The sequence below is a fragment of the Roseovarius sp. THAF8 genome (assembly GCF_009363735.1).
Lineage (GTDB): Bacteria > Pseudomonadota > Alphaproteobacteria > Rhodobacterales > Rhodobacteraceae > Roseovarius.
The window spans coordinates 280,799-392,995 of the sequence record NZ_CP045410.1; the positions used below are offsets into that span (position 1 = coordinate 280,799).

109 protein-coding genes, 2 tRNA genes and 1 pseudogene (1 of these 112 running past the window's edge) are annotated in these 112,197 nt (G+C 63.3%); 43 read left to right on the forward strand and 69 right to left on the reverse strand.

What is annotated here, in order from left to right; translation table 11 throughout:
* Nucleotides 1–568 precede the first annotated feature (568 nt).
* Complete coding sequence (locus tag FIU85_RS01405; RefSeq protein WP_152495576.1) at nt 569–3,415, forward strand: phage tail length tape measure family protein; 2,847 nt, start codon at nt 569–571, stop codon at nt 3,413–3,415.
* 4 nt (nt 3,416–3,419) lie between these two features.
* Nucleotides 3,420–3,650 (forward strand): hypothetical protein, encoded by a 231-nt coding sequence (locus FIU85_RS01410; protein WP_152495577.1) that lies wholly within the window; start codon nt 3,420–3,422, stop codon nt 3,648–3,650.
* 15 nt (nt 3,651–3,665) lie between these two features.
* On the opposite strand, the gene FIU85_RS01415 is transcribed toward FIU85_RS01410, so the two are convergent.
* The 4 genes and pseudogenes from FIU85_RS01415 to FIU85_RS01430 all read right to left on the reverse strand — a co-directional run bounded on the left by FIU85_RS01415 (nt 3,666) and on the right by FIU85_RS01430 (nt 6,567).
* The gene (locus FIU85_RS01415; protein ID WP_172978768.1) at nt 3,666–4,181 is read right to left on the reverse strand and encodes a hypothetical protein; all 516 of its coding nucleotides are present in this window, start codon (nt 4,179–4,181) and stop codon (nt 3,666–3,668) included.
* Between the two features lie 498 nt (nt 4,182–4,679).
* Nucleotides 4,680–5,210 carry a hypothetical protein gene (locus FIU85_RS01420; RefSeq protein ID WP_152495579.1) on the reverse strand — a complete coding sequence of 177 codons (531 nt, stop codon included), beginning with the start codon at nt 5,208–5,210 and terminating at the stop codon, nt 4,680–4,682.
* A gap of 404 nt (nt 5,211–5,614) precedes the next feature.
* Nucleotides 5,615–6,196 (reverse strand): annotated as a pseudogene (gene ctrA / locus FIU85_RS01425) (response regulator transcription factor CtrA); the annotation flags it as partial.
* A gap of 89 nt (nt 6,197–6,285) precedes the next feature.
* The gene (locus tag FIU85_RS01430; RefSeq protein ID WP_152495581.1) at nt 6,286–6,567 is read right to left on the reverse strand and encodes a DUF1153 domain-containing protein; all 282 of its coding nucleotides are present in this window, start codon (nt 6,565–6,567) and stop codon (nt 6,286–6,288) included.
* A gap of 219 nt (nt 6,568–6,786) precedes the next feature.
* Between FIU85_RS01430 and mnmA the strand changes: the two genes are divergently transcribed.
* Nucleotides 6,787–7,923 (forward strand): tRNA 2-thiouridine(34) synthase MnmA, encoded by a 1,137-nt coding sequence (gene mnmA / locus FIU85_RS01435; RefSeq protein ID WP_152495582.1) that lies wholly within the window; start codon nt 6,787–6,789, stop codon nt 7,921–7,923.
* Between the two features lie 24 nt (nt 7,924–7,947).
* On the opposite strand, the gene FIU85_RS01440 is transcribed toward mnmA, so the two are convergent.
* The 14 genes from FIU85_RS01440 to pyrH all read right to left on the reverse strand — a co-directional run bounded on the left by FIU85_RS01440 (nt 7,948) and on the right by pyrH (nt 20,917).
* Entirely contained in the window at nt 7,948–8,463 is a 516-nt protein-coding gene (locus FIU85_RS01440; RefSeq protein ID WP_152495583.1) for a transposase, read from the reverse strand.
* A gap of 56 nt (nt 8,464–8,519) precedes the next feature.
* Nucleotides 8,520–9,671 (reverse strand): lipid-A-disaccharide synthase, encoded by a 1,152-nt coding sequence (lpxB, locus tag FIU85_RS01445; RefSeq protein WP_152495584.1) that lies wholly within the window; start codon nt 9,669–9,671, stop codon nt 8,520–8,522.
* Entirely contained in the window at nt 9,668–10,588 is a 921-nt protein-coding gene (locus FIU85_RS01450) for an LpxI family protein (RefSeq protein ID WP_172978769.1), read from the reverse strand. The genes lpxB and FIU85_RS01450 overlap by 4 nt, the downstream gene beginning before the upstream one ends.
* 8 nt (nt 10,589–10,596) lie before the next feature.
* Nucleotides 10,597–11,391 carry an acyl-ACP--UDP-N-acetylglucosamine O-acyltransferase gene (gene lpxA, locus FIU85_RS01455; RefSeq protein WP_152492395.1) on the reverse strand — a complete coding sequence of 265 codons (795 nt, stop codon included), beginning with the start codon at nt 11,389–11,391 and terminating at the stop codon, nt 10,597–10,599.
* A gap of 5 nt (nt 11,392–11,396) precedes the next feature.
* On the reverse strand, nt 11,397–11,861 hold the full coding sequence (gene fabZ / locus FIU85_RS01460) for a 3-hydroxyacyl-ACP dehydratase FabZ (protein ID WP_152492394.1): 465 nt from the start codon (nt 11,859–11,861) through the stop codon (nt 11,397–11,399).
* 220 nt (nt 11,862–12,081) lie between these two features.
* Entirely contained in the window at nt 12,082–12,717 is a 636-nt protein-coding gene (locus FIU85_RS01465; RefSeq protein WP_254702971.1) for an OmpH family outer membrane protein, read from the reverse strand.
* A 1-nt stretch (nt 12,718) separates the two neighbouring features.
* Nucleotides 12,719–15,034 carry an outer membrane protein assembly factor BamA gene (bamA, locus tag FIU85_RS01470; protein ID WP_254701845.1) on the reverse strand — a complete coding sequence of 772 codons (2,316 nt, stop codon included), beginning with the start codon at nt 15,032–15,034 and terminating at the stop codon, nt 12,719–12,721.
* Nucleotides 15,035–15,158: 124 nt separating this feature from the next.
* On the reverse strand, nt 15,159–15,284 hold the full coding sequence (locus tag FIU85_RS22465; RefSeq protein WP_261391182.1) for a hypothetical protein: 126 nt from the start codon (nt 15,282–15,284) through the stop codon (nt 15,159–15,161).
* Nucleotides 15,285–15,438: 154 nt separating this feature from the next.
* Nucleotides 15,439–16,800 (reverse strand): RIP metalloprotease RseP, encoded by a 1,362-nt coding sequence (gene rseP / locus FIU85_RS01475; protein WP_152495585.1) that lies wholly within the window; start codon nt 16,798–16,800, stop codon nt 15,439–15,441.
* Nucleotides 16,801–16,806: 6 nt separating this feature from the next.
* On the reverse strand, nt 16,807–17,979 hold the full coding sequence (dxr, locus tag FIU85_RS01480; RefSeq protein ID WP_152492392.1) for a 1-deoxy-D-xylulose-5-phosphate reductoisomerase: 1,173 nt from the start codon (nt 17,977–17,979) through the stop codon (nt 16,807–16,809).
* A complete protein-coding gene (locus FIU85_RS01485) occupies nt 17,976–18,761 on the reverse strand; it encodes a phosphatidate cytidylyltransferase (protein WP_152495586.1) in 786 nt (261 codons plus the stop codon). The genes dxr and FIU85_RS01485 overlap by 4 nt, the downstream gene beginning before the upstream one ends.
* The gene (locus FIU85_RS01490; protein ID WP_152495587.1) at nt 18,758–19,480 is read right to left on the reverse strand and encodes an isoprenyl transferase; all 723 of its coding nucleotides are present in this window, start codon (nt 19,478–19,480) and stop codon (nt 18,758–18,760) included. The genes FIU85_RS01485 and FIU85_RS01490 overlap by 4 nt, the downstream gene beginning before the upstream one ends.
* Before the next feature lie 19 nt (nt 19,481–19,499).
* The gene (gene frr, locus FIU85_RS01495) at nt 19,500–20,063 is read right to left on the reverse strand and encodes a ribosome recycling factor (protein WP_152492389.1); all 564 of its coding nucleotides are present in this window, start codon (nt 20,061–20,063) and stop codon (nt 19,500–19,502) included.
* Nucleotides 20,064–20,185: 122 nt separating this feature from the next.
* On the reverse strand, nt 20,186–20,917 hold the full coding sequence (pyrH, locus tag FIU85_RS01500) for a UMP kinase (protein ID WP_152492388.1): 732 nt from the start codon (nt 20,915–20,917) through the stop codon (nt 20,186–20,188).
* Between the two features lie 177 nt (nt 20,918–21,094).
* On the opposite strand from pyrH, the gene miaA reads away from it, so the two are divergent.
* From miaA to FIU85_RS01520, 4 genes are all read left to right on the forward strand, one after another.
* Complete coding sequence (gene miaA, locus FIU85_RS01505) at nt 21,095–21,988, forward strand: tRNA (adenosine(37)-N6)-dimethylallyltransferase MiaA (protein ID WP_152495588.1); 894 nt, start codon at nt 21,095–21,097, stop codon at nt 21,986–21,988.
* Nucleotides 21,989–22,096: 108 nt separating this feature from the next.
* A complete protein-coding gene (locus FIU85_RS01510) occupies nt 22,097–22,894 on the forward strand; it encodes an AraC family transcriptional regulator (RefSeq protein ID WP_152492386.1) in 798 nt (265 codons plus the stop codon).
* Nucleotides 22,895–23,010: 116 nt separating this feature from the next.
* Entirely contained in the window at nt 23,011–24,678 is a 1,668-nt protein-coding gene (locus tag FIU85_RS01515) for an ABC transporter substrate-binding protein (protein ID WP_254702972.1), read from the forward strand.
* 44 nt (nt 24,679–24,722) lie between these two features.
* Complete coding sequence (locus FIU85_RS01520) at nt 24,723–25,118, forward strand: cupin domain-containing protein (protein WP_152498142.1); 396 nt, start codon at nt 24,723–24,725, stop codon at nt 25,116–25,118.
* Nucleotides 25,119–25,133: 15 nt separating this feature from the next.
* On the opposite strand, the gene FIU85_RS01525 is transcribed toward FIU85_RS01520, so the two are convergent.
* Nucleotides 25,134–25,730: a lytic transglycosylase domain-containing protein gene (locus FIU85_RS01525; protein ID WP_152492384.1), complete on the reverse strand. Its 597-nt coding sequence runs from the start codon at nt 25,728–25,730 to the stop codon at nt 25,134–25,136.
* A 237-nt stretch (nt 25,731–25,967) separates the two neighbouring features.
* On the opposite strand from FIU85_RS01525, the gene ssb reads away from it, so the two are divergent.
* Nucleotides 25,968–26,471 (forward strand): single-stranded DNA-binding protein, encoded by a 504-nt coding sequence (ssb, locus tag FIU85_RS01530; RefSeq protein ID WP_152495589.1) that lies wholly within the window; start codon nt 25,968–25,970, stop codon nt 26,469–26,471.
* Nucleotides 26,472–26,485: 14 nt separating this feature from the next.
* Nucleotides 26,486–26,791 (forward strand): hypothetical protein, encoded by a 306-nt coding sequence (locus tag FIU85_RS01535; RefSeq protein ID WP_152495590.1) that lies wholly within the window; start codon nt 26,486–26,488, stop codon nt 26,789–26,791.
* Between the two features lie 4 nt (nt 26,792–26,795).
* Here FIU85_RS01535 and FIU85_RS21870 read toward each other — a convergent pair whose 3' ends face one another.
* Nucleotides 26,796–26,933: a hypothetical protein gene (locus tag FIU85_RS21870; protein ID WP_172978751.1), complete on the reverse strand. Its 138-nt coding sequence runs from the start codon at nt 26,931–26,933 to the stop codon at nt 26,796–26,798.
* Nucleotides 26,934–26,971: 38 nt separating this feature from the next.
* Between FIU85_RS21870 and FIU85_RS01540 the strand changes: the two genes are divergently transcribed.
* The 3 genes from FIU85_RS01540 (at nt 26,972) to FIU85_RS01550 (ending at nt 30,131) form a co-directional block, all read left to right on the forward strand.
* Nucleotides 26,972–27,883, forward strand: a complete 912-nt coding sequence (locus FIU85_RS01540; RefSeq protein WP_152495591.1) for a GNAT family N-acetyltransferase — start codon at nt 26,972–26,974, stop codon at nt 27,881–27,883.
* A gap of 70 nt (nt 27,884–27,953) precedes the next feature.
* Nucleotides 27,954–29,774: a translational GTPase TypA gene (typA, locus tag FIU85_RS01545; protein ID WP_152495592.1), complete on the forward strand. Its 1,821-nt coding sequence runs from the start codon at nt 27,954–27,956 to the stop codon at nt 29,772–29,774.
* A 3-nt stretch (nt 29,775–29,777) separates the two neighbouring features.
* Nucleotides 29,778–30,131, forward strand: a complete 354-nt coding sequence (locus FIU85_RS01550) for a cupin domain-containing protein (RefSeq protein WP_152495593.1) — start codon at nt 29,778–29,780, stop codon at nt 30,129–30,131.
* A gap of 4 nt (nt 30,132–30,135) precedes the next feature.
* Here the strand turns inward: FIU85_RS01550 and FIU85_RS01555 are convergent, their stop codons facing one another.
* The 6 genes from FIU85_RS01555 to recA all read right to left on the reverse strand — a co-directional run bounded on the left by FIU85_RS01555 (nt 30,136) and on the right by recA (nt 35,782).
* Entirely contained in the window at nt 30,136–30,681 is a 546-nt protein-coding gene (locus tag FIU85_RS01555) for a histidine phosphatase family protein (RefSeq protein ID WP_152495594.1), read from the reverse strand.
* A 29-nt stretch (nt 30,682–30,710) separates the two neighbouring features.
* Nucleotides 30,711–31,178 (reverse strand): MOSC domain-containing protein, encoded by a 468-nt coding sequence (locus tag FIU85_RS01560; protein ID WP_152498143.1) that lies wholly within the window; start codon nt 31,176–31,178, stop codon nt 30,711–30,713.
* Nucleotides 31,179–31,201: 23 nt separating this feature from the next.
* Nucleotides 31,202–31,489 (reverse strand): DUF1330 domain-containing protein, encoded by a 288-nt coding sequence (locus FIU85_RS01565; protein WP_057789179.1) that lies wholly within the window; start codon nt 31,487–31,489, stop codon nt 31,202–31,204.
* Nucleotides 31,490–31,501: 12 nt separating this feature from the next.
* Nucleotides 31,502–31,786, reverse strand: a complete 285-nt coding sequence (locus FIU85_RS01570) for a DUF1330 domain-containing protein (RefSeq protein WP_152495595.1) — start codon at nt 31,784–31,786, stop codon at nt 31,502–31,504.
* A gap of 24 nt (nt 31,787–31,810) precedes the next feature.
* Nucleotides 31,811–34,501 (reverse strand): alanine--tRNA ligase, encoded by a 2,691-nt coding sequence (gene alaS, locus FIU85_RS01575; RefSeq protein ID WP_152498144.1) that lies wholly within the window; start codon nt 34,499–34,501, stop codon nt 31,811–31,813.
* A 201-nt stretch (nt 34,502–34,702) separates the two neighbouring features.
* Entirely contained in the window at nt 34,703–35,782 is a 1,080-nt protein-coding gene (gene recA / locus FIU85_RS01580) for a recombinase RecA (RefSeq protein WP_152495596.1), read from the reverse strand.
* 203 nt (nt 35,783–35,985) lie between these two features.
* Here recA and FIU85_RS01585 point away from each other — a divergent pair, with 203 nt between their 5' ends.
* Nucleotides 35,986–36,630 carry a gamma-glutamyl kinase gene (locus FIU85_RS01585; RefSeq protein ID WP_152495597.1) on the forward strand — a complete coding sequence of 215 codons (645 nt, stop codon included), beginning with the start codon at nt 35,986–35,988 and terminating at the stop codon, nt 36,628–36,630.
* 150 nt (nt 36,631–36,780) lie between these two features.
* Here FIU85_RS01585 and FIU85_RS01590 read toward each other — a convergent pair whose 3' ends face one another.
* The 3 genes from FIU85_RS01590 to FIU85_RS01600 form a co-directional block, all read right to left on the reverse strand.
* The gene (locus FIU85_RS01590; protein ID WP_152498145.1) at nt 36,781–38,970 is read right to left on the reverse strand and encodes an ATP-binding protein; all 2,190 of its coding nucleotides are present in this window, start codon (nt 38,968–38,970) and stop codon (nt 36,781–36,783) included.
* A 230-nt stretch (nt 38,971–39,200) separates the two neighbouring features.
* Complete coding sequence (locus tag FIU85_RS01595) at nt 39,201–40,367, reverse strand: RsmB/NOP family class I SAM-dependent RNA methyltransferase (protein ID WP_152495598.1); 1,167 nt, start codon at nt 40,365–40,367, stop codon at nt 39,201–39,203.
* Between the two features lie 191 nt (nt 40,368–40,558).
* Nucleotides 40,559–41,095: a DUF421 domain-containing protein gene (locus FIU85_RS01600; protein WP_152495599.1), complete on the reverse strand. Its 537-nt coding sequence runs from the start codon at nt 41,093–41,095 to the stop codon at nt 40,559–40,561.
* A 146-nt stretch (nt 41,096–41,241) separates the two neighbouring features.
* Between FIU85_RS01600 and FIU85_RS01605 the strand changes: the two genes are divergently transcribed.
* Nucleotides 41,242–42,099 carry an SDR family oxidoreductase gene (locus tag FIU85_RS01605; protein WP_152498146.1) on the forward strand — a complete coding sequence of 286 codons (858 nt, stop codon included), beginning with the start codon at nt 41,242–41,244 and terminating at the stop codon, nt 42,097–42,099.
* A 154-nt stretch (nt 42,100–42,253) separates the two neighbouring features.
* Complete coding sequence (locus tag FIU85_RS01610) at nt 42,254–42,733, forward strand: superoxide dismutase family protein (protein ID WP_254703073.1); 480 nt, start codon at nt 42,254–42,256, stop codon at nt 42,731–42,733.
* Between the two features lie 523 nt (nt 42,734–43,256).
* On the opposite strand, the gene ligD is transcribed toward FIU85_RS01610, so the two are convergent.
* Together ligD and FIU85_RS01620 are read right to left on the reverse strand one after the other, a co-directional pair.
* On the reverse strand, nt 43,257–45,698 hold the full coding sequence (gene ligD, locus FIU85_RS01615; protein ID WP_152495601.1) for a DNA ligase D: 2,442 nt from the start codon (nt 45,696–45,698) through the stop codon (nt 43,257–43,259).
* A complete protein-coding gene (locus tag FIU85_RS01620; RefSeq protein ID WP_152495602.1) occupies nt 45,695–46,522 on the reverse strand; it encodes a Ku protein in 828 nt (275 codons plus the stop codon). Before FIU85_RS01620 ends, ligD begins: the two co-directional genes overlap by 4 nt.
* Nucleotides 46,523–46,744: 222 nt before the next feature.
* On the opposite strand from FIU85_RS01620, the gene FIU85_RS01625 reads away from it, so the two are divergent.
* Genes FIU85_RS01625 through FIU85_RS01640 form a run of 4 tightly spaced genes read left to right on the forward strand, consistent with a single transcriptional unit; the run spans nt 46,745 to nt 49,003 of the window.
* Nucleotides 46,745–47,347, forward strand: coding sequence for a cytochrome c oxidase assembly protein (locus FIU85_RS01625; protein WP_152495603.1), 603 nt, complete (start codon nt 46,745–46,747; stop codon nt 47,345–47,347).
* Nucleotides 47,331–47,708 (forward strand): CopD family protein, encoded by a 378-nt coding sequence (locus tag FIU85_RS01630; RefSeq protein WP_254702973.1) that lies wholly within the window; start codon nt 47,331–47,333, stop codon nt 47,706–47,708. The genes FIU85_RS01625 and FIU85_RS01630 overlap by 17 nt, the downstream gene beginning before the upstream one ends.
* A complete protein-coding gene (locus tag FIU85_RS21875; RefSeq protein ID WP_172978770.1) occupies nt 47,681–48,037 on the forward strand; it encodes a hypothetical protein in 357 nt (118 codons plus the stop codon). Before FIU85_RS01630 ends, FIU85_RS21875 begins: the two co-directional genes overlap by 28 nt.
* Nucleotides 48,038–48,070: 33 nt before the next feature.
* Nucleotides 48,071–49,003, forward strand: a complete 933-nt coding sequence (locus FIU85_RS01640; RefSeq protein WP_152495605.1) for a cytochrome c — start codon at nt 48,071–48,073, stop codon at nt 49,001–49,003.
* 30 nt (nt 49,004–49,033) lie between these two features.
* Here the strand turns inward: FIU85_RS01640 and FIU85_RS01645 are convergent, their stop codons facing one another.
* Both FIU85_RS01645 and FIU85_RS01650 read right to left on the reverse strand, forming a co-directional pair.
* Nucleotides 49,034–50,395, reverse strand: coding sequence for an APC family permease (locus FIU85_RS01645; RefSeq protein WP_152495606.1), 1,362 nt, complete (start codon nt 50,393–50,395; stop codon nt 49,034–49,036).
* Nucleotides 50,392–50,661, reverse strand: a complete 270-nt coding sequence (locus tag FIU85_RS01650) for a hypothetical protein (RefSeq protein ID WP_152495607.1) — start codon at nt 50,659–50,661, stop codon at nt 50,392–50,394. The genes FIU85_RS01645 and FIU85_RS01650 overlap by 4 nt, the downstream gene beginning before the upstream one ends.
* Here FIU85_RS01650 and FIU85_RS01655 point away from each other — a divergent pair.
* Nucleotides 50,638–51,363, forward strand: a complete 726-nt coding sequence (locus FIU85_RS01655) for an exopolysaccharide biosynthesis protein (RefSeq protein WP_254702974.1) — start codon at nt 50,638–50,640, stop codon at nt 51,361–51,363. The two genes, FIU85_RS01650 and FIU85_RS01655, sit on opposite strands and share 24 nt — an antisense overlap.
* A gap of 282 nt (nt 51,364–51,645) precedes the next feature.
* Here FIU85_RS01655 and guaB read toward each other — a convergent pair whose 3' ends face one another.
* The gene (gene guaB, locus FIU85_RS01660) at nt 51,646–53,094 is read right to left on the reverse strand and encodes an IMP dehydrogenase (protein WP_152495608.1); all 1,449 of its coding nucleotides are present in this window, start codon (nt 53,092–53,094) and stop codon (nt 51,646–51,648) included.
* A gap of 420 nt (nt 53,095–53,514) precedes the next feature.
* On the opposite strand from guaB, the gene speB reads away from it, so the two are divergent.
* Both speB and FIU85_RS01670 read left to right on the forward strand, forming a co-directional pair.
* Nucleotides 53,515–54,468: an agmatinase gene (gene speB, locus FIU85_RS01665; protein WP_152495609.1), complete on the forward strand. Its 954-nt coding sequence runs from the start codon at nt 53,515–53,517 to the stop codon at nt 54,466–54,468.
* Nucleotides 54,469–54,714: 246 nt separating this feature from the next.
* Complete coding sequence (locus FIU85_RS01670) at nt 54,715–56,085, forward strand: ammonium transporter (protein WP_152495610.1); 1,371 nt, start codon at nt 54,715–54,717, stop codon at nt 56,083–56,085.
* A gap of 287 nt (nt 56,086–56,372) precedes the next feature.
* Here FIU85_RS01670 and FIU85_RS01675 read toward each other — a convergent pair whose 3' ends face one another.
* The 4 genes from FIU85_RS01675 to rpmH are packed head-to-tail and all read right to left on the reverse strand — an operon-like array spanning nt 56,373 to nt 58,034.
* Nucleotides 56,373–57,251: a sulfotransferase domain-containing protein gene (locus tag FIU85_RS01675; RefSeq protein WP_172978771.1), complete on the reverse strand. Its 879-nt coding sequence runs from the start codon at nt 57,249–57,251 to the stop codon at nt 56,373–56,375.
* The gene (gene yidD / locus FIU85_RS01680) at nt 57,238–57,486 is read right to left on the reverse strand and encodes a membrane protein insertion efficiency factor YidD (protein WP_152495612.1); all 249 of its coding nucleotides are present in this window, start codon (nt 57,484–57,486) and stop codon (nt 57,238–57,240) included. The genes FIU85_RS01675 and yidD overlap by 14 nt, the downstream gene beginning before the upstream one ends.
* On the reverse strand, nt 57,483–57,875 hold the full coding sequence (gene rnpA, locus FIU85_RS01685; RefSeq protein WP_152495613.1) for a ribonuclease P protein component: 393 nt from the start codon (nt 57,873–57,875) through the stop codon (nt 57,483–57,485). The genes yidD and rnpA overlap by 4 nt, the downstream gene beginning before the upstream one ends.
* A gap of 24 nt (nt 57,876–57,899) precedes the next feature.
* Nucleotides 57,900–58,034: a 50S ribosomal protein L34 gene (gene rpmH / locus FIU85_RS01690; RefSeq protein WP_005980833.1), complete on the reverse strand. Its 135-nt coding sequence runs from the start codon at nt 58,032–58,034 to the stop codon at nt 57,900–57,902.
* 281 nt (nt 58,035–58,315) lie between these two features.
* Here rpmH and FIU85_RS01695 point away from each other — a divergent pair, with 281 nt between their 5' ends.
* The 8 genes from FIU85_RS01695 (at nt 58,316) to FIU85_RS01730 (ending at nt 66,800) form a co-directional block, all read left to right on the forward strand.
* The gene (locus FIU85_RS01695; RefSeq protein WP_152492360.1) at nt 58,316–59,047 is read left to right on the forward strand and encodes a TVP38/TMEM64 family protein; all 732 of its coding nucleotides are present in this window, start codon (nt 58,316–58,318) and stop codon (nt 59,045–59,047) included.
* Nucleotides 59,048–59,050: 3 nt separating this feature from the next.
* Nucleotides 59,051–60,469 carry an NAD(P)/FAD-dependent oxidoreductase gene (locus FIU85_RS01700; RefSeq protein WP_152495614.1) on the forward strand — a complete coding sequence of 473 codons (1,419 nt, stop codon included), beginning with the start codon at nt 59,051–59,053 and terminating at the stop codon, nt 60,467–60,469.
* Nucleotides 60,470–60,494: 25 nt separating this feature from the next.
* Entirely contained in the window at nt 60,495–61,889 is a 1,395-nt protein-coding gene (locus tag FIU85_RS01705) for a sensor histidine kinase (protein WP_152495615.1), read from the forward strand.
* A gap of 73 nt (nt 61,890–61,962) precedes the next feature.
* A tRNA-Arg gene (locus FIU85_RS01710) sits at nt 61,963–62,039 on the forward strand.
* A gap of 122 nt (nt 62,040–62,161) precedes the next feature.
* Nucleotides 62,162–62,620, forward strand: coding sequence for a (2Fe-2S)-binding protein (locus tag FIU85_RS01715; protein WP_152495616.1), 459 nt, complete (start codon nt 62,162–62,164; stop codon nt 62,618–62,620).
* A gap of 1 nt (nt 62,621) precedes the next feature.
* Complete coding sequence (locus FIU85_RS01720) at nt 62,622–64,871, forward strand: xanthine dehydrogenase family protein molybdopterin-binding subunit (RefSeq protein WP_152495617.1); 2,250 nt, start codon at nt 62,622–62,624, stop codon at nt 64,869–64,871.
* A gap of 62 nt (nt 64,872–64,933) precedes the next feature.
* Nucleotides 64,934–65,986, forward strand: a complete 1,053-nt coding sequence (locus FIU85_RS01725) for an AbrB family transcriptional regulator (RefSeq protein WP_152495618.1) — start codon at nt 64,934–64,936, stop codon at nt 65,984–65,986.
* A gap of 58 nt (nt 65,987–66,044) precedes the next feature.
* Complete coding sequence (locus FIU85_RS01730; RefSeq protein WP_152495619.1) at nt 66,045–66,800, forward strand: SDR family NAD(P)-dependent oxidoreductase; 756 nt, start codon at nt 66,045–66,047, stop codon at nt 66,798–66,800.
* Nucleotides 66,801–66,805: 5 nt separating this feature from the next.
* Here the strand turns inward: FIU85_RS01730 and FIU85_RS01735 are convergent, their stop codons facing one another.
* The 3 genes from FIU85_RS01735 to FIU85_RS01745 are packed head-to-tail and all read right to left on the reverse strand — an operon-like array spanning nt 66,806 to nt 70,213.
* On the reverse strand, nt 66,806–68,284 hold the full coding sequence (locus FIU85_RS01735) for a carboxypeptidase M32 (RefSeq protein ID WP_152495620.1): 1,479 nt from the start codon (nt 68,282–68,284) through the stop codon (nt 66,806–66,808).
* Nucleotides 68,281–69,420 carry a heme A synthase gene (ctaA, locus tag FIU85_RS01740; RefSeq protein WP_152495621.1) on the reverse strand — a complete coding sequence of 380 codons (1,140 nt, stop codon included), beginning with the start codon at nt 69,418–69,420 and terminating at the stop codon, nt 68,281–68,283. Before ctaA ends, FIU85_RS01735 begins: the two co-directional genes overlap by 4 nt.
* A 49-nt stretch (nt 69,421–69,469) precedes the next feature.
* Nucleotides 69,470–70,213, reverse strand: coding sequence for an RNA methyltransferase (locus tag FIU85_RS01745; protein WP_152492337.1), 744 nt, complete (start codon nt 70,211–70,213; stop codon nt 69,470–69,472).
* A gap of 127 nt (nt 70,214–70,340) precedes the next feature.
* On the opposite strand from FIU85_RS01745, the gene FIU85_RS01750 reads away from it, so the two are divergent.
* Nucleotides 70,341–70,961 carry a thiamine phosphate synthase gene (locus FIU85_RS01750; RefSeq protein WP_152495622.1) on the forward strand — a complete coding sequence of 207 codons (621 nt, stop codon included), beginning with the start codon at nt 70,341–70,343 and terminating at the stop codon, nt 70,959–70,961.
* 20 nt (nt 70,962–70,981) lie between these two features.
* Here FIU85_RS01750 and FIU85_RS01755 read toward each other — a convergent pair whose 3' ends face one another.
* The 3 genes from FIU85_RS01755 to FIU85_RS01765 form a co-directional block, all read right to left on the reverse strand.
* The gene (locus FIU85_RS01755) at nt 70,982–71,815 is read right to left on the reverse strand and encodes a 1-acyl-sn-glycerol-3-phosphate acyltransferase (protein ID WP_254702975.1); all 834 of its coding nucleotides are present in this window, start codon (nt 71,813–71,815) and stop codon (nt 70,982–70,984) included.
* Nucleotides 71,812–72,579: a GNAT family N-acetyltransferase gene (locus tag FIU85_RS01760; RefSeq protein ID WP_152495623.1), complete on the reverse strand. Its 768-nt coding sequence runs from the start codon at nt 72,577–72,579 to the stop codon at nt 71,812–71,814. Before FIU85_RS01760 ends, FIU85_RS01755 begins: the two co-directional genes overlap by 4 nt.
* A gap of 145 nt (nt 72,580–72,724) precedes the next feature.
* Complete coding sequence (locus FIU85_RS01765; protein WP_152492334.1) at nt 72,725–72,907, reverse strand: DUF3553 domain-containing protein; 183 nt, start codon at nt 72,905–72,907, stop codon at nt 72,725–72,727.
* A gap of 28 nt (nt 72,908–72,935) precedes the next feature.
* Between FIU85_RS01765 and FIU85_RS01770 the strand changes: the two genes are divergently transcribed.
* A complete protein-coding gene (locus tag FIU85_RS01770; RefSeq protein WP_254702976.1) occupies nt 72,936–73,544 on the forward strand; it encodes a histidine phosphotransferase family protein in 609 nt (202 codons plus the stop codon).
* Here FIU85_RS01770 and FIU85_RS01775 read toward each other — a convergent pair.
* The 8 genes from FIU85_RS01775 to FIU85_RS01810 form a co-directional block, all read right to left on the reverse strand.
* Nucleotides 73,531–74,796: a glutamate-5-semialdehyde dehydrogenase gene (locus FIU85_RS01775; RefSeq protein WP_152495625.1), complete on the reverse strand. Its 1,266-nt coding sequence runs from the start codon at nt 74,794–74,796 to the stop codon at nt 73,531–73,533. The two genes, FIU85_RS01770 and FIU85_RS01775, sit on opposite strands and share 14 nt — an antisense overlap.
* Before the next feature lie 42 nt (nt 74,797–74,838).
* On the reverse strand, nt 74,839–75,945 hold the full coding sequence (proB, locus tag FIU85_RS01780; protein WP_152495626.1) for a glutamate 5-kinase: 1,107 nt from the start codon (nt 75,943–75,945) through the stop codon (nt 74,839–74,841).
* Nucleotides 75,933–76,970, reverse strand: coding sequence for a GTPase ObgE (obgE, locus tag FIU85_RS01785; RefSeq protein ID WP_152492330.1), 1,038 nt, complete (start codon nt 76,968–76,970; stop codon nt 75,933–75,935). Before obgE ends, proB begins: the two co-directional genes overlap by 13 nt.
* A gap of 162 nt (nt 76,971–77,132) precedes the next feature.
* A complete protein-coding gene (locus FIU85_RS01790; protein WP_152495627.1) occupies nt 77,133–77,669 on the reverse strand; it encodes a GNAT family N-acetyltransferase in 537 nt (178 codons plus the stop codon).
* 215 nt (nt 77,670–77,884) lie between these two features.
* A complete protein-coding gene (gene rpmA / locus FIU85_RS01795; RefSeq protein ID WP_152492328.1) occupies nt 77,885–78,154 on the reverse strand; it encodes a 50S ribosomal protein L27 in 270 nt (89 codons plus the stop codon).
* Nucleotides 78,155–78,165: 11 nt separating this feature from the next.
* Nucleotides 78,166–78,903 (reverse strand): 50S ribosomal protein L21, encoded by a 738-nt coding sequence (locus FIU85_RS01800; RefSeq protein ID WP_152492327.1) that lies wholly within the window; start codon nt 78,901–78,903, stop codon nt 78,166–78,168.
* 223 nt (nt 78,904–79,126) lie between these two features.
* Complete coding sequence (locus FIU85_RS01805; RefSeq protein WP_152495628.1) at nt 79,127–79,954, reverse strand: DUF2059 domain-containing protein; 828 nt, start codon at nt 79,952–79,954, stop codon at nt 79,127–79,129.
* Between the two features lie 6 nt (nt 79,955–79,960).
* A complete protein-coding gene (locus FIU85_RS01810) occupies nt 79,961–80,803 on the reverse strand; it encodes a DUF2059 domain-containing protein (RefSeq protein WP_254702977.1) in 843 nt (280 codons plus the stop codon).
* Nucleotides 80,804–80,918: 115 nt separating this feature from the next.
* Between FIU85_RS01810 and FIU85_RS01815 the strand changes: the two genes are divergently transcribed.
* Nucleotides 80,919–81,008, forward strand: a tRNA-Ser gene (locus FIU85_RS01815).
* 68 nt (nt 81,009–81,076) lie between these two features.
* On the opposite strand, the gene FIU85_RS01820 is transcribed toward FIU85_RS01815, so the two are convergent.
* Complete coding sequence (locus FIU85_RS01820) at nt 81,077–81,682, reverse strand: response regulator transcription factor (protein WP_152495629.1); 606 nt, start codon at nt 81,680–81,682, stop codon at nt 81,077–81,079.
* A gap of 666 nt (nt 81,683–82,348) precedes the next feature.
* Between FIU85_RS01820 and FIU85_RS01825 the strand changes: the two genes are divergently transcribed.
* The gene (locus FIU85_RS01825) at nt 82,349–83,314 is read left to right on the forward strand and encodes an efflux RND transporter periplasmic adaptor subunit (protein WP_254702978.1); all 966 of its coding nucleotides are present in this window, start codon (nt 82,349–82,351) and stop codon (nt 83,312–83,314) included.
* Nucleotides 83,311–86,400, forward strand: coding sequence for an efflux RND transporter permease subunit (locus tag FIU85_RS01830; RefSeq protein WP_152495630.1), 3,090 nt, complete (start codon nt 83,311–83,313; stop codon nt 86,398–86,400). Before FIU85_RS01825 ends, FIU85_RS01830 begins: the two co-directional genes overlap by 4 nt.
* Nucleotides 86,401–86,403: 3 nt before the next feature.
* On the opposite strand, the gene FIU85_RS01835 is transcribed toward FIU85_RS01830, so the two are convergent.
* Complete coding sequence (locus FIU85_RS01835; RefSeq protein WP_216647064.1) at nt 86,404–86,766, reverse strand: cupin domain-containing protein; 363 nt, start codon at nt 86,764–86,766, stop codon at nt 86,404–86,406.
* Between the two features lie 421 nt (nt 86,767–87,187).
* Between FIU85_RS01835 and FIU85_RS01840 the strand changes: the two genes are divergently transcribed.
* Together FIU85_RS01840 and FIU85_RS22575 are read left to right on the forward strand one after the other, a co-directional pair.
* Entirely contained in the window at nt 87,188–89,227 is a 2,040-nt protein-coding gene (locus tag FIU85_RS01840; protein WP_152495631.1) for an NADH:flavin oxidoreductase, read from the forward strand.
* An 834-nt stretch (nt 89,228–90,061) separates the two neighbouring features.
* Complete coding sequence (locus tag FIU85_RS22575; RefSeq protein WP_152495633.1) at nt 90,062–90,412, forward strand: hypothetical protein; 351 nt, start codon at nt 90,062–90,064, stop codon at nt 90,410–90,412.
* A 317-nt stretch (nt 90,413–90,729) separates the two neighbouring features.
* Here FIU85_RS22575 and FIU85_RS01855 read toward each other — a convergent pair whose 3' ends face one another.
* Both FIU85_RS01855 and FIU85_RS01860 read right to left on the reverse strand, forming a co-directional pair.
* Complete coding sequence (locus FIU85_RS01855) at nt 90,730–91,749, reverse strand: IS110 family transposase (protein WP_152495634.1); 1,020 nt, start codon at nt 91,747–91,749, stop codon at nt 90,730–90,732.
* 364 nt (nt 91,750–92,113) lie between these two features.
* Entirely contained in the window at nt 92,114–93,253 is a 1,140-nt protein-coding gene (locus tag FIU85_RS01860; protein ID WP_152495635.1) for a lytic murein transglycosylase, read from the reverse strand.
* Between the two features lie 390 nt (nt 93,254–93,643).
* Between FIU85_RS01860 and FIU85_RS01865 the strand changes: the two genes are divergently transcribed.
* A complete protein-coding gene (locus FIU85_RS01865; RefSeq protein ID WP_152495636.1) occupies nt 93,644–93,910 on the forward strand; it encodes an Imm7 family immunity protein in 267 nt (88 codons plus the stop codon).
* Here the strand turns inward: FIU85_RS01865 and FIU85_RS01870 are convergent.
* Nucleotides 93,875–94,983 (reverse strand): IS3 family transposase gene (locus FIU85_RS01870; RefSeq protein WP_152495637.1). Its coding sequence is split into 2 segments (ribosomal slippage): nt 93,875–94,728 and nt 94,728–94,983, totalling 1,110 coding nucleotides; the frame shifts between segments, so codons are not numbered across the junction. The genes FIU85_RS01865 and FIU85_RS01870 overlap by 36 nt on opposite strands.
* A 696-nt stretch (nt 94,984–95,679) precedes the next feature.
* Nucleotides 95,680–95,838, reverse strand: a complete 159-nt coding sequence (locus tag FIU85_RS21880) for a hypothetical protein (protein WP_172978772.1) — start codon at nt 95,836–95,838, stop codon at nt 95,680–95,682.
* A gap of 107 nt (nt 95,839–95,945) precedes the next feature.
* Between FIU85_RS21880 and FIU85_RS01885 the strand changes: the two genes are divergently transcribed.
* Nucleotides 95,946–96,938 carry a tyrosine-type recombinase/integrase gene (locus tag FIU85_RS01885; protein WP_254702979.1) on the forward strand — a complete coding sequence of 331 codons (993 nt, stop codon included), beginning with the start codon at nt 95,946–95,948 and terminating at the stop codon, nt 96,936–96,938.
* Here FIU85_RS01885 and FIU85_RS01890 read toward each other — a convergent pair.
* Nucleotides 96,935–98,365, reverse strand: a complete 1,431-nt coding sequence (locus FIU85_RS01890; RefSeq protein ID WP_152495639.1) for a site-specific integrase — start codon at nt 98,363–98,365, stop codon at nt 96,935–96,937. The genes FIU85_RS01885 and FIU85_RS01890 overlap by 4 nt on opposite strands.
* 745 nt (nt 98,366–99,110) lie before the next feature.
* Nucleotides 99,111–99,722, reverse strand: a complete 612-nt coding sequence (locus FIU85_RS01900) for a TetR/AcrR family transcriptional regulator (RefSeq protein ID WP_152495640.1) — start codon at nt 99,720–99,722, stop codon at nt 99,111–99,113.
* Nucleotides 99,723–99,904: 182 nt separating this feature from the next.
* Between FIU85_RS01900 and FIU85_RS01905 the strand changes: the two genes are divergently transcribed.
* From FIU85_RS01905 to FIU85_RS01915, 3 genes are all read left to right on the forward strand, one after another.
* A complete protein-coding gene (locus FIU85_RS01905; RefSeq protein WP_152495641.1) occupies nt 99,905–100,876 on the forward strand; it encodes a homocysteine S-methyltransferase family protein in 972 nt (323 codons plus the stop codon).
* 325 nt (nt 100,877–101,201) lie between these two features.
* Nucleotides 101,202–101,780 (forward strand): GNAT family N-acetyltransferase, encoded by a 579-nt coding sequence (locus FIU85_RS01910; protein ID WP_152495642.1) that lies wholly within the window; start codon nt 101,202–101,204, stop codon nt 101,778–101,780.
* Between the two features lie 267 nt (nt 101,781–102,047).
* A complete protein-coding gene (locus FIU85_RS01915) occupies nt 102,048–102,500 on the forward strand; it encodes a DUF2267 domain-containing protein (protein WP_254702980.1) in 453 nt (150 codons plus the stop codon).
* A gap of 266 nt (nt 102,501–102,766) precedes the next feature.
* Here the strand turns inward: FIU85_RS01915 and FIU85_RS01920 are convergent, their stop codons facing one another.
* From FIU85_RS01920 to FIU85_RS01935, 4 genes are all read right to left on the reverse strand, one after another.
* Nucleotides 102,767–103,066: a hypothetical protein gene (locus FIU85_RS01920; protein ID WP_152495644.1), complete on the reverse strand. Its 300-nt coding sequence runs from the start codon at nt 103,064–103,066 to the stop codon at nt 102,767–102,769.
* A gap of 175 nt (nt 103,067–103,241) precedes the next feature.
* Nucleotides 103,242–103,940, reverse strand: a complete 699-nt coding sequence (locus FIU85_RS01925) for a recombinase family protein (protein ID WP_152495645.1) — start codon at nt 103,938–103,940, stop codon at nt 103,242–103,244.
* Between the two features lie 74 nt (nt 103,941–104,014).
* Nucleotides 104,015–104,560: a phage terminase small subunit P27 family gene (locus FIU85_RS01930; protein ID WP_254702981.1), complete on the reverse strand. Its 546-nt coding sequence runs from the start codon at nt 104,558–104,560 to the stop codon at nt 104,015–104,017.
* Between the two features lie 33 nt (nt 104,561–104,593).
* Entirely contained in the window at nt 104,594–105,844 is a 1,251-nt protein-coding gene (locus FIU85_RS01935) for a site-specific DNA-methyltransferase (RefSeq protein WP_172978773.1), read from the reverse strand.
* Between the two features lie 360 nt (nt 105,845–106,204).
* Between FIU85_RS01935 and FIU85_RS01940 the strand changes: the two genes are divergently transcribed.
* Entirely contained in the window at nt 106,205–107,158 is a 954-nt protein-coding gene (locus FIU85_RS01940) for a hypothetical protein (protein ID WP_152495647.1), read from the forward strand.
* Nucleotides 107,159–107,360: 202 nt separating this feature from the next.
* Here the strand turns inward: FIU85_RS01940 and FIU85_RS01945 are convergent, their stop codons facing one another.
* The 5 genes from FIU85_RS01945 to FIU85_RS01965 form a co-directional block, all read right to left on the reverse strand.
* On the reverse strand, nt 107,361–107,990 hold the full coding sequence (locus tag FIU85_RS01945; protein ID WP_152495648.1) for a LysE family translocator: 630 nt from the start codon (nt 107,988–107,990) through the stop codon (nt 107,361–107,363).
* 198 nt (nt 107,991–108,188) lie between these two features.
* Nucleotides 108,189–111,215, reverse strand: coding sequence for a bifunctional DNA primase/polymerase (locus tag FIU85_RS01950; protein WP_152495649.1), 3,027 nt, complete (start codon nt 111,213–111,215; stop codon nt 108,189–108,191).
* 3 nt (nt 111,216–111,218) lie between these two features.
* Nucleotides 111,219–111,416, reverse strand: coding sequence for an AlpA family transcriptional regulator (locus tag FIU85_RS01955; protein ID WP_254702982.1), 198 nt, complete (start codon nt 111,414–111,416; stop codon nt 111,219–111,221).
* On the reverse strand, nt 111,413–111,592 hold the full coding sequence (locus FIU85_RS01960) for a hypothetical protein (protein ID WP_152495650.1): 180 nt from the start codon (nt 111,590–111,592) through the stop codon (nt 111,413–111,415). Before FIU85_RS01960 ends, FIU85_RS01955 begins: the two co-directional genes overlap by 4 nt.
* A 65-nt stretch (nt 111,593–111,657) precedes the next feature.
* Nucleotides 111,658–112,197, reverse strand: partial view of a sigma-70 family RNA polymerase sigma factor gene (locus FIU85_RS01965; RefSeq protein WP_152495651.1) — the 3' portion only. Its footprint extends 111 nt past the window's final position; the window shows 540 of its 651 coding nt (coding positions 112–651); its start codon lies beyond the right edge, outside the window; it ends in the stop codon at nt 111,658–111,660.

A 112,197-nucleotide genomic window follows, 5' to 3' on the forward strand; every position in this document is an offset into this window, starting at 1 on the left:
AGGACATGGAGGAGCGCAGGACAGGGCAGCGCCCCCGCGTGAGCGGGCAAACCAGATGTTGTCTGCGTTAGCAGACTTAACACCATTAAGTCCCTTCGGACCTATATTTAGTGTATGGGACCCAAGGCGGGACTAGGGGTGGGGGTCAAAATCGGGCGTAGATGCTGTCCACATAGGTGGTGCAAACTGACCAAAAAGTGCACGGCAACTTTCCATGTCGTGTTTGTTACGTTTGTTCTGCTGCCGTGCAATTTTTGCCCGACAGGGGACCCAGCCGCAAAACACCCTCCGGCCTCTCGGAATCAGAATCCCCCGCCCGAAAATTTCAAAATCGGGTGAGATAGAGTTGCAGTCCTGACTGCGACACACTCAACTTAAGCGTGTGACCCGAATCTGCCGTTCTCTAGGTGCTGAGGCCGCATCGTGGTATGATGTGACCATCTCTAGCAGTTAGGCGGCACCTCTTCTCCGCCATGCACTCGACAACGGTCAGGCCGTTTTGGCTGCCACTGGACGCCCTGACCGTTGTCTCCTTTTCCGAGCAGTCACGAAAAAGAAAGGCCCAGAAATGGCCGAAACCCATGAACTCCGTTTGAAGATCGACGCGTCTGCCGCCAAGCGCGGCGCGTCCGAATTTAAGGGCGCGATTGAATCCGTCCGCCGCGCCGTCCGCGACCTCGAAAAGGACAGCAGCGGCGCGTTCACGTCCCTCCGCCGTGTTGATACCAGCGGTCTCCGCGAGGTCACCCGCGAAGCCGCCGCCGCTTCTAAGAGTATTGGCGATACGGGACGTGCAAGCGACCGCGCCGCCGAAAACATTCGCAAGCTTGCTATTCAGAGCGCGAACAGTCTTCGCGTTTCGACGGATCAGGCCTCACGCTTGCGGGAACGTCTTCTGTCCGTTGGCGATACGCAGGGGCTGGCAAAGCTGGAAGCCGGACTCGCCCGTCTTCGTACCAGCCTCACGAATGCCACGTCCGGTCTGGACGTCCGCGAAGCCCGCGCCGCCTATGCGGACCTCGCCAGCGAACTGAACCGCACCAGCCGCGAGTCCGAACGCCTGCGCGCCGAGTCCATCGCAGCCGCGCGTGCAGAGGAACAGGCCGCTAACGCGGCCAACGACCGCGCCAATTCATTGCAGCGCCTCCGCGCCGCCCATGACCCCCTCTACGCAAATTCCCAGCGATACGAACAGGCCTTGCGTGAAATCCAGACCTTGGAGGACGCCGGGGCAATGTCGGCGGCAAGGGCGGCTCAGGCACGTGAGACAGCAAGTCAGTCGCTCTTGGCGGCTGGCAACGCGGCGACCGTGTATGCTGGCAAGGCCCGCGTGAGCGGGATGCATACGGCGAACATGGCGGCGCAGTTCAACGATATTGGCGTTATGCTGGCCTCTGGCCAGAGTCCCCTGTTGCTTGCCGTTCAGCAGGGTACGCAGGTTTCGCAGGTCCTGAACATGATGGGCGACCGCGCATCTATACTTTCGACGCTTAAGAGTGGCTTTCTGTCCATGATTAATCCAGTCAGCTTGGCGACCATCGGCATCATCGCGGGCGGGGCTGCATTGGTTCAGTGGGCCATGTCGGCAGGTGGTGCCGAAGACGCAACCGAGTCCCTGAAGCGTCAGCTTGATACGCTCAGCACCCTTTCAACGGACCTTTCCGCCACTCTCGACGTGCTGGAAATGGACGCGGTCCAGTTGGCTGAAAAGTATGGAACGGCTGCAATCCGCGCCCGCGAACTTGCTGTCGCGCAGGCCGAACTGCGTCGGGGTGAAATTATCGACGCGCTCCGCGCGCAGGTAGCAGAACTTGGCTTCATCGAGACCCGGTACCGTCAGGCACAGGGCGCAGCGGCGCTGTACTCGAACGGCATCAAGAATATCGCGACCGATTTCAAGATCAGCCGCGCCGCCGCCGCCGACTTCGAAGGCGTCCTTTTGCGGTTGGGGCGGGCTAAGACCTTTGACGAACAGCGGGCCGCGCTTCAGGCAATCGTGAAGCATGCCGAAGAGGCTGGAATCGAGCTTTCTCAGTTCCCGCCTGAGCTTCGGCAGGCCGCGATTCACATGATTGACCTTTCGAACGAGTCCGACGCTTTGCAGCAGCTTCTGCACCGCGCCTCCGATGCTATCGCAGGGGCCACGGGCCAGACGAACGCATGGGCAGGAGCCATGTCAGGCGTACGCGCCGAAATTAATGCTATCCTGTCCAGTCTCGCGTCCATTGGTGGAGGAGTCATCTCCAACGCCGCGAAGAGCGCTGAATTGACCGCCCTGAACGCGGGGAAGAGCGTCAAGGAAGCAGCCGTTGCCCGCGTCAGGTTTGAGAAGGAACGGGAGTTCGCAGCCAAGGAAATGAGCGCGAATTCAACCGGCGGCATCGCAGGATGGGCGCAGGGGCAGTTGCTTGAAATGGAGCGATACCAGTTCGAGGAAAGCCTTCGGCTTGACGCTGAACTCGCCGCCAAGCGCGCAGACGTCCGCAAGGCCGCGTCCAGTTCGGGCGGTGGTGGCGGTGGTGGCTCTTCAAGCCGTACCGCCGCGCTGACGGAAGAACAGAAGGCCGTGACCGATCTCACTGAGTCTCTTCAGGACCGGCTCACGAGTCTCACCGAAGAAAAGTTGGCGCTTGAACTGGTGGCCTCAGGCCAGTTTGAGACGCGGGAAGGTGCCCGCGCCATGGCAGAAGCGCAGACCACCATGGGCGGCGCTGTAGACGCCACTACCGAAGCTCTTATTCGCCAGATTGACGCCGCCCAGAAGTCCGCCAATGAAATGCGCAAGGCGGCAAACGCAGGCGCGCAGGGGTGGCTGAACGCTGTACCGTCCTATCAGGAAGCGGCGGACCAGATCGAAGTCGAAGTGCTCGACAGCCTGTCAAATGAGATCAGTTCTTTCGCCCAGACCGGGAAGTTCGACTTCGAAAGGTTGGCGGACTCCATCCTTGCGACCATGGCAGACCTCGCCGCGAAGTTGGCCGTTAAGGAACTCTTCGGCGGTCTTTTGGGCGGCGGCGGTTCCGGTGGTGGTGGCGGCTTCTTGTCCGGTCTCTTCGGCGGCGGATTTCTCGCTGGCCTCTTCTCGGAAGGTGGATACTCGACGCAGGCGGTGGCGCATAGCGCGGTCCCGGCAACGGCATTCAAGAATGCTCCGCACTTCAGCGAAGGCACGCCCAACACGTCCGGCATCCCGGCGATGCTGCACCCGAATGAGGCGGTTATTCCCCTGTCCAAGGGGCGCAAGATTCCGGTCGAAATGAACGGCGATACCGAAGGTGCAGGCGGACAGACGGTCAACTACGCGCCGACCTACAACATCACCAGCCCTGACCCTGACGCCTTCCGTAGGTCGCAGGCCCAGACTGCTGCAGACGGCCTGTCAGCCGCGCAGCGCGCACTTAGAAAGAACGGATAACAGAATGAGCAGACTCGGAATCTACGCAGACAAGATCAACGCAATCCGCGAACAGCGCGGGCTTACGCGCAGCGGGTTTACGGAAGACGGCACGGACGCCGCCGGTGCGGACAAGGAGGCGATGCTGCGCGAACTGTACCGCCGCGCTGACGCGCGCCTGCCGTCCGGCATCGGTGGACCTCCCGCGAATGACGCAGGCGACACAGAAGGTCAGGGAGACTACGAAGGCCAGTGACGTTCCCGCGATACACTATTCCCGTTGGAACTTAATTTCCTTTGGGTACAGGGCCTCGATAAGTTCATTGGTTGTAGCCATGCCTTCGACTGGCCACCAAACATGATCTGTATTGGGTACGATTGTTAAAAAGAACGGCTCGACCAGTGTTGTTCTATCGAAGTAATTCAAGGCTCCGAAACATAGCACTTGGTGGTGGCCGGGATCGAAATCAGACACTTGCGGCGTAAACTGGATTTGGAGGGCGCTTTTCGGAGAGACTATCTTTTCGTGAATTGACCAGAACTCTACTTCGACACCCTCGTTGTCTTTGGCATGCCCCATCGCGTCTTCCAATCCAAAGGTGCAACGGATATTCGAGCCTAGGTTCGCAGAATCCACTCCAAAGTTGTAAGCATTTACAGTGAGTAGTCGACTCTCGGTATTGAAATGTCCGGCAAGATTGACCTCAAGGTCCGGGAAAAATTCATCGTACAATTCTAACAATTTCGTACCGACAAGAGTAGCAACGGACAGGAGTGCGATTAGCAAAGCAATCGAAGTGTTCGATATGTTGATGAACCTTCGCCAGTTCTGCCAAGAATTACACTTTAGGCAGACCTTTTGGTGCTCTTTCAGGGGCGAGAGACAAGCCCAGCAATTCTTTTCTGTCACAGTTCTATTCCAAAGCTTCTGGCCTGTATTCAGTAAATGGAGGCTAGAGAAAACACCATTGATGATGACACCGCGCGGAAAGCCACCTACTCACTCACGTACCGCGCCACAGCCTCCACAGAAGGTCAGGAAGACGACGAAGCCTAGTGACCGCGCCTAGGGGGCCTTCCGCCTCTGTTGTAGTCAAGGCTGCAACGCAGTGGATGGCGCAAAGGAGCCTATTCGAGGCCTTCATAATTTTCGCAGCATTGGTAGTACGGGAGGGAAGCGGCCATGCGCCGCGCCCTGCACCAATCCTAGATACTCCGGACATACGATAGGTCGACCGCCCTTGCTGCTGGGGCAACTACTGGCACACGGCGGAGTAACGCAGGGTCAGGGCCGTGCAAATACCAATAACCACGAGGCGTGTAGAGCCACGATTATCACGAGCATAATGGTCAGGAGTACAAGTACCTGCAGGGCATGTCGATAAATCAGCTCTCTCTTTAGACCTTCAAGCTCATAAGCATTTCGAAATTTGTCAGCGTCAAACCCTGCCCACTGGGAGGTCGAGATCTGAAGAAGACATCGCAAGCAGCACAGCGCTGCCCAGAGGTAACCAATAATCTCAGCCGCAAGTACGATCATTAACAGTAAGTTATCTTCGTTCATCGCGAAGTACACGCCAGTCAGCGCGATCATCAGTGAAACGTGTTGCAGAAGTCCCGCCGCACGCCCTTCGATTTTCTCTACGTAGCCTACCGTCGCTTGACTAAGTGACTCTTCACGCAACTCTGCTTCGTTTTTTAGCCTCTTATCAAAGTCCTCGCCATTGGGAGCGCCAGAGTCGAACCAAAGAAAATTTAGGCGCTGCTGGAAGCTGTCGAAGACGTTTTGAAGTATGCGAATGACGTTAATTTGCATCGTGGGGCTTTCCGGCAAGTTTCTCGTGCGGTGCATCTTGCATGGAAAGGCACACGTTTCGACCAATAATTTGGATAAGGCGTAGCACGGCTTTCTCTGACACAGTACTGGGTGAGGCAGGATTTGAGCTAGTCTTCGATACCAGTCTGCTGTGGGCCGTAACAGACAATTCGGATTCTAAACACGAAGGCAACTTTGTACCGCAAGGCCGACCTAATCAGCGACGTAACGCACCACCGCCTCCAAGGCTTCCGAGCTTTCTGCGCCTTCAGGTGGCCAGACTTACTGCGAGGCCGCGTCAGCGGCTCTATCCCCTGCCCCAGCCAAAGTGTGTCACATTGCGGGTCTCAACGTGTGTCACACGTACGCTCTAAGTTACTGATTTTGCTAAATTCCTGTGACGGGATGAAGACGTCGATGATCTTGAGCTCCGGCTCGTCCATTCCGCCGTATAGGTGGTTGAGGAACATCTCTTTCGTCAGGGTCGTGCCCTTGCGCAGGCTGAGCAGTTCCAGCATCTGGTATTCCTTGCCCGTCAGGTGCACGGTCTTGCCCGCGACATCCACCGTCTTGGCGTCGAGGTTCACGTTCACCTTGCCGGTGCGGATCATCGACTGCGAATGTCCCTTGGACCGCCGGATGATGGCGTGGATCCGCGCCACCAGTTCCTCGCGGTGGAAGGGCTTCGTCAGGTAGTCGTCGGCACCGAAACCGAACCCCTTGATCTTGTTCTCGGTGTCGTCCGCCCCGGACAGGATGAGGATCGGCGTGTCGATCCGTGCAAGCCTGAGTTGCCGCAGCACCTCGTGCCCGTTCATGTCGGGCAGGCCCAGATCGAGCAGGATCAGGTCGTAATCGTAAAGCTTGGCCAGATCGATCCCTTCCTCACCCAGGTCCGTGCTGTACACGTTGAGGTTGGCATGGGTCAGCATCAACTCGATGCTTTTCGAGGTGTTCGGATCGTCTTCGACCAGAAGAACGCGCATGTTCAATTCTCCGCTTATAACCTTGTCGCGAACGATCTTCCCGAAAATTGGTTAACCGCTGGTTACTATATGAGAACAAATAGCGGCTACTACCTCAGGTTGTCCACAGGTTTTGCCACTGTCACCTTCAGCCCCGCCTCGCCGTGGCGGGATACCGCTTCAAGCCATTCTTGAAATTCCTCTGCGCTGATCTGGTACATCTCCTGCGCCTCTGCCTGCGACAGCAGGCCATTCGCCACCGCCCGCACAACCAGGAGTTTTCTCGACGCCACCCACCGCTGCGTGTCCGGCGCCGGCAAATCGGCCCGCGTCAGGACGCTGCCATCCGGCAGGGTCACGGCGCGGGGCCCTGCGACTTTCTTCAGATACATCTGGTTCACCCCTCGATAACACCCTGCCCACATTCGGGATTTGTCCTTAACGCCGGGTGAAACGGGCCGCGGTGAATGCCTCGTATTTTCCTAAAAGCGGGCGGCGACGGGTGCGCAGCACGGCGGCCGGCTTGACACTTGCGACGCGGCAGGCCACACCGCGCCCTCTTAACACCTGTCGGATCCTTCCTATATTCGGGCAAACGCCGGAGCCCTGCCATGCCGCTCGATCCTGAACTGAATTCGCTTGGATTTCCCAAGGCGCCCGCCGACACGCGGGTCGTCGTCGCCATGTCGGGCGGGGTCGACAGTTCGGTCGTGGCCGCACAGCTGGCGGAAGAAGGCTATGACGTGGTCGGCGTGACGTTGCAGCTTTACGATCACGGCGCGGCGCTGGCCAAGAAAGGCGCCTGCTGCGCCGGGGTCGACATCCACGACGCGCGGCGCGTGGCCGAGGAAATGGGCTTTCCGCATTACGTGCTGGACTACGAGAACATCTTCAAAGACGCGGTGATCGACGAGTTCGCCGACAGCTATCTGGCCGGCGCGACGCCCGTACCCTGCATCCGCTGCAACGAGCGGGTCAAGTTCAAGGACCTGCTGGAGACGGCCAAGGATCTCGATGCCGATTGCATGGCGACCGGCCATTACATCCAGCGCAAGACGGGCGAACGCGGCCCCGAGCTGCATTGCGCGGCGGACGCCAATCGCGACCAGAGCTATTTCCTCTTTTCGACCACGCCCGAACAGCTGGACTTCCTGCGCTTTCCGCTGGGACACCTGCCGTCCAAGGACGCGACGCGGGCTTTGGCCGCGCGCTATGGCCTGCCTGTCGCGGACAAGCCCGACAGCCAGGACATCTGCTTCGTGCCGAACGGAAATTATGCCAGCGTGATCGAAAAGCTGCGCCCCGGCGCGGCGGAACCCGGCGAGATCGTCCATGCGGACGGTCGCGTCCTGGGGCAGCACAGCGGCGTCATCCACTATACGATCGGCCAGCGCCGGGGGCTGGGCATCGGCGGCCTGGACGAGCCGCTTTACGTGGTGAAACTCGACGTCGACGCGCAGCGCGTGATCGTGGGACCCAAGGATATGCTGGCCACCCGCACCGTGCCCGTGCGCGAGATCAACTGGCTGGGCGACGCATCCTTTGAAAGCCAGTCCGAATGGCATGTCTCGGTCAAGGTCCGCTCCACCCGCCCGGCGCGCGAGGCGGTCATTCGCCCCACCGGGCCGGACACGGCCCAAGTCGAGCTGATGGTGGCCGAGGAAGGCGTCTCGCCGGGGCAGGCCTGCGTATTCTATGAGACCGAAGGCAGCCGTATCCTGGGCGGCGGCTGGATCTGGAAAGGCTGACCGGGGTCAGGCCGCAGGCACGGGCTACGCAAACCCGACCACACCCCGGGGGATCCTTTCATAACGGCGCGGATCGGTCCGGCTGTCCTGCCGAAACGACGAGAATCTCCAGACCTGCGGGTCGGCGACGAAGCCGTGGCGCACCGGATCGGTCCGGCAATGTTGGCGGAACGCCTCGATCTCCGCTGGGCTGCGGACAGGTTCGACGATGTCCTGCGGCACCCACAGATGCGCGCCGCCCGCCGCGATCTGGCTGGGTGTCATCGCCCGTGTCGAGACCCGCGAGGCAAACCGCGCCTTGATCGTCTTGAGCCGGATGGCAAGGTCGGCGTCGCCATGGGGCAATGTCAGGACGGCGTGCAGGTGATCGGGCAGGACGACCCAGGAGTCGATCTCGAACGGCCAGAGTTCACGGACCATGCGCACCGCGCCTTGCAGGTGGTCGATCTCGTCCACCAGCGTCGTTGCACCCGGTTCGGCCAGGGTCAGGGTGACAAACCGGCTGACGCCCCGACGGCGCAGAGGAAGAAGCTGTACCATGGCCCGAAGACTGGGCGATTCCCGTTAACGGGCGATTGACGCGGGCGCACGCCGCGTTATCCGGGCATCCGGTCCAGCACCGCGCGGGCGGCGCGCAGGCCCGGATCCTCGCCGCCGCGCCCCAGCCGCTCCATCGTCAGCCGCATCGCCGCCAGCTGCGCGCCGGGAGTGTCGAGCATGTCCAGAACGCCGGGCGCGATCAGCTGCGCGCGGCAACGTTCGCCGTTGAATTCAGGGATGGCGCGGGTTTCGGACACCAGGTTGACCAGCGTCAGCGTGTCGATGATCAGCATCCGGCGGATGATCTCGCGCGTGATCCAGTTGGTGTCATAGGCGATGACCATCGGCGTATCGGCAGCGGCCAGTTCAAGCGAGACGGTCCCCGACGCCGCCAGCGCCCCCTGCGCCGCGCCGAAGGCGGCGGCCTTTGTCCTCTTGTCGCGGTCACCCTGCCCTTTGGGCGCGACCACAACCGGGTCGCCGGGCCAGTCGGCGACAAGCTCCGTGACCTGTTCGGTGCGCGCCGCAACGGTCGGGATCACCAGTCGCAACTCCGGTTTCGCCGCGCAAACCTGCCGGATTGCCTCGCCGAAGATCGGACCCAGCCGCGCCACCTCGCCGCCGCGCGAGCCCGGCAGCACCAAGAGCACCGGCGCCTCGTCCAGGCCGTGCGCGGCGCGGAATTCCGCGATCTCGTCAGCCGAGGCCGGCGCATCGTTCACCACCGGGTGCCCGACGAAATCACACGCCACGCCCGCGGCCTCCAGGTAGGGCGGCTCGAACGGCAAGAGCGCCAGCACCTGGTCGATCATCTTTGCCATCCTGACGGCGCGCTTGGGCCGCCAGGCCCAGACCGAGGGGGCGACGTAATGCACAATGCGCAGATCACTGCGCTCCTTGATGATCTTCGCCACGCGCAGGCAGAAATCGGGGCTGTCGATGCCGATCACCACGTCCGGGTCATAGTCGATCGCGGCTTGGGCCGTCTCGCGGATGCGGCGCTTGAGGTGGACATACTTGGGCAGGATCTCGACCAGCCCCATGACGCTCAGCTCTTCCATGGGAAAGAGCGACGTAAACCCCTCGGCCTGCATCTGGTCGCCGCCCACCCCGGCGAATTCCACCTCGGTCAGAGACTTGAGGCCCGCCATCAGCGCCGCGCCCAGCCGGTCGCCCGACGCCTCGCCGGCGATGACAAAAACCTTCATGCCACGTCCCGCGGTCGGACCCACAAGAACATGCCTTGTGCGCGCAACACCTCGGCCACGCCGTCCGGGTCGAGCAGCATCACGCCGCCCGCCTCGATCACGATGCCCGCCAGCCCCGCTTCGGCGGCACGCATGACGGTGCCAAGGCCAATGAGCGGCATGTCCACGCGCAATTCCTGCCCGGGCTTGGGGGCCTTGAAGAGAATGCCGCCCTCGCTCTTATCCTCGGCGGCCCGCGCCTCGGCCACCGGGCCGCTCAGCCAGTCGGCCACGCTGTCGAGCATGTCGCCCATCATCTCGAACGGGTCGTGCGTGATGCCCTGGTCCGGGGTCTCGGGGCAAAGATCGCCCAGCATGGCATCGGTGCCGCGGGCATCCTCCCGCGCGATCACCTTGCCGCCGCGCACCACGACGGCCTGTCCGGCATCGGCGGCGGCCAGATCGGCCAGCGCTGCCTCCGCCACGGCAATGTCTTGCTCCACGCCGTCCGGTAAGCTGCCGGTCACGCCCTCGGGCGGCAGCAGCGTGGGGTCGATATCGGCGGCACCGATAACCTCGATGCCGGCCTCCTCGAAGATCTGCGTGAAAATGCGCAGCGTGCTGTCGTCGCCCGAATTGGTCAGCGCCGCCTGGACCTTGGGCACCAGCGGCAGGGTCGCCGCGTCGATCTGCGCGGGATCAATCGGCGGACGGCGCATGGCCCCGGCCATGCAGATCCGTGTGACGCCGATCTCTTTCGCGGTGGCGATGAAGCTGCCCAGCGTTTCAAGGCGAAAGCCCAGCCGCGGCAGTTCGCCTTTGACGTCCGACGGGAACTGCTCGATCTCGCAGATGACCGGCACCTCTCCACGGGCCAGCATGACCCGCACCAGCTGTGGTGGCAGGCCGCCCTGCCCTGCGATGAGCGCCAGCGTCATGGCGCGCCTCAGCCCGCGCCGGGGGTGAGGAAGGACCGATCGCTTTCGGCCAGCACGAAATTCACGATCTGGCGCACATAGTCGCTCTCGGTTTCCTCACCCAGCCGGCGGGCGCGGTCCTGGAACGCGCCTTCGCCCTGCGCCAGCATCTGGAACGCTGCGCGCAGCGCGGTGATATCCTTGCGCGCCACGCCACGCCGCTTGAGACCCACCAGGTTCAGACCATCGAGATGCCCGCGCGGCGCCTGGACCAGGCCGTAGGGAATCACGTCATTGGTCACCATGGTGACCGCGCCGATGATCGCGCCCTGCCCGATCCGCACCCATTGGTGCACGCCCGAAAGCCCGCCGATGATCACGTCATCCTCGACCACGCAATGGCCTGCAAGGGCGGCGTTGTTGACGATGATCACCCGGTTGCCCACCTGCACGTCATGCGCCACGTGACAGCCGGCCATGAAAAGCCCGTCATCGCCCACGCGGGTGATGCCGCCGCCGCCTTCGGTGCCGGAGTTCATCGTCACATGCTCGCGGATGCGGTTGCGCTGGCCGATGACCAACCGCGTCTTCTCGCCGGCGAATTTCAGGTCCTGCGGGATCTCTCCGATGCAGGCGAAGGAAAAGATCACCGATCCGTCCCCCACTTGCGTGTCGCCGGTCACGACCACGTGCGATTTCAGAACCACATCATCGCCCAAGCGAACTTCTGGCCCGACATGGCAAAACGGGCCGATCTCGACCCCGGCGCCGATCTGGGCGCCCTCCTCGATGACCGCACTGGAATGGATGCGCGTCTCGGCCATGCGGGTCACTCCTTCGGCAGGTCCATCATCGCGGTGAAATCAGCCTCGCAGGCCAGTTCTCCCTCGACCGTCGCCTCGCCGTGAAAGCGCCAGACCTTGCCGCCGGGCTTGCCGCGCGTGGTGGTCACCTTCAGCTCCAGCACGTCGCCGGGCACCACCATGCGGCGGAACTTGCAGCCCTCGATGGCCATGAAATAGACCAGCAGATCGCGGTCCTCCATCTCCAGCGCGGCGCCCACCATGACGGCGGCTGTCTGCGCCATCGCCTCGACGATGGTGACGCCCGGCATGATCGGCTTGGCCGGAAAGTGGCCCTGGAAATGCGGCTCGTTCATCGTGACGTTCTTGATGCCGCGAGCCGAGGAGATCCCGTCCATGTCCACGACCTTGTCCACCAGCAGGAACGGATAGCGATGCGGGATCAGCCGTTGGATGCGGCCGATATCGGCGCTGTCGAGAGGGGGGGTCATGTGTCGTTTATTCCTTCTGCCCTGTCGCGCGGGCCTCAGCCGTCGCGCCCGGTGTCCCGGCTTAGCAACTCGGCTCCGGCGGGGCAAGCGCGGCGGCGTCCGCGCCTGAAGCGTTTCGCGATAAACCTGTGTCACAGCTGACCCGCGAAACGCAGCACGACAGCCAATCGGTGCACACGTCACGCCTTTCGCTGATGGCCCAGGTAAGTGGCGAAACGCTTTAGTTGTCGGTCGCGTCTTCGGTGCCGTCCCCGGCGGCGTCGTCCTCGCTGCCGGCCTGCGAAGGCTCCCCCTCATTGCCCGCACCGTCGCCCAGCGTGGCGTCGATGCGTTGCACCGCGGCGCTGGTGATGTCGACGACATCGTCCTGCAACAGCACTGTGCGCCGGTCCATCACCACCGAGGCCCCGGCCTCGCGCATCAGTTCGACCAGCACAGGTTCTACCTGGCGCATGAAATCCAGCGGCGCGCGTTCGCGGTTGCGTTCGTGCTGGCGGACCCGGCGCTGGCTGTCGGCGCGAATCTGCTGCACCTTCTCGTCAAAGGCGTCGGCCAGGGCGCGGAAATTTTCCGGAGATGTCGTATCCCGCTGTTCGGTCAGCGCCCGTTCCTCGGCTTCCAGCTCGGACTCGAGCTTGCGGTTGAGCGCGATCAGGTCCTCGCGCTCCTGCTGCAGGCGGGACGTGATGGCTTGCCCCATGCGGGTATCCTCGAACAGGCGTTCGGGATCCACCACCAGGATATCGCTCTGCACCACGCCGACATTCTGCGCCAGCGCGGGCACGGCGCCGCCGGCGACCCAGGCCGGGACCGCCAGCAGGGCCACCGACATCAGCAGCGCCCGTAGCGGTCTCATCTCAGAATTCCGTGCGTACCGTGATATCGAACTCGCGCTCGATGTCGCCCGGCTCTTTCTTGAGCGCTTTCGAGAAGTTCAGCCGCAGCGGACCGAACGGCGAGTCCCAGAACAGCGACAGGCCGACCACGTGGCGCGGATTGAACCCGGTCGATTGCGCCGCACCGATCGTGTCGACGTTCCAGATCGCGCCGACATCGTAGAACGCACCGCCCGACAGGCCGAATTCCTCGGGCGTGCCCAGCGGGAATTCCACGTCGAACTTGGCGACCGCATAGAGGTTGCCGCCCAGGTGTTCGCCATTCTGGATCGGACCCATGCCGTTGGAATCGAAGCCGCGCATCACCTGCCCGGTATAACGATCGATGGCACGCGACTGGTCGCCGCCCATGAAGTCCAGCGCACCGGCCTCGACCGAGGCGCGCAGCGTGATCTCTTCGTTGAAGGCAAGTTTTTGCCCGGCCACGCGCATGGAGTACTTCATGTACTCGAGGTCTCCACCAAGCCCGTTATATTCCACGCCCGCATCGATCAGGACGCCGGCATTGGGGTTGAGCCCCGTGCGCCGCGTGTCGAAGACGACGCGCGTGCCGATGCCGCTGGTAAAGTAATCGCCCTGCGCGACCTCGGCGGCGAGAGTGGGCGAAACGCCGGTATAGTCGTCCATCTCCTGATAGCCGGCGCGGTAATACAGCGACAGGCGGCTGTTCTCGGAAACGGGAAACGTCAGGCTGGGTTGGAAGACGCCCTGGACGGTGTCGTAAAGGCTGTTGTTGCCATCGGTTTCCAGCAACGAGGTCTGGATCGCGAATTCCACGTCCCGGCCCAGAAACGCCGGCTCGGCAAAGGAAAGGTTGTAGTTCGCGGTATCCGCCGAGGCTGCGATCTGGGCGGTCACGCGCTGGCCACGGCCCAGGAAGTTGCGCTCGGAAAAGCCCAGCGTCAGGCCGAACCCGCCATCCGAGCTGTAGCTGCCGCCAAAGGACAGCGTGCCGGTGGTGGTTTCCTCGACATCCACGTCGACCACGACCTGGCTGGGGTCCGACCCTTCGCGGGCCTCCACGTCCACGTCCTCGAAATAGCGCAGCGCGCGGATGCGCTCGGCGGCTTCGCGAATCTGGCGCGGGTTGAACGGGTCGCCCTCGACCGGGGTGAACTGCCGACGGATGACGCGGTCCAGCGTGGTGGTATTGCCCTCGATGTCGATGCGCTCGACAAAGACGCGCGGTCCGCGCACCAGCATGAACTCCACGTCCAGCGTCAGCTCCCGCTCGTTGCGGGTGATGACCGGCTCGACCCGCAGGAAGTCGACACCCTGCTTGATCGCCAGCCGTTCCATCCGCGCGATCGAACTCTCGACCAGAGTGGGCGAATAGACGACGCCCGGGCGAATCTTCAGCACGTTCTGATATACGGCGGCATCGGCCTCGGGTATCTCGCTCGTGGTGGTGACCTGCCCAAAGCGGAATTGCTGGCCTTCCTGCACGTTGAAGGTCACGAAATAGCTGTCGCGTTCCTGCGCCAGTTCGGCGTTGGTGCCGGTGACCCGGAAATCCACGTAGCCGCGCGACAGGTAGAAATCGCGCAGCACCTGCTTGTCGAATTCCAGCCGCTCGGCATTGAACGTGTCGCGCGAGACGATGGCGCGCAGCAGGCCCGCCTGCTTGCTGTCCACCACGCGGCGCAGCCGGCGGTCGGAATAGGCCCGGTTGCCGACAAAGCTGACCCGGTTCACCTCGATCGCACCGCCCTCGAAGATCTCGTAGACCAGGTCGATACGGTTGTCGCTGCGGCGGATCACCTTGGGCTGGATCCGGGCCGAGACGCGGCCGTTCTGTTCATAGGCCTCGGTCATGATGGCAATGTCGCGTTCCACCCGCGACGGGCTGAACACCTGGCGCGGTTCGCTTTCGATGAAGCCTTGCAGGTCGGCGTCCTTGATGCGCCGGTTGCCCTCGAACGCGACGCGGTTGATCGTCGGGTACTCGATGACCCGGATCACCAGCGTGTTGCCCTGCGGGATGACCTGAACGTCCTCGAAAAGACCGCTGGCGCGAATGCGCTGCGCGGCGTCGTTCAACTGACCGGCGCTGACCGTCTCGCCCCGCGCGATGCCCGCCTGGCTGAGGATCGTGCCACCCTCGATCCGCTGGTTGCCCTCGATGGACACGTTGGTGAAGCGGTAGCTTTGCGCCTGCGCCGGCGATGCGGCGGACAGGGCGGCGGCCATCAGGCCGGCCGCGAAAAGCAGCGAAAGAAAGTGCGTTGAATAAAGCCCTGAAAAGCGCTTTGTCCCCAACCCGATCGACAGTTTCATCAGCAAACCCAATCAGCCATCCCAATGGGCAAAAGCACTACCGGGTCCGGGGAGGGTTGTCAAAACGAGTATGGGAGATTTTTGCGTGAGTGCGTCGTTACGGCGACGCTGCGATCCGCGGCCCTTACAGAGAGCCTACAAAGGCCCCGGCCCAGAGTGCGACGGCGATGGTCGCAAGATACAGGATGCGGTCCCAGTTCAGGTTCACCAACAGGGTCATCCCGCGATATCCGTTCAGAACGTGTTGCATGTAGTATCCGGCCTTCAACGCGCTTGTGATCAGGGTATTACCCGGCTTTTCCGATTCTTTTGTGACGATACTCGGGCGGAAAAAATGACGTTTTCAGGGCAGGCCGCGTGCGCCCTGCCCCGCTCTTCCCGTCGCCGCCCCGGTATCGGTCCGATCAGGGGCAAAAGATGTCGTTGAACAGCGCGAACAGCATCACGCCAAGCACCAGCGTCAGGCCCACGGTCATCATGATCCGCAGCGCGCGTTCGCTGGGCGGCCGGCCGGCCACGGCCTCGTAGGCGTAAAACACCAGGTGGCCGCCATCCAGGACCGGAATCGGAAACAGGTTCAACAGGCCCACGGCGGTGGACAGCACCGCGATGAACCAGATGAAGCTGTCCACGCCCTGGCTCGCCATCGCGCCCGACACCTCGGCGATGCCGATGGGTCCCGACATGTTGCAGCTGCTGATCGCGCCGGTGATCATGTGATAGAGGCCCGACATCGACCCCGAGATCACCGCCCATGTTTGCGACACCGCGCCCGACAGGGCTTCGCCAAAGCCGCGCGGCCCGGTCTGCAATTCATAGGGCAGACCGCCGACGATGCCGATCCGCCAGTTGGTCTCGAACCCGCCATCCTCCTGCGGCTCATCCACCCGGCGCGGCGTCAGGTCGAATTCCATCAGGTCGCCATCGCGCCACACGTTCAGCGCCACGGTGGCGCCGTCCGAGCCCTCGACCACGTCCTTGAGCTGATCGAACGCATAGATCCTCTCGCCGTCGAGGCCCACGATCACATCTTCCTGTTTCAGGCCCGATTCGAACGCCGCCGACCGGGGCGACAGCTGGGTGACCAGCGGCGGCTGCGGATGCGGGCCCACCGCGGTGACAACCTCGCCGTCGCGGCGCACCTCGTAGCTCAGCAAAGGCTCCAGTGGCAGGTCGGCGATAAAGGCGCGGAACACCTCCTCGTCGGTCTCGTTCATGTTGATCAGCTTCGGGATCTGCTGCCCCTCGATCGTCAGAAGCTCGTCACCCGGTTGCAGGGTCACGCCCTCGAAGGGCAGCGGGCGCAGCTTGTCGATGACATAAGGCTCGGTGACCTTGCCCTGGCTCATGATGATCGCGCCGAAGACAAGGATCGACAGGATGAAGTTGAAGACCGGCCCCGCCGCCACGGTCAGCGTCCGCGCCCAGAGCGGCGCGCCCAGCATGGTCTTGCGCTTGATCTCGGGCGGCATCTCCTCGACCGTGCCGTCGCTGGTGCCGCTGGCGGCGTTCGCGTCGCCCATGAACTTGACGTAACCGCCGAAGGGAAGTGCGGCCAGTTGCCAGCGCGTGCCGTGCCTGTCCATCCGGCTGAACAGCACCGGCCCGAACCCCAGCGAAAAGACATCCGCCTTGATGCCGCACCAGCGCCCGACGATGTAGTGGCCGTATTCGTGGATCGCCACGATGACCGACAGGGCCGCGAAAAAGGCCAGAAGGGTCAGGGCAAGGCCACCGAACTGCGGGAGAAAGCTTAATCCGTCCAAGGTCTGTTATCCGTCCTGCTCTTTCGCCACGCTGTCGACATACATCCTTGCCAGATGGTCCGCGCGGGCTGTTGTATCAAGGGTCATCGGCCTTTGGGCGATCTTGTCATGCCCCTCCAGGCGGGCCAACACCTCTTCGACGATGGTGTTCATCTGCATGAATCCGATCCTGCCGGCGATGAAATGGTCCAGTGCCCGCTCTTTGGCCGCGTTGAACACCGCGCCCATCAGGCCCCGCGCCTCCATAACGTCGCGCGCAAGCCGCAGGGCGGGGAAACGCTCCGGGTCCGGCGCCTCGAAGGTCAGCTGTCCCACCCGGGCAAGGTCCAGCGGAGCGACCGGCAGGTCGCGCCGTTCCGGCCAGTTCAGCGCATAGCCGATGGCGTGGCGCATGTCGTGCGGGCCCATATGGGCCATCATCGCGCCATCCACGTAATGCACCATCGCGTGAACCAGGGATTCGGGATGGATCAGCACTTCGATCTGATCGGGCTGCACGCCGAAGAACTCCCGCGTCTCGATCATCTCCATCGCCTTGTTGAACATCGAGGCGCTGTCGATGGTGATCCGCTGGCCCATGTCCCAGTTGGGATGGGTCGCGGCCTCGTCGGGGGTGGCGTGAACCAGCTGGTCCAGCGGCCAGTCGCGAAAGGCGCCGCCGCTGGCGGTGATGATGATGCGCTGCACGGCGACGGCGTCCTCGCCCACCAATGCCTGGAAGATGCCGGAATGCTCGCTGTCCACCGGCAGGATGCGCGCGCCCGCACGCCGCGCGGTGCCCATCATCAGCTGCCCCGCCGCCACCAGCGATTCCTTGTTGGCCAAGGCCAGCGTCGCGCCGGTGCGCAGCGCCGCCAGCCCCGGCGCCAGCCCGGCAAAGCCGACGATGGCCGACATCACCCAATGGGCGTCGCGCTCGGCGGCCTCTTCCAGCGCGGTCGCGCCGGCGGCGGCCTCGATATCGGTGCCGCGCAAGGCCGCGCGCAGATCGTCCAGCAGGCTGTCATGCGCGGTGACGGCGATCTCGGCGTCGCAGGCGATGGCGTCCTGCGCCAGTTGCGCGATGTTGCGCCCGCCGGTCAGGGCGACGACCTGGAACGCGCTGCGGTCGCGCTGCACAAGGTCCAGCGTGTTCTGCCCGATCGAGCCGGTCGCGCCCAGGATGCTCACCCGCTTCAAGCGCCGGCCCCCGGCATCAGACCCACGGCCCAGAACAGCAGCGCCGCGGCACTGCTGCCCAGCATGGCGTCGAAGCGGTCGAAGACGCCGCCATGGCCGGGAATGAGGCTCGAGCTGTCCTTGATTCCCTTGCGGCGCTTCACGGCGCTTTCGGCGATGTCGCCCATCTGCCCGGCAAAGCCCACCACCATCGACATCGGCACCAGTTCCAGCCCCATGCCCAGCGGCCGAAGAAAGAACATCCCCACGATCCCGGCCAGAAGCCAGCCCGCGATGGTGCCCGACCAGGTCTTCTTGGGGCTGATGCGTGGCCAGAATTTCGGCCCGCCCAGCATCCGCCCGGCAAAATACCCCGCCACGTCCGAGGCGATGACGACCAGGATCAGCCACAGGATCCACAGCGTTTCATGCCCCGCGCGCAACCACAGCAGCGCAAAGCAGGCCAGCAGCACCCAGGCGACCACGACAAAGGCCAGTGGCCCGTCTTGGGCGGTCTGGCTGGCTGCGACCAGCGCGAGGCCCAGCATCAGCGGCAACGCGAAGGTGCCGGGCAGGAAATTCAGCGCGACCATCACCACCGTGGCGGCGATCCCCAGGCCCACGGCCTGGCGCGTGGCGAACATGCGCGCGGTTTCCCACACCATGACGCCGCAGATCGCGCAGACCAGCACTATGAAGAACAGCCCGCCCTGGTAGACCCCGAACGCCCCCAGCACCAGCATCAGCACGCCCGACAGCGCCCGCCGGCGCAGGTCGGACCACTTCGCGCCGCCTGCACTCATGCGGTCACGGCCCCGAACCGCCGGTCCCGCACGCCATAGCCGCGCAAAAGCTCGCCAAAGATTTCCGGCGTGAAATCGGGCCACAGCGTGTCGATGAACTCGTATTCCGCATAGGCCGACTGCCACAGCAGGAAGTTCGAGATCCGCGCCTCGCCCGACGTGCGGATCACCAGGTCGGGATCGGGCAGCACGCAGGTGTCGAGGTACTTGGGCAGGGTTTCCTCGTTGACGTCCTCGGGGCGCAACCGGCCCTCGGCCACGTCACGCGCCAGGCGCTGGGTGGCGCGGCTGACCTCGTCGCGCCCGCCATAGTTCAGCGCGATGGTCAGGTTCGTGCCGGTGCATCCTTGGGTCATCGCCTCGGCATCGTCCATCAGCCGGCGCAGCTTGGCGTCCAGCCGCGGCCGGTCGCCGATAAAGCGCACGCGCACGTTCTCGCGCACGAATTCCTGCATTTCCTTCATGATATAGCGGCGAAACAGGCTCATCAGCCCCGCCACCTCGGTCTGCGTCCGCTTCCAGTTCTCGGTCGAAAAGGCGAAGATGGTCACATAGTCCACCCCGAAGTCGGGACAGGCGGTCACGATCTCCTTCACCCGCCGCGCCCCCGCATGGTGCCCGAAAAGGCGCGGCCGCCCGCGCTTTTGCGCCCAGCGACCGTTGCCGTCCATGATGATCGCCACATGGCGCGGGCCACGCCCGGCGGATTGCTCCTGCATGTCTCGCGCCCCTGTCATCTCAGACCTGCATGATTTCGGCCTGCTTGGCCTCCAGCGCCTCGTCCACGGACTTGATGTGCAGGTTGGTCATCTCCTGCACCTCGGTTTCCCAGAATTTCTGGTCGTCCTCGGACATGCCGTCGGCCTTGGCCTTCTTGATCTGGTCCATGCCGTCGCGGCGCACGTTGCGGATGGCGACGCGGGCGTTCTCGGCATATTGCGCGGCGACCTTGGTCAGTTCCTTGCGCCGCTCCTCGTTCAACTCGGGGATGGGCAACATGATGATCGTGCCGTTCATCTGCGGATTGATGCCCAGCCCGCTTTCGCGGATGGCCTTTTCCACCTTGTTCACCAGGCCCTTGTCCCAGACATTGACCGTCACCATGCGCGGCTCGGGCACGTTCACCGTGCCCACCTGGTTGATCGGCGTCATCGCGCCATAGGCGTCCACCATCACCGGCTCCAGCATCGAAGCCGAGGCCCGGCCCGTCCGGAGTGAGGCAAATTCCGTCCGCAGGCTGGTCATCGCGCCGTCCATGCGCCGCTCCAGGTCCTTGGTGTCCAGTTCGAAGTCGTCGCTCATCTTACATCCCTTGTTCTTCCGGACGGTGGTCTCGCCTCTATACCGGCAAGTTCCGCCCATTGTATAGGCCCCAGTCCCGTAGGAAAGCCTCAGGTTTCGAGTGGATTTCGCGCAGACGGCCCCTAGCCGCCAACCTTCGTATACGTGCCCGTCCCGTCCAGGATCGAGCGAAAGCCGCCCGGCTCGTCCAGGCTGAAGACGATGATCGGCAGGTTGTTGTCGCGCGCCAGCGCGATGGCGCTGGCATCCATCACGCCCAGGTGCTTGGCCAGCACCTCGTCATAGCTGACCTCGTCGAACCGCGTGGCGTCGTCGTGTTTCATCGGGTCCTTGTCATAGACCCCGTCCACCTTGGTGCCCTTGAAAATCGCCTCGCAGGCCATCTCGTTGGCGCGCAGCGTGGCCGCGGTATCGGTGGTGAAATAGGGGTTGCCTGTTCCGGCGGCGAAAATGCAGACCCGCTTTTTCTCCAGGTGCCGCACGGCGCGGCGGCGGATATAGGGCTCGGCCACCTCGTCCATGCGAATGGCGGTGATCACCCGGCAGAAGACGCCCAACTTCTCCAGCGCGCTCTGCATCGCCAGCGCGTTCATTACCGTGGCCAGCATCCCCATGTAGTCGGCGGTCGTCCGCTCCATCCCCTGCGCCGAGCCCTGCAACCCGCGAAAGATATTGCCGCCGCCGATCACCATGCAGATCTCGACGCCCATGTCGTGCACCGATTTCACTTCGCGCGCGATCCGCTCCACCGTGGGCGGGTTCAGACCGTAATTCGCGTCGCCCATCAGCGCCTCACCGGAAATCTTCAGCAGGACCCGGCTGAACGTGGTCTCGGGGGCGGCGGCGTCTGGCATGGGGCGGCTCCTTATGCGCGGTCTTGGAACGGTCCCGGTGCGGGTCGTCTCTTGGCGCGCAAAATGGGCGAAAACGCCCCCGGGTTCAATCGCCAAACCGGGCCGCGGGACGCGGGGATGCCCGGATTTCCGCCAAAGCCGCTTAAAACCGGCGTGGAAACGTCCTAAACGAAGGACATGACCGCCCTGCCCGACATCCCTCCCGGCATTCCGCCGGACCGGCCCGTGCTGATCGCCGGCCCCACCGCCTCCGGTAAATCCGCCCTGTCGCTGGCCCTGGCCGAGCGGGACGGCGGATGCATCGTCAACGCCGACGCGCTGCAGGTCTTCGCCAACTGGCGCATCCTCACCGCCCGCCCCTCGCCCGAGGACGAGGCCCGCGCGCCCCACGCCCTCTACGGTCATGTGCCGGGCGATGCCGCCTATTCCGTGGGCCACTGGCTGCGCGACATGGCGCCCCTGCTGCGCGACGGGCCCCGTCCGATCATCGTCGGCGGCACCGGGCTGTACTTTTCGGCCCTGACCGAGGGGCTGGCCGACATCCCCGCCACCCCGCCCGAGATCCGCGCCGAGGCCGACGCGCGGCTTGCCGAGAGGGGCCTGAGCGGCCTGCTCGACGATCTCGACCCCGACACCCGGTCGCGGATCGACACCGCCAACCCGATGCGCGTGCAGCGCGCCTGGGAAGTGCTGCGCGCCACCGGCACACCCCTGGCCCGGTGGCAGGACGCCACCCCGCCCCCGCTCCTGCCGCCGGAGCACGCCACGCGCCTCCTGATCGACGCGCCCAAGGACTGGCTGACCCCGCGAATCGAACGCCGCTTCGATCTGATGCTGGACGCCGGCGCCCTGGACGAGGCGCGCGACAACCTCGCCTCATGGTCCCCCGCGCATCAATCCTCCAAGGCCATCGGCGCGCCGGAACTCATCGCCCACCTCAAGGGCGAAATGACGCTCGACGCCGCCCGCGAAGCGGCGATCATCGCCACGCGGCAATATGCCAAGCGACAGCGCAGCTGGTTCCGCGCCCGCATGAAAAACTGGCAAACCCTCGCCGCCGCCGCGCTGTGACCGGGCTTTGTCCTTGTCACGCCTATACAGAATCGGACATTCCTGCGTCCAATTCGATGCAATCCCTGCGCTCTGCGTACAGAATCACGACAATCGAGGTGCCGGACCGTGACATCCCATCCGCAACTCCAGACGCTCGCGCAGTGGATCGGACCGGGCGCATGGCGCGCCAGCCTGCCCCATAGCGACCCGCACCACGTGTTCCTCTGGATCACCCGCGGCCAGGGGCGCTGCCTGGTGGGCGGACGGCGGCGCGGGCTGGCGGTGCATACCGCGCTGGTGCTGCCCGCAGGGTCTCTCTTCGCGCTCGACCCCGGCGCGCAGAGCTTTGGCCTGGCCTGCCGCATTCCGCCGCGAACCGGCATCCTCATGCCCGACGAGCCGGTGCTCCTGCGCGTCCGCGACCCGCGCGCGCAGGCCGACCTGACCACCCTGCTGGAAACCATGCAGCGCGAACAGAACGAGGCGCGCGACTTCATGGACGAGGCGATGACCGCCCATGCCCAGCTTCTGACGGTCTGGCTGCGCCGCGCCCTGATCTCCGGCGCCGACGAGGCCCTCGCCCCCACCGCGGCCCATCGCCTGGTCGAGGCCTATGCCGCGCTGATCGAACGGGATTACACCACCGGCGCCTCGATGCAGGATTTCGCCCGGCATCTCGGCGTCACGCCCACGCATCTCAGCCGCGTGTGCAAGTCCACGGCGGGGCTGACGGCCTCGGCAATGCTGACGGGCCGCGTCCTGCACGCCGCCCGCAACCTGCTCGAAACCACCGACCGCGCCGCCAACCAGGTCGCCGCCGATCTCGGTTTCAGCAGCGCCGCCTATTTCTCGCGCTTCATCCTGCGCCATACCGGCAAGTCGCCCTCGGACCTGCGCCGCACCGCCCCGCGCAAGGCCGCCTGAAACCCCGCCGTTCACGCGTATTTCAGCACACCCGGTTGATTTCCGCGCGGGCGGGATGGAAAGTGAGACCTGTTGCCTCATTTATTCCCGCACCGCTCGTTGCAAGGCCCACGCCCATGTCCTCACGCCCCCATGTTCCGCTTCATCCCGCCCTGCCCGCGCTCAACCGCGCGCTCAGGCGCGGGGCGATGGACCGGCGCGAGTTCCTGGCCCGCGCCTGTGGCCTGGGCCTCTCCGCGCCGCTGGCCCTGTCGATGGCCGGCCTGCCGGCTCCGGCGCGCGCGCAGAACACGGCCCAAATCGTCCCCGGCGGCACCCTGCGCATCCAGCAAAACGTCAAGGCGCTCACCGACCCCCGCACCTATGACTGGAGCGAGATGGGCAACCAGACACGGGGGTTCCTGGAATACCTGGTGGAATACGGCCGCGACGGCACCGTGCGCGGGATGCTCCTGGAAAACTGGGACGTGAACGCCGACGCGACCGAGTATCGCTTGAACGTGCGCGCCGGCGTGACGTGGAACAACGGCGACCCCTTCACCGCCCGCGACGTGGCCCGCAACCTCGAACGCTGGTGCGATGCCTCGGTCGAGGGCAACTCGATGGCCTCGCGCCTCAGGGGCCTGTGCGACCCCGACTCCGGGCAGATCCGCGAGGATGCCGTGCGCGTGGTCGACGACACCGCGCTCGTCCTCACGCTCGCCAGCCCCGATATCGCGCTCATGGCCAACCTGTCGGATTATCCCGCGGCGGTGATGCATTCCAGCTATGACGATGGCGACCCGTTCGAGCATGGCATCGGCACCGGCCCCTTCCGCCCGGTCGAGCTGTCCGTCGGCCAGCGCTGCGTGCTGGAGCGCAACTCCGATCATCGCTGGTGGGGCACAGACGTCCTGGGCGGGCCTTACTTGGACCGGGTCGAGTTCATCGACCTGGGCACGAACCCGTCCAGCTGGATCGACGCCGCCGAGGGCGACCGCATCGACCTGCTCTACGAATCCGTCGGCCATTTCATCGAGGTGCTCGACGCCATCGGATGGACCCGGACCGAAACCGAAAGCACCGCCACCGTCGTGATCCGCGGCAATGCCCGGGCCGAGCTCGAGGGCACGCGGCCCTATGCCGACCCGGTCCTGCGCCGGGCGCTGGCGCTCGCGGTCCGCAACGAGACCTGCCTGGAGCTTGGCTATTCCGGCTATGGTACCGTGGCGGCCAACGACCATGTCAGCCCGGTTCACCCCGCCCATGCCGATCTTGGCCCGGCGCCGTTCGACGCCGCCAAGGCCCGCGCCGACCTCGAGGAGATCGGGATGCTGGGCTACGCGCACGAACTGATCACCGTCGACGACGAATGGCAGCGCAACACCGCCGACGCCGTCGTCGCCCAGTTGCGCGACGCCGGCCTGACGGTCCAGCGCACGGTCCAGCCCGGCGTCACCTTCTGGCAGAACTGGCGCGACTACCCGTTCTCGGTCACCCAGTGGAATCACCGTCCCCTTGGCGTGCAGGTGCTGGACCTCGCCTACCGTTCGGATGCCGTGTGGAACGAGACCGGCTTTGCCAACGCCGAGTTCGACCGCCTGCTGGACCGCGCCATGTCGATGCCCGACGTGGACACAAGGCGGCAGACGATGGAACGCCTGCAATCCATCCTGCGCGAGGAGGGCGTGATCATTCAGCCCTACTGGCGCACGCTCTACAACCACCATAATGGCCGCCTGGCAGGGGCCGAGAAACACCCCTCCAACGAGATCCACCTGCACAAGATCGGCTTTACCGGCTGATGGCGGCGCGGACCGACAGCCATGACATCCCGAAAGGCCACCCCATGAAGATAACCCGCTCCGGCACCAACCCCTCCAAGCCCGGCCCGGACGAGTATTTCACCGGCACGGTGCGGCTCGATCCGCTCTTCACCGCCGAGGCGCCGGGCCGCTCCGTTGGCCTTCACGTCACCTTCGAGCCGGGCGCGCGCACCGCGTGGCACACCCATCCCGCCGGCCAGACCCTGATCGTCACCTTCGGGCAGGGCCGCGTCCAGCGCGACGGCGGCCCGGTCGAGGAAATCCGGCAAGGCGATGTGGTCTGGTTCCCGGCGGGCGAAAAGCACTGGCACGGCGCGTCGCCCGACACGGCCATGAGCCATATCGCAATTCAGGAAAGCATCGACGGCAGTGCCGTCAGTTGGATGGAAAAAGTCTCCGACGCCGACTACGAGGGCTAGGCCGCGCGACTCGGCCTACTGCCCGTAGATGATCTTCACGTAGTTGCGGGTTTCCTTGTAGGGCGGAATCCCCTTGTATTTCTCGACCGCCTTCGGCCCCGCATTGTAGGCCGCCAGCGCCAGCCGCCAGGACTTGAAGGTGCGGTACTGTTCCGCCAGGTACCGCGCCCCGCCATCGAGGTTCTGGTGCGGGTCATTGGGATCGACCCCCAGATAGTTCGCCGTGCCGGGCATCAGCTGCGCCAGCCCGATGGCACCCTTGTGCGACACGGCGCGCGGGTTCCAGCCCGATTCCTGCTGCACCAGCCGCAGGAACAGGTTTTCCGGAATCCCGTGGCGGCGCGCCGAATCCTTGGCGACGTTCAGGTATTGTCCCTTGTACTTGCCGCTGTATCCCACGGCGGGGGCCGCGTCGTCCCATTTGCTGGGCGTGTGAACCTTCTGCGGCTGCAGACGGATCGAGGCGTTGTATTGCTGCTTGGCCCGGGTATCCAGCACCCGCGTCTGCGAGCTGAACACCCGCTGTTTGCCCTTGGTCGAGAGAATATCCGCCGTGGCCGCCATCGGCCATGCCAGTGACGCGCAGGTCACTGCAATCGCGAGCTTCCGCATTCTGGTTACCGTCCCTTGCTGTCCCACTACGATCCTCCGGTGCCTTGTGTCCCAGGGCCCGGTTCGAACCGTCTCGGGGCGCACTATACCGAACTCGGCTCAAATTGCCAGACTTCCCCTCCCCATTCCGGTCCGGCACCGCCCGCCTTGGAACTTCCCTGAATTTTAGCCTTTTCTTCATGCCTTCGGGGTGATGTAAGGTGAACGTTAACCAAGAGACCGCAGCAGGAGGGCGCCATGGCCGGTTCCGTCAACAAAGTCATTCTCATCGGAAACCTGGGGCGCGACCCCGAGGTGCGCACGTTCCAGAACGGCGGCAAGGTGTGCAACCTGCGCATCGCCACGTCCGAGAACTGGAAGGACCGCAACACTGGCGAACGGCGCGAACGCACCGAATGGCACACCGTGGCGATCTTCAACGAGGCGCTCGTGCGCCTGGCCGAGCAATACCTGAAAAAAGGCTCCAAGGTCTATATCGAGGGCAAGCTGGAAACCCGCAAATGGCAGGACCAGTCCGGCCAGGACCGCTATTCGACCGAGGTCGTGCTGCGCCCCTATGCCGGCGAGATGACCTTCCTCGACGGCCGTGACAGCGGCGGCGGCGGTGGTGGTGGCGGCTATGGCGGCGGCAGCGGCGGTGGCTATGACCAGGATTACGGCGGCGGGCCGTCCGGCCCGTCCGACCAGGGCCGCTCGCAACCCTCGCCCTCGCGCGACTACGACGACGAAATTCCGTTCTGATCGGGGTCTGACCGATGCTGTCCTCTCTCTCACCCGAGGGACAGGCCTTGGTCACCGTCATCACCTGCCTGGCGGTGGCCTATTTCATGCTCTACCCCGCCCTGCGTCCGCGCCACGCGTCGCGCATGGCGCTTTACGATCTGGGTGTCACGGGCGTGATGCTGGTGATCAACGGCTGGCTTTTCGGTGGCACCGGCACGCGCTTTTCGCTCTGGCTGTTCGACACCAATTGGGTCGTCTTCACCATCCTTGTCGCCCTGGTGCTCGAGACACCGCTGATGCTGTGGTATGTGCGGCGCAACGGCATGACCTGGGACTGATCCGCTACCAGATCCACTCGATCACACTCAGCACCACGAAGACCGGTACTGACAAGGCAACCGCCACCAGCCACGCGGCATAGGCCGTGGGCCGCACGCTGGGCGCCGTCACGCCGCGCACCGACATTGTCTTCTTCGCCATGACCGGGATTAACCATGATTTAGGTTATCATCGCCTTAATGGCGGCCATGTCTCTGACCTGGACCCTTCGCGACACCGCCCCCGATCCGCCCGACGCTTGCGCGCTGCACCAGCACCCGCGCTACGGCGCCGCCATGCGGGCCATCGGGGCCGATGTCGGCTGGTACGCGCTGACCCGTGGTGCGCGCACGCTTGGCACCGCGCAGATCCTGCGCCGCCGCCTTGGCCCATTGCGCCTGACATGGCTGCCGCGCGGGCCGGTGCTGGCCCTTGGCACCGACCCAGGCGCGGCCCTGCTGCCCCTGCCCGGCCCCTCCGTTGTTCAGCCTGACACGCCAAGAACCGCCCGCCTCTACCGCTCACACGGCTACCGCGCCCTGCTCACCCCGGCCCACATCGCCGAGCTGGACCTCACGCCGGATCCCGGGACCCTCTTCGCCGGCCTGCACGGCAAATGGCGCAACCGCCTGCGCGCCGCGCAATCCGGCCCCCTGCGCACGCATGACCGCCCGTTCGATCCCGACCGCGACGCCGACCTGCTGACCCTCGACCGGCACCAGCAGCGCACCCGTGGCTATCGCGCCCTGCCGCCGGGGTTCACCTGCGCCTTCGCCGCCACCCACCGGCAGGCCACGCGACTATTCACCGCCCATGACCGCGCCGGGATGCTGGCCTACCTGCTCTTTCTGATGCACGGCGACGTTGCCACCTACCACATCGGCTGGGCCGCCCCCGCCGCGCGCTCCGCCCACGCCCATACCCTGCTGATGTGGCAGGCCATCACCTACCTGCATCAGCGCGGCGTCACCCGGCTCGACCTCGGCCCCATCGACACCGAGGCCGCCCCCGGCCTCGCCCGTTTCAAGCTGGGCACGGGCGCCACCGCGCGCCCGCTCGGCCCCACGCTCCTGCGGCTTTTGCCGCACCGCGGCGCCACCATCGCCGCGTAACACCTTTTTCCCTCTGGCAATTGACGCGCAAAGCCCTTAGGGCCACCACCAAACCACCAAGGATACCCCAATGGACCTGCGCAATATCGCAATCATCGCCCACGTCGACCACGGCAAGACCACCCTCGTGGACGAGCTTCTGAAGCAGTCGGGCGCCTTCCGCGCCGGACAGGCCGTGGCCGAACGCGCGATGGACAGCAACGACCTGGAGCGCGAGCGCGGCATCACCATCCTGGCCAAGGCCACATCGGTCGAGTGGAAAAAGACCCGCATCAACATCGTCGACACCCCCGGCCACGCCGATTTCGGCGGCGAGGTCGAGCGTATTCTCAGCATGGTCGACGGCGTGGTCCTGCTGGTCGACGCCGCCGAAGGCCCGATGCCGCAAACCAAGTTCGTGACCTCCAAGGCGCTGGCCTTGGGCCTGCGCCCCATCGTGGTGCTCAACAAGGTAGACAAGCCCGATGCCGAGCCCGACCGCGCGCTCGATGAATGCTTCGACCTCTTCGCCGCGCTGGATGCCGACGAAGACCAGCTCGATTTTCCGCATATGTACGCCTCCGGTCGTTCCGGCTGGGCCGATCACGAACTTGACGGCCCGCGCAAGGACCTCTCGGCGCTCTTCGACCTGATCGTCAACCACGTGCCCGCGCCCAAGCAGGTCAAGCAGGCCGACGACGATTTCCGGATGCTTGCCGTCACCCTGGGCGCCGATCCCTTCGTGGGCCGCCTGCTGACGGGCCGCGTCGAATCGGGCCGGCTCAAGGTCGGCGCGACGGTGCAGGCGCTCAGCCGCATCGGCCAGAAGATCGAACAGTTCCGCGTGACCAAGATCCAGGCCTTCCGCGGCCTCACGCTTCAGGACATCGACGAGGCCGTGGCGGGCGATATCGTCAGCCTTGCGGGCATGTCCAAGGCCACCGTGGCCGACACGATCTGCGCGCTGGCGGTGGACGAGCCGCTCTCGGCCCAGCCCATCGACCCGCCCACCATCTCCGTCACCTTCGGCATCAACGACAGCCCGCTCGCGGGCCGCGACGGCAAGAAGGTGCAGTCCCGCGTCATCCGCGAGCGCCTGATGAAAGAAGCCGAAACCAACGTGGCCATCAAGGTCACCGACACGCCGGGCGGCGAGGCGTTCGATGTCGCGGGCCGCGGCGAATTGCAGATGGGCGTCCTGATCGAGAACATGCGCCGCGAAGGTTTCGAGCTCAGCATTTCCCGCCCCCGCGTCCTGATGCGCGAAGGCGATAACGGGGAACAGCTGGAGCCGATCGAGGAAGTCACCATCGACGTCGATGACGACCATTCCGGCGCCGTGATCGAGAAACTGACCGGCCCCCGCAAGGGCGAGATGACAGAGATGAAGCCCGCCGGCGCCGGCAAGACCCGTATCATCGCGTTGGTCCCGTCGCGCGGCCTGATTGGCTATCACGGCGAATTCCTGACCGACACGCGCGGCACCGGCGTGCTGAACCGCGTCTTCCATTCCTGGGCGCCGCACAAGGGCGCCATCCCCGGCCGCCGCGCCGGTGTGCTGATCTCGATGGAATCGGGCGAGGCCGTGGCCTATGCGCTCTGGAACCTCGAAGAGCGTGGCCGCATGTTCATCGGCCCGCAGGAAAAGATCTATCAGGGCATGATTATCGGCGAACACAGCCGCGAAAACGATCTGGAAGTGAACCCGCTGAAAGGCAAGAAACTGACCAACGTGCGCGCGTCCGGCACCGACGAGGCCGTGCGCCTGACTCCGCACGTCCAGATGTCGCTGGAAGAGGCCATCGCCTATATCGACGACGACGAACTGGTCGAGGTCACGCCCAACGCCCTGCGACTGCGCAAGCGCCACCTTGACCCGCACGAGCGCAAACGCGCCGCCAAAACCGCGTGACGCATGACCGATGCCCCTCGCAAACTGACCCGCGCCGACTGGGCCAAGAACGCCGACAGTTGGGCGGGTCATTTCGAAGGCAAGGATCTCGGCACGGATATCACCGTTCTTTTTGTAGAGTTCGAAGAAACGGGCAAGGGCCCGCCCCTGCATACGCACCCGTATGACGAGGTGTTCATTCTGCGCGAGGGCCGCGCCCGCTACACCATCGGCGATCAGGTGATCGAGGCCGAGGCGGGCGATGTCCTTCTGGCCCCGGCAGAGGTGCCGCATAAATTCATCAACCTCGGCCCCGGGCGGCTGGTGTCGACGGACATCCACCTTTCGCCCGAATGGATCCAGACCGACCTGGAATAAGGCGTCAGGGCGCGACCGCGATGCGTCCGACAACCTCCAGCCCGTCATCCGTGCGCCGCGTCACGATAATCTCGCCTGATGTGGTGCCTGTCCCGCTCAGTTCAGACACGTTTACTTGGTGCGAGACCAAAAGCAGCCGGGCATCCTCGGGCGTCTCGGCAATCCGTGCCATGACCTCCGCCGCCTGACCGTCCGGGTCGCCCTGCCCCGCGAAATGCGAATTGAGCGCCGGAAATTCCTCGGGCGTGCCCATATTCAGCAGCTCCGCCGTATCGACGCAGCGGCACCACTGGCTGGTCCATACGGCGTCGAACTGAACGCCCGCCTCGCGCATAGCCGCGCCGATCTGCCTTGCCTGCTCACGCCCCCGGTCATCCAGATTCCGCTGCGTGCTGCAATCTTCCAAGTCGAAATTTGACGGATCGCCCACGCCGGGCGCCAGCGCGTGGCGCATCAAGGCCACCGTGCCCGGTTCTTTCAGCAGGCTCCAGTCCTGCGCAGCCACGGCCCCCGGCAGGATCAGCATCAGGATCAGGGAAATCAGTCGCATCGGCACCTCCGTTCAGATCGAAGGAAATTCTAGGCCGTGCCGTTGTCGGTTCCAGCCCGTGCGACGCTATCGCCCACCGCGATCCGCCCCGGTTCCAACACCCGCGCACACCATCCGCCATGCCCGCGCATGGCGTTATACCCGCCGTGCCCAAGTGCCGTTTCCATCCGTGAACAGGGCGCACAAGGCGCGGTGACCTCGATCACGGCCTTGCCGATCTGAACGGGGTGATTGCGCAGCGCCGTCAGGTTCATTCCGCTGACCACCACGTTGCGCCGCAAAACCTCCGGCGTCACCTCTCCGATCCCGACCAGCGCCGCGATCACCGGCAGGTGCTCCGCCTGGATCAGCGTCAGCGCGCGTTTCCCGGCCCGTGCGTGGTCGCCTTCAAGGCCCGCCTCACCCAGATCCGCCACCTCGACGCTCACCGGATCGGCCAATCGCTCCGGCCGCAGCCCGATCCACGCCACCCGGCCCTCGCCCGCGTGCCGCGCCATGATTTCGGCCAGTCGGCCCTGCACTATTCCGAGGTTTCCACGATCACCAGATCACGTTCGGACGCGTTCCGCGCATGGTCCAGCGCCTCTTGATAGGCGTCCGAGCGATAGCACTCCTCCGCCGCCTCCAGCGAGGGGAACTTGGCCACCACGTTGCGCGCCCGGTCGTTGCCTTCCAACTGCACGTATCGCGCACCCCGGGCGATGAAATGCCCGCCATGCGCCTCGATTGCCGGCCCCGCCAGCTTGGCATAGCGGCCATAGGCCTCCTCGTCGGTCACGGTCACATGGGCAATCCAGAGAGCTGGCATGTCTTTAACTCCTCAAACTCCGTCCACGATGACGATATCGCGCTCGCTCGACGAGGTCGCGATGGGCAGGATGCGCTGATACGCCTCCGAATTGTACCAGTCCAGCGCCGCCTGGTGGTCGGGGAACTCGATGATCACGTGCCGGTCCGGGCTGATCCCCTCGACCTGCGTCTGGGTGCCGCCCTTGGCCAGGAACTTCCCGCCGAATTCCTCGGCCAGCGCCACGGTCTGGCTGGCATAGGCCTTGTAATCCTCGGGATCGGTCACGTTGATCCGCGCAATCAGGTAGGCCGCCATGTCGTTCCCCTTCTCACGCGAGCCTCAGCCCTGCAACACCTGTTCCGCCGCCGCGATGGCGGCTTCGGCGTTGTCGGTGCTCGCCGCCCCGCCCTGCGCCATGTCGGGTCGGCCTCCGCCGCCCTTGCCGCCCAGCTCCGCCACGGCGGCCCGGACAAGATCGACCGCCGACAGCCTGTCGGTCAAGTCATTCGTCACGCCCGCGGCCACGGCAGCCTTGCCATCGGCATCGGCGATCAGCAGCACCGCGCCCGAGCCGATCCGCGCCTTCATCTCGTCCATCAGCGGTGGCAGGTCGCGCCCCGATACGCCCGACAACACTTGGGCCAGGAACTTCACGCCATTCACGTCCTTGGTCTCGGGTCCGGCAGCACCGCCGCCACCCATGGCCAGTTCCCGCTTCAGCTGCGTCACCTCGTTGGCCAGCGCCTTGCGCTCGTCCATCAACGCGCGCACGCGGTCCAGCACGTCGCTCGGCTGCGCCTTCAACTCCGACGCAAGTGCCGCCATGCGGTGATCCTGTTCGCTCAGGTAATTGAACGCCTCCGGCCCGGTCAGCGCCTCGATCCGGCGCACGCCCGAACTCGACGCGCCTTCGCCCACCATCACGAACAGGCCGATGTCGCCGGTCTGCCGCACATGGGTGCCGCCACACAGTTCGATGGAATAGGTCTGGCCATCCAGCCCCTTGCCCGAGCCATCCTCGGACCCCATCGAGACCACGCGCACCTCGTCGCCGTATTTCTCGCCGAACAGCGCCTGCGCCCCGATCTCCCGCGCATCATCGGGCGTCATGATCCGGGTTTCGACCTTGCCGTTCTGGCGGATGAAGGCGTTGACCTCTTCCTCGACCTGGCGGATCTCCTCCAGCGTCAGCCCCTTGCCATGGCTGAAGTCAAACCGCAGCCGGTCGGGCGCATTCAGGCTGCCCCTCTGCGCCACGTGATCGCCCAACGCCTTGCGCAGCGCCTCGTGCAGCAGGTGCGTGGCCGAATGGTTCGACCGGATCGCGGTGCGGCGGACATGGTCCACCTCCAGCTTCACCGGGTCGCCCACTTCCAGTTCGCCCGCCTCGACGGTCACGAAATGCGCCGACAGGCCCCCGGCCCGCTTCTGCACATCGCTCACATGCCCCGCAAACCGCGCCTCGCCGGCCTCGCGCGCGCCGTCCAAGCTGCGCAGGTACCCGCGATCGGCCACCTGCCCGCCCGCCTCGGCATAGAACGGCGTCTGGTTCACCACGACCCAGCCGGTGGCCTTGTTGGCGCCCAGCTTGTCCACGGCCTCGCCATCGACGACGATCGCCTGCACCACGCCTTCGGCGGTTTCGGTGTCATACCCCAGGAAATCCGTCGCGCTGTGCGTCTCGGCCAGGTCGAACCATACGGTCGCGTCCGCGGATTCGCCGCTGCCGGACCATGCCGCGCGGGCCTTGGCCTTCTGCTCTTCCATCGCCGCATCGAATCCGGCCACATCCACCTCGCGGCCCTTCTCGCGCAGCGCATCCTGCGTCAGGTCCAGCGGAAAGCCATAGGTGTCATAGAGCTTGAACGCCGCCTCGCCCGGCAGCGCCGCGCCATCGCCCAGCTTGCCCAGCTCGTCGTCCAACAGGCGCAAACCCCGGTCCAGCGTCTGCTTGAACCGCTTTTCCTCCAGTTCCAGCGTTTCCTCGATCAGCGGCTGCGCCCGGCCCAGCTCGGGGAACGCCTGCCCCATCAGCCCGACCAGGTTCGGCACCAGCCGGTACATCACCGGGTCCTGCGCGCCCAAGAGATGCGCGTGCCGCATCGCCCGCCGCATGATCCGGCGGAGCACATAGCCGCGCCCCTCGTTCGACGGCATCACCCCGTCTGCAATCAGGAACGACGTCGAGCGCAAATGGTCCGCGATCACCCGGTGATGCACGTTGCCCGGCCCGTCCGGCGCCCCATCCGTCACATGCGCGCTCGCCTCGATCAGGGCGCGCATCAGGTCGGTGTCGTAATTGTCATGCTTGCCCTGCAACAGCGCGCCGATCCGTTCCAGCCCCATGCCGGTGTCGATCGACTGCATGTCCAGATCCACCTGGCTGCCATCCTCGAACCGCTCGTTCTGCATGAAAACGAGGTTCCAGATCTCGATGAATCGATCGCCATCCTCCTCCGGGCTGCCCGGAGGACCCCCCCAGATTTCGGGACCATGGTCATAGAAAATCTCGGTGCACGGCCCACAGGGGCCTGTCGCGCCCATCGACCAGAAATTGTCATCCGTGGCGATGCGAATGATCCGGTCATCGCTGAGGCCCGCGTGCTTCTTCCATATCTCCGCCGCCTCGTCGTCGGTGTGATAGACCGTGACCAGGAGCTTCGACTTGTCGATCCCGAAATCCTTGGTCAGCAGGTCCCACGCATAGGGGATCGCCTCGCGCTTGAAGTAATCACCGAAACTGAAATTTCCAAGCATCTCGAAAAACGTGTGGTGCCGCGCGGTATAGCCCACATTGTCGAGGTCATTGTGCTTGCCCCCCGCCCGCACGCATTTCTGGCTGGTGGTGGCGCGGGAATAGTCGCGTTTCTCGACGCCGGTGAACAGGTTCTTGAACTGAACCATGCCGGAATTGGTGAACATCAGCGTCGGGTCGTTGCGCGGCACCAGAGGGCTGCTTGGCACCACCTCGTGGCCGTTGCGTTCAAAGAAACTAAGGAAGGTCGAGCGGATCTCGTTGAGCGTGGGCATGAAGGTCTGGTCCGAAGGCAAAAGTTGCGTCGAACCCGTGTAACGCCAAGCCATTTGACTGTCCACAGAAGGTGGCGGTCCGAGTCGCGCGCGGCGCCCGGAAAAGAGGAAAGGCCGCCCCGTCGGACGGCCCTTCCCCGAATATTCTCCGCCACCCGTCGGTGGCGCGGGCCCTTTCCGGAGTGGGCCGTCTCCGTTCCGTCAGTCGTCCAGCACGTCCTCGGCGGTCGCGTCCGCGCCGCCCGGAATGTTGAAATCAAGCCCGTGCGCGCCACGGATTTTGTCCTCGATCTCGTAGGCGATCTTCTTGTTTTCCTTCAGGAAGTTCTTGGCGTTCTCGCGGCCCTGGCCGATGCGCTCGTCAACATAGCTGAACCAGCTGCCGGACTTTTCGACCACGCCGGCCGCCACGCCCAGGTCCAGCAATTCGCCGGTCTTGGACACGCCCTCGCCATACATGATGTCGAACTCGACCTGCTTGAAGGGCGGCGCGACCTTGTTCTTGACCACTTTCACGCGGGTCTGGTTGCCCACCACCTCGTCGCGGTCCTTGATCGACCCGATCCGGCGAATGTCCAGCCGCACCGAGCTGTAGAATTTCAGCGCGTTGCCGCCCGTGGTCGTCTCGGGGCTGCCGAACATGACGCCGATCTTCATGCGGATCTGGTTGATGAAGATCACCGTGCACTTGCTGCGGCTGATCGAGCCGGTCAGCTTGCGCATGGCTTGGCTCATCAGGCGGGCGTGGACGCCCACGCTGCTGTCGCCCATGTCGCCCTCAAGCTCCGATTTCGGCGTCAGCGCGGCGACGGAATCGACGACCACCATGCTGACCGCGCCCGAGCGCACCAGCGTGTCCACGATCTCCAGGCTCTGCTCGCCCGTGTCGGGCTGCGAAATCAGCAATTCGTCCAGATCCACGCCCAGCTTCTTGGCATAGATCGGGTCCAGCGCGTGCTCGGCGTCGACAAAGGCGCAAACGCCGCCCTTTTTCTGTTCCTCGGCCACGCAATGCAGCGTCAGCGTCGTCTTGCCCGAGCTTTCGGGGCCGTAGATCTCCACGATCCGGCCCTTGGGCAGCCCGCCGATGCCGAGCGCGATGTCAAGCCCCAGCGAGCCGGTCGAGGTCGATTCGATGTCCTGCGCCGGGTTGTCGGCGCCCAGTTTCATGATCGACCCCTTGCCGAATTGCCGTTCGATCTGCGCCAGCGCGCTGTCGAGCGCCTTCTGGCGGTCTGCTTGCTTCTTGCTGTCCATGTTCAAAAGATCTGCCGTTGCCATACCTGTCATTTCCCTTATTTCACACGCCAGACGGGGCGTCTATCGCTGTCTTCCCGCCGTCCGGCCGCTGCTTTCGTTCACCTCTTGTTCCACATGTTATGGAGACAAAAGGAGAACATTTCAATGAATTTGTTCCTTTCCGATGTTTGCAGCGATGGGTTAAAGAGGGGTTACCAAGAGCAGGCAAGCGGGCGAAATCTTCTATGCTGGTGTTTTCAAACGAAAAGCTCGTGTTTCTGTCGGTCCCCAAGACCGGGACGACCGCCTACGAGGCCGCCCTTGCGCCGCGCGCGGCCATCGTCGTGCGCCAGCCGCCCGAGCTGAAGCACGCGCCGGTCTTTCGCTACAACCGCTTCTTCCGCCCGGCGATCGAGAAATTCATGGGAGAGGGATTCGACGTGCTCGCGGTGATGCGCGATCCGCTGGACTGGCTGGGCAGCTGGTATCGCTACCGTCAGCGTCCGGGCCAGGAGCAGGCCCGCAATTCCACCCACGGGATCAGCTTCGACGCCTTCGTCACCGAGTACATGAAAGGCAAGCGCGCCGCCTTTGCGCAGGTCGGCTCGCAGACGAAATTCCTCGAGCCGCAGAACAACGGCACGGCGGTCACCCATCTATTCCGCTACGAGGATCAGGACGGGCTGCGGCGTTTCCTCGAATCCCGTCTCGGGATCGGGATCGAGACGCGGCGCATGAACGCGTCGCCTGACATGGCGCTCTCCCTCTCGGCCGATGTCGAGACGCGCTACCGCCGGAAATTCGCGGTCGAATACCAACTCTACGACGGAATCGGAGCGGACGGCGCCTTCGTGCCGCTCGCCAACGGGGTTCTGCCGCCGCATCACTGAGGCAGCCGCAGGCGGCATCGCGTGCCCTGCAGCGCATCCATCCGAAGTGGTGTCTCAGGGCAAGAGGGCGCGGACACCGTCTTTCCCTGATGTGCTCGACATAACGCATCCCAGAAACCACCGGGATCCCGCCTGCGCCGGTCCGCGCCGTCAGCCCTGGGCCAGCTGGTGCTGGACGGTCTCGGTCAGCTCGGTGAGGGAAAAGGGTTTGGGCAGAAAAGTCGAATTCGGGATTCGCGACTGGATCTCGCCGAACGCCTCCTCCGCATAGCCGGACATGAACACGACCTGCGTCTCCGGGCGCTCCTCAAGGGCCTTCAGCACCCAGCTCGGGCCGTCGATCCCCGGCATCACGACGTCGGAGACGAAGACATCGACCTTCAGCGACGTATCCTCCAGAAGGTCGAGCGCCGATTCGGCCGAGTCGGCCTCCAGCACCGTCATCCCGCGCAGCTGCAACGCGCGGCTGGCGAAGGCCCGCACGGGCGCCTCGTCTTCCACCAGCAGCACCACGCCGTCGGTCTTGGTCGCGAGGGCCGGCGCCGGGTCCGCCTGGGCCATCGGCGTGTCGACGGTTTCATGCGCCGGAAGCAGCACCTGGAAGGTGGCGCCCTTCCCTTCGTGGCTGTCGACGAAAATGAAACCGCCGGTCTGCTTGACGATCCCGTAGGCCGTCGACAGGCCCAGGCCCGTGCCCTCGCCGGTGCGCTTGGTGGTGAAGAACGGCTCGAACACCTTCTGGATCTTGTCCTGGGAAATCCCCTGCCCCTCGTCGGTGACGCTGACGCGCACATAGCGGCCCGGCGCCACCACCGCGCGGTCGCGGCGCAGCGGTTCGTCCAGGGTGACGTTCTCTGTGGCGATGCGGATGTCGCCGCCCTCCGGCATGGCGTCGCGGGCGTTCACCACGAGGTTCATCAGCACCTGTTCCAGCTGCCGCTTGTCGGCGCGGATCGACCACAGGGTCGGGTCGTGACTGAGCGACAGGATCACCCGCTCGCCCACCAGCCGGTTCAGAAGATGCGTCAGTTCCGACAGCATGTCACGCAGGTCCATGACCTCGGGGCGCAGCGTCTGCTTGCGCGAATAGGCCAGCAGCTGGCTGACCAGGGCGGCGGCCCGGTTGGCGTTCTGGTTGATCTGCACAAGGTCGCCGTAATCCGGGTCGCCCTGGTCGTGGCGCAGCAACAGCAGGTCGCAATGCCCCGCGATGGCGGTCAGCAGGTTGTTGAAATCATGCGCCACGCCGCCGGCCAGTTGCCCGATCGCCTGCATCTTCTGGCTTTGCACGAACTGCTCTTCCAGGGTCTTCAGCTTGGTCGCGTCGTTCAGCACCGCGATCAGCACCGTCTCCCCGGCCTCCATCGCGCGGTTGAGCGTGACCTGCACGAAGGTTTCGCGGTCGTCGCGCCTGACCCGCAGGAATTCCGAATGCACCCCACCCCGGCCGGCGGCCGCATCATCGAGCCAGTCCGGGATCGACCGGCCGAGCCCCTCCATCAGGTCCGACAGCGTCTTGCCGCAGCACGTCTCGGCGCCCAGAAGGTCCCGCGCCGGGCGGTTCGAGATCTGAACCTCGCCGTTGCGCGCCAGTTTCAGCAGCGGCACCGGCAATTCGTCGAAGAATGCCCATCCGTCCGGCTGTCGCTCGGTCGGCGCCACGCCCGGCAGCAGGAACACCTCGCGCCGGCCGGCCACGCCCTCCAGCTCGACGACGAGGCAGGCCATCAGCCCCTGCGCGGTGGTGATGTCGTTGATCTGGCCCGAGCGCAGGGGCATCTTGGGAAAAATGCGGTCGAGCGTGCGCGCCCGTTCGCCCACCAGCTCGCGCGCCGCGGTATTCATGAACAGAACCGCCCCGCCCCGGCCCACCGTCAGCATCGGCAGCGGCACCGGATCGGCCTCGCGCGAGGGGCGGTCGGCGGATTTCTCGATCCGCCAGATATATCGGTCCGCCGCCGCGCGGTGCACGCTCAGCCGCAGATGTCCCGCCCGCGTGACCACATCCTCATGCGCCGAGCCGCGCAGGTCGGCCCGGCTTTCCAGGCGGTAGAGGATCGGGCCGGGGTTGGCGACGGTGTGCTTCAGCGCGCCGGCCAGCGTGCTGGCCTCGTCGGCCGAAAACGCGGTCTGCGCCGCGCGGTTGGCGTATTGGATGTCGCCCTCGCGCCCGGTCAGGATGGCCGGCGTCGCGTCTTCCCCCATGAAATCCGCCGCGGCCTCCACAAGGCCCTTGCGAAACCGCGTTTCCGCCCCGTGGACGATGGCGATCCAGAGCGCCGACATCAGCAGGATCGCGCCGAGAAAAAGGCATGCGACCTGCAACCGCGGATCAGGCATCACGAACGCGCCCGCGCCAATCCCCAGCCCCGTCGCCAGAACGGTCTTGGACCGAGGCCTGATCCGGGACGCGGCATCGCGCAAGGGCAGTACGGTTCCGGTAATCGAAGCCAACCGGCAAGTCTCCAGCAATCTATCTCCTGTCGCCTGTCTTAGGCGGCAGGATTTAACGTTAGATTAACGCTGAAACGGCGAACACGTCTAGGTTGCGATTGCCAGTGTCGGCTCTGCTATTGCGGCTTGCGCAGGACCGACAGGAAAAAACCGTCTCCCACCTCCGACACCGGCCAGTGCCGGGTGATCTCCTGCACCCATCCCGAAGACGCGGCGAGAAAGGCGGCCACCTGGCCCGCGTTCTCCTCGTCCAGCACCGAACAGGTGGTGTAGGCCAGCATCCCGCCCGGCCGCACCAGCGCCTGCGCCTCCTGCAGGATGCTCCGCTGCGTCCGGCACAAGTCGGCCAGGCGTTCGGGCGTCAGGGTCCACTTCGCCTCGGGCGTGCGCCGCCATGTGCCGCTGCCCGAACAGGGCACGTCGCACAGCACGAGGTCGAAGGGCGCCGTCCCGCTCACCACGCCCGCATCGAGCAGGGTGACCGTCACACCGGCGCGCGCAGCGCGCTGTGGCAGGTCGCGCATCCGCCGCGGCGCGGCGTCATGGGCAAACCACGCGCCTTCGATCCGGGCCGCCAGAGCCAGCACCTTGCCGCCGCCGCCGGCGCAGTAATCCAGCCCCCGTGCGCCCGGCGGGACATCCAGCGCGGCCATGGCCGCCTGACTGCTGGTGTCCTGCACTTCCACAAGCCCGTCGCGATAGGCCCGCGACTGCGTCACCCGCCGCGCCTCCGCGGTCACCAGGACCGCGCCCTTGATATCCGGCACCGGATGCAGCGCGATGCCGTCTTGCTCAAGCATATCAATGACATCGGCGTCGGTCTTCAAGCCCGGATTGAGCCGCAGGCAAACCGGCGCGCGATGCCGCAGCGCCTCCGCCGCTCGCGTCGCCTCCCCGCCGAGGCTCGCCGCGAACCGCTCCCACAGCCAGTCCGGCAGATCGCGCGTCTCCTGCGGCGTCGGCGTCCGGCCCGCGTCGCGCTCGACGGGGTCGAGCGGCGCGGGGGCATGTCCCTCGCCGGAGAAGATCGCATCGGTTTCCTCACCCGTCCCGCGCAGCAGGCCCAGCATCAGCGCCCGCCCGCTGTCGCCGCCGCCCAAGGCCGCGCAGGACCGCCTGCGGCGCAGCACCGAGAAGACGTGATCGCGCACCGCCGCGCGGTCTTTCGATCCGGCATAGCGCGCACCGCGCGCCCAGCGGGTCAGCGCCTGTTCGGCGGCCAGCCCGCCGGCCACGGCATCGAGCACCTCGATCGCGGCCTGGACCCGGGCCGCCGGGGTCATGTCATCCCCCGGGCCCTGTCGCGCGGCCCGATGATGACCGCCGCATCAGCCAATGCGGAAATCAGGGCTGTCGCGGGTGATCTGCACGTCGTGCACGTCCGTATCATTCCACTGATCTGCCCTTGTTTTGTTAACCGTTCTTCACTCCGCCGCATCGGCGAACATCGGTCGATCATGCTCATTTCGCAGGTCTACACGCGTGAACGGCTGGAGGGAAGGCCGCCAGAACCGTTGCGGCGAACCGCCTCCGGCCCTGCGATGACGGAAAAGGAGCCGTCGGATTCCAGGATGACGGCAGCAACCGTCTCCGGGTCGCGCTGCCCTTCCGTGCGCACAATCGTCTCGAGTTCCGCTTCGGTGACCCGGGCGCGCTTCATCGCGCGCGGCAGGGTCTCGCCGTCGCGCAGCAGCAAGGTCGGCTCCGAACGGACGATGCGCGCGAACGAGGTCGAACGCACCGACAGGACCGTCACGCCGTATTGCAATGCGATCAGCAGCACCAGCGCCGTCACGCCCTCTGCCAGTGCGACGTTCTTGCTGAGAAGGATGGTGGCGAGGGTCGACCCGAGAGCCACGGTAACCACCAGGTCGAACGCGTTGAGTTTCGCGAGGGTCCGTTTGCCGGACGTCCGCAACGCGACGACCAGCGCCACATAGGCAAGGGTGCCGACGATCGCGGTGCGCAGGATCCCGCTCCACCCCTGAAACAACATTTCCGACCAATCCATGACGTTCTCCATTCGTGACGCATTTGTGCTGTCTACCTAACCCCCGTTCCTCGCCGGGACAGTTTTCCTTTTGGACGCAGCCCCGGAAGGCGCGGGAACATTGGAACATCGCGGCCGTTGACTCCCCAGCACCAACCCGGAGAAGCCTGATGAATTATCCGAAGCCCCCCTTTCCCGAGCAGCCTCAGGGCACGCCCGGCCGTACCGATCAGATGGAGCCGTGCCCCGATCACGGCGAAGACAGCTACAGGGGGTCCGGCAAGCTTGAAGGCATGGCCGCCCTCGTGACCGGCGGCGACAGCGGCATCGGCCGCGCGGTGGCGCTGGCCTACGCGCGCGAAGGCGCCGATGTGATGATCTCCTACCTGGAAGAGCACGACGAGGCGCATACGACACGCACCCTGGTGGAAGACGCCGGGCGGCGGGCCTATGTCATGCCCGGCGACATCCAGAGCGGCGATCACTGCCGGGCGCTGGTGCGCGACACGCACGAGGCCTTCGGACGGCTCGACATCCTGGTGAACAACGCCGCCCACCAGATGCATTTCGACACGCTGGAGGACATCCCGGACGAGGAGTGGGAGATGACCTTCCGCACCAACATCCATTCGATGTTCTATCTCTGCAAGGCGGCCGTCCCGATGATGGAAAAGGGCGGCGCGATCATCAATACCGCCTCGATCAACTCCGACAAGCCCAACCCCGGCCTGCTGGCCTATGCCGCGACCAAGGGGGCGATCCAGAACTTCACCGTGGGGCTGGCGCAGATGCTGGCGCCGCGCGGCATCCGGGCAAACTGCGTGGCGCCCGGCCCGGTCTGGACGCCGCTGATCCCGGCGACGCTGCCGAAGGAGGCGGTGGCCCATTTCGGCGAGGACAAGCCGATCGGCCGCCCCGCGCAGCCCGCCGAACTCGCCACCGCCTACGTCATGCTCGCCGATCCGCTTTCAAGCTACACGACAGGCGCCACGGTGGAGGTCACCGGCGGCATTCCCATGATCTGACCGATGGCTGTCGTGACCCCGGCGAGTCAGGCCAAATGAGGCCGACGGTTGCCGGTGGCCCCACGGCCGCCGCCCTGACAACACCAAGGAGGTTCCCATGACCAATCCATACCAACACTTGCGCCCTGCCCGGCTGCTGCTGCTTGCCTCGGCCATGTCGCTCGGCCTCGCCAACGCGGCACAGGCGCAGGACGCCGATGCGAAAGCGAGTTTCATCAACGCCGAAGGCACGGAGATCGGGACGGCTACCCTCATCGACACGCCTGCGGGGGTGCTGATCGAGCTCGACCTGGCCGAGCTGCCGCCGGAAACCTGGCATGGCTTCCACATCCACGAGACCGGGGAATGCGATGCCGAGGGCGGCTTCAAGTCCGCGGGAGGGCATCTCGCGAGTTCGGGCAACGATCATGGCTACTTCACGGACGGCGGTCCTCATGTCGGTGACATGCCCAACCAGTATGTGGCCAGCGATGGCACGCTGAAGGCCCAGGTGCTCAATCATCTGGCGGTACTGGGCGGCGAACAGGACAATCTGTCAGGCCGTGCGCTGATGCTGCACAGCGGTCCGGACGACTACGAGAGTCAGCCATCGGGCGATGCCGGCGACCGCATCGCCTGCGCCGTCATCGAGTGACCCTTCGGCCACCCCGGCACAAGCCCGGTAACGTTCGGGGCGCGCGGGGTGGCCGCCATCGGGACGATTGCACCACGCTAGGACCGCAGTGCCGGTATCATTTCCATGATAGCTTCTCCACTGCACGCGTCCGTCCTGTCCTCTCGACGTCAGTGACTCAATGCGAGGCGGTTCAACATTTCCTCTTTCCCAAGACATCGGCGACTGACCGCCAGGATTGTTGGCGGTTTGGGGAAGAAGGATTACCCAGGCATTCGGAATGCGGTCATTCTTGAACGGAGTGTTGGACTGAACGTCCCAACAAGGTACCTGACAACGACAGGTCTCTCCCACAGGGCCGACAGCTGTCGGCAACGGGTCCCCTGTCGAGTTCAGGATATCAGGGCGAAGCAAGGGCACCGAGCGGTCGACACGTGACCGCTCGACAACGTTCGATCGGGACGGGCTTTAACTCAGGGCGTGCACGACACGGCTCCTCGGAGCGGCCATGATCGCGCGACTCGCAAGTGCCGCCAGAGGGCTTTCAGTCGTGAGACCAGTCTTCCAGCGCTTCCACGACCTCGGCTCCGATGCCGCGCGCCTTGGCCGTCCGCAGCGGGCATGGGCGTTTCAGACGTGCCGCCATATCGCCCACATGAAAACCGTCGGGACAGGTCAGGTCCTGCAACTCGGCCCAGGTCACAGGCACCGCGACCGCGGCGCAGGGGCGCGCGCGGAGGGAATAGGGCGCAATGGCGGTGGCGCCGCGCTCGTTGCGCAGCCAGTCGATGAACACGCGCCCCTTGCGTTTGGCCTTGGACATGGTGGCGGTGTATCGCTTCGGGTGGCGCTCGGCGAGGACTGTGGCAAAGGTCTTGGCGAAGGTCTTCACCGTCTCCCACTCGCTGATGCGGCGCAGCGGCACGATCACGTGCACCCCCTTGCCGCCCGTGACCATGGGCGCGCTGTCCAGCCCGCAGGCGCTCAGGCCCTCGCGAACCTCATCCGCCGCCGCCTTCACCTTGGCAAAGCCGAGGCCCTCATCGGGATCCAGATCGAACACCATTCGGTCGGGCCGTTCGATCCGGTCGCGCCGCGCGCCCCAGATATGGAATTCCAGCGTGCCCATCTGCGCCGCGCCAAGCAGGCCCTCGGGGCCGGAGACATACATGTAATCGGCCCTGTCGCCGTCCTTTTCCTGGATGGGAATGTATTTGACGCCGTCGGGAAAGCCCTTGCCGGCGTGTTTCTGAAAGAAGCAATCGCCCGCGATCCCATCGGGGCAGCGCAACAGTGCCAGGGGGCGGTCGGCGGCGTCATCGAGCATCCGTTCGGCGACCTGCGCGTAGTGTTCCGCAACCTCGCCCTTGGTCAGCCCCGCATCGGGATAGACCCTGCGCGAGGTGCTGGAAATGCGGACACCGCCGATGGTTTTCTCGTCGCCGCTGTCGTTCTTCGCTTCGGCGCTGGCACTCACGTCCCGGGCCTCCTTGTCTTCACGCAGGCCCTTGTAGACGCCGTGGCGTATCCGGCCTTCGCTGGTGAACTCGGCATAGTCCGCCTCGACGACCAGCCTTGGCGTGACCCAGCGGGCGCCGGTTGTCTCGTCGGGCAGGTCTTCGTCAAACGGGGGGGTCTTGCGGGCAAGGGGCTTCAGCGCGGCCATCAGGTCCGCCATGTCGTCTCCGTCGAACCCCGTGCCGACGCGACCCCGGTAGATCAGCGTGCCCGCCTCAAAGCTCCCCAGGATCAGCGAGGAAAACGGCCTGCCCTTCTTGTCCGAGGGCGACCATCCGGCGACCACGAACTCGGCCCGGCGGATGCACTTGGACTTGATCCAGCTTTTGCTCCGACCGGCGCGATAGGCGGCATCGATGCGCTTGGAGACGAGGCCCTCGCCGCCCGCCTCGCAAATGGCGGCAAGCGCGGCCGCGCCATCGCCCTCGATCACCGGGCTGAGGCGGAGCGGCCCGCGGGGCGGCTGCCCGTCCATGAGCCCTTCCAGCGCCTCGCGCCGCTGCGAGAGCGGCTTGCCGGTCAGATCCTCGCCATCGAGGACAAGGATGTCGAAAAGGTAGCAGGTGAGCGGGTCACCCGCCTTCAGTGCTTTCTGGAGCGTCGAGAAGTCCCCTCCCCCGGCGCCGGCGATCACTTCCCCGTCGATCAGGGCCGAGCCACAGGCCAACGCCGCCGCCGGTTCGCAGAGCGCCCCGAAACGGTCCGACCAGTCCTTGCCGTTGCGCGAGTAGAGCCGCACCCCACCCTTGCCCAGGGCGATCACGCACCGATAGCCATCAAACTTGGCCTCATGCTGCCAGTCCGCGCCCTCGGGCGGGGCATCGCGCAGGGTGGCCAGCTGCACCTTGTGAAACCGGGGCAGCGGCTTGTCTTGTTTCGCAGGCGTGGCGGCGGGTTTGTCCCCGGCAATCGCGCGCATCGCCCGGCCCGTGGTCACCGAGTTGCGGTGCTTGTTGGTCAGCGCATCGGCGGTGCGCCCGGCAAAATCGTCGCGTTCCTTGATCAGAAGCCAGTTCTCGCGTTTCTCGCCCTTCTTGGCGCGCATCCGCACCAGCGCCCAGCCGCCTTTCATCCGCGCGCCGTGCAGCCTGAAATGCAGCTTGCCTTCCTTCAGACCCTCCTCGGGATCGTGCAGGGGCTCCCACCAGCCGTTGTCCCACAGCATGACGGTGCCGCCGCCGTATTCCTCTTTCGGGATGGTGCCCTCGAAACCGCCGTATGACACCGGGTGATCCTCGGTGCGCACCGCGAGGCGCTTCTGCGACGGATCGGTCGAGGGGCCCTTGGTGACGGCCCAGGACAGCAGCACACCGCCCAGTTCCAGACGAAAGTCGTAATGCAGGCGGCTGGCATCGTGTTTCTGGACAACGAAGGACAGGCGCTCGCCGCCGGCGTCGACAAGCTCGGCGCGGGGTTCCGGCGTGACGTCGAAATCCCGCTTCTCGCGATATGCGTCCAGGGATCTCACGAGGCCTTCTTGCGGCGGGTGGTCTTGCCGCCCTTGCTCTGCTTCAGGCTCTTCTTCAGCGCATCCATCAGGTCGACCACGTTTTCCGCCTCGGCGCCGCCACCGTCATCGGCGGCCTTGGCGCGAGGCGTCTTCTTCGATTTCATCTTCGCGGCGATCAGGTCCTTCAGGGCAGCCGCGTAGTGATCCTCGAAGGCCGAGGCATCGAAAGGCGCGGTCTTCTTGTCGATCAGCTGGGTGGCGACCTCCAGCAGTTCCTCGTCCGGGGCGTCGTCCTCGATCCCGGAAAACAGCGGATCGGCGTCGCGGATGTCCGCCTCGTAATGCAGCGTCTCCATCAACAGCCCGTCGCCGCAGGGGCGAATGGCGCAAAGGTATTCCTTGCCGCGCATGGTCAGCTGACCGAGACCCGCCTTCTTCGTCTGCCGCAAGGCATCGCGAACCACGCGATAGGCATCCTCCGCAAGCTCGTCGGAGGGAACGACGTAATAGGGCCGGTCGAACCAGATGGGCGCGATTTCCGAGGTCTCGACGAACTGCACCAGCTCCAGCGTCTTCTTCGTTTCCAGCTTGATCGCGTCGATCTCGTCCGTGTCGAGCAGGACATAGTCCCCGTCGTCGGTCTCATAGCCCTTCATGATGTCATTGTTCTCGACGGGGCCGACCCCCTGAACCGTCTTCTGGTAGCGCACGGGCTTGCCCGAGGGCTTGTGGATCTGGCGGAACGACACGCGCGAAGAGGAATTGCGGGCGGAATGGATTTCCACCGGAATGGACACCAGCGACAGGCGAAGCTGTCCTGTCCAGAGAGCGCGTGATGCCATGATCCTTGCCTTTCCTGCCGCGCGGGGTGCAACGTCGGGGGGACAACGCCCGAACCGGCGCAGGAGTTCAACGCGGGCCTATCCGGGGCGCGGCGCGGGCGGCACCCGCGGAAACATTCGGTGTGATTGCGGGTTTGGGTTCGATAGGAAGGACGTCGTGCGGCAGGCCCACCTTGCCGCCACGCGCAACGAAGCGACGGACAGACCCGGGGGGGTCTGATCATGGACGGGATCTACTGCGGACAACCGCCGCCACCCGCGGAGCTTTGGGCAAGCTGGAACCTCGATCCGGCGGTTCTCGCAGCGCTCTTGGGGCTGATGGTCCTGCTGCGCCGCGAGCCTGCCGGGCTGGCGGCTGTCGCGGTGATGTTCGTCGCGTTCGTTTCGCCCTTGTGTGCGCTTTCCTCTGCCCTGTTTTCGGCACGGGTGCTGCATCACGTTCTTCTGGCGGCCGTGGCGGCGCCGCTTCTGGCGGTGGCCTGTCGCGGGCGCGGCGGGCCCGGCCTGGCCCTGCCCTTTTCGGTTTCGACGGCGGTCCTGTGGATATGGCACGTCCCGGCAAGCTATGACTTCGCGTTGTCCAACGTGGCGGTCTACTGGCTTATGCAGCTGACGCTGCTGGGCAGCGCCGTCTGGTTCTGGCGGGACCGCTTCGCCACCCAGGATGCGCCGGTCGACCGGCTGGTCTTCGTGGTGGCGGGGCTTGCGCAGATGGGCATGCTTGGCGCGATCCTGACATTCGCCCCCGCGCCGGCTGCATGTCGCCGGGCTGACGCTGTGGTGCGGCGGACTGCTGGTTCTGCCCCTCATGCTGGCCCGCCATGACCCTGCCGTCGTCGCCGACGATTATCGCATCATCCGGCACGCCACCCGTATGACCTACACCATGATCGTCACTCCCTCCGCCGTGCTGACGGTCATCGCGGGAACCTGGCTGATCTTCCTGTCGGAGGTTTTCGTGCCGTGGCTTTATGCCAAGCTTGCTTTGGTTGCGCTCCTTGTCGCCGTCCACGCCTGGATCGGCCACGTTCTGGTGAAGGTCGCCGAGAAGCCGGGCCGGGAGAGGCGCTTCGGATCGACGCCATCGCCTATGACTGGAAATGGCTGTTCATTTACCGTGACGCCGGTGTCGCTTCCGCCGATCGGCTGGCGCTGCCCGTGGGGCTGCCCGTCGAGCTACGGCTGACCAGCGGGACGGCGCTGCAGGCCTTTTCGGTGCCCCGGCTCGGCGGGCAGATCTACGCGATGCCGGGCATGGCGTCGCGGTTCAACCTGCGGGCCGATGCCGAGGGGCAGTTCGCGGGGTTGAACACGCAATACAACGGGGCGCAGTTCGCGCGTCAGCATTTCGTGGCCGAAGCGGTGGCGCCCGCCGACTTCGACGCCTGGACCGCCACCGCCCAGGCAGCGCCGCCGCTCGATGGGGAACGCTCGCCAGTCTGGCCGAACCCGGCGTGCTGGATGCGCCCGTGGCCTTCGGGCGCGTCGAGGGCGATCCGTTCGACGAGACCGTGAAGCGGCTGAAGGCGGGTAAGGCGCCGTCTGACGATGGCTGAGCCTGCGCACCCCCGTCTCGGCCTGCTCGACTGGGGCGACACCGTCTTTGTCATCCGCAACGACACGCGGGAAGCGGACCTTCCCTTCCCCTTCGATCAGCGCTGGACGCTCAGGGGCTGGAAATGGCTGGCCCTCGACGGGCCGGGCTTCCTGGCGGATGCCGACGATCCGGTTCTGGCGCGCGGCGAATACATCGTCGAAGGCCCGGGCCATTGCGGCGCCTGCCACACACCGCGCAACGCCATCATGGCCGAGGCGGCCGTCGATGCCTCGGACGAGGCCTTCCTCACCGGGGGCGAGATCGCGGGCTGGACGGCCCCCGCCCTGCGCGGGCCCGGCAGCGCCATAGCCGGGTGGAGTCCGGAGGACCTGGTCGCCATCTTCTCAACCGGGCGCAACGCCCATGCGGCGGTCAACGGCGAGATGCAGTTGGTCATACGGGATTCCACCCAGTTCATGAGCGAAGAGGACCTTGCCGCCATGTCGGCCTTCCTCGTGGGGCTGAACGACGGCGGCGCGGCGCCGGACCGCCCCGGCGACAGGACCGGGACCGAGGCCCTGATCGCCTCGGCCGACCCGGACATGCCTCTGGGGGCCCGGCTCTACATCGACAACTGCAACGCCTGCCATTTCGCCGACGGGCGCGGCGCCAACGAGGTCTTTCCCGAACTCGACGGCAATGCGCTGGTCACGGCGGAAAGCCCGACGGGGCTGATCTCGATGATCCTGAACGGGTCGGAACTGCCCTCGACACCCAAGCGTCCCTACAGCCTGCGGATGCCCGGATTTGCAGACCGGCTGACGGACGAAGAGGCGGCGGAACTGGCCAGTTTCGTCCGGCAGGGCTGGTCAAACGACGCCGCGCCAGTCAGTGCGGACGATATCGCCGACCTGCGCGGGGACGCGGACGCCAAGGTCGAGTGACCTGCAGCCGCCCGACTGGATGCGCAGGGCCTATTCCTTGCGCATCCACAACCGCGTCACCACCCAAAGCACCACGCCGATACCGATCAGCACCGCAGCGATGAGGTACTGCGCCGGGTCGCGGCCCGTCCATGGGCCGACAAGAAAGGCGCATGTCGCCGCGCCGGCCACGGCCACCCAGACCGGCGTGCGGAAATGCTCGTGATCGACCTTGTCGCGCTTGAGCACCAGCACCGCGATGTTGACGATGGTAAAGACACCCAGCAACAAAAGCGCCGTCGTGCCGCCCAGTTCCGGCACAGCGCCGACGAAGGTGATCAGCCCCGCCGCCAGAAGCGTCGTGAAGATGATCGCCGTCACCGGCGTTTGCCGCGCCCGGTTCACCTTGCCCAGAACGGCAGGAAGCACCCCCTCCTCGCTCATGCCGTAAACAAGCCGACTGGCCATGAGCAGGTTGATCAACGCGGAATTCCCCACCGCGATCATAGTGATCAGGCCGAAGATCCACGGCGGAAAGCCCGGAGCGCCCGCTTCCACGACCTTCAGCAGCGGCGTGTCACCCTCGGCCAGGTCGTCGATCGGAACGATCGAGATCGCGACAATCGACACCACGAGGTAGAGAATCGCCGCGATGGCCAGCCCGGCAAACAGCATCCGTGGAAAGATCCGGCTCGGCTCCTTGGTTTCCTCGGCCATGTTCACGGAATCCTCGAAACCGACCATGGCAAAGAAGGCCAGCGTGGTGCCGGCGATCACCGGCCAGAAGACGCCGTCCTCGTTGTCTCCGAATTCGAAGGCCTTGCCGATGTCGGCCTCGCCGTTGCCGAACACCATCATGCCGATGACGACGATGATGATCAGCCCGGTCAATTCGATGCACGTGAAGACCGCGTTGACCATCACGCTTTCTCCGACGCCGCGCATGTTGATCAGCGCAACCGCGCCGACAAAGGCCAGCCCGATCAGGGTCACCGCCCAGGCTCCAAGCTCCAGGCCGAACCCGGTCGAGAAATTCTCGGCAAAGGCACGGGCGGCGGTGGACGAGGATGTCAGCCCCGAGGACATGACGGCGAAGGCCACGAGGAACGTGACAAAATGGATTCCAAAGGCCTTTTCCGTGTAAAGCGCCGCCCCGGCGGCCTTGGGATATTTCGTGACGAGTTCCAGGTAACTGCAGGCCGTCAGCGTCGCGACGACAAAGGCGACAAGGAAGGGCAGCCAGACGATGCCACCCACCTCTTCGGCGACTTTGCCGGTCAGGGCGTAAATACCCGTGCCAAGAACGTCGCCCACGATGAACAATAAAAGCAGACCGGGGCCGATCGCACGCTTGAGCTTGCCGTTTTCGTCACCCGACCCTTGCGCGGCGCCCTTGGCCGCGTCATCGCTCACGGCAAGTCCTCCGCCATCGGGCGCCGCCCATACTTGTCCTGCTCATCTTCCAGAATGCGCCGTACCTCTGCGAGCAATGCCGCGGCCTTGCGGTCGGGTGCGCCAGGCTCGGCGCTCTCTGCCGCCAGGTCGGTCAGGACCGAGTTCAGGAAGTTCACTCTTTCGCTACAGGAATATCCCTCTTCGGCGAGAACCTCCTGCAACTCCTGCGGGGAAATCCAATCTCCATTCCGCGTTCGCAATTGACGGCTGTTTTCCTGCGTCATCACCCGGATCCTCCTGAAAGGGTAACCCCCTGTGATCGCGGCGGTTCCCGGCAGCGCGCGCCCTGCCCCGATGCGGCGTCTTTCCGCTCAATCCATCCGGTCTTCGACCGGGGCGAGGTCGCCGTCGGGGCCAATACGGTTACCGTCTTTCAAGGTGAGGCAAACTCGTGCGCTCCGTTTTCGGGTAGGGAGATTTCGGTCGAGGATGTGGTCGATACGCTTGGTCACTCTTCCTTCGCCGCGCTGATGCTGGCCTTCTCGCTGGTCCCCACCTCGCCGGCCAGCGCCATCCCCGGGATCACCGCCGTGGTGGCGGCGCTGGTCTTCATCCTCGTGGCGCAGATGATGGTGAGGCGAAAGAGCGTCTGGCTTCCGGGTTTCGTCACCCGTCGGAGGCTGTCGACCGGGAAGCTCTGCAAGGGCATCCGCTGGCTGCGGCGGCCCGTCCGCCTTTTCGAGCGTTTCCTGAAGCCGCGACTGACCTGGTTGTTTCACCGTCCCTGGATGTGGCTGCCGCTGACCCTCGTGATGGCGCTCACGCTGTTCATGCCGTTCATGGAGATCGTGCCCACGTCCGGCTCCATCGCTTCGGCCGTGATCGCGCTCTTCGCCGCCAGCCTGTTGACCCGCGACGGCGTGCTGGCTCTTGTTTCGCTGGGCCTGCTGCCGATTTTGCCCGTGGCGATCTATTATTGGGTCTGACACGAGAGCGGGCAATTCGGCTTTTGCCACTGCCTGAACGGTACGGATTGCCGAACCTGTCGTGGTCGATGCCACGCGACCCTGCCAGGCGCTTGGCGCACGGCGCTTGCCGACCGAGCCTGCCGCGCGAACGGACCCCGCAGCGCTCTGAACTTCGATCTCATACGTCTCCCGGCCTAGACGAACCCTTGGCACGCCGTGAACCATCGCCATTCCTTCGACCGTTTCCGACCGGGGCGATGTCATGGCCCCGGTGCCGAAAACGCCCCGTGAAACAGGCCTCTACCCGATCCGGTAATTCGGAGACTCGCGGGTAATCTGCACGTCGTGCACGTGGCTTTCCTTCAGCCCCGCCCCGGTGATCTTGATGAACTCGCAATTGCTGCGCATCTCCTCGACCGTGGCGCAGCCGGTATACCCCATCGCCGCCCGCAGACCGCCCACCAGCTGGTGCAGCACCGTGGCCGCACTGCCCTTGTAGGGCACCTGCCCCTCGACGCCCTCGGGCACCAGCTTGTCGCTCGCCGCGTCCTTCTGGAAATACCTGTCGGCCGAGCCGCGGGCCATGGCCGCAAGGCTGCCCATGCCGCGATACGCCTTGAAGCTGCGCCCCTGGTAGAGGATCACCTCGCCGGGGGATTCGTCCGTGCCCGCCAGCATGCTGCCGACCATGGCGCAGGACGCGCCCGCCGCGATCGCCTTGGCGAAATCGCCCGAGAACTTGATGCCGCCATCGGCGATGACCGGCGTGTCGCCCGCCGCCGCCGCGCAATCCATCACCGCGGTCAGCTGCGGCATCCCCACGCCCGCCACCATCCGCGTGGTGCAGATGCTGCCCGGCCCGATGCCGACCTTCACCGCGTCCGCACCGGCGCCGATCAGCGCCCGGGTGGCCTCGGCGGTGGCCACGTTGCCGGCCACGATCTGCACCTCGTTGGACAGTTTCTTGGCCCGCTCCACGGCCTGTGCCACGCCCTCGGAATGGCCGTGGGCGGTGTCGATCACCACCATGTCGACGCCCGCATCCACCAGCGCCTGGGTCCGCTCATAGCCCGCGTCGCCCACGGTCGAGGCCGCGGCCACGCGCAGCCGGCCCAGCCCGTCCTTGCAGGCGGTCGGGTTCAGCACCGCCTGCTCGGTGTCCTTCAGCGTCAGAAGGCCGGTCAGCTTGCCCTCGGCATTGGTGACCAGCAGTTTCTCGATCCGCCGCGCCTTCATCAGGCTCTTGGCCTCCTCGCGGTCGGCAGGCTCGGTCAGGATCGCCAGGTTGTCGCTTGTCATCATCACGTGCACGGGCGTGTCGTCGCTGGTGGCAAAGCGCATGTCGCGGTTGGTGACGATACCCACCACGTGGCCCTTCTCGTCCACCACCGGAAAGCCGGTGAAGTTGTAGCGCTCGATCAGTTCCTTGGCATCGCCCAGCGTCTGGTCGGCGCGCAGGGTCACCGGGTTGTAGACGATCCCGCTCTCGAACCGCTTGACCCGGCGCACTTCTTTGGCCTGCTCGTCGACCGTCAGGTTGCGGTGAATGACGCCCATGCCGCCCGACTGGGCCATGCAGATCGCCATCCGCCCTTCGGTCACCGTGTCCATCGCGGAACTCAGAAGCGGGATGTTGAGGTCGATCGACCGGGTCACGCGGGTGCGCGTGTCCGCCGTGGTGGGCAGCACGCTGGACTTCGCGGGAACCAGCAGAACATCGTCGAAAGTGAGGGCCTCACGAATCTCCATGGCGCATCTCCTTGGGGTGGCTCGTTTGGCGGTTCCCTATTGCACGCGCCGGAGGGAATGGAAAGGGCCGATTGGCGGGTGCGCGCAGATGACAGGGCCAAGAGGTCCGCAACTCAGCCCGCGCGGGATCAAGGCGCGGCCCCGCCGCGCCGCCGCGCCATCGCCCGCTGACCGAAAGGCGATTGCACGCAATCGCCGAAAGGGGGGCCGCCAACCGGGCTGGCGATTGGTTGCCGTATGTGCATCGGATTGGAGGTCTTGCGGAGTTGGCTGCCATAAAGTGCTCCGAAGAACCGTTGATCGCCACCCCGCGGTCTGGCGATCGCGCGGCTCTTGGTTCGTCCGAAAACCCACGCGCCACCCCACTTGCCAATACGTCCCGCGCCAAGCTAGCGTCGGCTCAACCAAAGGACACCGCGCATGAGCACACACGGATACGAAAGCGGCCGGCTCGACCTGCCCTTCGTCGGCATCTCCACCTTCGGAAAACGCCCCTATGTCTCGGACTGGGCCCGGATCGACGCCGACGTGGCCATCCTCGGCGCGCCGTTCGATGCCGGCACCCAATGGCGCTCGGGCGCTCGCTTCGGCCCCCGCGGCGTGCGCGAGGCCTCGACGCTCTTCAGCTTCGGCCACGCCGGCGCCTACGATCACGAGGACGATGCCACCTACCTGCCCGGCGAAGTCAGCATCGTCGATATCGGCGACGCCGACATCGTCCACACCGACACGGTGAAATCCCACGCCAATATAGAGACCGGCGTGCGCGCCATCCTCGCCGCGGGCGCCCTGCCCGTCACCATCGGCGGTGACCATTCCATCAACATCCCCTGCATCAACGCCTTTGACGACCAGGGCGACATCCACGTCCTGCAAATCGACGCCCATCTCGATTTCGTTGACGAGCGCCACGGCGTCCGGTTCGGCCACGGCAACCCCATGCGCCGCGCCGCCGAAAAGCCCCACGTGACCGGCCTTACTCAGCTGGGCATCCGCAATGTCAGCTCGACCGCCAAGGAAGGCTATGACGACGCCCGGGCGCGCGGCTCGGATATCCTCTCGGTCCGCCAGGTGCGGGCGCTGGGACCGGAGGCCACCGCCGACCGCATCCCCGCGGGCGCCCGCGTCTATGTCACCATCGACATCGACGCCTTCTGCCCCTCCATCGCGCCCGGCACCGGCACGCCCAGCCATGGCGGGTTCCTCTATTACGACGTGCTCGAGATCCTGCAACAGGTGGCCCGAAACCACGAGATCGTCGGCATCGATCTCGTCGAAGTGGCCCCGGATTACGACCCCACCGGCTCCACCTCGACCCTCGCCGCGCAGGTGCTTCTGAACCTCTTGGGTTTCATCTTTCACGCCCGCAGCTGACGACGCGTCCTTTTGGTACATTTTTGGATCACTCTCCAGCCTTGGCGCGACGCAAACTCGCGCCTGTTTTCCACCTCCAGCCATTTTTTCCTTCACATACGCCATTTTCTGCGCAACATTTAATCAAAACTAAAAACAAAGCGGGACCCGCGCCTTATTCCGGTTCACTTTTGGTTCGCCACTTGCGCACCAATCCCGACCGGCGACGGACGGACCCGAAACCCAACAGTGGAGGACACACCCAAAATGGATCTCGCAGCCATTCAGGCCGACCAGGTCACCCTGAATTCCCTTGTCCAGAACCTCGTCTATCTCTCCGGCACCGTCGGCGCGATCACCGTCGTCGTCGGCCTTCTGATGATCGACGCCGGCACCACCCGGCGCAAAAGCTTGTTCAACTCGACCATCGAAAAGGTCATGGGCTTCTTTCTGGGCTTCACTACCTATTTCGCCATCGGCTTCGGCTTCTGGGCGGCGCAGTATTACATCATCGAAGGCGCCACCATGGGCGACAGCTTGCGCGACTGGTGGCTCTTCGGCGGGATGCTGAACGCCAACGCCTCCACCACCGATCCGGCGACCTTTCCGGGGCTGAACACCTTCCAGATCTTCGTGTTCTTCCTCGCGGTCTTTGCCGGGATCGTGAACATCCTCTTCCACTTCGCGGTGTCCGAACGCATCAAGGCCTCGGCCTATTACGTGCTCTGCGTCGTGGCCGCCGTGGCCTCTTCGATCCTCAGCTTCTACACTTGGGGCTCGGTCGGCCCGCTGACCAATGCGGGCTTTCACGACTTCTTCGGCGTGGGCTTCGTCTATCTTTTCCCCACCGGCATGGCGCTGGCGCTTGTCCCGATGCTGGGTCAACGGCCCGGCATGTTCAATCCGCACCCCCTGGTCTCGGGCTACCACGCGCCCAGCATCGGCTTGGCAGCGGTGGGCCTGCTGACCATCTTCGCGGGCCTGCCGATGGTCATTGTCTCCTGTCTCTTCTTCTTCGACCCCGAGGCGCTGGCGGTCAGCGTCACCATGGCCGACACCAGCGTGGGGCTTGCCGTGAACAACTACGCCATGGCCTGGGCCGGCGGCGCGGTGACGGGCGGCATCCTTGCCTATGCCACGCGCAAATACGCCTACCTGCTGCTCGGACCCCTGGCGGGCTACGTCGCGGGGGCCTGCGGCTTCGACGTCTACCAGCCGGGCGAGATGTTTTTGGTGGCCCTCGGCGCGCCGGTCATCTCCTACATCGTCTATGAATTCACGCTGAAGCGCGAGTTCGACGAGCACAAGCTGCTGCCGCTCTTCCTCGGCGCGGGCAGCTATGGCCTTATCATGGTCGGTATCCTCGAGGCCGGAACCCCGCGCGGCGGCTATTTCGGCATCACCGAAGGCGAATACGCCTTCCAGCACGGCCAGATCGGCCTGACCATGCAGCTGATCGGCATCGTGGTCTGCCTTGGCGCGGGCCTGGTGACCGGCCTCGTCACCGCGCTGATCCTCAAGGTGACGATCGGGTTGCGCAACACCGACGATGAAATGGCCGCCGGTCTCGACGGCCTGCGCTGGGGGCTGGAGCCCGACGTGCCGACGCGCGAGGACACGCCCATCGTCAAGGGCTGACCCGGAACCACACTCACGGTGTCGCGGCGGCGGAGTCCTTCCCGTCGCCGCGATGCGTTTCCGGCTCCCGTCCCGGGCCCGACCCGGGACCTCGTAGGGTGGGTGAAAACCCACCTGCGCATCGGTTAACAATCCGTCACGACCGGCCGCCGCGTTAAACCGTCGAAACGCGAAAATCCGCACCGTCGCGATACCACCCGAATACCGACGCGATACCGACATGCCGTTTCGGACCGAGTCGAAGCGGTTAACCCACCCGTTTCCGCGCCCGGTGCCTCAAGGCCCCGTTAATCTTCTAACGCCGTCAGCACGTCCTCATAGCTCTCCAGCCCATGCGCCGTGCCCATGGTCTCGCGCCATTTGGCGGCATAGGCCTCGTGCATCGCCGGGCTGACCTGCGCCCGCCCGGCGCCGGCGCGCCCGCTCACCACCTTGCTGGCCTCACCGCCCGGCGGCAGGCCACAGGCCGCGTCGCGCGCCTGACGCACAAGGTGATCGTCGAACTGCCGCCCATGCGCCGTCATGAAATCTAGCGTCGCCTGCGCCTGCGCCACGGCGCGTGTCCGCTCATCGGATATTCCCATGAAATCCGCCACTTGCGCGACACTCTTCACCAGATCTTGCTTCATGTGCTCATAGGCCAGCAGCAGCACGTCGTCGCGGTCGCGCACGCCCCACCATGACGACGCATGGCTCCAGTAATCCTCGCGGCCCATGCGATCCAGGTAGTACTCCGCGAAATCCTCCAGCGAAATCGCCCCGCGCTCGAAGGTCCAGCCGTCGAAAAAGCGGTAAAGCGACACCATCGCATCCACCGGGTCGCGCAGCACGACGATATAGCGCCCGCCTTCGGGAATCACCCCCCATGGCAGGTGGCTCTTGAAGAGCTTCGGACGGTAGGCTTGCGGGTCGTTAACGTTCCGCCCCATATCGTGGGCCAGTTCCAGCCACGGCACAATTTCGGTTATCTCGTCGAAAGCCATGTCGCCGCCGGACCGCAGGCCGTGGGCGATCTGGCTGACCCAGGTGGTGCCGCACTTGCTGTAGGGCGAAATGAAGATGTCGGTGCGATCGGGTCGGTAGGCCAGCCCAGTCTCGACGCCATGCTCCGTGGCGAACCGCCCCAGCGCCGCGGTCATCTGCGCCAGTGTCTCAGGGCGCTTCATCGCGCGCCTCCCCGCTGCCCGGCACCGGGTCATAGCCACAGCCGCCCCAGGGGTTGCACCGTGCGATCCGGCGCGCGGCCAGCCACCCACCCTTCAGGCCCCCGTGGGTGCGCAGGGCGTCGAGCGCGTACTGGCTGCATGTCGGTTGATAGCGGCAGTTGAACCCCACCCAGGGGCTGAAGATCAGCCGGTATCCCTTGACCGGCAGGGCCAGGATATGCGCCAGCGGACTCATCCGTGCACCGTGGCCAGCGCCCGCCGCAGATCCTCGCACAGGCCTTGGAAATCGCGGTCCACCGTGGTCCCGGCGCGCCCGATCAGCACATAGTCATGCCCGGGTTTTCCGTTTGCCGTCAGCACCTTGCGCGCCACTTCGCGCAAGCGCCGCTTGGCCCGGTTACGGGTGACGGCATTGCCCACCTTCTTGGAACAGGTGTACCCCACCCGGATCTTGCCGCTGTCGTCCCGCCGGTCCCGCATTTGCAGCACCAGGCCCTTCATCGCCTGCCTGCGCCCCTTGGCGGCGGCCAGAAAATCGGGGCGTTTCTTGAGGACGTCCAGACAAACGGAAACCGCCGGGGGCGTGTTCCCCGTGTCATCCACGAGGGCCTCCGGCGGTGTCATGTCCGTACGGATCCTGGCTGGCGCTTACGCGCTCAGCGACTTGCGGCCACGCGCGCGACGCGCGTTCAGGATCTTGCGGCCGGCCTTGGTGGCCATGCGCGCGCGGAAACCGTGGCGCCGCTTGCGGACCAGGTTCGAGGGTTGATACGTGCGTTTCATCGCTCGGCTCTCCGGTGTTCTTGGCCTCGCTCAGGAATCGCGAAAGCCGGAATTCGTATTGAAGCCCGGTCTATAGGGGCCTGCGGGACCCAAGTCAAACATCCGATTGGCTTTTGCAACAAAAACCCTGCCCCGATGGCCGGCTTTGTTACAAAGCCCCCCGAATCCCGACATAAACGCCCCGAACCGTTCACCCCGCATCACCCCCGCGTGAAGCGTCTGGCGCGGCGCCCGAGGATCGCGCATCTAGGGAAGGACAGTCAATCGTACCGGACCCCGACATGGCCACTGCCGACGACACCAGGCGCCCCGCCTATATCCGCCACGCGCCCCTGGTCGTGATCCTGATCGCCGCCGTCGTGGGGTATTTCACGCTGGGCGACTACCTGACATTCGACACGCTGGCCGAAAATCGCGAGGCATTGCTGGCCTTTCGCGACGAAAACCACATCCTTCTCGCAGGGATATTCATCGCCGTCTACGTAAGCATCGTGGCCTTCTCGCTGCCGGGTGCAGCGGTCGCATCGGTGACCGGCGGATTTCTCTTCGGCCTCGCGCTTGGCACCGTCTTCAACGTCACAGCCGCCGTGATCGGCGCCTCGGCCATCTTCATGGCCGCACGGTGGGGCCTTGGCCGCACGCTCGCCGCCAAGATGGACGCCTCCGAAGGCACGCTGAAGAAGATCAAGACCGGCCTGCATGAACATGAAATCAGTGTCCTTTTGCTGATGCGTCTCGTGCCCGTGGTGCCGTTCTTCGTGGCCAACCTGCTGCCCGCGCTGGTCGGGGTGCGCTTCGTCAATTTCCTCTGGACGACCGCAATCGGCATCATCCCCGGCGCCATCGTCTTCACCTGGATCGGCGTCGGCCTCGGCGAGGTCTTCGACCGCGGCGAACGCCCTGACCTGTCGCTTCTGTGGGAGCCGCAGGTGATCGGCCCCATTCTCGGGCTTTGCGTGCTGGCAGCACTACCTATCGTGATCAAGACCGTGCGCGGCAAGAAGGACATCTAGGCCATGGCCGACATCAAGACTGACATCCTCGTCATCGGGGCCGGGTCCGGCGGCCTCTCCGTCGCCTCGGGCGCGGCACAGATGGGCGCCGACGTGGTCCTCCTGGAAGGCCACGAAATGGGCGGTGACTGCCTCAACTTCGGCTGCGTGCCCTCCAAAGCCCTCATCGCCTCGGCCAAGGCCGCCCATGGCCAAGCACACGCCGCCCCTTACGGCGTCGCCGATGTCGCGCCCAAGGTGGACTACGCCGCCGCCAAGGACCACGTTCGGGACGTGATCGCCACCATCGCCCCGCATGACAGCCAGGAGCGGTTCGAAGGGCTTGGCGTCAAGGTCATCCGCGACTACGGCCAGTTCATCTCGCCCACCGAGGTCAAGGCCGGCGACACCGTCATCCGCGCCCGGCGCATCGTCATCGCCACCGGCTCCTCGCCTTTCGTGCCGCCCATTCCGGGGCTGGAGGACGTCCCATACGAGACCAACGAAACCCTGTTCAACCTGCGCGACAAGCCCGATCACCTGCTGGTCATCGGCGGCGGCCCTATCGGCATGGAAATGGCGCAGGCGCATCTGCGGCTGGGCTGCAAGGTCACCGTGATCGAAGGTGACAAGGCGCTTGGCAAGGACGATCCCGAAGCGGCGGCACTGGTGCTGGACCACTTGCGCGACGAAGGGCTGAAAATTGTCGAGGGCGCGACCGCGGCACACGTGCGTGGCAGCGCCGGTGCGATCGAGGTCGAAACCAAGGACGGGCAGGTTTTTAAGGGCTCGCATTTGCTGATGGCCGTGGGCCGCAAGCCGAATATCGACAGCCTGAACCTCGACGTGGCTGGCATCAAGACCACCAAAGCGGGCATCAAGGTCGATGCAAAGCTGAAGACCAGCAATTTAAAAATCTACGCCATCGGCGACGTCGCCGGTGGCCTGCAATTCACCCATGTCGCGGGGTATCACGCGGGTATCGTCATCCGCTCCGGCGTGCTGGGCCTGCCCGCAAAGGCGAGCACGGCTCATCTGCCCTGGACCACCTATACCGACCCGGAACTGGCGCAGGTCGGCCTGACCGAGGCGCAGGCGCGCAAGGAACATGGCTCGAAGCTTGAGGTCGTGCGGGCCGAGTATGACGGTAACGACCGGGCCATCGCCACGCGTAAAACCACGGGCTTCGTCAAGGTCATGGTCGTGGGCGGCCGCCCTGTCGGCGCCACCATCGTCGGCGCCCAGGCGGGCGAGCTAATACACACTTGGGCCTTGGCCCTCGCCAACAACTTGAAAATGAAGCATATCAGCGCCATGGTTGCGCCTTACCCCACGTTGGGGGAACTCAACAAACGGGTGGCGGGGGCGTACTTCACGCCACGGCTGTTCGAAAGCGACGGGGTCAAGCGGATCGTGCGGCTGGTGCAGCGCTGGCTGCCCTGAGGGACAAGGCGACGGAACGGCAAAGATGGGGTTTCTGAAATCACTCTCGGGACGGTTCCTGATCCTGACCGTGGTATTCGTCATGCTGGCCGAGGTCCTGATCTTTTTCCCGTCCATCGCCCGGTTCCGCGAAGATTTCCTGATGGACCGGCTGGAACGTGCCCAGATCGCGTCCCTGGCACTGTTGGCCAGCGACGAGATCTCGAACGAGCTGCAGGAAGAACTGCTGCAGAATGCCGGCGTCTTCAACGTGGTGCTGCGTCGTGACGAGGCGCGTCAGCTGATGCTGTCGGCGCCCATGCCCTCGCCCATCGTGAACACCTTCGATCTGCGCGATGCCACACCTCTGGAACTGATCGGGGACGCCGTGACCCGGCTCGCCACGCCTGAACCCGAGATGATCCGGGTGATCGGTGATCCGTCGCAGATGGGCGGTCTTCTGATCGAAGTCACCCTGCTGACGGACGAGTTGCGCGCCGCAATGCTGGATTACGGCCTGCGTATCCTGTTCCTGTCGGCGATGATCTCGGTCGTGACCGCCGCCCTGCTTTATTTTGCCGTGCGCGGCTTCCTGGTGCGGCCCATCGCCAGCGTCGCGCGGCACATGACCCGCTATGCCGAAGCCCCCGAGGACGCGAACCGGGTGATCACGCCCCGGTCCACCACCACCGAGATTCGCCAGGCCGAAGAGGCGCTGCACAAGCTTCAGACCCAGCTGACATCGTCCCTGCGCCAGCGCGAACGCCTCGCCCAGTTGGGCGGCGCGGTGGCTAAGGTCAGCCACGACCTGCGCAACATCCTGACCTCGGCACAACTTTTCACCGACCGGATCGAAATGAGCGAGGACCCGGCGGTCAAGCGCATGGCGCCCAAGCTGGTCAACTCCATCGCGCGCGCCGTGCACCTGTGCGAATCCACGCTGGCCTATGGCAAGGCCGAGGAACAGCCGCCCACCCTGGGCCGGTTCGCGCTGATCGACGTGGTGTCGGACGTCATCGAAAGCGAGCGTCTGGCCGTGGGCGACGCCGATATCAGCTTTGCCGAGGACGTGCCGACGGCGCTTGTCGTGCGCGCGGACCACGAACAGCTCTACCGCGTGATCGCCAACCTCGTGCGCAATGCCCGGCAGGCCATCGTCAACAGCGGCAAGCCCGGAGAGATCGCCATTTCAGGTCAGGAAACCGGCGACGCATGGCTGATCCATGTCTCCGACACCGGCCCGGGCCTGCCGGCAAAGGCGCGGGAACATCTGTTTCAGCCCTTCCATGGCGGAGCGACCAAGGGCGGCACCGGGCTGGGTCTGTCGATCGCCGCCGAGTTGATCCGCGGTCACGGCGGCACGCTGGACCTTGAACGGACCGACGACAGCGGCACGGTGTTTCGAATTTCGTTGCCCCGCGGCGGCCTGAAACTGGACTGACGGATTTTCCTCGGATTTTCCGCGCCGGCCCCCTTGCATTGCTCGGCGCTTGGGTCTAGATGCTCGTCCTCACGGACCGATAGCTCAGCTGGATAGAGTACCTGACTACGAATCAGGGGGTCGGGGGTTCGAATCCTCCTCGGTCCGCCACTTCCCCCCTCTAGGACATCCTGCGTTAAGCGCCTGTCAGCGCCCATGTCACGTGGCGTCGCCCTCGACATCCGACCGCATGAGTATACCCTTGCCATGATGTGTTCGGCAAAGAGGTCGCCATGAAACTGACCGTAGACGGCACGGTGCACGATATCGACGTCGCCGAGGATATGCCGCTGCTCTGGGTGCTGCGCGACCTGCTGGGCAAGACCGGCGTGAAATATGGCTGCGGGATCGCCCAATGCGGTGCGTGCACTGTTCATATTGATGGCGAGGCCGTGCGATCCTGCCAGGTTCCGGCGCAGGATGTCTGGGGTGCTGTCACCACGATCCATGGGCTTGGCACTCCCGAGTCGCCCCACCCGGTCCAGCAAGCCTGGATCGAGACGCAGGTGGCGCAATGCGGATACTGTCAATCCGGCCAAATCATGCAGGCCGCGGCACTGCTGTCGGAAATGCCCGACCCGAGCGATGAGGAGATCGACGACGCCCTGTCCGGCAATCTTTGCCGCTGCGGCACCTATCCGCGCATTCGCGCCGCCGTCAGGGTCGCAGCTGCAAAGCTGAAGGGCGCCTAGGATGAGCCGGGCCGGAAAAATAGCGCGCCGAAGCTTCCTTGTCGGGGCCGTGGCGGCCGCGGGGGGCGTGGCCTTTGGCGTCTGGCGCTACAGAACGCCCTACGCCAATCCGCTTCTGGCTGGTCTCAACGATGGCGAGGCGGCACTGACGCCATACGTGCTGATCCGTCCGGACGGGATCACCCTGATCACACCCCGCGCCGACAAGGGCCAGGGCGCCTACCAGGTGCAGGCCATGCTGCTGGCCGAGGAACTGGACGTCAGGCCGGATCAGGTCTCGGTCGATCCCGGCCCGCCTGACGTGGCCTATTGGAACCGGGCGCTGGCCGAGGAAACCGCGGCCTTCCTCGTTCCAGGGGACGGCCTCGCACAAGACGCGGCCGAGACGGTCGTCTCCGCCGCATCCAAGTTCCTGGGTTTGCAGATCACCGGCGGCTCCACCACCACCCCCGACGGGTTCGACAAGCTGCGGGCCGCAGGCGCCTCCGCGCGTGAAACGCTCAAGGCTGCCGCCGCCGGGGCGACAGGCCATGCGGCCGATACGCTGTCGACAAGGGATGGTGCGGTGCTGTTGCCGGACGGATCGACGCTGGCCTATACGGACCTTGCCGCGCAGTTGGCCGAAATCGAGCCCGTCACGGACGTCGCGTTGCGCCAGCCCTCCGAATGGCGGCTGATCGGTCATGCGACGCCGCGGCTGGACATGGTGGCGAAATCGACGGGAACGCAGGGATACGGGATAGATGTCGAACTGCCCGGCATGGTTCATGCCACGGTCGTTCTGAACCCCGCGCAGAATGGGGCCCTGGGCAGTTACGACACCGGCGAAGCCTTCAAGATTCCCGGCGTTCAGTCGGTGGTCGAGATCACCGGCGGGCTGGGCGTTGTCGCCGACACCACATGGACCGCCTTCAAGGGCGCGCGTGCTCTGGCCGTAAGCTGGCCAGACGGCCCGGTGCCGCCGAACATGGACGATCACTGGCAAGCCTTGTCGGACAGTTTCGACGAGGACGCCCTGGACAGCCGCAAACGCGATGACGGAGACGTCGATGCAGCGATTGCCGCGCGCGCTGGCAACGTGATCGAGGCCGAGTACCGTGCGCCCTACCTTGCCCACGCGCCGCTGGAGCCCGTCAATGCGACCGTTCGCGTCGACGAGGATTCGGTCGAGATATGGACAGGGACGCAGATACCGCGCTTCGTTCTGGCCAATGTGGCGCGGATCACTGGCGTTGCGGAAGAGAACATAACTCTCAACGTGCAGATGATCGGCGGAAGTTTCGGCCACCGGCTCGAAGATACAGTGGTCAGGCACGCCACCGAGATCGCGATGGAGATGAGGGGCACCCCGGTCAAGCTGACCTATTCGCGAGAGGAAGACATGACCCATGACTTCCCGCGCCAGATCGCGATGGGCAGAATGCGCGGCACCGTGCGCGACGGCCGCGTCGAGGCGTTCGAACTTGGCATCGCCATGCCCTCGGTCATCCTGTCCCAGATGGCACGGCAGGGCCAAAGCGTGCCCGGCCCCGACAGCCAGATCGTGGCCGGGGCGTTCGAGCAGCCTTTCGCCCTGCCCCATCAACGCGTGACGGGCTACCGTGCTCCGCTCTTGGCACCGATCAGTTCCTGGCGGTCGGTCGGTGCCTCCACGAACGGGTTTTTCTACAATGCGGGGCTGGACGAGCTGATCCATGCCGCAGGCGCCGACCCGCTGGAAGAACGGCTTCGGCTTTGTAACGATCCGCTGGCCCGCGCAGTGCTGGAGGCCGTGGGAGAGATGAGCGACTGGACAGGCCCCAATCTCGGCGATGGCGTGGGACGGGGCGTGGCCTTCACCAAGTCCTTCGGCGTGCCTTGCGCCGAGGTGGTCGAGGTCGAAACGACGCAATCCGGCCTGCGGATCCGCCGCGCCTGGGTCGCTGCCGAAGTGGGCACGGTGGTCGATCCGCTGAATTTCGAGAACCAGGTCGCCGGCGGTGTCATATTCGGACTGGGCCACGCGATGAATTGTGAAATCACCTACGCCGACGGCCGCGCCGAACAGCAGAATTTCGACAGCTTCCAGGCGATGCGCCTGTACCAGACGCCCCGGATCGAGGTGCGCGGCCTGGAAAACGGCGACAGAGTGCGCGGCGTCGGCGAACCGCCGGTACCACCCGCCGCCCCGGCCCTGGCGGCGGCCATTTTCGCAGCCACCGGCACGCGCCTGCGGGAAATGCCGTTCAGCAAGTTCGTCGATTTCGCGTGACGCATAAGCGGCGAATGTGACGACGCCTTGCCGTTCCCCGCAGAGGGTGGTTCAAGGGGCTCATGCACTCCCTGCTGACCACGTTCATCCTGCTTGCGCTGGCCTGTGTCGCGGCATTCGCGGCACGGGCCATGGGGTTTCCGCTGCCCTTCATGATCGGCCCACTGGCGCTGTCCGGGGCTGTCGCGACCATGTTTTCCACGCGCTTGCCAACGGGTTATCGGTTTCCACCGCAGCTCCGGCTGGTGTTCATCTCGATCATCGGTCTGATGATCGGGGCGCAGGTGACGCCGGACCTTTTCGGCGAGGCGTCGCGCCTGGCGATCAGCTTTCTGGCACTGACGCTGTTCGTGGTCGTGGCTCATGCCTACGGATATGCCATCCTGCGGTTCATCGGAGGATATGATCGCCCCACCGCCTTTTACGGCTCGGCCCCCGGAGGTCTGTTCGAGTCGATCGCCCTGGGCGAGGAAGCTGGCGCTGACCCCGCCCGCCTGACCTTGCAACAGTTTCTGCGAATCATCTCCGTGGTCACGCTGTTACCGATCGGCCTGTCGCTCTGGGTCGGGCACCCGGTGGGCAGTTCTTCGGGCGTCACGCTGGCCCGGGGCGACGTGCCGTGGCAAGCGTTTCCCTATATTGCCGTCGCCGGCGGGACGGGTCTTGCCCTTGGCCAGTTGCTTCGATTGCCGGCCAAGCAATTGACCGGGCCTCTTGCGGTGGCGGCGCTCTTGTCGCTGACCGGGCTGTACCATGTCGATGTGCCGCAATGGCTGGTGAACGTGGCGCAGATCGTTGTCGGAACAGCCCTTGGCATGCGATTTTCGGGATTGTCCGGCGGGCTGGTCCTGCGCGGGATGGGGCTGACGATATTGTGCGTCGGCGGGATGATGGGGCTCGCGATCATCTTCGCGCTGGCCCTGATGCAAGCGCTTGACCAGCCTTTCGATGTCTTGCTGATCAGCTTTGCCCCGGGAGGTGTCACCGAGATGTCCCTCGTGGCGCTCAGCCTGTCGGCCAATCCGGCTTTCGTGACGCTGCACCACATCTTTCGTATCCTGATCACCGTCGTGAGCCTGGGACTGAGCGCCAGCTTCCTGCGCCGCAAGCTTTGACAGCGCGGGTGTTCTGGATTATCTGAACGGCTGTTCATTTCAAAGTTCCGGAGGCCCCATGCAGATCACTGAAACCGCCGCGATCATCACCGGAGGCGCCTCGGGCCTGGGCGAAGCGACGGCACGGCATTTTCGCGCGCTTGGCGCCCAAGTGACGCTGCTGGATCGCGACGCTGATCGCGGTGCGGCGGTGGCAGCCGAAATCGGCGCGGCTTTCGCAGAGACGGACGTGACAGATGAAGCGTCGGTCAAGGCGGCGATTTCCACGGCCAAGCGCGAGATGGGGCGCATCACCGCCGCCGTCAATTGCGCCGGCATCGCCACCGGGGAAAAGACGCTGGGCCGCGAGGGTCCGCACAGCCTGGACGGATTCCGCCGGACGATCGACATCAACCTGATCGGAACCTTCAACGTGGCCCGGTTGGCCGCCGAGGAAATCGAGCAGAACGCTGCGACCCCGGACGGCACGCGCGGCGTGATCATCAACACCGCGTCGATCGCCGCCTACGAAGGCCAGAAGGGCCAGACCGCCTATGCCGCCTCGAAAGGCGGGATCGTGGGCTTGTCGGTCCCCATGGCGCGGGACCTGAGCCGCGCCGGTATCCGGGTGATGGCAATTGCCCCGGGCATATTCGCCACGCCCATGCTGAAGGGACTGCCGCAGGACGTGCAGGACGGGCTGGCGCAGGATGTCACCTTTCCCAAGCGGCTGGGCGACCCGGACGAATACGCGTCGCTGGCGCGCTTCATCGTCGAATGCGATTATCTCAACGGCGAGGTCATCCGGCTGGACGGCGCGTTGCGGATGCAGTGAGGGTATCAGCCGCCTGCAAGCGCACCGAACTTGGTTTCCAGATAGCTCATCAGGGGCGCGGCAGACGGGGCGGCACCACAGGCGCGCGTGATGACGTCCTTCGGCTCGAATCGGCCCCCATGCCGCTGAACCCGCTCTTGCAGCCAACCCGTTGCCGTAGACAGGTCCCCAACGGACAATTGATCGTCCAGATCGGGGACATCCCGGCGCAGCGCCTCGTGCAGGCAACCGGCATAGACATTGCCCAGGCTGTAGGTCGGGAAATATCCGAAGAGGCCCACGGACCAATGGACATCCTGCAACACGCCATGTGAGGAGCGGTCCACGTCATACCCGAAATCGCTTTTGAAACGGTCGTTCCAGGCCGCCTCGAGGTCCTCGACCTGAAGGTCATCTGAAAACAGTGCCCGCTCGAGATCAAACCTCAGCATGATATGAAGGTTGTATTGAACCTCGTCGGCCTCGGTCCGGATATAGCCGCGATGGACGCGGTTCACGAGCGCATAGAACGCGTCCTCGTCCGCCACGCCGAAGTCTCCGAAGACGTCGCGCATCCGTCCGTAAAGATACCCGCAGAAGGCACGGCTACGGCCCAGCTGGTTCTCGTAAATCCGGCTTTGGCTTTCATGCACGCCCATCGACACGCCCTGCCCCGCCGGGGTCAGCAGGAAGGTCTCGTCGATGCCCTGTTCGTAACAGGCGTGGCCGACCTCGTGGATCGTGGAATAAATGCAGTTGAACGGATCGTCCTCTACGGTGCGGGTGGTGATGCGGACGTCGTCGCCCGAGCCGCTGGAAAATGGATGCACCGCGCGGTCGATACGCCCGCGCGTCAGGTCGTAGCCGAACGTGCGGGCCAATTCCTGACCGAGAACCATCTGTTTATCCATGTCGAACCTGGCCGACAGGGGCGCCACGGGGGGTGCGGTCAAGGCACGTTCCCGTAGCGCGACCAGCCCGGGCCGCATCTCGTCGAAGATTCGCGCGAATTCGGCCGCCTTGCCGTTAGGCTCGAAATCATCGACCAGCGCGTCATAGAGATCGCCGCCCTCTGCCAGTGCAGAAGCCTCTTCGCGCCGCAGTTTGACCACCTCGGCCAGCGTGGGCAGGAATGCGGCCACGTCGTCATTGGCGCGCGCCTCGGCCCAGATGCCCTGGGATCGGCTGGTCAGTCGCGCGAGGGCCGTGGCGAGTTCGGACGGCACCTTGACCGCGCGATCGTAGCTGCGTCGGATCAAGCGCAGCTGCGCGGCGCCGTCCTCGTCAGGCGCGACGGCCTGTTCCAGCCACTCGCCAACCTGCGGGTTTGTCCGCCGCGCGTGCAGGACGCTTTCCATCGCACCGCTTTCCTCGGCCCGCTGTCCTGCGGCCCCGCGCGGCATGACGGTTTCCTGGTCCCAGCCCAGCCGCCCGGCGATGCGGGCTAGCGCCTGGGTTTCACGCTCATAGGCCATGAGCGAGTCGTATGCGGTCGGCAAGCTCATCCGCGCACCGATCGCACGACGGGGTACTGGCTGAGGAAGCGTGCTCTGAGGATAAGAACCCACAAAATCACGGCGAGAACCTGGTGCGTGATCGCCAGTTGCCAGGGCGCGATGTAGAGGACGGTCATGATCCCCAGAACGACCTGCAGGACCAGCGCGAGAAACGCGAAATTGAACGCCCCGCGCGTCAGGGCATGGGCGGAGCGGCGCCCTCGTAACCAGACCACGAGACCGAAGGCCAGCAGCAGGTAGCCGGTCATGCGATGCATGAACTGGACCAGGCCGGGGTTCTCGAAGAAGTTCCTGATCCCAAGCTCGGGCATCCAGAAATCGACCGGCAGGAAGCCGCCCGCCATAAGCGGCCAGTCGGTAAAGGTGCGGCCCGCGTCAATTCCCGCAACAAGGGCACCGATCAGGATCTGAAGAAAGGCGAAATGCAACCAGCCGGTGGACAGGCCGAACAGCTTGCCTTCGCGGCTGCGCCGGGCCTGCATCAGTTCACGCTCTTCGCGGCCAAGGCACATCACGTACCATGCAATGAAGCCCAGGATCACGAAGGCCAGCCCAAGATGCACGGCCAACCGATAGCTGGCCACGTCAAGCATCTCGCCCGTCAGGCCCGAACTGACCATCCACCAGCCGATCGCACCCTGAAGCCCGCCAAGCCCGCCCAATAGCAGCAAGCGGCCCGCCCAGCCGGGCGGGATTTTTCGCGTGACCAGGAACACCAGGAAACCCAACGCCCAGACGAGTCCGATCACGCGGCCCAGTTGCCGGTGCCCCCATTCCCACCAATAGATCGTCTTGAACTCGGACAGGCTCATGCCCTTGTTCTGAAGCTGATATTCGGGGATCGCGCGGTACTTTTCGAACTCGGCCTCCCATGTGGCGGCGTCCATGGGGGGCAACGCGCCGGTGACGGGTTTCCATTCGGTGATCGACAGACCGCTGTCGGTCAGGCGTGTCAGCCCGCCCACGGCGATCATCACCACGACCAGTGCGAAGAGCAGCATCAGCCACAGCCGCACCGCGCCCCGCGCCCCGCGGCGACCTGCGTCTATCATGCCGCCTCGCGGCGTCTCCCGCGGGACATCGGCGTCGGACACCTCTTGGAAAATGCTGCGTTTTTCGCTCATGCTCCGCCCCCTTCAGATGGCGCGAAAGTAATCCGCGCCGCGCCGCGCTTCAACCGCGCTCCTTCCATCGCACCATTTGCCGCAGCACCCCGTGAAGCATCTGCACATCCGCGCGCGTCAGGGCCATACGGCTCCACATGTTGCGCAGATTGATCTTCATACCGCGGGCCTTGGCCTCGGGAAAGAAAAAGCCTGCGTCCTCGAGGCGTTCTTCATAATGCGACGAGAGGGCCTCGATCTCCTGCTGGTTGGCCCATTCGGTGCCGGCCATGTCCACGCGCGTAGCCTCGACCGCCTCCGAGGCGCGACGCCACTCGTACCCGCACAGCAAAACGCATTGCGCCAGGTTCAAGCTGGGAAAGTCCGGATTCACCGGCACGCTGATGATCGCATTTGCCCGCGCCACGTCCTCGTTTTCCAGCCCCGCGCGCTCTGGCCCGAAGAGGACCGACACACGCTCGCCGCGCGACAGGCGGCGGGCGGCCTCTTGCATCGCGCCTTCCGGGCTGAGGACGGGTTTCGTCAGGCCGCGTACGCGCGCCGTCGTGGCCATCACGAAGGTGTCTTCCTCGACCGCGGCCGCGAGGTCGGGGACCAGCCGCGCCTCGTCCAGCAAACGTCCCGCGCCGCTGGCCATTGCCACGGCTTTCTGGTTGGGCCAGCCATCGCGCGGGGCGACGACCACCATCCGGTCAAGACCGAAGTTCCACATTGCACGGGCCGCGGCCCCGATATTCTCGCCCATCTGCGGGCGCACCAACACGAAACGCGGCTGCATCTTGTCGTCCCTCATCCAGACCCTCCACAGGCCCTGCCATAGTCGACGCGGTGACCACGGAAAAGCGTAAACCGGCGCAATCGCGACCCGTAGACGCTTGTTCGAATCCCGGTTATAGGGGCAAAAACAGGACGACAAGACCATGGCCGAGCCCGAGCAGCCCCAGATTTACCTGATCACCCCGCCAGAAATCGAACTGGCGCGATTTCCGCAGGCCCTGGGGCGGGTTCTGGACGACCACGAGATCGCCTGTGTCCGCCTTGCACTTTCAACGCATGACGAGACGGCGCTGTGCCGTGCGGCCGATGCCTGCCGCGAGGTGGCCCACGCCCGCGACGTGGCCATCGTGATCGACACGCATTTCGTTCTGGCTGATCGTCTGGGACTTGATGGTGTTCACCTGACAGACGGTGCGCGCACCGTACGCAAGGCGCGCAAGGAACTGGGGCCTGATGCCATCGTGGGCGCTTTTTGCGCCACGTCACGGCACGAGGGCATGAGCGCGGCCGAAGCCGGCGCCGACTATGTCAGTTTCGGGCCGGCGGGTGTGTCCGCCCTGGGCGACGGGTCGCAGGCGGAGCCGGAGCTTTACGAATGGTGGTCGCAGATGATCGAGGTGCCTGTCGTCGCGGAGGGCGCGTTGGACAAGGCCACCATGGCGCATCTTACCAGCATGACGGACTTTTTCGGTATTAGCGAGGAAATCTGGCGCGAAGATGATCCCAGTGCCGCGCTGGCCAATCTGATCGCAGCCGGGGCTTGACCTGGATCAGGGGGCTGCAGTCATCCGGGCAAAGCGCTTTCCGGGGGCATGGCACTTCTGACCCGAGCCTCCAGGGCCTGGGCCAGTTTCTTGCGGTCGGGAAAATCGCTGATCCTGAGCGGCTCGTGATAGATCACCCGCACGCCGCCTTGGGGAAAGCGCGACAGGATTTGCACCATGTGCGGACCGAGATCCATGTCCCCCCACCAGCCGTAGAAGCGCGGCTCCTCGACGCCATCGGGAGCGATATAGACGACGGTGACAGGTTGAATGCGCATCCCGGTTTCCAGATCCGCAAACGCTGCAAACAGGCTGGATTTGAAAGGCAGCACGCGCATTCCGTCAGTCGAGGTGCCTTCCGGGAAGAACAAAAGTTTGCGCCCCGCGTCCAACTCGGCCTTCAATTGGTTACGTTGGGTATCGGCCTGCCGCGGGTTGCGATTGATGAACACGGTGCCGACCAGTCGGGCCAGAAAGCCGATACCGGGCCAGCCTGCAACTTCCGCCTTGGACACAAAAGTGATCGCCTGACCCGCCCCGAGCGCGAAGATATCCATCCAGGACGCGTGGTTGGCCACGACCGCCCCGTGATCGCGCATCGGCTGGCCTTCGCGAAGATAGCGCAGGCCTATGATCCGCAACCCGGCCCAGATCGCCCAGCGTTGCAACCAGGCGGTCAAGGGACGGCGCCGGTCGAAGAAATAGGGCTCAATCAAGCGCAGGATCAGCACTACAAAGACGCCAGGCACGATGATCGCGGCCAGAACGATCAGACGGAGCGCGAGGATCAGCCAGCCAATCGGGTGGACCTTCGCCATCTTCGCAGGCTGTCGCGATTCCCAGGTCGGGCTCACAGGTCGGCTCCTTTCGAATAGATCGCCTTCTGCCGTGCGTTGAGCCGCCCGGTATCCATCACGAGGCACACGTCGGTTGTATTGAAGGTTTCGTCGATGAAAGCGCCGTCACCCACGAAACCGCCCAGTCTGAGATAGGCCTTGATCAGCGCGGGCACCTGCAGCATCGCCGCGCGCCGGTCGATCTGCTCTGCGGGCACGAGGTCCAGCGGTTGGTAGTGTTCCGCCACGGTGCGGACCCGCAGGGCCTCGGGCGCGAGATGCCTGTGATGCAGAAGCGAAAGCGGCTGTGCGAGTTTTGCCGGATCGGTGCCGTGAAAGCTGGCGACGCCGAACAGGATCTCGATGTCATGCTCGGCCACGTACCGCGCGAGCCCGTTCCACAGATGGTACATGGCGGCGCCGCCGCGATACCCTTCCGCCAGGCAGGAGCGGCCAAGCTCCATGATACGCCGCCCTGATCGCTTGAGAACCGAAAGGTCGTATTCATCCTCGGAGTAGAATTGACCGGCCTTGTCTGCCTGGTCGTCGCGCAGGACGCGATAAACCCCCACGATCTTCCCGCCACGGGAATCGTCGGACAACAGAAGGTGGTCGAAATGCGGGTCGAAACGATCGCGCTCCAGCTTCGCTTCGTGATCCACGAGAGGACCGTCACCGCCAAGTTCGGAGACGAAAACATCGTATCTCAGGCGTTGTGCCGCCTGCAGATCGGCCTCGTCCCGGGCCAGCCTTACGGTGAACTGCACATCGCGAGTATACATCAGGGTCCTGCTCAGAATGGCTGCGCGGGTTTTAAGGTGTTTCCGCCCCGGGCTGCAACCACAACAGACCGTTGGCGGCTCTTGCCTGCCGAGCCACGCGGACTTGCGATGTTCCCAAGACGTGTTAACGTTCCAGTAACCAAGATCATGGTTCAGTGATGGGCAGCAACTCAATGCGGGAGCCGTCGATAACAACCTTACCTACATCCTGGAAGTTCACGGTGATCTTGCCACCGATATTCGATTGGACTTGTCCGGTTCCCCAATCCGGCTGATCGGGGTGGACGACAAGCATACCGGGTTCGAGGATGCTGTTCAGATCGGACATCGGTGGACTCCGCGGGAAAGGATACGACTTGGTCAGTGATACCAACGCCATCGCCGCATTGATAGGCTCTCGGATCTGCCACGACCTCATCAGTCCGATCGGCGCTGTCAGCAACGGCATCGAACTGCTTGAACTGTCCGGGGCCGCCGCATCGCCCGAATTGGCGCTGGTTGTTGACAGCGTGGCCCATGCCAATGCCCGCATCCGGTTTTTCCGCCTGGCCTTCGGTGTCGCCAGTCCGGATCAGGACACCGGCGCCGAGGAGGTCAATTCGATTCTTCACGACCTCCACGCGGATGAGCGCACGGTGATCGACGCGTTTCCACCCGGTCATTATCCGCGGCGCGAAGTCAGGGCGGTATTGCTTGCCCTGCTCTGTGCCGAACAGGCGGTGCCCTACGGCGGTCGGATCACGATGACGCTTTCGGACGAAGGCTGGCTCGTGCGGGCGACGGCGGAACGGATGAACTCCGATCCGGAGTTGTGGGACCTGTTGAACGGCACGCAGGGCACGGCATTGCCGGCGCCCGCTCATGTCCAGTTCCTGATCCTTCCGGCGGCGGCCTGGGATGCGCGGCTCGACTGCTCTGCCAACCTGACCGACGAGGCGGCCGAGGTCCGGCTCAGGCGCGCGTAACCCCGTCGCCTTCAACCAGATATTTGAAGCTGGTCAGTTGCGTGGCGCCAACGGGGCCGCGGGCGTGCATCTTTCCGGTTGCGATGCCGATCTCCGCGCCCATGCCGAATTCTCCACCGTCGGCGAACTGCGTCGACGCATTGCGCATGAGAATCGCGCTGTCCAGTTCGGCAAAGAAGCGCTCCGCCGCGGCATCGTCTTCCGTGATGATGCAATCCGTATGCTGGGACCCATATTTCCTTATGTGTTCAATGGCTTCCGACACGTCTTTCACCTGTTTTGCGGCCATGACCATCGCCAGAAACTCGAATCCCCAATCCGTATCGGTGGCCGGAACGGTGCCCGAAACCGATTGCAGCGCGGGATCTGCACGCACTTCCACCCCCTTTTCGAGAAGTGCCCGGATGACACCCTGTCCGATCGTGTTGGCGGCCTCTTCGTGGACCAGCAGACACTCTGCCGCGCCGCAGATGCCCGTGCGGCGGGTCTTGGCGTTCATCACGACGCGCAGCGCCTTTTCCGGGTCGGCGTCCTTGTCGATGTAGATATGCACGATGCCCTCGAGATGGGCAAAGACGGGAACCCGTGCCTCGCGCTGCACGAGGCCGACCAGTCCCTTGCCGCCGCGCGGTACGATCACGTCGATCGTGCCGGTCATCGTCAGCATGGCCTGGACGGCAGCCCGGTCACGGGTGGGCACAAGCTGGATGGCGTCCTCGGGCAGGTTGGCCTCTTTGAGCCCTTCGACGAGGCAACGGTGCAGCGCGCCCGAGGAATGAAAACTCTCCGAGCCGCCACGCAAGATCACCGCATTGCCGGATTTGAGACATAAGGCGCCCGCGTCCGCCGTCACATTGGGACGGCTTTCGTAGATCACGCCGATCACGCCCAAAGGCGTGCGGACCCGGCGAATATGGAGGCCGTTGGGACGATCCCATTCCTCGATCACCTCGCCCACGGGGTCTTGTTGCGCGGCGACGGCCCTCAGCCCATCGCAAATCGCCCCGATGCGGGTTTCGTCGAGCATAAGCCGGTCCATCATGGCATCCGAAAGACCTTTTTCCGCGCCGAATGCGAGGTCCTTGGCATTCGCCTCGAGGATATCTGCGCGATTGTCCCAGACCGCTTGCGCCGCCGAGGTCAGCGCAAGCGCTTTCGCCTCTGGCGACGCCGTTGCCAGCACCACCGCCGCCGCCTTGGCGCGCTGGCCGATCTCTTCCATCACAGCCGGAATGTTCTCGAGGTCTTTCATCGCTTCACCTGTTCGTTCGTACCGAAACTATCAGCACGCCTGTCATATGGCCATATCGTCCCGATGTATGAGCGGCCCACGGGCAGGATAACCCAGCACCTCCTCGATCTGGTCCGAGCGCAGCCGCTTGATCCGCGCAGCATCCGAGGCGTCGTAGCGCGTCAACCCCTGCCCTAGTACGGCGCCGGTTTCGTCCGCGACCTCGACCGCGTCGCCCCGACCGAACCGCCCGGTCACATCTGCGACACCGGCCACCAAAAGGCTGGAGCCCGCGCGCAGCGCGTTGACCGCGCCCGCATCGACGATCAGCCGGCCCTTCGGTTTCATGGCGGCGATCCATTGTTTGCGCTTTTGCTGCGGGTCGCCCTGCGCGGCGAACCACGTTGCCGGCGCGCCATTTTCCAGGGCACTGATCGGGTGCAGCACCGACCCTTCTGTAATCGCCATGTCGCATCCGGCCGCCGTGGCGGTCCGGGCGGCCAGCAGCTTGGTCTTCATGCCGCCCTTCGACAGGCCCGACCCTGCAGCGCCCGCCATCGCCTCGATCTCGGGCGTGATATGCGAGATCAGGTCGAAGCGTTTTGCACTCGGATCGACCCTGGGATTTGCGGAGTAGAACCCGTCCACGTCGCTGAGCAGGATCAACTGGTCCGCACCGGCGGTCACCGCGATCTGGGCCGCCATGCGATCGTTGTCGCCATAGCGGATTTCATCGGTCGCGACCGTGTCGTTCTCGTTTACGATCGGCACCACACCAAGGGACAGTAGCTGTTCCAGCGTTGCCCGGGAATTGAGATAGCGCCGCCTGTCGGTGCTGTCTTCCAGCGTGACCAGGACCTGAGCCGCGATGATATCGTGCTTGGCCAAGACCTCGGTATAGGCCGTGGCAAGCTGGATCTGGCCGACGGCGGCAGCGGCCTGGGATTGCTCCAGCGACAGATCGGCGGCGGGCAGTTTCAGCACGCCCCGGCCAAGAGCGATAGACCCCGAGGACACCAGTATCACGTCGGTGCCCCGATTTCGCAGGCGCGCCACATCCTCGGCCAGCGCGATCAGCCAGTCGTGCCGCAGCTTGCCGCTGTCACGGTCGACAAGCAATGCAGAGCCGATCTTGACGACAAGCCGCTTCGCGTCGGCTACGGTTGCCACGGGGCGTCCTCGTCGTCACCCGACCGCTCGCGCAACCGGCCCTCGTCGATATAGGCCCGCAGCACGCGCAGCACGTCCGTTACCCCTTCGCGTGAGACGCCGGACATCAGCAGAACGCGCGATCCGGTCAGGGCCTCTAGCTCTTCCTTCAGGAAATCACGTTCTTCGTCGTCCAAAGTGTCTATCTTGTTCAGCACGGTGACGCGCGGCTTTTCGGCCAAACCACCGCCATAGGCCTCAAGCTCGTTTACGATGGTGCGGTAGTCGTCGAGAAGCGTGCCGGACGATCCGTCAACCAGATGCAAGAGGACGGCACAGCGTTCCACGTGACCCAGGAAGAGATCGCCCAGCCCCCGCCCCTCGGATGCGCCGTCGATCAGGCCGGGAATGTCCGCGACCACGAACTCGGTATTGTCGACGCCGACGACACCGAGATTGGGGTGCAGCGTGGTGAAGGGATAATCGGCAACCTTGGGCCGCGCGTTGGACGTAGCCGCCAGGAACGTCGATTTGCCCGCGTTGGGCAAACCGACGAGGCCCACATCCGCGATCAGCTTGAGGCGTAGCCAGATGGTACGCTCGACACCCTCTTGCCCAGGATTGGAGCGGCGCGGCGCCTGGTTCGTCGACGTCTTGAACCGCAGGTTGCCCCATCCGCCATTGCCGCCCTTGGCAAGGCAGACACGCTCGCCCACCTCGGTCAGGTCGGCGATCACCGTCTCCTGATCCTCGTCGAGGATCTCGGTGCCCACGGGCACGCGCAGCAAGATGTCGTCGCCGTCCGCGCCGGTGCGCTGCTTGCCCATCCCCGGCTTGCCATTGTCGGCGAAGAAATGCTGCTGGTAGCGAAAATCGATGAGGGTGTTCAACCCGTCCACGGCTTCGACCCAGACCGAGCCACCGCCGCCGCCATCGCCCCCGTCGGGACCGCCGTATTCGATATACTTCTCGCGCCGGAAGCTGATGCATCCGTTGCCGCCGCTGCCCGAGCGGATGTAAACCTTGGCGAGATCGAGAAACTTCATGTCATGCCCCAGATGGCGTCAGGACCCGTGCGTAGTGCGAAATTCGATCCGGCTCAAGACTGCGGGCGCAGGAACGTGCGGCTTGAGCTTGCGCCAAAGCTTGGCGCTCGGCCCTGTGAACCGACTCACACGCCCGACGTGAACAAGGACCATGCCAACCATTCATACGGTCCGACTGTAGGTCCAGGTGGGCACCGTCGCCTTGCGCGCAACCGAAAAGCTTTCGGCATCGCCCAGATAGCGGAACCCACAATTCGTCAGGACACGGGCCGAGGACGCGTTGTCCTGAAAGACACTCGCGAAGATCGTGCTGGACTCCTGGGGATTGGCGTCGAGCAGTGCCATCACTGCCGCGCTTGCGAGGCCGCTGTTCCAGTAGGCGGGAGCGATCCAGTACCCGATCTCGGACTGGCTGCGGTCCATGCGAGTGAGGCCGATAAGGCCCATGACTTCGCCCCCGCCGATGCGCGTGCCATCCAGAACCCAGACATCCTCGGGATGCTCCGGGTCCATCACGCGGGCGATGAACGCCTCGGCTGTACCGGGGGGTATCGGATGCGGAATGGAGGACGTGAACCGCGCCACGCGCTCGTCCCCGGCATAAAGTCCCACAAGACCCGAATCCGATGCACGGATCGGACGAAGGTCAAAGCGTTCCGTTGCGATCAGCGTCTCGGGAACAAGCTCTTCGATTTTCATGTGCTGTCTCCTCCGAAAAGCACCATCACGTCCCAGACCAAGGTTGCGTCGACAAAGCCGCGCACCATCCCAAGTGCAGCCTGCCTTGCCAAGCGGATCGGCATCGTCCGGCCTCCTCCATTTGTCCGGAACGGATGCAATCACGGCCTGGCACATTGAAAAAGGGGACCGGCGATATGCCGATCCCCCTGAATATCTTGCCTTGAAGGTTCGGCTTACTCGGCGGCCTCCGCCACCGGGAGAACCGAAATAAAGGTACGGCCCTTCAGGCCCTTGCGGAAATGCACGGCGCCTTCGACAGTCGCGAAAAGGGTGTGGTCCTTGCCCTGCCCCACGCCGTCGCCCGGCCAGAACTTGTTGCCGCGCTGACGCACCAGGATGTTGCCGGGGATCACGGCTTCGCCGCCGTATTTCTTGACGCCAAGACGACGGCCGATCGAGTCGCGACCGTTTCTGGATGAACCGCCTGCTTTCTTATGTGCCATATCGTCTCTCCTTAGCCTTTAGCCAGTTCTTTGGCCTGTTCGACCCAGCCTTCACGCTCGATGCGGCCTTTGAAGGACAGTTTCTCGTCCATCTCGGCGATGTCATCGGCGGTCCATGCCGCGATCTGGGCAAACGTGGTCACGCCTGCCTCATGCAGTTTCTTTTCCAGCGCCGGACCCACGCCGGACAGCTTCTTCAGGTCGTCACCACCCTCGGCCTTGGCGGCTTTCTTGGGGGCAGCCTTCTTTTCCTCGGCCTTCTTCTCGGCTTTGGGTTCGGCTTTCTTGGCGACGCTCTTTTCCTTGGCTTCGTCGTTCTTCACACGCTTGGCCATCTCGGCCTGCTCGGCCTTGTTGTCGGCATAGCGGGTCTTGCCCATGCCGACGGCCAGTGCGCTGGCGCCGACCGCAGCCTTCACGCCCGACTTGTCCGCGCCTTTTTCAAGGATCTCGGTCACGCGCAGGAGCGTCAACTGCTGGCGATGGCCGCGCGTCCGCTGCGAGCCGTGCTTCCGGCGGCGCTTGACGAAGTTGATGACCTTGTCGCCCTTGATCTGATCGACGACCTCGGCCTGAACGGCCGCGCCTTCGATCAGCGGAACGCCGACGACCGGGCTATCGCCGCCCAGCATCAGGATCTCGTTGAACTGGACTTTCTCGCCGGCATCCGCTGCCAGCTTCTCGACGCGCAGCATATCGCCCGACTGGACCTTGTACTGCTTGCCGCCGGTTTTCAAAACCGCAAACATCTTTCGCTTCCCTTTGTCTTCCGCGTTCTGTGGCCCCGGGGTCAACCGGCGTTAGGTGCCTCGAACGGCGCGCCCCCGAGGGGCGTAAAAAATTAAATCCCGCACGAGTCACCCCGCCGGGATGGCCGCTTATCCTAGGGGTGCGCTCCAAAGTCAAGCCTTGCACCCGCCGCAAAAGCGAATTTTCAGGACCCTGCCGGCATTGGCCGACTGCCGGAAGGCGTCAAAGTTCTTCGCTCCGCATGTGTTCCGCCACCGCCTGCCCCAGCAGATACGAGATTTCATCGTACATCCGGTCGTAGGCGTTGAATACGGCCGTGTTCAGAACTCGGCCCTCGTCGGTGCGGTAAAGCTCGGCGTAAGAGGCCAGTTCCTGAGCTTGCAACGGGCGGTAGGCGGTCATCAGGAATGAGCCCAGCCATGCCTCGGATTCCGCGCGTATGGACGACTCCTGCGCCCAGACATCGGCCAGCATGTCGGATTCTCCCAGGTCGATGGCGCCGCCGTCGGCAAGACCGCGATAGAACATCAGGTTGGCGTTCATCGCGCCCATGACGTTGTATTCAACAAGGTCGCTGTCGGCGATGATGGTCTCGACCTGTTTGAAAAGCTCGGTTTGCTGATCCTGCGCGTCCTCGTAGGCGTCGATCGCGGCAAGTTCGGTTTCTTCGCTCAGGAACGCTTCGCGGGCGTCGATTTCGAGACCAATGATTTCCTTGCCCAGTTCGCTTTCGAAGAATGAGACCAGAGGGGCGACATCCTCGCCGTCCAGCGCGGACTCGAATCCTTGCGTGATGACCGCTTCCATCTTCTCGGCGTCATAGATACGCGACACTGTCCGATTCCAGTCGTCGGGTGACACATCGGGAAGCATCTCGGCGCCGATCTCGGCCCCATAGCGCAAGCCTTCCTCGCGCATGATTTCGACTGTATCGCCAATGCGCATGAGGGCGATAAGTCGATCGCTGTCACTGTCCTGCGCCCGCACCGAACTGCAAAAGATCAGCGCCGCCGAAAGCGTGCCGATCACAAAAGATCCTGCGCCAGTCATTGCGGTTCAGAGCTCCTGTCCAGGGTGCATTTCGGCCATGCGGGCAGCAAGGACCTCAAAGCGGTTCGCCATGATCTCGTACTGCACCGCGTTCATCAGTTGATAGACGGTCTGCATGTCGGGATGCTCCAGCGCCTTGAGATAGGCCTGCAACTCGTCGTTCGAGAAATTCTGGTACGTATAGGCTGCACCTGCGAGGGCCGAGACCCGCATCGCCTGGCGCATTTCGTCCTCGCCCGCCTTCATGGCGGCACGAAGCGCCCGTTCATCAAGGTCCTGCTCGAGAATGCCGGCATTGGATGCGGCCATCAGAAACCGAACCTGGATCTCTTGAACGGCTCGTACCGAATTGCCGTCGGAATCCACCGCTTCGTTCAGATTCTGAAGGGTCTCGACCCGTTCGTCGCCCTGTTCCACCGCATCGGCCACGAGCGCACGGCCCTCCTGCTGCTTGGCCTCGTCATCTTCGACCATGTGCGAGGTGTTCTCGGCTTCGACCAGCCGCTGACCCAAAGGCGACGCATAGAACTCCGCGGCATGGGACAGGTGCTCGTCGCTCAGGGTTTCGGACAGGATGTCCAAAGCCATTTCCTGCATCTTTTCGGTGTCGAAAACCTGCTCTGAGACACGGCTCCAGTCCGATCCGAAGTCGCCGGTCTGCATCCCCAACATCGCCGGCGCGTCGCCGGACGCGAGTGCGATACTATCGAGGGCGACCCCGAAACCCGTCACCTCGAGAAAAGCCTCAAGCCTGTCGCGGTCGGCGGCACGGGCCTGCATTGCGGCAAGCAGCGCAACAGCCAGAGCGGCAATGAAAACAAGGGGACTAAATGTGCGTGATAGGGTCACGATACCTCCTAGGGTCTCACGGTTCCCCTCAACCTAGGCAAAATCCGAAACGAAACAAGGCAAACCCCTTGTCACTCCGTTCAAAGGCGATTAAACGCACCCTCCAGACCCCCGCGGAGAGGTGCCGGAGTGGTCGAACGGGGCGGTCTCGAAAACCGTTGACCCTTCACGGGGTCCCAGGGTTCGAATCCCTGTCTCTCCGCCATTTTATCTGCCAAAGTGAGATAAAGACGCAGACATTTCTCGGGTTTGCGCAACGTTTCGTGGCCTTCGCTAGACCAGCCCCATGTCTCGCCCGAGCATCGCCGCATGGGTGCGATTCCTAGCGCGCAGTTTGCGCGACAACGTCTTGACGTGAAGCTTCACCGTTACTTCCTGGATCTCCAGATCCCGGGCGATTTCCTTGTTCAGCTTGCCCTCGGCCAGCCGTCTCAGGACTTCCTGCTCGCGCGGCGTCAACGACGCGGCGTTGGTCGCGGTCGGTGCGTCTGCAAGAAAATTTTCCGGCAGAAAGGTTTCTCCAATGAGCATTTTCCGGATCGCTGTTACCAGAGCCTGAGGATCCAGCGTCATGGGAAGAAAACCCGCGGCGCCTGCACGCAAGGCGCGCCGCGCGATATCCGGTGGGGCTGTGCCCGACAGGATCGCAACCGGGCAACCCGACAGGGCACACATCCGGGTAAGACCGGACAGCGCCCCCATACCCGGCATTGTGTAATCAAGCAGGATCAGGTTGAATGGGCCTCGTTCGGCGTTGATCTTGAGCGCCTCGTCAAGCGAGCCCGCCTGCTCGACGCGAAAACCGGCATTGGACGTCAAATAAAACGCAATCGTGTCCCGGACGAGGGCATGGTCATCGGCCAGCAGTATCTTGTTCATGACCGTGCTCTGTTTACATTATCGTTTTGCGCCGTGCTTCCGCGCCGGACAGGCTTCAACCGGGACGGGCACTCTTACAGCTCATATCATCGCACTATCGCCGGCACCAATCCTATCGCAAGCAGAGGCTGAGCCGGCTTTCAAGCTGCTTGTCAAACGGGCTCCAGGATGTCGATCCTTACAGACGCAAAGCCCGCGGCATGAAGATCTTCAGTAACGGTTATTTGATCACGCGCGCGCCGACGATGATTGCAACAGCCTCACCGCAGGACCGCGAGTTGGCGTATATCGCCGATTGATACGTACTTGACCCTTATCAATCCCCAAAAGCTAAGCTGACAAGGAACTTCCACGATTGTGGATCTGCAATTCTAGCTTTGCCCACGTGCGACCCACACCAGACCGGGGGCAATTTTGCGTTCTCGGTTAATGGGGTCCGACCCTGCGCAGCGCTTGCTATTCAGTCCCGTTGGATTAACCTGCTGCAACCTTTCTGCCTCGTTCTTTTTTCGCGGCGGAAAGGAGCCATGGAGCCGCCGGATGTCCGTTTTCAAACAGCTTTTGCTGATCTGCCTCCTAGGGGGGATCGGATATGGCTGCTACTGGGGTTACGAAACCTATCTGGCACCTCCGGCAGAGGCTGCCGAAGCACGCGACTCCGGCCCGGTGACCATCGAAGTTGCGGCGGCAGAAACGCAACGTGTCTATCAGACCGTGGAAGCGGTCGGCACGACCCGGGCCGCCATCTCGATCGAGATTGTACCGGAGTCGGACGGACGCATCGTCGAGCTTGCGATAACGCCGGGCGCCCAGGTCGAGCAAGGCGCGCTTCTTGTCAGGCTGGATGATGCGATCGAACGCGCCGACCTCGCGGAAGCCGAAGCGCGACTGACCGAACGGCGCCAGGTGCTGGAACGGATAGAGCAGTTGCGCAGCACCAATGCTGTCAGTCAGGCGTCACTTGAAGAGGCGGTGGCTCGTCTAGCCGAAGCCGAAGCCCAGCTTGACCGAGCCAGGCAGCGTCTCGACGACCGGACCATCCTTGCACCGTTTGCCGGTGTGCTGGGCCTGGCCGAAGTGGATCGCGGCGCGCGGGTGACAAGCGACGACGTGATCACGCGCCTTGATGACCTCAGCGAGGTTGAGCTGGAATTTTCCCTGCCGGAGACACTTTTTGCACAGGTGCGGCGCGGCATGACGGTCGAAGCCCGCAGCGTGGCCTTCGACGACCACATCTTTGAAGGGCAAATCGATACCGTCGACAGCCGCATCGACCCGGTCTCGCGGGCGTTTCGCACCCGCGCCGTGATTCCCAACCCCGAAGGGCTGCTGCCCGCCGGCATGTTCATGTCGCTGACCCTGACCCTGTCCGAAAGCGACGCGTTGATGGTCCCGGAAGAAGCCATCGTGTTTCAGGCCGCCGAGACCTATGTATTCGGCGTGTCCGACGGTGTCGCGATACGCACCCCGGTGCGCACAGGTCAACGGCAGGATGGCCAGGTTGCCATCTTGTCGGGATTGCAGCCGGGCCAGGAGGTCGCGATACGCGGCCTGGGCCGTCTGCGTGACGGTGCGGCAGTGAAGGTCAAGGCTGCGGAGCTGTCCCCGGACGCGTCCGAGGGCGACACATGACGTTGTCCGACATTGCGGTCCGCCGCCCTGTTCTGGCTGCCGTGGCCAGCCTCCTGATTCTCGTCTTCGGCCTGGCGTCCGTTCAGGGCATTCCGGTCCGCGAATTGCCGGACGTGGACAACGCCGTCGTGACCGTAACGACGGACTACCGCGGCGCGGCGCCCGAGGTTATCGACACCGACATAACTGAAACCCTCGAAGGTGCCGTCGCCGCGATAACCGGCCTGCGCTCCATCAGTTCGGAATCGCGCCAAGGGCGCAGTCGGATCACCCTGGAGTTCGAAGCCTCGCGCGATTTGGACAACGCGGCCAACGACGTGCGCAATGCAATCGGCAGGGTCACGGGCCAACTGCCGGAGGAAGCGGAAGAACCGCGCGTGGTCAAATCCGACGCGGACGCCGATCCGGTCATGCGGCTGGCCGTCACGTCGGACCGGATGACCACCGCCGAGATCACCGACTATATCGACCGCTTCATCGCCGATCGGATCGCCACGGTCGACGGCGTGGCCGACCTGAACATCTATGGCGAGCGGCCGTTCGCCGTGCGCATCTGGCTCGACCGCCGCGCGCTTGCGGCCCGCAAGCTGACCGTCGCGGATGTCGAGACGGCCTTGAGGCGCAACAACCTGGAACTGCCCGCCGGAGAGGTCAAGTCACAGAACAGGCAGCTAACCGTCCGACTGAACTCGCGCCTGAGTAGTATCGAGGATTTCCGCGATGTCGTGCTGGACCGTGTGGCAGGCTTTCCGGTACGCTTGGGCGATGTGGCGCGGGTCGAGCCCGGCGTTGCCGACGACAGCACCATCGTGCGCACCGACGGAACCGATGCGGTGGGTATCGCCGTGCTGCGCCAGAGCAAATCCAACACGCTTGCCATCAGCCAGGCCGTACGTGCCGAAATCGCGGCCATCACGCCTACCCTGCCCCAAGGGATGACGCTGATCGTGGGCTCGGACGACGCTCTGTTCGTAGGTGCCTCGATCCGCGAGGTATTGATCGCGTTGAGCATTTCGCTGGGGCTGGTTGTGTTGGTGATCCTCGTGTTCCTGCGCAGCCCGCGCGCCACGCTGATCCCGTTCGTGGCGATCCCCGTCTCGCTGGTCGGCTGTTTCATCCTGATCGCGGCCTGGGGATTCTCACTGAACACGCTGACGCTCTTGGCGTTGTTGTTGGCGATCGGCTTGGTGGTCGACGATGCCATCGTCGTTCTGGAAAACATACAGCGGCGGATCGAGATGGGCGAGACGCCACTCGCTGCCAGCTATCGCGGCGCTCGCCAGGTGACATTCGCGGTCATCGCAACCTCGTTGACGCTGATGGCGGTTTTCGTGCCGCTCTCGTTCATGCCGGGCCAGGTCGGTCGCCTGTTCGTCGAGTTCGGCTGGGTGATGGCCGGAACGGTCGCGATTTCGACCTTCGTGGCGCTGACCGCCTGCCCGGCACTGGCGTCCAAGGTCTTGCGACAGCGCGACGGTGTGTCCTCGGACGACAGCGAGAGACTAGGCTGGACGCAACGGGTCTACCAATCCCTGCTGCGGCGGGCCGTAGGCGCGCCGCTCGTCGTTCTTGCGGTTTCGCTGGCAGCGACGGGCGGCGCGGCCCTTTTCTATGACGAACTGCCACGCGAACTGGCCCCGCGCGAAGATCGCGGCGTGGGCTTCGTTCCCTTGACCGCACCGCAGGGCAGCACCGTGGAGCATTCGGATATCGCGGCGCGTCAGGTCGAGGAGATCCTCGAGCCGTTGCGTCTGTCCGGCGTGATCGAGACGGTTTTCACATTTACCGGATGGGGCAACCGTCCGTGGCGATCGTTCGTGGTGTTTCGGTTGGCACCCTGGGAAGAACGCGACATGACCGTGGCGGAGGTGGTCGGCCAGATCGCGCCTCAGATGGGGGACGTGACCATCGCACGGGGCTTTCCCGTCACACCTGCGGGCCTGGGACTGCGCGGCAACTCCACCCCGGTCCGAGTCGTGGTCGGAGGACCGGATTTCGAAAGCGTAAAGGAATGGGCAGAGCTCTTGCAAGCCGAGGCCGAGACCATACCGGGTCTGGTCAATCCCGAGATCGATTTCGATCAGAACCTGCCACAACTGGACATCTCCATCGACCGCGCCCGCGCCGACGATCTGGGGATTTCGGTCGAAACCATAGCCAACACGTTGCAGACACTTCTCGCCTCGCGCGAGGTAACCGGATTTGTCAGCCGGGGACGCGAATACCCGGTCATCCTGCAAGCCGAAGAAGCCGACCGCAACACGCCCTCGGACATCGACAATATTTTCGTGCGGGCCGGTGACGGGGACACACTGGTACCGTTAGGGGCTTTGGTAAACCTGCGCGAGAATGCCGCCGCGCCCAGCTTGCGGCGCTTCGACCGGCTTCCTTCGGTGCAGTTGTCCGGCGCGCTTGAACCCGGAGCGCAACTCGGTACCGTGCTCGACACGATCGAAACCGCGGCGCTCACCATATTGCCGGTCCAGGCAAAGATCGGCTACGAGGGACAATCGCGCACCTTCAAGGACACCTCCGCCGGAGTTGGCTTTGTTCTGGTCCTGTCTTTGCTGATCGTGTTCCTGGTACTGGCTGCCCAGTTCGAAAGCTTCGTGCACCCTGTCACCATCATGCTGACGGTGCCTGCGGGCCTGGCCGGCGCGATCTATGCAATGGGCCTCGGGGGTCTGACGCTGAACGTCTACAGCCAGATCGGGATCATCCTGCTGGTGGGCCTTGTGGCCAAGAACGGTATCCTGATCGTGGAGTTCGCCAACCAGTTGCGCGGCGAAGGGCTGGACATACGCGAGGCGGTGATCCGGGCTGCCGCTCTGCGCCTGCGCCCGATCGTGATGACGGTGATTTCGACGATTCTTGGCGCCCTGCCCCTGGTCATGGCAACCGGCGCCGGTGCCGAAAGCCGTCAGGCGATCGGCACGGTGATCGTGGCGGGCCTGTCTTTTTCGGCCGTGCTCATGCTGGTGGTGACGCCGGTGCTCTATGATCTTCTGGCCCGCTTCACCCGGCCGCAGGGCGCGTTGGAAAAACGGCTCGACCGGGATCTCTCGCAAGCCAGGGCGGCGATGTAGGTTCTATGCTGCTGGTGGGCTTTCGCGGTCCTCGGCAAATACGGCGATCATACAGCCCGTTTTGGTATGGGAGGTATGTTCCGTACCTGGCGCGAGCCAGACCACGTCGCCCTGACGATAGACCATGCCGTCATTGTCGATAAGCTCGCCTTCCAGCATCAGGAATTCTTCGGCGCCGCCATGACGATGCGGTGTGGTGCGCGCGCCAGGTTCCATGCGGTAAATATAAAATCCCACATCCCGTGGCAGGTCGGTGTTGAGCTTCAACATCGATGTGCCGGGTTCGGTGACAGGGTCATAGGGCTGAAACGCATCCTCGTCCCGGATATTGGCGACGCGGCGTTCTTCTTTCTGAATCGGTTTCATGCTGCCTCCTTGGCGGTCCCGAACAAGAAGATAGGCGAAACGCGACGATTCACAAAGCGCCAGTTCGACGATGTTCGCGACGCCACGCGCCGGAATTTCGTAAGTCTGCGCCACCGGAAACCGACAGGGTCAGCCGACCTGGTTTGGACCCGCCCGCTTTGATCCCGCAGGTCCATGCTGACGCCGCCAGCGATGCCCGAGCCTGGTCTCGCCAGCGGATGAAACGATGGAAGCTGCGGTGCGATGCTTGAAGAAGCCTGGTTGGCCCGCTGCACGACCGCACCTGATCCCGTGCGTCCAAGTCGGACCCGGGGCGCTCGCCGGCCTCTTCTTGGCTCGGCACGAGGTCCACCACAGACGCCAGCTTGACGCGCCAACACATTTTCCCGAACAGTCGCACTGTCAGCAAAGGAGCCTGCCCTTGACGCAAGATCCCCTTCTCCAGCCGTTTCAACTCAAGCATCTGACGCTGAAAAACCGGCTGATGATCACCAGTCACGAACCGGCGTACCCCGAGGACGGTCTGCCCACCGATCGCTATCGCGCCTATCATGTCGAGCGTGCGCGAGGCGGCGTTGCATTGACCATGACGGCAGGTTCCGCCGTCGTGTCCCGCGACAGCCCGCCCGCTTTCAACAATATCCTGGCCTACCGGGACGAGGTCGTGCCGCACATGAAGGCGCTGACCGACGCGTGCCACGACCATGGATGCGCGGTGATGATCCAGCTGACCCACCTTGGCTGGCGCACGCGCTGGGACAAGGGGGATTGGTTGCCCAGTCTGGCACCCGGACACACCCGGGAACCCGCGCACCGGGCATACCCAAAGAAGATGGAAGACTGGGATATCGCGCGCATCATCCAGGACTATGCCGATGCGGCCGAGCGGATGCAGGCGGCCGGCCTGGACGGAATCGAACTCGAGGCATACGGACATCTGATGGATGCCTTCTGGTCCTCGCAATTGAATCACCTCGATGGGCCGTATGGCGGCGAAAGCTTCGACAACCGGCTGCGTTTTGCCATGGACGTCCTGTCTGCCATCCGGGCACGTGTCGGGGATGAATTCATCGTCGGCATGCGCTACGTCGCTGACGAGGACAAGCAGGGTGGCCTCACCCGGGAGGACGGGATCGAAATCACCAGGCGCCTCAAGTCCTGCGGAATGGTCGATTTCCTGAACGTCATCCGTGGCCATGTCGCGACGGACGCCGCCCTGACGGACGTGATCCCTGTTCAGGGGATGCGGTCCAGCCCGCATCTGGACTTTGCCGGCGAGATACGTGCCGAGGCGCAGATTCCGACCTTTCACGCGTCAAAAATCCAGGACGTGGCGACCGCCCGCCATGCCATCGCCACCGGCAAACTGGACATGGTCGGGATGACTCGTGCCCATATCGCCGAGCCGCACATCATCGCCAAGATCATGCGCGGAGAAGAGGAGCGTATCCGGCCTTGCGTGGGCGCGAACTACTGCCTTGACCGGATCTATCAAGGTGGCATGGCACTTTGCCTTCACAACCCTGCCACGGGGCGCGAAACCGAGCAGCCTCACGAGATCCCGCCTGCGGACACCCGCGGCAGAGTGTTGGTCGTCGGCGCTGGTCCGGCCGGTCTGGAAGCCGCCCGTGTATCGGCGGCGCGCGGGCACGAGGTTGTCGTGCACGAGGCCGCAAACGACCCCGGCGGGCAGGTTCGCCTGACCGCGCAGACAGACCGTCGCAAGGAAATGATCCAACTGATCCAGTGGCGCTTCGAGGAATGTCAGCGTTTGGGCGTTTCCTTTCGTTTCAACTCGTTGGCTGACGCAGACACCGTGCGAGACCACGCGCCCGATATCGCGATCATTGCCACGGGTGGATTGCCCCACAGCGAGGTGCCGGGCGGTGGCGAGGACCTGGTGATCACCGCCTGGGACATCCTGTCGGGTGACTCGCAGCCGGGCAGCAACGTGCTGATCTACGACGAGGCGGGTGATTTCGCCGCACTCCAGGCAGCCGAAAAAATCGCCGCGACCGGCGCGAAGGTCGAGATCATGACTCGCGACCGCAGTTTCTCACCCGAGGTCATGGGCATGTCCCTGACACCATCCATGCGGACCCTTCAGAAACACGACGTGACTTTCACGGTGATGTGGAGGCTTGACGCCGTGCGCCGCGAGGGCAACGCCCTTCTGGCCACGATCGGCAGTGACTACGGAGGCGTGCAACGCGAACGCAAAGTCGATCAGGTTGTCGTCAATCACGGGACGCGCCCGCTCGACGATCTCTATTTCGATCTGCGTCCCGGATCGTCCAACCTGGGGGAAGTCGACTACGACGCGCTGATCGAAGGCCGCGCGCAGGATCTGACGCGAAACTGCGACGGCGCCTATCGCTTGTTCCGCATCGGAGACGCCGTGGCCTCGCGCAATACCCACGCGGCGATCTTCGACGCGCTGCGGCTGTGCAAGGCGCTGTGACATGCGGTCGGTCAGGACGATCCATGTCGTGTCCGCCCATGCCGAAAGTGAGGTGGGCGATGTCATCGTCGGTGGCGTTCTGCCCCCGCGCTTGAAGCGTTTGCCAGTGCTGCGTAGGCGGATTCTGGACATTTTCAGTGGCTCCGGACGCGGTGCGGTCGCTCAAGTCAAGTCTTGCAGGGTTTGACACGGTTGCGCCGCCTGCCCTTGTGCCCGTCGTCGAAACCCATGTCGGCAAGCGCAGGCCGACCAGTGAGCCCTGCCCTGCGATGGATGGCTTCAGACCGTGAAAGGGTCCGGCAAGTCGCTTGAGAGCCGGCGCCGCGCGACGTTGAATAACTCGGCGCACCTCCCGTGGTATCCGGTGTTCATTGCGTTCGTTGTCACCCACCCGAAGAAACCTACCCGGTTCTCGGCGGTAGGGAATCTACGCACGGCGGCACACCGTGGTTCGAGCAAGGTTCTGGGAACCGTTCCAAACCCTCCGGATCTTCGTCGCCCGACGCAATCCGGGTCCGACCCGCTATCTGCCTATCGGTTGCCGAACAAGCCTGGGATGGTAAATGCGCAAGATCGTCGGCGCGCGGACGTCGATTTGTCAGGGTAAGGCGGGTTATCGGCAGATGTGGCAAGTGGCGGAGGGAACGGGACCAGCATCGACCGTTCTCCGCGTTCCTAGGCGTCCAAAAGTAGGATACTCGGTACAGTGCCGTCTGGTACACCCGTAACTTTCATCAAGCTTTCCAAACGAGCATGTCGCTTAGGACTTATTCTGTTGAAACACTCTCGCTTGATCGGTGGGCATCACGCTGATTCAATTCCGCAACCAAGACGATGCTGAACCGAGTGACGGCGAAGGTCGACCTGACTCCTCAACGACTGATCGCGGATACCGCCTACGGCACCGGGCCGATGCTGGGCTGGCTGGTTGACCTGAAAACGAGCGCAGGTGCCGAAGCCACATTCGTCGCTGGTCACAGTGAAATCGCTTGGGAGAAGGCGCTTGCTGCAGCGTTTGAGGCCAATCCGGCAACCCGGAGCGCCGAGCGGGCCTGCGATTGCGAAAGCGCTTTCGCGTCAGCTTGGTCACGACTGATCGACCACCATATCGGTTTCCATGCAACAAAATCATCGGCCGAAAGCCTCACCCGAGGAGCGAGTGTGCAGTTGGATAATGCGATTTAGCATGACAGAAGATTCCGATAAGCGCTCGCTGCGGTGCGGAATTCTTGATCCGTTGAATGTCGTCTGTGGATGGCTCCTGCATTGCAAGAGTTTTCTTGTGGCTTTTGCGGTCTTGTTCGTCAGTACTGTCGTCTGTCCGGCCTGTTTGCGTGGCGGCGTTGTCGCCACTGGCCCTGATGAATTCCGCGAGCGAGGTTCCAATCGGCTTATCGACCTCAAAATATGGCCGCTGACATTCCCGGAGTGTCCTTGCTCTTGGTTGACTTAAGTCCGCATCATCACTTCAACGTCTTGCATCGCGTAAGCAGTCGCCGCGCTCAGAACGCGGGCTGCCGATATTCCTGTTTCTTCGTGAGCATCGCCCAGATGATCCTGGCTGCCTTGTTCGCCATCGCGGTTGTGGCCAGCCGGAACGGCTTGTCCGCGATAGTCTTGGCGGTCCATAGGTCGACTTTCTCGGGTGAGCGCTTCGCCATGACGGCGCGCGATGTCATGCTGACGACCAGCAGCTTTCGAATGTAGCGATCGCCTTTCTTAGTGATCTTGCCGAGACGCTCCTTACCCCCACTCGATTTGTTGAGCGGGGTTAAGCCCAACCACGCCGCCAGGTCACGTCCTGTTCGGAACTGATGCGCGTCACCGATCGTGGCGACAATCGCCGAGGCGGTGATCGGCCCGATCCCAGGCATGCGCATCAACCTACGCGCATCCGCATTGAGTAGCGCGTGTTGTTCGATCATCTTGGAATAGCCGTCAATGCGCTCGTTCAGGCCGATGAACTGATAACACTGGATGCCGAGCATGCTGTTGGCGATCTCCGGCATGTCCGGGTGATCACCGTTAAGGTGGCGCTTTGCAAAGGCCGTTACCGCTTCGATCCCGATGGGCAAGATATGCCCAAACTCGCGCAGAAGGCTACGGATCATATTGGCCATCTGGGTGCGTTGCCGAACAGCCAGGTCTCGCGTTCGATGAATAGAGAGAATGGCTTGCTGTTCCTCCGTTTTGATCTCGACAAAGCGCATGGTCGGGCGCCGAACTGCTTCGCAGATCGCTTCCGCATCAACAGCGTCGTTCTTCCCGCGCTTCACATACGGTTTGACGTAGCCAGCGGGCATGAGCTTCACATCATGGCCAAGCTTACGCAGCTGCCGGCCCCAGTGATGCGAAGAACCACACGCTTCCATGCCGACCGTGCAAGCCGCCAGCGTCTCGAAGAACGACAACAGCTTGGCGCGCTTGATTGCCTTGTTGAAGATAACCCGGCCATTCTCTGAAATGCCGTGCACTTGAAATACGTCCTTGGCCAAATCGAGGCCCACAGTCTTTACTGTCATTGGGTGGCTCCTTTGCTCGCAGTCTATGACAACTGCACTTTGGCACGTTCGATGCCGGTGGAGCAGGAGCCATCCACCTCATCCGCTTTGGGCCGGTAGCTAACCAGTTCGACTACAATACGGTTTTGAGGGTACCCGTGCTTTGCTGCAAGCTTTAATTCTTGACCTGTCTGCGATGGAGCTTCGGCAACGGCCTATGCCATCTAGAAATGAGCTACATGTCCGTCGCCAGAGTACTTCGGAGTTCTGAGGCGTTTTGGTAACGGAGGCTCAACAACGACTAGCTAAGCGTCTTCGGGTTCACCTATATCTATCGCGTAAAGGTCTGCCTGAGTGCCGCAACATGCCGGAGAGAGCCGCACTGCTACAGGCTTTGAAGCAACCCTTGCGATGGAGTGCCTGTCACAGGTAGGCCGCGGCTTTCTTGGTAGGCGCGGATTGCAGCCTCCGTGTCGCGACCTATCACACCATCCGCGCCCTGGGTATCGAAACCACGCGCAGTCAGACGCTTCTGCAGGCGCACTCGATCAGCCTTGGTTAGGCCGTTGGCATCGGGTGGGAACGCCGTCCGCAAAGGACCACCGCCGCGAATACGGTCGGACAAATGCCCGACGCCGATCGCATAGGCGTCCGAGTTGTTATAGCGCTTGATCACACTGAAATTGCGCGTGGTGGCGAAGCGTGGGCCGCCGGGCTGTGGCTGAAGTGACCCATTGCTTGTCTCAGACCCCCAGCGAACACCGCGCTGCCAACCATTGCGTTGCAGATAAGCGGCCGCAGAGGCCAAAGCATCGCTGGGGTCATCAGACCAGATGTCGCGCCGTCCATCGCCAGTGTAATCAACAGCAAATTGCAGGTAAGATGTTGGGATGAACTGGGTGTGGCCCATCGCCCCTGCCCAGCTACCCGTCATGCGGCTGGCCGGAATATCGCCATTCTGAACAATGCGCAGTGCCGCGATTAGCTGCTGTTCGAAGAACTGCCCGCGTCGACCATCAAATGCCAAGGTCGAAGTGGCCGATATCACAGGCACCTCCCCCCGCCTTTCACCGTAGAAGCTTTCCAAGCCCCAGATAGCGGCGATGATATAGGCATCCACACCATAGCGATCTTCAAGCGCCATTAGCGTTCCGCGATGGCGAGCAAAGGCGGCCCGTCCCTTTTGAACCCGCTCCTCCGAGGCGGCAATCGCGAGGTAGTCCTCCAAGCTGCGTTTGAACTCGGTCTGATTACGGTCCCGCGTAACAACCCCCGGTAGATAGCCGGTATTACGGAAAGCCGAGGCGAGAGTGCTTTGTGAAATGCCTTTCGTCGCTGCGCGCTCGCGGAAGGAAGCAACCCAAGCGTCGTAATTTACATTTGGTACGGGCCTGAGATCGGCCGGAAGACCACTCGGAATGGTGGATCTGACCGTGCCTGGCCCTGAACTGCCACAGGCGGATACGCCCAAAGCAATCGCCCCAAGCCCAAAGCTGCGTCTTGTTATTTGTATCCGTCTGCTCATCACTTGATGCGTTTTCCCTACTAAGGAGGCCCTCCGGGACTAAGACACCGAGTGGCCGTTCTTGATGCCTAATGCAGGATTGAGCCTCGGTCCATCTGGATATTCAAACTAGCTGTGGGAGCGGCACCGGTCCATGATGTTCGTCCAGTTTGTCACGCATAGTGCGAGGTCGCAATCATCGTACTTTGCTTTCGCAGTAAGCGGCAGGTTTTATGGGCCGCGAGGCAGTATCTAGCGGACCTTATGACCGGTAGTAATGTAGCGGGAGCGAGTATGTGCCAGCTTTCGGACCAACGTCAGCTGTGCGGACAAAGCTGACGTTCCTTCTGCGCCGAAAAATGACTAGTATTGGGAAAATGAATTGAGGGCAGCGCCTAAGCTGAGCTGAGCATGATAGAACTGCATGGCTGGTCTACAATCAGAGAAGCGTTTCGCGAACAAGATGAATCTGATGAAGTGTTGTCTTCTGCAATTTCGCAAATTGAGCAGGCTATCAGTAAGTTGAGCGATTTCAATCTGGCTGCAAAGCTAATGTCGCAGAACGGGATTAATAGCCTGCTGATAAATGGAAACTTTAATCATCGAGACATGGTGACCTGCTCCCCTTGGAGTCCGCATTTATCAGTTAGCTCTGTTCAGGGTTTGGTCCTCTTCTGACCGTTGGTGATACTCCCGCGGCGTGAGCCCGTCGAGGCTCGAATGCGGGCGGTGTTGATTGTAGTCTTCGCGCCATGCCGCAATCATGCGGCAGGCATGGCGCAGAGACGGGAACAGATGCTCGTTAAGGCATTCCTCGCGCCTCCGGCCGTTGAAGCTCTCGACCAAGCCATTCTGCATCGGCTTGCCGGGAGCAATGTAATGCCAGTCGACCTTGCGGTTCTCCTGCCATTTCAGCATCGCATTCGAGGTCAGCTCGGTGCCGTTGTCGCTGACCACCATGCAAGGGTAGCCGCGCAGTTCTGCGATACGGTCCAGCTCGCGGGCGACACGTGCACCGCCGATTGATGTGTCGACGACAGCTGCCAGGCATTCCCGGGTGAAGTCGTCAATGACGTTCAGCACCCGGAACCTGCGACCGTCCTCAAGCGCGTCGGACATGAAGTCGAGTGACCACCGCTGGTTCGGTCCCTGCGGTATCGCCATCGGCGTTCTGGTGCCCACCGCACGCTTGCGACCGCCCCGTTTACGAACGGTTAACCCTTCTTCGCGGTAGACACGATAGAGCTTCTTCCAATTGAGCTCCCAGCCTTCGCGCCTTAGCAGAATATGCAGCCGACGATACCCGAACCGCCGCCGTTCAGAAGCCAGTTCCTTCATCCGAGCGCGCAGCTCTGTGTCCTGCGGTCGCTTCGTCTTGCGCCGATACACACGCGGTTCGATCCCGGCCAGCGCACAGGCGCGTCGCTGATTGTAGCCCTTGGTCTTCATAGCCCAGTCCACGGCATTCCTCCTCGAACCGGGCTTCAGAAGTTTTTTCCGAGCATCTCTTTCAGGGTGGCAACGTCGAGCATCTGCTCCGCCAGCATCTTCTTCAGCTTCGCGTTCTCAGCCTCCAATGCCTTCAGACGCCGGGCGTCAGACACCTCCATGCCGCCATACCTCGACCGCCACTTGTAGAACGTGGCGTCGCTGATCCCGTGCTTGCGACACAGCTCCTTCGCACCGAAACCAGCCTGGTGCTCCTTCAGGATGCCTATGATCTGCTCTTCGCTGAAACGGCTTCTCTTCATCATCTGTCTCCTTCGTTGGAGAACAGGCTAACCTTAAATCGAGGACTTTTCAGAGGAGCAGGTCAGGTGGCTCCTTTGCTCGCAGTCTATGACAACTGCACTTTGGCACGTTCGATGCCGGTGGAGCAGGAGCCATCCACCTCATCCGCAATGGGCCGGTAGCTGACTGGTTTAGCGACAATACGGCTTCGAGGGAATCGCCCGAGAAGCTTCGGTTTCGAATTTTCGATACCTACCGCCTGAGTACCGAGGGCAGTCTCTGGCATGTCCGGCAGCTATTACAGCAGCCCCCAGATCCAAACCATCCTTGTCCCAGCAGACGCCTACCCAGCGGTCATAGGTCTTCTCACCGCTGAACTCGCAAGTGATCAAAGCATTGCCGTAGGCGTTCTGCATCCAGCGCTTCCCGGCCCGTCCGCCCCGTTCGTCCAATTCGGGAGCATCAACCCCATTGAGCCTCACGGCAATGCGTCCGCGACTTGTTGCAATCTCGATAGTGTCTGCGTCGCGTACGTGAACAAGTTTACCGCTGAGGGTTGTTGCCAGAGCGTGCGAAGGAGCGCCAAATGCGCAGACTGTTGTGAGTAGCACGGCGGAGAATTTGGATTTCAGCATTGAGATATCCGTTACATTTTGAAGACTTCTGCAGACCGGGGCCTAAACAGACATGCTGGCAACTTACAGGCAGTCTTGTGGTTAATTCTGACTTTCACTTGTTTGCTCCGTGCCCATGAGCAGCCGTTCTTTCGCTGTTCCCCACTTTGCGAAGTAGTCCCTGGCATTTTCACTGAGCCCGTATTTTGCAGCGTAGGCCGCAAGGATCCGCTCTGCTTCTTCCAGTCGAGCTTTGGTCATCTCTAGGTCTCCTGTGCAGGGAGTGTCGCATCCGAAGGTTAACAAACCATTATCGCGGCGCGCGTGTATCCTTCCCCAATCGCCAATTGCTTGTGGAGGACTGGATAATGGCACGTGAGTTTGATCGGGAAACGGAGCGCATGGCAACAGTTGTGAAGCTGGCCGACATACCCAAGAACCACCGAGAAGAACTAATACGAGAATATCGAGAGCGCTCTGAGGCTGCCTTCGCACCGACCACTCTGCGCAACTTTCGCCAGATCACTCACAACTTCCAAGTATGGTGTCGCGAGCATGGCTTCGACCCGCATCCGCCGATCGATCCGAGAGCTGTGGCTGAGTACGTGGATTCCCTCGGCGGCAAAGTTCGGTGCACGACCATTGAAACCAGGCTCTGGGCCATTTCAGAAATGCATCGAGCGGCGTTCCAACCGACGCCGTGTCGCCACAGGCTTGTTGAACTCGCCTTGAAGGGCGTGAAGCGAAAGTACGGTGCGTGGGTGCGTCAGGCTCCGCCCCTGTGCAAGGCAGAGGTCTATAAGGCCATCGACAAACTGGGAAGTTCCAGACTCGAAACCCGCGACAAAGCCGTACTCTGGATTGCTACGGATAGTTGGTGTCGTGCGTCGGAAATCATCGCTCTCAGGGTTCGCGACTTGATGCGGCAAGACGATGGATCGAGTTTGCTGTTCATCGCGCGTTCCAAGACCGATCAGTTCGGGCACGGTGCATACGCCTATCTTTCCGAGGCGGGTACTCAGGCAGTCCTAGAGTGGATCGAGATGGCGAAACTCAAGAACGATGACCCTCTGGTCACCAAGCACCAAGCAAACGCTCAGGTCGGCCCGATGGACGCAGCCACGATTTCCCGGATCATCAAGCGCTGCACAGGACGAACTGACGTCTCTGCTCACAGCATGAGGGTTGGCGGGGTACATGATGCCTTCCGCATTGGCTGCGACCTGTCCTCGATCATGGTGGCCGGGCGGTGGAGTTCGCCTGAGATGCCCGCGCGGTATGGCAGAAGAATACTGGCCAGCAATTCTGCCGCCGCTCGGGTTTCCCAGGTCCTCGGTGCAAAACGGCAGCCGAAAGCTTAGTTCGGGCGCTCCGCATCCTTGAGGATCTTAACAACCTCGGGTTCGGTCATGGCAAAATTCGAACGTGGCCACGAGTCCATCGGGTCTATGCGTCCATAGGCTCGCCAGTCGGTCCCTTGGAGTGAGCGCGACAGGGCTTCAAGCTCGGTCTTTTGAAGATGAGCGCGCTCAACAAAATGCCGGTCAAGCGCGGCGAAATGCGTTCGCACCTGAACTTCCCGAATTTGCGGGGCCAAATGACCATAGGTCCGGCTTACCGTGTCAGTGTTGGCGTGACCGAGTTGCTGAGCAACGACAATCAGCGGCGTCCCCGCCTGGACGAGTTGACTCGCATACGTATGTCGTAATCCATGGAAAACGAAAGCAGTTGGGAGCTCGGCTTGAATGACGGCTTCTCGAAAGAGATGCTTGTGGCCGTTTTGCCATGACTGCCCCGACTGTCGCCGGAACACCAAGTCATCGGGCAACCGACCAGCACACAGGTCAAGAAAGAATGCCATACCTTCATCGGGCAGGAAGACATAGCGTGGCTTCCTAGATTTCAGAGGCTCGACATAGAGGCCGAACACGTGCGCGGCCACGTCTCTGACCCGAAGCTTGGCAAGTTCAGTGATGCGGCACCCCGTGTAGAGAGCGCCTTGAACAATTTCCCGAAGGTCCGGACGGCAACAATCCAGAAGCCTGCTGCATTCTTCTCGCGTGAGAAAAATGGTTCTCGGGGTGTCCGCCAATGGTACCCTGCGGATACACCGCCATGAACGTTCAGAGTCCGTTTCGCCGTTTTCCCAAGCCAGTTGCACGGCCAGGCGCAGGACACCGATCAAGCCGTTCAGCGTCTTCTTGCGCTTTCGAAGGTCGTCTGGGTCGAGCTCAATCAAAGGAAGGCGCTCAATAGCTTTCTGTTTGCCGCGTTTAGGTGGCGTTTCGAGAACATCGAGAGAGAACTGCACGATGTGCCGACCCGTCAATTCATCGAGCGGCATATGCCCAAGCCTTGGAAGAATGTGGTGGTTGATCCGGCTCACCATCGAGTCGAAGTGGCTCTTGGTTGCGGAGATTCTTTTCCACTCCACGTAGTCCCGCATCGCATGGCCCACTGTGAAGACATTCCCCCAAGGGCAGTAATTGAGGTCCTGCTTTGACCCTATCGGAAATGGATCAGCTGCCTGCTTCGCGATTTTAGGTTGACTGAACCAACGTCTGGCAGCCTCCAAGGCTTCGTCGTAGTTGTCTGTCTGAGCTTCCCACGGGATCAGGCGCTTTTGGTAGTATCCAAGCGATTTGTTACGGATACGAGCGACCCAATATCCTGAGACGGGTGTTTTCTTCTGTAGGCCGATATGGCGGCAATATTCGAGAATCTGCCAGTGCGGCGCTTCTCGCGACTTCAAGGTTTCTATTGTCTGGCTATTGCTAAGGTCTGGCATGCGGGAGGTCTCCGAAGGTACTCGGGGAATAAGCCTCACATGCAAACTGTTGGCAGTGGATGTGAATTGTTGGAGCGGGCAACAGTTCTGACAGAGATTTTTTGGCTTCTGTCCCCATTATTCCACAATTGGATAACGCTTTGCGTTGAGTTTGGTAACGGAAATGTTGAGCCGACACTTTCAAGAAAAACCGTTATTGGCTTCAATAAAATTTCGTACTTGGACGCAAAGGTCGTCGCCCATGTTGCGCTATGAAAGGTGTGCGCAAAGTCCCTTAATGGATGGCATTCCGCTACTCGGATTTTGGAGCCTCGTTTCACGTTTGCCCCCTCGAAACGGGTTGTTTCGCAGACAACCCTGAACGGCCAATTTTAGACACATTCGCGCCGCATTTTGCGCACGGACAAATCGCAAAGCTGACTATCAGTAACGAGTGGTTAAAACTGATTTCTATGATGAAAGCGGCGACCGTCCGTGACTGGCGGTTGCCGCATTTTTCATTTTGCCAATAGAGCCAGATCCCGGTGGTTCTTGGCGATCTCGACGCAAACGCGAATGGCCCAGACGTGCTTGGCAGCAAGGGTCGTTTCTGGCGACGATACGACCTTTGTTCCAAGCGGGTCTGCAGGCTCGAATTGCAGGTAAGTTCGCAATTGTCATGGCGATTGCTCCGATCGGTCACTCCCCGCCTCAACGCCAACCCGACGTTTGCAATAGAGTATACCACAATCGGATGAATCCGCAGTTAGGAGCGTGGTAAAAAGAGTAACCTTATATACTGCCGCAGCAACATGACCTGCCCAGCCGTCATTTTAGGCTCACCCAGCGACTTGGCAATCACGATCCCACCTTCGACCACCGTACTGACGAAATCGGCAAGCGCATTCAGGTCGACTTCTTCTTGGGGCGGATACACCTTCGCGATCTCGTCGAACATCTCTCGGAAGCGCCGCCGCCAACCCAATACGGCCCGCCGGTTGGCATCGCGGACCGCCTGGTTGAACAGCCGCTCCTGATAAGCTGCCGTGGCGACGATGCATCCAGGGTGCCCGGCCTCCATGTCCTCCAACAATTCGGCAAGAAGCTTGAGCCCGATCAGAGCTCGATGGAGAGGGTCATCCGATAGCTCTGCCGCCCGAGCGAAGAGGTCATCGAATATCTGATCCTCAAATATGACATGGCGTTCGATCAGGGCCAGAGCCAAAGCGTTTTTGTCGGCAAAATGATAGAAGAAACCGCCGCGCGTGATATCCGCCGCTGCAACGATCTCGTCTATAGAGGTTGCATCGAAGCCTTTTGCCAGAATCGAATCCTGCGCGATGTCGAGCAGCTTTTCCCGGTGGCTCGGTCTTGGCATGTCAAACTGGACCTTCGGTAAGGTTTCAACCGGGGTAGACTAGGTGCGGATCCGCTGCCCAATCATCAATACATTGAAATAAATCGAAAATTCTCACAGAGACGAAAGTGTACCATGCGTCTGCTGTTCAAAAAAGAGCTGCTCGATCAAAACGAGCGAACCAAGAATTTAGGAGCACAGCAATGGCACATGCAGCAAGTTTCAACAATTTCATTACGTCTAACCAGGCATGGGTGGCAGATGGCGGGCTTGAGACCGACCTGATCTTTTCCGACGGCCTCGACCTTCCGCACTTCGCCTCGTTCCATGTCTTCGACACGGAAGAAGGTTGCGCGACCCTGGCACGGTACTATGACCGCTATATCGAGGTTGCACGCAGCGCGGGCACCGGCTTTGTGCTGGATACGGCGACCTGGCGATCAGGCGCGTTCTGGCCCGAGACCGTGGGCCGGTCGCTCGCCGATCTTGAGGCCGCGACTCGCGAGGCGGTGCGATTTGCGCGCGACACCCGTGGGCGGCACGCAGATGTGCCGATGGTTCTGAATGGCGCCATCGGTCCGGCGGGCGACGGCTATGCGCCTGACCGGCTCTACAATCAAGATGCGGCCGAGGCACTTCACGCACATCAGGTTCGCTGGATGGCGGAGGAAGGGATCGAGATGATAACCGCGGTGACGATGACACATCCCGACGAGGCGATTGGGCTCGTCCGCGCAGCAAGTGATTGGGATCTGCCCGTGGTTGTCAGCTTTACGACCGAGACCGATGGCCACCTGCCGACCGGCGAGACCATCGAGTGGGCAATCACCAAGACGGATGTTGCCACTGGCGGTGCTCCGGTCTTCTACATGATCAACTGCGCCCATCCCGATCATTTTGCGGCGGAGCTGGCTGGCGATTGGACATCACGCATCGGTGGAATCCGCGCTAATGCCAGTCGCATGAGTCACGAAGAACTGGATGAGGCCCAGGAACTGGATGCCGGCGACCCCGACGAGTTCGGCAAGCTTTACGGTGATCTCTTTCAGACCTTGCCAAGGCTCAGAGTCATCGGGGGATGCTGCGGAACTGACAAGCGCCACATCGGTTGTGCGGCGCATCATGTCATCAACCGGTTCGGCCAAGGTTGGAATGAAGAGGTCATCGCATCGTAGTTTGCAGACAGGCTGTTTCATAAAGGTCAGGCGAAAGCCCGACCCGTTCCACCGCCTGATCGGGAAATTGGCAGAGTAATCGTTCACGGAAGCAATCCATCAGCTGGCTTTTTGGCGGTATTCTGACTTGCCGCAGCAGGACTTAACCCCAACCTAAGATGAAGTCATCGAACGGAAACTTTATCTCGACAGGAGCGCCTTGATGCGCGGCACATCAAACGATTGTTTCGCGCCTAAGGGAGCCTTCGGCCACACCGCTTGCTTGCTGGTTTATCGATAGGGCTCGTTTTTTTGTTCTGCTGCGGCAGAGATTTCGGAGACTGAGATGATCACACTGGAACCCCCATTCAGGTTTGCCACACCCTCGGACTCGGCAGAGCTCGCGGATCTCGTGAACTTCGCTGGAGAGGGCCTTCCTTTGTACATATGGAAAAGCCTTGCGGCCAATGGTCAGGATCCTTGGGACATCGGCAAGGCGCGCCAGGCAGAGAAAGCGCGGGAAGGTCAGATCGCCGTGGTGGACCTTGGCCAAGGCGCGGTCGCATGCCTGACCGGGTATGTCATTGGTAATGAGCCGACGGCAATCGGGGAAGATTTTCCTGCCCTGTTTCGCCCTTTGCAGGAGTTGGAAAATCAGGCCCTCGACAGCTGGTACGTAAATGTGCTGGCCTGCTATCCCACGCACCGCGGCAAGGGGATTGGATCGCAGCTTCTGGATCTGGCGGATGAGATAGGACGCTCCGAAGGGGTGCGCCAAATGAGCATTATCGTGGCGAGTAACAATACCGGAGCTCGACGGTTGTACGAACGTCATGGATACGTCGAGACAGCAACCGCTCCTTGCATCAAAGAGAACTGGGCGACCCGCACCGAGAAGTGGGTTCTCCTGCTTAAGCGCCTCTAGGCCAGATTGGCGGCTTCATCCCGCACGCTACCAGTCGCGCTCAGAACGTTTTTGCAGCCGCAGCGAACGGCCGGAATGGTGCGCCGTACCTCGGCACTGCCGTGGGTGTGCGAAGATCGGCTCAGTGCCGGGAGCGGCCTGGTGCCAGAGATAAGGCGAGCGTCAGCTGTGCGGGACGGAGCTGCTGTTGGTTTCTTCGACAAATACCGGGGAGTTAGATAAGAGTGTCGGCGACGATACCGCCACAGGAACCAGCGACCCATGCCAATGCCGTGGACATATCGGCACGCCTCCAAAGAATGGCGCGCTTTCCTCGATGACGTGAAAGAGCGCATGTCCCTCGAGTCAGACAATATGGCTTACACGGCGGTCGATGCGGTCTTTCAGGTGTTCCGGCGTCGTCTGACCGCTCAGGAGGGCTTGAACTTCGCAAGTATCTTGCCAAGCGTGCTTCGCGCGATCTTTCTTCAAAACTGGGATGTTACGGAGCCTCGCGCGGCGTTTGAAGACCGAGAGACGCTCATCTCGGAAGTCAAGGAGGTGCGGGTGAACCACAACCTAACGCCGGACAATGCGATTGAGGCGACGGCATGGGCGGTTCGGCGCTGCACTAACGGAAGAGACTTCGAGCGCGTTTTGGCCAAGCTCCCGGCTGAAGCGCGCGCCTTCTGGCATGTCGACGTTGCCGATCCTGCCGAGCTGGAGCAACGGATCATTTAGCGGCTTTGCACCATTCAGAAGGTTTGGGCTCATTTTAGTCGTTCGCAGCAAGGTGCCTGAGACCTAGGCAGGGCATTCCGGTACATGAACCGTCCAGCCGTCATAGACCACCATCGGTGAGAGCGGCGGCATTATGCAGGCTCTTAGGTGCGCTGAGTAAAGACGAGATGTCGGCAAACGGGAACGTGGCCACCGTCACTGGACAATTCTGCCGTTCGGTGTGGCATGCGTCGACGTTTGTTTTGCTGAGCAGTTAACAAAGCTTTTCAGTCTTCAGATGAGGCCACCATATCTCCTGCATAGGCATCCATAAGCTCCGCTCCAAATTCTTCTTCACCTTCGCCTCTGAGAGCCGAGATACTTGCAAGCGCTTCATCGCGAACTGACCGGTTGGGGTATACCGTTACAACAGCAAAACGGTCCAATTCCGTGTCGACGAGCATTGAGCGCTCTGCGCCCAGTGCAATGAGCCCAGGAAAGTATTTTCGTAACATCAATTGTTTCACATGCTCGAGGTTCTCAGCCTCGCCTACCATTCGCCATGTCGTGATGGAAACAAAGCTCATTCGACCTTCCTCCGCAAAATGAACATAGCACATATTTGAGCCCCGGTCCCTTTCGCAATCGCAGTCAGGCTTTGCATGGCAGTCCTTGTTCGAACTTTGTTGCGCCGCGAATAAGATGCGAGAAGCGCCGATCGCTTTGAATAGCTTGGGTGCTTGTACTCCGGCGGCAACCACCTCAACGTGACAGCCGCACCAACAACCCGCGCACGTTCGAGACGTGCCATCGGCCTCCCCGTCGAGTCATTATCCCGCGGTCATTCAGCGCTCCCGCGATGCCTCGGAGTGTCGTCACGTCGTTCGCTTGCAGGCCCTGGATCACTGGCGCCAGGCCTTCTGCGAACGCATCCGCATTCGCAGCAACTGCCGCCCTTAAGGCTTCTCCACCCTTCCCCGCCCGCCTGAGCGCCGCAGCCCCGTTCGGGTTGCCCAGCTTCACCCCGCGCGCCTTGGCCGCGGCCAGCGCCTCCTTCGTGCGGCGTGAGATCGCCTCCCGCTCTTGCTGAGCCACCAACGCCATGATGCCGACGGTCAGGTCATTGGCGTCGGGCACGTCACAGGCGAGGAAGCGGACACCACTGTCTCGAAGTGTGAGCAGGAAAGCGGCGTTGCGGGAGAGGCGATCGAGCTTGGCAATGATGAGCGTCGCCCCAGTCAGCCTTGCAAGCTCCAATGATCTTTGCAGTTCTGGCCGATTATCCCTGCGCCCCGACTCCACTTCGGTAAAGCGGGCCAGGACCTGCGCGTTCTTTTCCACCGCAAAATCGTCGATGGCCTTGCGTTGGGCGTCGAGCCCGAGCCCGGATCGCCCCTGCCGCGCCGTCGAGACCCGCTCGTAGGCGACCAGCTTCAAGAGTGAGACAGTGTGGCTGACCATGTACAAACCTGCCTAACGTTGGTTTGGCAGTTCTGTACGATGGAAGCCTCGAAAAGTGTAGGCAGATCAGTGCTTTAATCGCGCCGTCCAGGCTTGTGAGTGACTCTCACGGGTTCGCGTGGGGTGTCTAGCTCCGTTTCGTCGTCCGGCGAACCCTCCTCGACGTTATTGCCGTCCTTGTCGGTGTAGACTGTCACGAACTTGATCGTTGTGACCGGATCTTTCATCGCAGCCGTCTCGGCCATGTCCACGCGCGTGCGCGCCACCGGTGTCAGGCCCAGTTCGGACATGTAACGGCCCATCAGCTCCATCTGCTTGTTCGCAACCGTCAGCCAGGGCGACTGCTGGACGTACCCGCTTGGTGTCTTGAGCAGCGCGGGCCCCTCTCCCAGCTTTTCTTCCGCCTGCACCCAACGGGCGTAGGCCTGACAATAGGCCGCGAGGGCCGCACGGTCTGCAAGAGTCAGGATGCCCGCTTCGTGAAGTGGCGTCGCGAGCCTGCGCCATTCCTTTCGAGCCACGTCATTTAGATGCGACGGGCACCGCGGCAGGGCGTTCAGCGGTGAGTTGGACAACGTGCCCGCTTTGGGCACGGGCTTACGGCCGCGCATCGATTCCATCCGAGCGGGCTTTGATCGCGCTCAGCCAGGCCATCAAGCCGCCTCCACCTGCCGTCTCGATGCGACCTCCTCGAAGCTGCGGCCATCCTCATCTAGCGTCGCCGTCTCGCCAGTGAAGCTTTCCCAGCGTCGCACAGCTACATCCACATAGGCCGGGTCCAGTTCCATGGCGTGGCATACCCGCCCGCAGGTTTCGGCCGCAATAAGACTCGTCCCCGACCCGGAAAAGGGTTCATAGACGGCCTGTCCGGGGCTCGAGTTGTTCAGCATCGGCCGACGCATGCATTCCACGGGTTTCTGCGTACCGTGGATCGTCTGGGCGTCCTGGTCCCGGTTCGGAATCTCCCATAGCGTCGATTGCTTGCGGTCGCCCGACCAGTGTCCCTTGCCCCTGACGCAATACCAGGCGGGCTCGTGCTGCCAGTGGTAATGTCCCCGCGACAGGACCAGCCGCTCCTTGGCCCAGATGATCTGGCTGCGGATCTCGAAACCGCTGGCGACCAGGCTCTCCGCAACCGTGCCCGCGTGCAGAGCGCCATGCCAGACATAGGCCACGTCCCCGGGAAAGAGCGCCCAAGCCTCGCGCCAGTCCGCTCTGTCGTCATTGGCCACCCTGCCCGTCCGCTTCGTTCTGGTCGCGCCGGTCTCGTTGCGCCAAGCAGGATCGTAGTTCACGCCAAACGGCGGATCTGTCGCCATGAGATGCGGCCGAACGTCGCCCAGAAGACGGCTCACATCATCCCGGTTCGTGGCATCCCCACAGAGCAGCCGATGGTTTCCGAGGCGCCACAGATCACCCGGGCGCGACACCGGGTTCGCCGGCGGCACCGGCGTTTCCTCTTCGCGCGGGTCCGCCGAGCCGTTGTCCAGCAAGGCATCGAGTTCAGCGCCCTCAAAGCCAAGGTCAGACAGATCGACGCCCAGCTCGGAGAGGTCTCCCAGTTCCAGCGCCAGCAGTTCCCTGTCCCACCCTGCCCGCTCGGCCAGCCGGTTGTCCGCCAGGATGTAGGCCCGCTTCTGTGCCTCGGAGAGATGCGCAAGTTCGATGACCGGCACTTCCTTTAACCTCAGTCGGCGCGCGGCCTCCAGGCGCCCATGCCCCGCGATGATGCCGTTCGCGCCATCAACCAGCACCGGGTTGTTGAATCCGAACTCCCGGATTGACCCCGCTATCAGCGCGATCTGCGCGTCGGAATGCGTCCGCGCGTTGTTGGCGTAGGGGATCAGTTCCTCCACCGGACATTGCCGGATCGCCGTTGCGCGCCTGTCTGCTCTCGTTGCCACGGTACCCCCCGATCTTTATTGCACCCGTCTGTGTGCCTACCTCTCGGGGAGTATATCAAGCCGGATAAATATTTGTAATTGTGACAATTTCTGACAATCAACGCCAGAGAGCGACGAACCTGTGAATCGTGTGCACCTGAAGCAAGCGCAAATAAACCAGTGATTGGCGCAATGTCGGTTACCTTTAGGCACTGGAATGAGCAGATGTGTCTATCGCTACACGGCGAAAAACCGAAATACCTTGCCTCCTATTTCCGTTTACCATGTCGCAGGGTTAGGCCGACATCTCCAGTTCCGACAATTTTCTGTGTCGCTGCAGTTTCTGCGGGTACTGTTGGTGAGTAGAAATTTTCGGAGGTCATGGTGGATCTGGAAGTTTATTCGAAGCTGACTTGGGCCAAAGGTGAGCTGCAAGTGCGTGAAATAATCAAAGAACGTGACGACGTGCTGAAGAGGTTTTCTCCCGCCTTTAGACCCGCCGCTGTGGCCGACCTTGACGAGGCTGATTTCAGGGAATTCCTTAGTATCAAGCACAACAAGCACTGGACGGGCCTCGAGCGACAACCGCAGGTATATGCGAACATGAAGCGATTGCGGCAAGTGCTCAGCATTCTTGTGGACGAGTCACGTCCGATCAGTGGGCGGGTTGATAGCGCGATTAAGGCTCCTGGCATGGGGGTGGCGAAACTCTCCGCCATTTTGTTGGTGACTTATCCAGAAAAGTACGGGGTTTGGAACGGGACTTCGGAGAAGGCCCTTCGCTCTCTAGGGCTCTGGCCCGCCTTCAGGCGCGGAATAACAACAGGAGAACGATATGTCGCTGTAAATGAGGTGCTGCTTGATCTGACCCGGAAGCTTGATATCGATTTGTGGACACTGGATGCGCTCTGGTGGGGTGTCAAAGATGAGGGAACTGCCTCGAAAACCTCGGTCGAAAATGACGGCGAAGCAAAGGCGAAGGCCCTCGCGAACATGAAAAATTCGATTCTTGTCACGAACCGGTTTGCCAACGGGCAATTTGAGAATGTGACAATTAAGAGAAAAGACCTGAAGATGTCTGACAGCGAGCTTGATGCACTTTTGGCTCGTCTCTTGAAAAAGCAGGAAGAACGGTGTGCGATCACTGGGCTGCCTTTTAAGTACAGAGGTGACAAGAACATGCTACCGTCAGCAGACCGGAAAGATAGCAATGGGCACTATGAAGCGGCAAACCTTCAGCTGGTCTGCCGCTTTGTCAATTTCTGGAAGCAAGCGACTCCGGACCACGTATTCCGTCGCCTGATTGCAGCTGTGCGCGAAAGCAGTTTGTCTTGAGGCTCTCTATGCTGATCCGTTGACACGCCTGCCGGGAACACCTTTTACAGAAGGTCGGTCCTTTCGGCGCCTGAGTACTCAACCACTCAAGGTCGATCGACCACATACAAAAAAAACCGGACATTCGCTATAAGCCTCATTAAAGTCAGCTATGCGGGACAGAGCTGCCGTTGCGGGTTGTCTGTCGAATGCCCGCTCTCGGTTATTGGCGCGAGATTGACTTCAACCCGAGTAGCAACGCTGCGCCAATCATAAAGCCACCGCCGATCCGTTCGATCCAGACCCGTGCGCTGCCCTTGAACCGTTTGACAATCCAACTCGACCCGAGGCCATAGGCAGACAGGAAGAGCCCGTCCATGACGATGTAAGTTGCGGACAATATCAGAAACTGGGGCCAGAAAGCGGCGTCGCTCGTGATAAATTGTGGGAAGAGCGCCGCGAAGAAAACAACGGCCTTCGGGTTCGCAGCGGACGTCAGGAAGCCTTGGAGCCATAGGGTCCGCAGCGATGCTTTCTTCTGTTCTGAAAGCTCGGCTGATTCATCCGGTTTGGCTCGTCGGATCATGCGGATACCCAACCAGATCAGATACGCAACCCCTGCCCACTTGATGACAGTCAGGGCTGTCGCAGAGGCCGCGATAATCGTGGCTAGCCCCAGACCCGCCGCCAGCATCTGCAAGGCGTTTGCTGAAAGGTCGCCTGCGGCGGTCCACAACGAACGTTGGAAACCATAAACGCCGCTGTTGGTAAGCATCAACAACTGGCTTGGTCCAGGCGTGCTCATCAAAGCCAGAACTGTCAAAACATACAAAGTCCAAGTTTCAATTGGCATACGCTGGTCTCCTCCACTTCACTGCAGGCTTGAGTTTGAACGAAAATTCACCCAGTTGGGAAGCGCTTTCGCACCGCGCGTTCGGGGATAACGGTCATTGGTACGCAGCGCAGCAATCGGAAAAATTGGGCTCAAAGCTGAAGTTCGCCGCGTGTTTCACCAACGACCGCTGACAGCATCATTCTGACGCGCGCGCATCTAAATTCGCCATCCAGACAGTTTTCCAAGGGCAATTTCGAGGAGACATCGCACTTGTGCTTCGTCACCAGCCCCCCACCAGGCCCGCTGCCAGCACCGGCCCCGGCCGTCACGTCGATAGGCAGCCGATTTAAGGGTCATTTCCCTATAAGAACTATACATAGGGTTTTGACCCTTAAATGCTGACCTTTTAAACGCCAGCTTCGCCTCATTGGAGTTGCCGAATAGCTCTGGATGCAAAGCGGCGGCATCCGCCGGACTGTCCACAGCCACGCTCGCCAAGAGCATCTGCTGGAACAAGTATGGCTTTTCAGCGTCCCAGGTCGTCAGGCGGTCATAAACAAGCGGTAACGCCACGTCTGCCAGTATGTGCACCTCCAGCGGATTGGCGGCAGATCTGTTCACACCGCGCCCTCGGCCGATTGCCTGCACCATTTCATCGTCGCAGATTGCCGCGCGCAGGGTCTCTGCAGTTCCATCTTTATGCCGAACCGCGGCGAGCCCGCACGTCCGACCTGTGCGCATGTGCAGTCCGACACGATCCGAGACATAGCCGGACTCTTCGACGCCGCCGAACAGCACTCTGGCCAAGTCTTCGGTTTCCTGGCTCGGAGGAAGTGGCCGGCCAATGCTGATGAGCATCACGACATCCTTGTAGATGTCGAGCCCGGCGACGGCGTTGAAATGCGCCGTCACGACGTTCGGAATATCACTAAATGCATCCTCTATGGCTTGGTAAGTCACCACCAGCACATCGCGCGGAAAAACCCGGAGCGCATGCCAGCGCACATAATCCACGCATTCCCGCAGACGGTTTCCCCTGCGCTTGAGTTCTTCTGCTGGAAGGCCCGGCAACGGGCAGATCATGGACTTCCCGAAGCTCCCCGTGACCTGGCGGAGATGCATGTGCGGCGCCGAGACGTCGATGCACTCGATCTCCATCGGCGGCAGGATCGCTTCTGCGAGGCTCTGTCGAAGCGTCGCATCGAGGTGAAGGACAGGTTTCCCTCGCAGACTGTCATGCACGCGCTTGACCCGCCGCATCTCGATCGCCTGCCGGCCATCTGACCCGGCCGGGCGCACCTGCAGGGACTGCCCCGGTTGCTCGCCATGGCGCAGCAAATCGGCCAGGGCGCGCCAGAGGCGGCTTAACAGGTCGATCCTCTGGTTTGCCTTGGCCGTGCGCAGGGCTTTCGCGCGATGGGCTCTGTCGAGCCCAGGCATAAAGGCCGCATCGGTTTTGCGCCACTCTTCCAGTTTCGCCGCGTGCTGGCAGTCCTCATACGTCAGACCTTCGGCGCGCAGACTGCGGATCAAGGAAATGCCTTTTTGCCCTTGGCGCAATGCTCGAGCGGCAGCCTGCCGGAAAGCCGAAAGATCAGCCATCGCGGCGACCGGCGATCCGCCCACCCTGTTCTCGCCCATCCTATGGAAGGGCTCGTCGAGCAGATCCTCAACGAACAGATCTGAACAAGTCTCGACAGCCCGCTGCCAGCACCCTTCGTCGACCAGGATGAGCCCAACATTGTCTTCCGAGAAAGCAAGGCCGGAAAACAGCGTATCATAGGGCGCCACGACAACGTCTGCCGCGGCGACGTCCTTGCGGTTCTGCTGCTTGAGGCAGCTATCGAAGTATCTACATTGGTTGCCTTCACGCGACCGACAGGCGTGGTCCTGCACGGAAAGCCCGCTCGCGAGAACGGCCCGAACCATCTCGATATCGCGACACATCGGATCACCAGTTGCCGGGTCCTTGCGCTCGTAGCCTCGGAGCACCGCCGCGTCGATCCCGAGGTCGCGCCCGGCGCAAGCGGTTTCCTCAGCCAGGGCGTGAGACGGCGTGAAGACGAGAATGCGATGCGGCAGGCCCTCGTTGCGGAGCGCTTTCTTCATGTCCCTGATCGCTGCGCGCGCGGCGCGGGACTTGCCAAGACCTACCGTCGCTCGCACGCCGAGCGACGGTGGTTCTTCCTCGTGGATCCGGTGCCATGCCAGAACTTGCTGACAGTAGGCTGACAGCAGCTCCTGCAAACGCGTGCGGCCTTCTTCCACAGACAGCGCGGCTGGCGTGTAATCCGGCGTGGGCGTGGAGATCTCCCTGCCGGGCAGCCGACCCTCATCCAGCAGGCGCAGCTTGTCGGCGACCTTGCGTGTGGCGTCAGCCACATCAAACGCACGGCCGGTCGACGAACGCGGGCGATCAAGATCGGTGGTGTTGGCAAACCGCTCCCAGACGAGGGAGGCAAGGGTAACTGGGACCGGCGTTTCACCCCGATCGAGCAGATCATGCACACTGTGGAACGCGATCTGGCTCAGCCAGGCATCCCGCCCGTCCACGACACGCCCGTTGCGGCGGATGACCTCGACCGGGCCTGTCGCCGCGCTTGGTGCACTACTCTTTGACCGCCTTGCGCCCCACTGCGGTCCAGGGTGAACTTCGGCCAGAAAGGCCCGTGCGTCGTCTTCCGTGATGAGGGGCAAGTCGTCGATCTTGCAATCGAGGACTGTCTCACCCATTGGCCAGTAATAGGGTTTACCGGTGCCGGAATGAATCCCGAAGGCCACGAACTGTTGACCGGCACCCAAGATCTCCACGGATCCTGTTTTGAGCTTTGGGAACGCATGATCTGCCCGGTAGAGCAGCAGTCGTTTCGGCCATTGACCGACCCGGACGAGTGTCGTACCGAACCGCGCCTCCGCCAGCGACTGGACACGGTGGGCCTCATGTGCGTCCAGGCAATCGATGTCGAGCCCGATGAGCCGTCCCGTGCGAAGGCCCACGCCGCAATTGGCGTGCGTACGGCACCATTGCGCCACCTTCGCGTCGTCGATCTCCACGCTGGACCAGCGTGTGACCGCGGGCGCTTTCCCGCCCATCCGGATAGGCAGTGGCTCGAAACCCTGCGACAGCAATTGCTCGGCGGCCAGCCCGAATGTGATGTGACCAGCACCAACGGGGCCGCCATTGGCAGCCCGGTTGCTGTTTTCGTTTGTCTGTGGAGCCGGAAGAGTCCGCTCCACGCGCATGGCCTATTGCGGGTCCCTTTGCCGGCGGCCCGCTTCCTCGAATGCCTCCACGTCCGACCGGCGATAGAGCACGCGACCGCAGATCTTGAGCCAGTCAGGCCCCCTGCCCTGCGCGCGCCAGCGCTCCAGCGTGCGGCGGCTGACGCGCCACCGAAATGCGAGATCGTGTTGCGTGAGGTGCGACGGCATGTGTTCGGTCATTGCCCCACCCTTTCCCCGTCACGGCTTGCCCGGTAGATCGCGAAGAGCGGCGTGCCCTCCTCGGTCGGTTCGACGTAATGCACCTGGTAGTCGTCACGGCGGTCGATGACGAAGGGTAGATCCCAGAGCCGGTATAGCCCCGGGATCCGCTGATACGCCTGATCCTCTGTTTCCATGTGAAGTGTCCTTGCTTGAGTCTTTGAGGTGAAAAGCCACTCCGGAGGCCCGAATGGGACAGTCATCAGGAAAGTTTTCCGTCGAGGGCGCGCAACTTCGCCAATGCGCGCTGGTAGCGCTTGCGGGCCGCGTCGTGGCCCATCCCCAACGCCCGCGCCGCTTCCTTCTGAGTAAACCCCATCAGCACCACGGCCACCACGAGACCGGCATCCTGGCCGATCAGCGGCTTCAATCGTTGCAAGGCGAGATCCGGAGAGGTGTTCGGCGGCGCCTCCGCCGCGGCGATGCTCTCGTCGAGAGGCGCTTCCTTGCGCGCCCAGTCTCGCTTGAGGGGCCGCATGATATCGCGGCGCACATTCATCAGCAGTGTTGCGGCCAGGCGATCCACGCGCGCGAGGTCGACGCGGGCGATGGCCTCCGCCATGCGCGCCGAGAGCTCCGCGCAGAGGATGTCGGGATGCTGTCTGTAGTAACGAGACAAACGCCCGTGCAGGGCGTCGAGCCCGGGCCAGAGTGCCAGCAGTACGAGGATCCGCGCTGTGTCTGCAAAGGCGGCGTGTGATTGCGCCGCCGTCACCAGCGCCCGCAGTGTTTCGTTCTTCGT

Excerpts from the sequence above, each read along its gene's own strand:
- FIU85_RS01405 (WP_152495576.1), top strand. The coding sequence starts at position 569 with ATGGCCGAAACCCATGAACTCCGTTTGAAGATCGACGCGTCTGCCGCC.
- FIU85_RS01410 (WP_152495577.1), top strand. The coding sequence starts at position 3,420 with ATGAGCAGACTCGGAATCTACGCAGACAAGATCAACGCAATCCGCGAA.
- FIU85_RS01420 (WP_152495579.1), bottom strand. The coding sequence starts at position 5,210 with ATGCAAATTAACGTCATTCGCATACTTCAAAACGTCTTCGACAGCTTC.
- FIU85_RS01430 (WP_152495581.1), bottom strand. The coding sequence starts at position 6,567 with ATGTATCTGAAGAAAGTCGCAGGGCCCCGCGCCGTGACCCTGCCGGAT.
- mnmA (WP_152495582.1), top strand. The coding sequence starts at position 6,787 with ATGCCGCTCGATCCTGAACTGAATTCGCTTGGATTTCCCAAGGCGCCC.
- FIU85_RS01440 (WP_152495583.1), bottom strand. The coding sequence starts at position 8,463 with ATGGTACAGCTTCTTCCTCTGCGCCGTCGGGGCGTCAGCCGGTTTGTC.
- lpxB (WP_152495584.1), bottom strand. The coding sequence starts at position 9,671 with ATGAAGGTTTTTGTCATCGCCGGCGAGGCGTCGGGCGACCGGCTGGGC.
- FIU85_RS01450 (WP_172978769.1), bottom strand. The coding sequence starts at position 10,588 with ATGACGCTGGCGCTCATCGCAGGGCAGGGCGGCCTGCCACCACAGCTG.
- lpxA (WP_152492395.1), bottom strand. The coding sequence starts at position 11,391 with ATGGCCGAGACGCGCATCCATTCCAGTGCGGTCATCGAGGAGGGCGCC.
- fabZ (WP_152492394.1), bottom strand. The coding sequence starts at position 11,861 with ATGACCCCCCCTCTCGACAGCGCCGATATCGGCCGCATCCAACGGCTG.
- FIU85_RS01465 (WP_254702971.1), bottom strand. The coding sequence starts at position 12,717 with ATGAGACCGCTACGGGCGCTGCTGATGTCGGTGGCCCTGCTGGCGGTC.
- bamA (WP_254701845.1), bottom strand. The coding sequence starts at position 15,034 with ATGAAACTGTCGATCGGGTTGGGGACAAAGCGCTTTTCAGGGCTTTAT.
- FIU85_RS22465 (WP_261391182.1), bottom strand. The coding sequence starts at position 15,284 with ATGCAACACGTTCTGAACGGATATCGCGGGATGACCCTGTTGGTGAAC.
- FIU85_RS01485 (WP_152495586.1), bottom strand. The coding sequence starts at position 18,761 with ATGAGTGCAGGCGGCGCGAAGTGGTCCGACCTGCGCCGGCGGGCGCTG.
- FIU85_RS01490 (WP_152495587.1), bottom strand. The coding sequence starts at position 19,480 with ATGCAGGAGCAATCCGCCGGGCGTGGCCCGCGCCATGTGGCGATCATC.
- frr (WP_152492389.1), bottom strand. The coding sequence starts at position 20,063 with ATGAGCGACGACTTCGAACTGGACACCAAGGACCTGGAGCGGCGCATG.
- pyrH (WP_152492388.1), bottom strand. The coding sequence starts at position 20,917 with ATGCCAGACGCCGCCGCCCCCGAGACCACGTTCAGCCGGGTCCTGCTG.
- miaA (WP_152495588.1), top strand. The coding sequence starts at position 21,095 with ATGACCGCCCTGCCCGACATCCCTCCCGGCATTCCGCCGGACCGGCCC.
- FIU85_RS01515 (WP_254702972.1), top strand. The coding sequence starts at position 23,011 with ATGTCCTCACGCCCCCATGTTCCGCTTCATCCCGCCCTGCCCGCGCTC.
- FIU85_RS01520 (WP_152498142.1), top strand. The coding sequence starts at position 24,723 with ATGAAGATAACCCGCTCCGGCACCAACCCCTCCAAGCCCGGCCCGGAC.
- FIU85_RS01525 (WP_152492384.1), bottom strand. The coding sequence starts at position 25,730 with ATGCGGAAGCTCGCGATTGCAGTGACCTGCGCGTCACTGGCATGGCCG.
- ssb (WP_152495589.1), top strand. The coding sequence starts at position 25,968 with ATGGCCGGTTCCGTCAACAAAGTCATTCTCATCGGAAACCTGGGGCGC.
- FIU85_RS01535 (WP_152495590.1), top strand. The coding sequence starts at position 26,486 with ATGCTGTCCTCTCTCTCACCCGAGGGACAGGCCTTGGTCACCGTCATC.
- FIU85_RS21870 (WP_172978751.1), bottom strand. The coding sequence starts at position 26,933 with ATGGCGAAGAAGACAATGTCGGTGCGCGGCGTGACGGCGCCCAGCGTG.
- FIU85_RS01540 (WP_152495591.1), top strand. The coding sequence starts at position 26,972 with ATGGCGGCCATGTCTCTGACCTGGACCCTTCGCGACACCGCCCCCGAT.
- typA (WP_152495592.1), top strand. The coding sequence starts at position 27,954 with ATGGACCTGCGCAATATCGCAATCATCGCCCACGTCGACCACGGCAAG.
- FIU85_RS01550 (WP_152495593.1), top strand. The coding sequence starts at position 29,778 with ATGACCGATGCCCCTCGCAAACTGACCCGCGCCGACTGGGCCAAGAAC.
- FIU85_RS01555 (WP_152495594.1), bottom strand. The coding sequence starts at position 30,681 with ATGCGACTGATTTCCCTGATCCTGATGCTGATCCTGCCGGGGGCCGTG.
- FIU85_RS01560 (WP_152498143.1), bottom strand. The coding sequence starts at position 31,178 with ATGGCGCGGCACGCGGGCGAGGGCCGGGTGGCGTGGATCGGGCTGCGG.
- FIU85_RS01565 (WP_057789179.1), bottom strand. The coding sequence starts at position 31,489 with ATGCCAGCTCTCTGGATTGCCCATGTGACCGTGACCGACGAGGAGGCC.
- FIU85_RS01570 (WP_152495595.1), bottom strand. The coding sequence starts at position 31,786 with ATGGCGGCCTACCTGATTGCGCGGATCAACGTGACCGATCCCGAGGAT.
- alaS (WP_152498144.1), bottom strand. The coding sequence starts at position 34,501 with ATGCCCACGCTCAACGAGATCCGCTCGACCTTCCTTAGTTTCTTTGAA.
- recA (WP_152495596.1), bottom strand. The coding sequence starts at position 35,782 with ATGGCAACGGCAGATCTTTTGAACATGGACAGCAAGAAGCAAGCAGAC.
- FIU85_RS01585 (WP_152495597.1), top strand. The coding sequence starts at position 35,986 with ATGCTGGTGTTTTCAAACGAAAAGCTCGTGTTTCTGTCGGTCCCCAAG.
- FIU85_RS01590 (WP_152498145.1), bottom strand. The coding sequence starts at position 38,970 with ATGCCTGATCCGCGGTTGCAGGTCGCATGCCTTTTTCTCGGCGCGATC.
- FIU85_RS01595 (WP_152495598.1), bottom strand. The coding sequence starts at position 40,367 with ATGACCCCGGCGGCCCGGGTCCAGGCCGCGATCGAGGTGCTCGATGCC.
- FIU85_RS01600 (WP_152495599.1), bottom strand. The coding sequence starts at position 41,095 with ATGGATTGGTCGGAAATGTTGTTTCAGGGGTGGAGCGGGATCCTGCGC.
- FIU85_RS01610 (WP_254703073.1), top strand. The coding sequence starts at position 42,254 with ATGTCGCTCGGCCTCGCCAACGCGGCACAGGCGCAGGACGCCGATGCG.
- FIU85_RS01620 (WP_152495602.1), bottom strand. The coding sequence starts at position 46,522 with ATGGCATCACGCGCTCTCTGGACAGGACAGCTTCGCCTGTCGCTGGTG.
- FIU85_RS01625 (WP_152495603.1), top strand. The coding sequence starts at position 46,745 with ATGGACGGGATCTACTGCGGACAACCGCCGCCACCCGCGGAGCTTTGG.
- FIU85_RS01630 (WP_254702973.1), top strand. The coding sequence starts at position 47,331 with ATGCTGGCCCGCCATGACCCTGCCGTCGTCGCCGACGATTATCGCATC.
- FIU85_RS01640 (WP_152495605.1), top strand. The coding sequence starts at position 48,071 with ATGGCTGAGCCTGCGCACCCCCGTCTCGGCCTGCTCGACTGGGGCGAC.
- FIU85_RS01650 (WP_152495607.1), bottom strand. The coding sequence starts at position 50,661 with ATGACGCAGGAAAACAGCCGTCAATTGCGAACGCGGAATGGAGATTGG.
- guaB (WP_152495608.1), bottom strand. The coding sequence starts at position 53,094 with ATGGAGATTCGTGAGGCCCTCACTTTCGACGATGTTCTGCTGGTTCCC.
- speB (WP_152495609.1), top strand. The coding sequence starts at position 53,515 with ATGAGCACACACGGATACGAAAGCGGCCGGCTCGACCTGCCCTTCGTC.
- FIU85_RS01670 (WP_152495610.1), top strand. The coding sequence starts at position 54,715 with ATGGATCTCGCAGCCATTCAGGCCGACCAGGTCACCCTGAATTCCCTT.
- FIU85_RS01675 (WP_172978771.1), bottom strand. The coding sequence starts at position 57,251 with ATGAAGCGCCCTGAGACACTGGCGCAGATGACCGCGGCGCTGGGGCGG.
- yidD (WP_152495612.1), bottom strand. The coding sequence starts at position 57,486 with ATGAGTCCGCTGGCGCATATCCTGGCCCTGCCGGTCAAGGGATACCGG.
- rnpA (WP_152495613.1), bottom strand. The coding sequence starts at position 57,875 with ATGACACCGCCGGAGGCCCTCGTGGATGACACGGGGAACACGCCCCCG.
- rpmH (WP_005980833.1), bottom strand. The coding sequence starts at position 58,034 with ATGAAACGCACGTATCAACCCTCGAACCTGGTCCGCAAGCGGCGCCAC.
- FIU85_RS01695 (WP_152492360.1), top strand. The coding sequence starts at position 58,316 with ATGGCCACTGCCGACGACACCAGGCGCCCCGCCTATATCCGCCACGCG.
- FIU85_RS01700 (WP_152495614.1), top strand. The coding sequence starts at position 59,051 with ATGGCCGACATCAAGACTGACATCCTCGTCATCGGGGCCGGGTCCGGC.
- FIU85_RS01705 (WP_152495615.1), top strand. The coding sequence starts at position 60,495 with ATGGGGTTTCTGAAATCACTCTCGGGACGGTTCCTGATCCTGACCGTG.
- FIU85_RS01715 (WP_152495616.1), top strand. The coding sequence starts at position 62,162 with ATGAAACTGACCGTAGACGGCACGGTGCACGATATCGACGTCGCCGAG.
- FIU85_RS01720 (WP_152495617.1), top strand. The coding sequence starts at position 62,622 with ATGAGCCGGGCCGGAAAAATAGCGCGCCGAAGCTTCCTTGTCGGGGCC.
- FIU85_RS01725 (WP_152495618.1), top strand. The coding sequence starts at position 64,934 with ATGCACTCCCTGCTGACCACGTTCATCCTGCTTGCGCTGGCCTGTGTC.
- FIU85_RS01730 (WP_152495619.1), top strand. The coding sequence starts at position 66,045 with ATGCAGATCACTGAAACCGCCGCGATCATCACCGGAGGCGCCTCGGGC.
- FIU85_RS01735 (WP_152495620.1), bottom strand. The coding sequence starts at position 68,284 with ATGAGCTTGCCGACCGCATACGACTCGCTCATGGCCTATGAGCGTGAA.
- ctaA (WP_152495621.1), bottom strand. The coding sequence starts at position 69,420 with ATGAGCGAAAAACGCAGCATTTTCCAAGAGGTGTCCGACGCCGATGTC.
- FIU85_RS01745 (WP_152492337.1), bottom strand. The coding sequence starts at position 70,213 with ATGAGGGACGACAAGATGCAGCCGCGTTTCGTGTTGGTGCGCCCGCAG.
- FIU85_RS01750 (WP_152495622.1), top strand. The coding sequence starts at position 70,341 with ATGGCCGAGCCCGAGCAGCCCCAGATTTACCTGATCACCCCGCCAGAA.
- FIU85_RS01760 (WP_152495623.1), bottom strand. The coding sequence starts at position 72,579 with ATGTATACTCGCGATGTGCAGTTCACCGTAAGGCTGGCCCGGGACGAG.
- FIU85_RS01765 (WP_152492334.1), bottom strand. The coding sequence starts at position 72,907 with ATGTCCGATCTGAACAGCATCCTCGAACCCGGTATGCTTGTCGTCCAC.
- FIU85_RS01775 (WP_152495625.1), bottom strand. The coding sequence starts at position 74,796 with ATGAAAGACCTCGAGAACATTCCGGCTGTGATGGAAGAGATCGGCCAG.
- obgE (WP_152492330.1), bottom strand. The coding sequence starts at position 76,970 with ATGAAGTTTCTCGATCTCGCCAAGGTTTACATCCGCTCGGGCAGCGGC.
- FIU85_RS01790 (WP_152495627.1), bottom strand. The coding sequence starts at position 77,669 with ATGAAAATCGAAGAGCTTGTTCCCGAGACGCTGATCGCAACGGAACGC.
- rpmA (WP_152492328.1), bottom strand. The coding sequence starts at position 78,154 with ATGGCACATAAGAAAGCAGGCGGTTCATCCAGAAACGGTCGCGACTCG.
- FIU85_RS01800 (WP_152492327.1), bottom strand. The coding sequence starts at position 78,903 with ATGTTTGCGGTTTTGAAAACCGGCGGCAAGCAGTACAAGGTCCAGTCG.
- FIU85_RS01805 (WP_152495628.1), bottom strand. The coding sequence starts at position 79,954 with ATGACTGGCGCAGGATCTTTTGTGATCGGCACGCTTTCGGCGGCGCTG.
- FIU85_RS01820 (WP_152495629.1), bottom strand. The coding sequence starts at position 81,682 with ATGAACAAGATACTGCTGGCCGATGACCATGCCCTCGTCCGGGACACG.
- FIU85_RS01830 (WP_152495630.1), top strand. The coding sequence starts at position 83,311 with ATGACGTTGTCCGACATTGCGGTCCGCCGCCCTGTTCTGGCTGCCGTG.
- FIU85_RS01835 (WP_216647064.1), bottom strand. The coding sequence starts at position 86,766 with ATGAAACCGATTCAGAAAGAAGAACGCCGCGTCGCCAATATCCGGGAC.
- FIU85_RS22575 (WP_152495633.1), top strand. The coding sequence starts at position 90,062 with ATGCTGAACCGAGTGACGGCGAAGGTCGACCTGACTCCTCAACGACTG.
- FIU85_RS01855 (WP_152495634.1), bottom strand. The coding sequence starts at position 91,749 with ATGACAGTAAAGACTGTGGGCCTCGATTTGGCCAAGGACGTATTTCAA.
- FIU85_RS01860 (WP_152495635.1), bottom strand. The coding sequence starts at position 93,253 with ATGAGCAGACGGATACAAATAACAAGACGCAGCTTTGGGCTTGGGGCG.
- FIU85_RS01865 (WP_152495636.1), top strand. The coding sequence starts at position 93,644 with ATGATAGAACTGCATGGCTGGTCTACAATCAGAGAAGCGTTTCGCGAA.
- FIU85_RS21880 (WP_172978772.1), bottom strand. The coding sequence starts at position 95,838 with ATGACCAAAGCTCGACTGGAAGAAGCAGAGCGGATCCTTGCGGCCTAC.
- FIU85_RS01885 (WP_254702979.1), top strand. The coding sequence starts at position 95,946 with ATGGCACGTGAGTTTGATCGGGAAACGGAGCGCATGGCAACAGTTGTG.
- FIU85_RS01890 (WP_152495639.1), bottom strand. The coding sequence starts at position 98,365 with ATGCCAGACCTTAGCAATAGCCAGACAATAGAAACCTTGAAGTCGCGA.
- FIU85_RS01900 (WP_152495640.1), bottom strand. The coding sequence starts at position 99,722 with ATGCCAAGACCGAGCCACCGGGAAAAGCTGCTCGACATCGCGCAGGAT.
- FIU85_RS01905 (WP_152495641.1), top strand. The coding sequence starts at position 99,905 with ATGGCACATGCAGCAAGTTTCAACAATTTCATTACGTCTAACCAGGCA.
- FIU85_RS01910 (WP_152495642.1), top strand. The coding sequence starts at position 101,202 with ATGATCACACTGGAACCCCCATTCAGGTTTGCCACACCCTCGGACTCG.
- FIU85_RS01915 (WP_254702980.1), top strand. The coding sequence starts at position 102,048 with ATGCCGTGGACATATCGGCACGCCTCCAAAGAATGGCGCGCTTTCCTC.
- FIU85_RS01920 (WP_152495644.1), bottom strand. The coding sequence starts at position 103,066 with ATGAGCTTTGTTTCCATCACGACATGGCGAATGGTAGGCGAGGCTGAG.
- FIU85_RS01925 (WP_152495645.1), bottom strand. The coding sequence starts at position 103,940 with ATGGTCAGCCACACTGTCTCACTCTTGAAGCTGGTCGCCTACGAGCGG.
- FIU85_RS01930 (WP_254702981.1), bottom strand. The coding sequence starts at position 104,560 with ATGGAATCGATGCGCGGCCGTAAGCCCGTGCCCAAAGCGGGCACGTTG.
- FIU85_RS01940 (WP_152495647.1), top strand. The coding sequence starts at position 106,205 with ATGGTGGATCTGGAAGTTTATTCGAAGCTGACTTGGGCCAAAGGTGAG.
- FIU85_RS01945 (WP_152495648.1), bottom strand. The coding sequence starts at position 107,990 with ATGCCAATTGAAACTTGGACTTTGTATGTTTTGACAGTTCTGGCTTTG.
- FIU85_RS01950 (WP_152495649.1), bottom strand. The coding sequence starts at position 111,215 with ATGCGCGTGGAGCGGACTCTTCCGGCTCCACAGACAAACGAAAACAGC.
- FIU85_RS01955 (WP_254702982.1), bottom strand. The coding sequence starts at position 111,416 with ATGACCGAACACATGCCGTCGCACCTCACGCAACACGATCTCGCATTT.
- FIU85_RS01960 (WP_152495650.1), bottom strand. The coding sequence starts at position 111,592 with ATGGAAACAGAGGATCAGGCGTATCAGCGGATCCCGGGGCTATACCGG.